At 67.3% G+C, this 110,269-nt stretch carries 108 protein-coding genes, 2 tRNA genes and 1 pseudogene (2 of these 111 cut by a window edge); 55 read left to right on the plus strand and 56 right to left on the minus strand.

The features are described from left to right. Positions 1–1,583 carry the 3' portion of a ribonuclease R gene (rnr, locus tag FOZ76_RS21520; RefSeq protein WP_143950693.1) on the plus strand. It extends 883 nt beyond the left edge of the window, so only the last 1,583 of its 2,466 coding nucleotides appear in the window; its start codon lies off the left edge, out of view; it ends in the stop codon at positions 1,581–1,583. 55 nt (positions 1,584–1,638) lie between these two features. Here the strand turns inward: rnr and FOZ76_RS21525 are convergent, their stop codons facing one another. Further along, on the minus strand, positions 1,639–2,613 hold the full coding sequence (locus tag FOZ76_RS21525; RefSeq protein WP_143950320.1) for an aldo/keto reductase: 975 nt from the start codon (positions 2,611–2,613) through the stop codon (positions 1,639–1,641). A 421-nt stretch (positions 2,614–3,034) separates the two neighbouring features. On the opposite strand from FOZ76_RS21525, the gene FOZ76_RS21530 reads away from it, so the two are divergent. From FOZ76_RS21530 to FOZ76_RS21540, 3 genes are all read left to right on the plus strand, one after another. Beyond that, the gene (locus tag FOZ76_RS21530; protein WP_425473346.1) at positions 3,035–3,943 is read left to right on the plus strand and encodes an ABC transporter substrate-binding protein; all 909 of its coding nucleotides are present in this window, start codon (positions 3,035–3,037) and stop codon (positions 3,941–3,943) included. Beyond that, a complete protein-coding gene (locus FOZ76_RS21535; protein ID WP_143950322.1) occupies positions 3,943–4,839 on the plus strand; it encodes an ABC transporter permease in 897 nt (298 codons plus the stop codon). The genes FOZ76_RS21530 and FOZ76_RS21535 overlap by 1 nt, the downstream gene beginning before the upstream one ends. A gap of 67 nt (positions 4,840–4,906) precedes the next feature. Continuing rightward, positions 4,907–5,701, plus strand: coding sequence for an ABC transporter ATP-binding protein (locus FOZ76_RS21540; RefSeq protein ID WP_143950323.1), 795 nt, complete (start codon positions 4,907–4,909; stop codon positions 5,699–5,701). Positions 5,702–5,801: 100 nt separating this feature from the next. On the opposite strand, the gene FOZ76_RS21545 is transcribed toward FOZ76_RS21540, so the two are convergent. The 4 genes from FOZ76_RS21545 to FOZ76_RS21560 form a co-directional block, all read right to left on the minus strand. Then, the gene (locus FOZ76_RS21545) at positions 5,802–6,782 is read right to left on the minus strand and encodes an alpha/beta hydrolase (protein WP_143950324.1); all 981 of its coding nucleotides are present in this window, start codon (positions 6,780–6,782) and stop codon (positions 5,802–5,804) included. A gap of 228 nt (positions 6,783–7,010) precedes the next feature. Further along, positions 7,011–7,562, minus strand: coding sequence for a Dps family protein (locus FOZ76_RS21550; protein ID WP_143950325.1), 552 nt, complete (start codon positions 7,560–7,562; stop codon positions 7,011–7,013). A gap of 266 nt (positions 7,563–7,828) precedes the next feature. Next, the gene (locus FOZ76_RS21555; RefSeq protein ID WP_143950326.1) at positions 7,829–8,053 is read right to left on the minus strand and encodes a hypothetical protein; all 225 of its coding nucleotides are present in this window, start codon (positions 8,051–8,053) and stop codon (positions 7,829–7,831) included. Positions 8,054–8,321: 268 nt separating this feature from the next. Further along, positions 8,322–8,894, minus strand: a complete 573-nt coding sequence (locus FOZ76_RS21560; RefSeq protein WP_211366379.1) for an HdeD family acid-resistance protein — start codon at positions 8,892–8,894, stop codon at positions 8,322–8,324. A gap of 421 nt (positions 8,895–9,315) precedes the next feature. Between FOZ76_RS21560 and FOZ76_RS21565 the strand changes: the two genes are divergently transcribed. Then, positions 9,316–10,485 carry a zinc-dependent alcohol dehydrogenase gene (locus tag FOZ76_RS21565; protein WP_143950328.1) on the plus strand — a complete coding sequence of 390 codons (1,170 nt, stop codon included), beginning with the start codon at positions 9,316–9,318 and terminating at the stop codon, positions 10,483–10,485. Between the two features lie 10 nt (positions 10,486–10,495). Beyond that, positions 10,496–11,065 carry a hypothetical protein gene (locus FOZ76_RS21570; protein WP_143950329.1) on the plus strand — a complete coding sequence of 190 codons (570 nt, stop codon included), beginning with the start codon at positions 10,496–10,498 and terminating at the stop codon, positions 11,063–11,065. A 209-nt stretch (positions 11,066–11,274) separates the two neighbouring features. Here the strand turns inward: FOZ76_RS21570 and FOZ76_RS21575 are convergent, their stop codons facing one another. The 8 genes from FOZ76_RS21575 to urtA form a co-directional block, all read right to left on the minus strand. Further along, positions 11,275–11,505: a hypothetical protein gene (locus tag FOZ76_RS21575; RefSeq protein WP_143950330.1), complete on the minus strand. Its 231-nt coding sequence runs from the start codon at positions 11,503–11,505 to the stop codon at positions 11,275–11,277. 318 nt (positions 11,506–11,823) lie between these two features. Next, positions 11,824–12,147, minus strand: a complete 324-nt coding sequence (locus FOZ76_RS21580) for an FmdB family zinc ribbon protein (protein ID WP_143950331.1) — start codon at positions 12,145–12,147, stop codon at positions 11,824–11,826. A gap of 8 nt (positions 12,148–12,155) precedes the next feature. Continuing rightward, positions 12,156–13,385 (minus strand): formamidase, encoded by a 1,230-nt coding sequence (fmdA, locus tag FOZ76_RS21585; protein WP_143950332.1) that lies wholly within the window; start codon positions 13,383–13,385, stop codon positions 12,156–12,158. A gap of 45 nt (positions 13,386–13,430) precedes the next feature. Then, entirely contained in the window at positions 13,431–14,123 is a 693-nt protein-coding gene (urtE, locus tag FOZ76_RS21590; protein WP_143950333.1) for an urea ABC transporter ATP-binding subunit UrtE, read from the minus strand. 12 nt (positions 14,124–14,135) lie between these two features. Next, entirely contained in the window at positions 14,136–14,882 is a 747-nt protein-coding gene (gene urtD, locus FOZ76_RS21595; RefSeq protein ID WP_246129691.1) for an urea ABC transporter ATP-binding protein UrtD, read from the minus strand. 74 nt (positions 14,883–14,956) lie between these two features. Then, positions 14,957–16,123 (minus strand): urea ABC transporter permease subunit UrtC, encoded by a 1,167-nt coding sequence (gene urtC, locus FOZ76_RS21600; RefSeq protein WP_143950335.1) that lies wholly within the window; start codon positions 16,121–16,123, stop codon positions 14,957–14,959. A gap of 20 nt (positions 16,124–16,143) precedes the next feature. Next, on the minus strand, positions 16,144–17,061 hold the full coding sequence (gene urtB, locus FOZ76_RS21605) for an urea ABC transporter permease subunit UrtB (RefSeq protein WP_143950336.1): 918 nt from the start codon (positions 17,059–17,061) through the stop codon (positions 16,144–16,146). 55 nt (positions 17,062–17,116) lie between these two features. Continuing rightward, complete coding sequence (urtA, locus tag FOZ76_RS21610) at positions 17,117–18,352, minus strand: urea ABC transporter substrate-binding protein (RefSeq protein ID WP_143950337.1); 1,236 nt, start codon at positions 18,350–18,352, stop codon at positions 17,117–17,119. Between the two features lie 194 nt (positions 18,353–18,546). On the opposite strand from urtA, the gene FOZ76_RS21615 reads away from it, so the two are divergent. Both FOZ76_RS21615 and FOZ76_RS21620 read left to right on the plus strand, forming a co-directional pair. Continuing rightward, positions 18,547–21,957: a hybrid sensor histidine kinase/response regulator gene (locus FOZ76_RS21615; RefSeq protein WP_143950338.1), complete on the plus strand. Its 3,411-nt coding sequence runs from the start codon at positions 18,547–18,549 to the stop codon at positions 21,955–21,957. Beyond that, positions 21,935–22,867, plus strand: coding sequence for a response regulator transcription factor (locus FOZ76_RS21620; protein WP_143950694.1), 933 nt, complete (start codon positions 21,935–21,937; stop codon positions 22,865–22,867). Before FOZ76_RS21615 ends, FOZ76_RS21620 begins: the two co-directional genes overlap by 23 nt. 173 nt (positions 22,868–23,040) lie before the next feature. On the opposite strand, the gene argG is transcribed toward FOZ76_RS21620, so the two are convergent. The 3 genes from argG to FOZ76_RS21635 form a co-directional block, all read right to left on the minus strand. Beyond that, the gene (argG, locus tag FOZ76_RS21625; RefSeq protein ID WP_143950339.1) at positions 23,041–24,381 is read right to left on the minus strand and encodes an argininosuccinate synthase; all 1,341 of its coding nucleotides are present in this window, start codon (positions 24,379–24,381) and stop codon (positions 23,041–23,043) included. Between the two features lie 154 nt (positions 24,382–24,535). Then, positions 24,536–25,483, minus strand: coding sequence for an ornithine carbamoyltransferase (gene argF / locus FOZ76_RS21630; RefSeq protein WP_143950340.1), 948 nt, complete (start codon positions 25,481–25,483; stop codon positions 24,536–24,538). A 167-nt stretch (positions 25,484–25,650) separates the two neighbouring features. After that, complete coding sequence (locus FOZ76_RS21635) at positions 25,651–26,835, minus strand: aspartate aminotransferase family protein (RefSeq protein ID WP_143950341.1); 1,185 nt, start codon at positions 26,833–26,835, stop codon at positions 25,651–25,653. A gap of 171 nt (positions 26,836–27,006) precedes the next feature. Between FOZ76_RS21635 and FOZ76_RS21640 the strand changes: the two genes are divergently transcribed. After that, entirely contained in the window at positions 27,007–27,330 is a 324-nt protein-coding gene (locus FOZ76_RS21640) for a DUF3579 domain-containing protein (RefSeq protein ID WP_143950342.1), read from the plus strand. 127 nt (positions 27,331–27,457) lie between these two features. On the opposite strand, the gene ppc is transcribed toward FOZ76_RS21640, so the two are convergent. Then, positions 27,458–30,262: a phosphoenolpyruvate carboxylase gene (ppc, locus tag FOZ76_RS21645; protein WP_143950343.1), complete on the minus strand. Its 2,805-nt coding sequence runs from the start codon at positions 30,260–30,262 to the stop codon at positions 27,458–27,460. 218 nt (positions 30,263–30,480) lie between these two features. Between ppc and FOZ76_RS21650 the strand changes: the two genes are divergently transcribed. Continuing rightward, positions 30,481–31,002: a DUF2244 domain-containing protein gene (locus FOZ76_RS21650; RefSeq protein ID WP_170235568.1), complete on the plus strand. Its 522-nt coding sequence runs from the start codon at positions 30,481–30,483 to the stop codon at positions 31,000–31,002. A gap of 9 nt (positions 31,003–31,011) precedes the next feature. Here the strand turns inward: FOZ76_RS21650 and murJ are convergent, their stop codons facing one another. The 8 genes from murJ to FOZ76_RS21690 form a co-directional block, all read right to left on the minus strand. Beyond that, positions 31,012–32,565, minus strand: a complete 1,554-nt coding sequence (murJ, locus tag FOZ76_RS21655) for a murein biosynthesis integral membrane protein MurJ (protein WP_143950345.1) — start codon at positions 32,563–32,565, stop codon at positions 31,012–31,014. Positions 32,566–32,745: 180 nt separating this feature from the next. After that, complete coding sequence (locus FOZ76_RS21660) at positions 32,746–33,504, minus strand: 3-hydroxyacyl-CoA dehydrogenase (RefSeq protein WP_143950346.1); 759 nt, start codon at positions 33,502–33,504, stop codon at positions 32,746–32,748. Between the two features lie 73 nt (positions 33,505–33,577). Further along, positions 33,578–34,231 carry an adenylate kinase gene (gene adk / locus FOZ76_RS21665; RefSeq protein ID WP_143950347.1) on the minus strand — a complete coding sequence of 218 codons (654 nt, stop codon included), beginning with the start codon at positions 34,229–34,231 and terminating at the stop codon, positions 33,578–33,580. Between the two features lie 176 nt (positions 34,232–34,407). Beyond that, positions 34,408–35,169: a 3-deoxy-manno-octulosonate cytidylyltransferase gene (gene kdsB / locus FOZ76_RS21670; RefSeq protein WP_143950695.1), complete on the minus strand. Its 762-nt coding sequence runs from the start codon at positions 35,167–35,169 to the stop codon at positions 34,408–34,410. 20 nt (positions 35,170–35,189) lie between these two features. Continuing rightward, the gene (locus tag FOZ76_RS21675; RefSeq protein ID WP_143950348.1) at positions 35,190–35,390 is read right to left on the minus strand and encodes a Trm112 family protein; all 201 of its coding nucleotides are present in this window, start codon (positions 35,388–35,390) and stop codon (positions 35,190–35,192) included. After that, entirely contained in the window at positions 35,371–36,450 is a 1,080-nt protein-coding gene (lpxK, locus tag FOZ76_RS21680) for a tetraacyldisaccharide 4'-kinase (protein WP_143950349.1), read from the minus strand. Before lpxK ends, FOZ76_RS21675 begins: the two co-directional genes overlap by 20 nt. Then, entirely contained in the window at positions 36,447–36,863 is a 417-nt protein-coding gene (locus FOZ76_RS21685) for an ExbD/TolR family protein (protein WP_143950350.1), read from the minus strand. The genes lpxK and FOZ76_RS21685 overlap by 4 nt, the downstream gene beginning before the upstream one ends. Beyond that, positions 36,860–37,477 (minus strand): MotA/TolQ/ExbB proton channel family protein, encoded by a 618-nt coding sequence (locus tag FOZ76_RS21690; protein ID WP_143950351.1) that lies wholly within the window; start codon positions 37,475–37,477, stop codon positions 36,860–36,862. The genes FOZ76_RS21685 and FOZ76_RS21690 overlap by 4 nt, the downstream gene beginning before the upstream one ends. Positions 37,478–37,773: 296 nt before the next feature. Between FOZ76_RS21690 and xseA the strand changes: the two genes are divergently transcribed. Next, positions 37,774–39,123 carry an exodeoxyribonuclease VII large subunit gene (gene xseA, locus FOZ76_RS21695; RefSeq protein WP_143950352.1) on the plus strand — a complete coding sequence of 450 codons (1,350 nt, stop codon included), beginning with the start codon at positions 37,774–37,776 and terminating at the stop codon, positions 39,121–39,123. A 115-nt stretch (positions 39,124–39,238) separates the two neighbouring features. Here the strand turns inward: xseA and FOZ76_RS21700 are convergent, their stop codons facing one another. Then, positions 39,239–39,685, minus strand: coding sequence for a DUF192 domain-containing protein (locus FOZ76_RS21700; protein ID WP_143950353.1), 447 nt, complete (start codon positions 39,683–39,685; stop codon positions 39,239–39,241). Next, positions 39,682–39,933 carry a cold-shock protein gene (locus FOZ76_RS21705; RefSeq protein WP_143950354.1) on the minus strand — a complete coding sequence of 84 codons (252 nt, stop codon included), beginning with the start codon at positions 39,931–39,933 and terminating at the stop codon, positions 39,682–39,684. The genes FOZ76_RS21700 and FOZ76_RS21705 overlap by 4 nt, the downstream gene beginning before the upstream one ends. A 215-nt stretch (positions 39,934–40,148) precedes the next feature. On the opposite strand from FOZ76_RS21705, the gene FOZ76_RS21710 reads away from it, so the two are divergent. Then, positions 40,149–40,225: transfer RNA gene (locus FOZ76_RS21710), tRNA-Met, on the plus strand. Positions 40,226–40,549: 324 nt separating this feature from the next. Here FOZ76_RS21710 and FOZ76_RS21715 read toward each other — a convergent pair. Beyond that, a complete protein-coding gene (locus tag FOZ76_RS21715) occupies positions 40,550–41,398 on the minus strand; it encodes a universal stress protein (protein ID WP_143950355.1) in 849 nt (282 codons plus the stop codon). A gap of 181 nt (positions 41,399–41,579) precedes the next feature. Between FOZ76_RS21715 and aroC the strand changes: the two genes are divergently transcribed. The 3 genes from aroC to FOZ76_RS21730 all read left to right on the plus strand — a co-directional run bounded on the left by aroC (position 41,580) and on the right by FOZ76_RS21730 (position 43,994). Further along, complete coding sequence (gene aroC, locus FOZ76_RS21720; RefSeq protein WP_143950356.1) at positions 41,580–42,677, plus strand: chorismate synthase; 1,098 nt, start codon at positions 41,580–41,582, stop codon at positions 42,675–42,677. 14 nt (positions 42,678–42,691) lie between these two features. After that, entirely contained in the window at positions 42,692–43,519 is an 828-nt protein-coding gene (locus FOZ76_RS21725) for a M48 family metallopeptidase (RefSeq protein ID WP_425473334.1), read from the plus strand. A 124-nt stretch (positions 43,520–43,643) separates the two neighbouring features. Beyond that, positions 43,644–43,994 (plus strand): RidA family protein, encoded by a 351-nt coding sequence (locus FOZ76_RS21730; protein ID WP_143950358.1) that lies wholly within the window; start codon positions 43,644–43,646, stop codon positions 43,992–43,994. Positions 43,995–44,044: 50 nt separating this feature from the next. On the opposite strand, the gene FOZ76_RS21735 is transcribed toward FOZ76_RS21730, so the two are convergent. After that, positions 44,045–44,560 carry a flavodoxin family protein gene (locus FOZ76_RS21735; protein ID WP_143950359.1) on the minus strand — a complete coding sequence of 172 codons (516 nt, stop codon included), beginning with the start codon at positions 44,558–44,560 and terminating at the stop codon, positions 44,045–44,047. A 100-nt stretch (positions 44,561–44,660) separates the two neighbouring features. On the opposite strand from FOZ76_RS21735, the gene FOZ76_RS21740 reads away from it, so the two are divergent. The 4 genes from FOZ76_RS21740 (at position 44,661) to FOZ76_RS21755 (ending at position 47,698) form a co-directional block, all read left to right on the plus strand. Next, positions 44,661–45,647, plus strand: coding sequence for a DUF2157 domain-containing protein (locus tag FOZ76_RS21740; RefSeq protein ID WP_170235569.1), 987 nt, complete (start codon positions 44,661–44,663; stop codon positions 45,645–45,647). After that, positions 45,644–46,747 carry a DUF4401 domain-containing protein gene (locus tag FOZ76_RS21745; RefSeq protein ID WP_143950361.1) on the plus strand — a complete coding sequence of 368 codons (1,104 nt, stop codon included), beginning with the start codon at positions 45,644–45,646 and terminating at the stop codon, positions 46,745–46,747. Before FOZ76_RS21740 ends, FOZ76_RS21745 begins: the two co-directional genes overlap by 4 nt. A gap of 83 nt (positions 46,748–46,830) precedes the next feature. Further along, on the plus strand, positions 46,831–47,301 hold the full coding sequence (locus tag FOZ76_RS21750) for a GDYXXLXY domain-containing protein (RefSeq protein WP_246129732.1): 471 nt from the start codon (positions 46,831–46,833) through the stop codon (positions 47,299–47,301). Positions 47,302–47,359: 58 nt separating this feature from the next. Next, entirely contained in the window at positions 47,360–47,698 is a 339-nt protein-coding gene (locus tag FOZ76_RS21755; RefSeq protein ID WP_143950363.1) for a P-II family nitrogen regulator, read from the plus strand. 219 nt (positions 47,699–47,917) lie between these two features. Here the strand turns inward: FOZ76_RS21755 and FOZ76_RS21760 are convergent, their stop codons facing one another. Both FOZ76_RS21760 and trxB read right to left on the minus strand, forming a co-directional pair. After that, positions 47,918–48,616: a Smr/MutS family protein gene (locus FOZ76_RS21760; RefSeq protein WP_143950364.1), complete on the minus strand. Its 699-nt coding sequence runs from the start codon at positions 48,614–48,616 to the stop codon at positions 47,918–47,920. Further along, a complete protein-coding gene (gene trxB, locus FOZ76_RS21765) occupies positions 48,600–49,559 on the minus strand; it encodes a thioredoxin-disulfide reductase (RefSeq protein ID WP_143950365.1) in 960 nt (319 codons plus the stop codon). Before trxB ends, FOZ76_RS21760 begins: the two co-directional genes overlap by 17 nt. A gap of 151 nt (positions 49,560–49,710) precedes the next feature. On the opposite strand from trxB, the gene FOZ76_RS21770 reads away from it, so the two are divergent. The 15 genes from FOZ76_RS21770 (at position 49,711) to FOZ76_RS21840 (ending at position 66,546) form a co-directional block, all read left to right on the plus strand. Further along, a complete protein-coding gene (locus FOZ76_RS21770) occupies positions 49,711–52,062 on the plus strand; it encodes a DNA translocase FtsK (protein ID WP_143950366.1) in 2,352 nt (783 codons plus the stop codon). 25 nt (positions 52,063–52,087) lie between these two features. Continuing rightward, positions 52,088–52,768: an outer membrane lipoprotein periplasmic chaperone LolA gene (gene lolA / locus FOZ76_RS21775; protein WP_246129693.1), complete on the plus strand. Its 681-nt coding sequence runs from the start codon at positions 52,088–52,090 to the stop codon at positions 52,766–52,768. Between the two features lie 12 nt (positions 52,769–52,780). Continuing rightward, a complete protein-coding gene (locus FOZ76_RS21780; RefSeq protein WP_143950367.1) occupies positions 52,781–54,124 on the plus strand; it encodes a replication-associated recombination protein A in 1,344 nt (447 codons plus the stop codon). Between the two features lie 112 nt (positions 54,125–54,236). Further along, positions 54,237–55,298: a glycosyltransferase family 2 protein gene (locus tag FOZ76_RS21785; protein ID WP_143950368.1), complete on the plus strand. Its 1,062-nt coding sequence runs from the start codon at positions 54,237–54,239 to the stop codon at positions 55,296–55,298. A gap of 3 nt (positions 55,299–55,301) precedes the next feature. After that, entirely contained in the window at positions 55,302–56,369 is a 1,068-nt protein-coding gene (gene rfbB / locus FOZ76_RS21790) for a dTDP-glucose 4,6-dehydratase (RefSeq protein WP_143950369.1), read from the plus strand. Beyond that, positions 56,366–57,250 (plus strand): dTDP-4-dehydrorhamnose reductase, encoded by an 885-nt coding sequence (gene rfbD / locus FOZ76_RS21795; protein WP_143950370.1) that lies wholly within the window; start codon positions 56,366–56,368, stop codon positions 57,248–57,250. Before rfbB ends, rfbD begins: the two co-directional genes overlap by 4 nt. Positions 57,251–57,260: 10 nt before the next feature. After that, positions 57,261–58,148 carry a glucose-1-phosphate thymidylyltransferase RfbA gene (rfbA, locus tag FOZ76_RS21800; RefSeq protein ID WP_143950371.1) on the plus strand — a complete coding sequence of 296 codons (888 nt, stop codon included), beginning with the start codon at positions 57,261–57,263 and terminating at the stop codon, positions 58,146–58,148. Continuing rightward, positions 58,145–58,690, plus strand: coding sequence for a dTDP-4-dehydrorhamnose 3,5-epimerase (gene rfbC / locus FOZ76_RS21805; protein ID WP_143950372.1), 546 nt, complete (start codon positions 58,145–58,147; stop codon positions 58,688–58,690). Before rfbA ends, rfbC begins: the two co-directional genes overlap by 4 nt. Next, a complete protein-coding gene (locus FOZ76_RS21810; protein ID WP_143950373.1) occupies positions 58,690–59,508 on the plus strand; it encodes an ABC transporter permease in 819 nt (272 codons plus the stop codon). Before rfbC ends, FOZ76_RS21810 begins: the two co-directional genes overlap by 1 nt. Further along, positions 59,498–60,856: an ABC transporter ATP-binding protein gene (locus FOZ76_RS21815; RefSeq protein WP_143950374.1), complete on the plus strand. Its 1,359-nt coding sequence runs from the start codon at positions 59,498–59,500 to the stop codon at positions 60,854–60,856. The genes FOZ76_RS21810 and FOZ76_RS21815 overlap by 11 nt, the downstream gene beginning before the upstream one ends. Next, positions 60,849–62,069, plus strand: coding sequence for an FkbM family methyltransferase (locus FOZ76_RS21820; RefSeq protein ID WP_143950375.1), 1,221 nt, complete (start codon positions 60,849–60,851; stop codon positions 62,067–62,069). Before FOZ76_RS21815 ends, FOZ76_RS21820 begins: the two co-directional genes overlap by 8 nt. After that, the gene (locus FOZ76_RS21825; protein ID WP_143950376.1) at positions 62,066–63,685 is read left to right on the plus strand and encodes a glycosyltransferase; all 1,620 of its coding nucleotides are present in this window, start codon (positions 62,066–62,068) and stop codon (positions 63,683–63,685) included. Before FOZ76_RS21820 ends, FOZ76_RS21825 begins: the two co-directional genes overlap by 4 nt. Positions 63,686–63,691: 6 nt before the next feature. Continuing rightward, entirely contained in the window at positions 63,692–64,948 is a 1,257-nt protein-coding gene (locus tag FOZ76_RS21830; RefSeq protein ID WP_143950377.1) for a glycosyl transferase, read from the plus strand. Positions 64,949–65,034: 86 nt separating this feature from the next. Next, on the plus strand, positions 65,035–66,357 hold the full coding sequence (gene serS / locus FOZ76_RS21835; RefSeq protein ID WP_143950378.1) for a serine--tRNA ligase: 1,323 nt from the start codon (positions 65,035–65,037) through the stop codon (positions 66,355–66,357). Between the two features lie 98 nt (positions 66,358–66,455). Next, a tRNA-Ser gene (locus FOZ76_RS21840) sits at positions 66,456–66,546 on the plus strand. Positions 66,547–66,582: 36 nt separating this feature from the next. On the opposite strand, the gene FOZ76_RS28310 is transcribed toward FOZ76_RS21840, so the two are convergent. The 3 genes from FOZ76_RS28310 to FOZ76_RS28315 all read right to left on the minus strand — a co-directional run bounded on the left by FOZ76_RS28310 (position 66,583) and on the right by FOZ76_RS28315 (position 68,012). Further along, complete coding sequence (locus FOZ76_RS28310) at positions 66,583–66,843, minus strand: tyrosine-type recombinase/integrase (protein ID WP_342781884.1); 261 nt, start codon at positions 66,841–66,843, stop codon at positions 66,583–66,585. Between the two features lie 396 nt (positions 66,844–67,239). Further along, positions 67,240–67,575 (minus strand): type II toxin-antitoxin system HicB family antitoxin, encoded by a 336-nt coding sequence (locus FOZ76_RS21850; RefSeq protein ID WP_143950379.1) that lies wholly within the window; start codon positions 67,573–67,575, stop codon positions 67,240–67,242. Beyond that, positions 67,572–68,012 carry a type II toxin-antitoxin system HicA family toxin gene (locus tag FOZ76_RS28315; RefSeq protein ID WP_342781885.1) on the minus strand — a complete coding sequence of 147 codons (441 nt, stop codon included), beginning with the start codon at positions 68,010–68,012 and terminating at the stop codon, positions 67,572–67,574. Before FOZ76_RS28315 ends, FOZ76_RS21850 begins: the two co-directional genes overlap by 4 nt. 662 nt (positions 68,013–68,674) lie before the next feature. On the opposite strand from FOZ76_RS28315, the gene FOZ76_RS21860 reads away from it, so the two are divergent. The 4 genes from FOZ76_RS21860 (at position 68,675) to FOZ76_RS21875 (ending at position 74,063) form a co-directional block, all read left to right on the plus strand. After that, entirely contained in the window at positions 68,675–70,414 is a 1,740-nt protein-coding gene (locus tag FOZ76_RS21860; protein ID WP_143950381.1) for a DUF2158 domain-containing protein, read from the plus strand. Positions 70,415–70,559: 145 nt separating this feature from the next. Further along, complete coding sequence (locus tag FOZ76_RS21865; protein WP_143950382.1) at positions 70,560–70,790, plus strand: hypothetical protein; 231 nt, start codon at positions 70,560–70,562, stop codon at positions 70,788–70,790. Positions 70,791–70,957: 167 nt separating this feature from the next. Continuing rightward, complete coding sequence (locus tag FOZ76_RS21870; protein WP_143950383.1) at positions 70,958–73,174, plus strand: DUF2158 domain-containing protein; 2,217 nt, start codon at positions 70,958–70,960, stop codon at positions 73,172–73,174. A gap of 385 nt (positions 73,175–73,559) precedes the next feature. Further along, a complete protein-coding gene (locus FOZ76_RS21875; RefSeq protein WP_143950384.1) occupies positions 73,560–74,063 on the plus strand; it encodes a DUF1801 domain-containing protein in 504 nt (167 codons plus the stop codon). A 184-nt stretch (positions 74,064–74,247) separates the two neighbouring features. Here the strand turns inward: FOZ76_RS21875 and FOZ76_RS21880 are convergent, their stop codons facing one another. Both FOZ76_RS21880 and FOZ76_RS21885 read right to left on the minus strand, forming a co-directional pair. After that, a complete protein-coding gene (locus FOZ76_RS21880; protein WP_246129695.1) occupies positions 74,248–75,657 on the minus strand; it encodes an MFS transporter in 1,410 nt (469 codons plus the stop codon). Between the two features lie 264 nt (positions 75,658–75,921). Then, entirely contained in the window at positions 75,922–77,079 is a 1,158-nt protein-coding gene (locus FOZ76_RS21885; RefSeq protein ID WP_143950698.1) for an MFS transporter, read from the minus strand. A gap of 369 nt (positions 77,080–77,448) precedes the next feature. Between FOZ76_RS21885 and FOZ76_RS21890 the strand changes: the two genes are divergently transcribed. Beyond that, positions 77,449–78,804 carry an aminotransferase-like domain-containing protein gene (locus FOZ76_RS21890; protein WP_170235570.1) on the plus strand — a complete coding sequence of 452 codons (1,356 nt, stop codon included), beginning with the start codon at positions 77,449–77,451 and terminating at the stop codon, positions 78,802–78,804. Continuing rightward, positions 78,797–78,946 (plus strand): SDR family oxidoreductase, encoded by a 150-nt coding sequence (locus FOZ76_RS21895; protein WP_211366387.1) that lies wholly within the window; start codon positions 78,797–78,799, stop codon positions 78,944–78,946. The genes FOZ76_RS21890 and FOZ76_RS21895 overlap by 8 nt, the downstream gene beginning before the upstream one ends. 25 nt (positions 78,947–78,971) lie before the next feature. Here the strand turns inward: FOZ76_RS21895 and FOZ76_RS21900 are convergent, their stop codons facing one another. Then, the gene (locus tag FOZ76_RS21900; RefSeq protein ID WP_143950387.1) at positions 78,972–80,408 is read right to left on the minus strand and encodes an MFS transporter; all 1,437 of its coding nucleotides are present in this window, start codon (positions 80,406–80,408) and stop codon (positions 78,972–78,974) included. A 156-nt stretch (positions 80,409–80,564) separates the two neighbouring features. On the opposite strand from FOZ76_RS21900, the gene FOZ76_RS21905 reads away from it, so the two are divergent. Further along, positions 80,565–80,912, plus strand: coding sequence for an ArsR/SmtB family transcription factor (locus FOZ76_RS21905; protein WP_143950388.1), 348 nt, complete (start codon positions 80,565–80,567; stop codon positions 80,910–80,912). Here the strand turns inward: FOZ76_RS21905 and FOZ76_RS21910 are convergent. Together FOZ76_RS21910 and FOZ76_RS21915 are read right to left on the minus strand one after the other, a co-directional pair. Beyond that, positions 80,898–82,049, minus strand: coding sequence for an alkene reductase (locus FOZ76_RS21910; protein ID WP_143950389.1), 1,152 nt, complete (start codon positions 82,047–82,049; stop codon positions 80,898–80,900). The genes FOZ76_RS21905 and FOZ76_RS21910 overlap by 15 nt on opposite strands. 3 nt (positions 82,050–82,052) lie before the next feature. Next, positions 82,053–83,387 carry an SGNH/GDSL hydrolase family protein gene (locus FOZ76_RS21915; protein ID WP_143950700.1) on the minus strand — a complete coding sequence of 445 codons (1,335 nt, stop codon included), beginning with the start codon at positions 83,385–83,387 and terminating at the stop codon, positions 82,053–82,055. Between the two features lie 192 nt (positions 83,388–83,579). On the opposite strand from FOZ76_RS21915, the gene FOZ76_RS21920 reads away from it, so the two are divergent. Further along, the gene (locus FOZ76_RS21920; RefSeq protein ID WP_143950390.1) at positions 83,580–84,500 is read left to right on the plus strand and encodes a LysR family transcriptional regulator; all 921 of its coding nucleotides are present in this window, start codon (positions 83,580–83,582) and stop codon (positions 84,498–84,500) included. Here the strand turns inward: FOZ76_RS21920 and FOZ76_RS21925 are convergent. Beyond that, positions 84,495–85,361, minus strand: coding sequence for a nuclear transport factor 2 family protein (locus FOZ76_RS21925; RefSeq protein ID WP_143950391.1), 867 nt, complete (start codon positions 85,359–85,361; stop codon positions 84,495–84,497). The genes FOZ76_RS21920 and FOZ76_RS21925 overlap by 6 nt on opposite strands. Before the next feature lie 94 nt (positions 85,362–85,455). Between FOZ76_RS21925 and FOZ76_RS21930 the strand changes: the two genes are divergently transcribed. Next, complete coding sequence (locus tag FOZ76_RS21930) at positions 85,456–86,046, plus strand: TetR/AcrR family transcriptional regulator (protein ID WP_211366389.1); 591 nt, start codon at positions 85,456–85,458, stop codon at positions 86,044–86,046. Between the two features lie 34 nt (positions 86,047–86,080). On the opposite strand, the gene FOZ76_RS21935 is transcribed toward FOZ76_RS21930, so the two are convergent. Next, complete coding sequence (locus tag FOZ76_RS21935) at positions 86,081–87,094, minus strand: zinc-binding alcohol dehydrogenase family protein (protein WP_143950392.1); 1,014 nt, start codon at positions 87,092–87,094, stop codon at positions 86,081–86,083. Between the two features lie 108 nt (positions 87,095–87,202). Between FOZ76_RS21935 and FOZ76_RS21940 the strand changes: the two genes are divergently transcribed. Beyond that, a complete protein-coding gene (locus FOZ76_RS21940; RefSeq protein WP_143950393.1) occupies positions 87,203–87,571 on the plus strand; it encodes a winged helix-turn-helix transcriptional regulator in 369 nt (122 codons plus the stop codon). A gap of 1 nt (position 87,572) precedes the next feature. Here the strand turns inward: FOZ76_RS21940 and FOZ76_RS21945 are convergent, their stop codons facing one another. Then, complete coding sequence (locus FOZ76_RS21945) at positions 87,573–88,349, minus strand: NAD(P)H-dependent oxidoreductase (protein WP_143950394.1); 777 nt, start codon at positions 88,347–88,349, stop codon at positions 87,573–87,575. Between the two features lie 83 nt (positions 88,350–88,432). On the opposite strand from FOZ76_RS21945, the gene FOZ76_RS21950 reads away from it, so the two are divergent. Beyond that, positions 88,433–89,329 carry a LysR family transcriptional regulator gene (locus FOZ76_RS21950; RefSeq protein WP_143950395.1) on the plus strand — a complete coding sequence of 299 codons (897 nt, stop codon included), beginning with the start codon at positions 88,433–88,435 and terminating at the stop codon, positions 89,327–89,329. A gap of 142 nt (positions 89,330–89,471) precedes the next feature. Here FOZ76_RS21950 and FOZ76_RS21955 read toward each other — a convergent pair whose 3' ends face one another. Then, positions 89,472–90,359, minus strand: coding sequence for a LysR family transcriptional regulator (locus tag FOZ76_RS21955; RefSeq protein WP_143950702.1), 888 nt, complete (start codon positions 90,357–90,359; stop codon positions 89,472–89,474). A 109-nt stretch (positions 90,360–90,468) separates the two neighbouring features. Here FOZ76_RS21955 and FOZ76_RS28225 point away from each other — a divergent pair, with 109 nt between their 5' ends. Both FOZ76_RS28225 and FOZ76_RS21960 read left to right on the plus strand, forming a co-directional pair. Continuing rightward, entirely contained in the window at positions 90,469–90,591 is a 123-nt protein-coding gene (locus FOZ76_RS28225) for a hypothetical protein (RefSeq protein WP_281283025.1), read from the plus strand. Next, positions 90,592–91,680, plus strand: coding sequence for an HPP family protein (locus FOZ76_RS21960; protein ID WP_143950396.1), 1,089 nt, complete (start codon positions 90,592–90,594; stop codon positions 91,678–91,680). On the opposite strand, the gene FOZ76_RS21965 is transcribed toward FOZ76_RS21960, so the two are convergent. The 10 genes from FOZ76_RS21965 to FOZ76_RS22010 all read right to left on the minus strand — a co-directional run bounded on the left by FOZ76_RS21965 (position 91,650) and on the right by FOZ76_RS22010 (position 101,303). Then, a complete protein-coding gene (locus FOZ76_RS21965) occupies positions 91,650–93,608 on the minus strand; it encodes a putative bifunctional diguanylate cyclase/phosphodiesterase (protein ID WP_143950397.1) in 1,959 nt (652 codons plus the stop codon). The genes FOZ76_RS21960 and FOZ76_RS21965 overlap by 31 nt on opposite strands. A gap of 313 nt (positions 93,609–93,921) precedes the next feature. Next, positions 93,922–94,233 (minus strand): curli-like amyloid fiber formation chaperone CsgH, encoded by a 312-nt coding sequence (csgH, locus tag FOZ76_RS21970; RefSeq protein ID WP_143950398.1) that lies wholly within the window; start codon positions 94,231–94,233, stop codon positions 93,922–93,924. Between the two features lie 67 nt (positions 94,234–94,300). Further along, the gene (locus FOZ76_RS21975) at positions 94,301–95,011 is read right to left on the minus strand and encodes a hypothetical protein (protein ID WP_143950399.1); all 711 of its coding nucleotides are present in this window, start codon (positions 95,009–95,011) and stop codon (positions 94,301–94,303) included. Positions 95,012–95,070: 59 nt separating this feature from the next. Continuing rightward, on the minus strand, positions 95,071–95,613 hold the full coding sequence (locus tag FOZ76_RS21980) for a hypothetical protein (protein WP_143950400.1): 543 nt from the start codon (positions 95,611–95,613) through the stop codon (positions 95,071–95,073). Between the two features lie 45 nt (positions 95,614–95,658). Then, on the minus strand, positions 95,659–96,609 hold the full coding sequence (locus FOZ76_RS21985) for a CsgG/HfaB family protein (RefSeq protein WP_143950401.1): 951 nt from the start codon (positions 96,607–96,609) through the stop codon (positions 95,659–95,661). After that, on the minus strand, positions 96,606–97,052 hold the full coding sequence (locus FOZ76_RS21990) for a curli assembly protein CsgF (protein ID WP_143950402.1): 447 nt from the start codon (positions 97,050–97,052) through the stop codon (positions 96,606–96,608). Before FOZ76_RS21990 ends, FOZ76_RS21985 begins: the two co-directional genes overlap by 4 nt. Beyond that, on the minus strand, positions 97,052–97,429 hold the full coding sequence (locus FOZ76_RS21995) for a curli production assembly/transport protein CsgE (RefSeq protein ID WP_246129697.1): 378 nt from the start codon (positions 97,427–97,429) through the stop codon (positions 97,052–97,054). Before FOZ76_RS21995 ends, FOZ76_RS21990 begins: the two co-directional genes overlap by 1 nt. A 503-nt stretch (positions 97,430–97,932) precedes the next feature. After that, positions 97,933–99,201: an MFS transporter gene (locus tag FOZ76_RS22000; RefSeq protein WP_246129699.1), complete on the minus strand. Its 1,269-nt coding sequence runs from the start codon at positions 99,199–99,201 to the stop codon at positions 97,933–97,935. 216 nt (positions 99,202–99,417) lie between these two features. Continuing rightward, complete coding sequence (locus FOZ76_RS22005) at positions 99,418–99,735, minus strand: BON domain-containing protein (protein WP_143950405.1); 318 nt, start codon at positions 99,733–99,735, stop codon at positions 99,418–99,420. Between the two features lie 98 nt (positions 99,736–99,833). After that, complete coding sequence (locus tag FOZ76_RS22010) at positions 99,834–101,303, minus strand: RNA polymerase factor sigma-54 (protein ID WP_143950703.1); 1,470 nt, start codon at positions 101,301–101,303, stop codon at positions 99,834–99,836. 325 nt (positions 101,304–101,628) lie between these two features. Between FOZ76_RS22010 and FOZ76_RS22015 the strand changes: the two genes are divergently transcribed. Together FOZ76_RS22015 and FOZ76_RS22020 are read left to right on the plus strand one after the other, a co-directional pair. Next, positions 101,629–102,360: a BON domain-containing protein gene (locus FOZ76_RS22015; protein WP_246129700.1), complete on the plus strand. Its 732-nt coding sequence runs from the start codon at positions 101,629–101,631 to the stop codon at positions 102,358–102,360. A gap of 57 nt (positions 102,361–102,417) precedes the next feature. After that, positions 102,418–102,792 (plus strand): hypothetical protein, encoded by a 375-nt coding sequence (locus FOZ76_RS22020; RefSeq protein WP_143950407.1) that lies wholly within the window; start codon positions 102,418–102,420, stop codon positions 102,790–102,792. 215 nt (positions 102,793–103,007) lie between these two features. On the opposite strand, the gene FOZ76_RS22025 is transcribed toward FOZ76_RS22020, so the two are convergent. Continuing rightward, positions 103,008–104,072 (minus strand): sigma-54 interaction domain-containing protein, encoded by a 1,065-nt coding sequence (locus tag FOZ76_RS22025; protein ID WP_143950408.1) that lies wholly within the window; start codon positions 104,070–104,072, stop codon positions 103,008–103,010. Between the two features lie 217 nt (positions 104,073–104,289). Here FOZ76_RS22025 and FOZ76_RS22030 point away from each other — a divergent pair, with 217 nt between their 5' ends. Then, positions 104,290–105,693: a sigma-54-dependent transcriptional regulator gene (locus tag FOZ76_RS22030; RefSeq protein ID WP_143950409.1), complete on the plus strand. Its 1,404-nt coding sequence runs from the start codon at positions 104,290–104,292 to the stop codon at positions 105,691–105,693. Positions 105,694–105,710: 17 nt separating this feature from the next. After that, a complete protein-coding gene (locus tag FOZ76_RS22035; RefSeq protein ID WP_143950410.1) occupies positions 105,711–106,832 on the plus strand; it encodes a sensor histidine kinase in 1,122 nt (373 codons plus the stop codon). 25 nt (positions 106,833–106,857) lie between these two features. On the opposite strand, the gene FOZ76_RS22040 is transcribed toward FOZ76_RS22035, so the two are convergent. Continuing rightward, positions 106,858–107,211 carry a hypothetical protein gene (locus FOZ76_RS22040; RefSeq protein ID WP_143950411.1) on the minus strand — a complete coding sequence of 118 codons (354 nt, stop codon included), beginning with the start codon at positions 107,209–107,211 and terminating at the stop codon, positions 106,858–106,860. A 117-nt stretch (positions 107,212–107,328) separates the two neighbouring features. Here FOZ76_RS22040 and FOZ76_RS22045 point away from each other — a divergent pair, with 117 nt between their 5' ends. Continuing rightward, entirely contained in the window at positions 107,329–107,541 is a 213-nt protein-coding gene (locus FOZ76_RS22045) for a hypothetical protein (RefSeq protein WP_143950412.1), read from the plus strand. Between the two features lie 63 nt (positions 107,542–107,604). Here FOZ76_RS22045 and FOZ76_RS22050 read toward each other — a convergent pair whose 3' ends face one another. After that, a complete protein-coding gene (locus tag FOZ76_RS22050) occupies positions 107,605–108,057 on the minus strand; it encodes an META domain-containing protein (protein WP_170235571.1) in 453 nt (150 codons plus the stop codon). A 146-nt stretch (positions 108,058–108,203) separates the two neighbouring features. Between FOZ76_RS22050 and FOZ76_RS22055 the strand changes: the two genes are divergently transcribed. From FOZ76_RS22055 to FOZ76_RS22065, 3 genes and pseudogenes are all read left to right on the plus strand, one after another. Continuing rightward, positions 108,204–108,749, plus strand: a complete 546-nt coding sequence (locus tag FOZ76_RS22055) for a glutathione peroxidase (protein WP_143950414.1) — start codon at positions 108,204–108,206, stop codon at positions 108,747–108,749. 31 nt (positions 108,750–108,780) lie between these two features. Then, positions 108,781–109,188 carry an energy transducer TonB gene (locus FOZ76_RS22060; protein WP_170235572.1) on the plus strand — a complete coding sequence of 136 codons (408 nt, stop codon included), beginning with the start codon at positions 108,781–108,783 and terminating at the stop codon, positions 109,186–109,188. A 151-nt stretch (positions 109,189–109,339) separates the two neighbouring features. Continuing rightward, a pseudogene (locus tag FOZ76_RS22065) lies at positions 109,340–110,269 on the plus strand (malic enzyme-like NAD(P)-binding protein); its annotated part runs 327 nt beyond the window's last position; the annotation flags it as partial.

Genomic DNA, 110,269 nt, shown 5'->3' on the forward strand with positions numbered 1-110,269 from the left:
CGATCGCCGACGTGAGCCACTACGTACGTAGCGGTGAACCGCTGGACGCCGACGCCCAGGAACGCAGCACCAGCGTGTATTTCCCGCGCCGCGTGATCCCGATGCTGCCCGAGTCGCTCTCCAACGGCCTGTGCTCGCTCAATCCGGCGGTCGACCGCCTGGTGCTGGTCTGCGACATGGTGATACCGGCCAGCGGCGCCAAGGCTGGCATCGTCTCGGCCTACCAGTTCTACAACGCGGTCATCCACTCGCATGGGCGCACCACCTACGATCAGGTGTGGGAGGCGCTGGCCGGCACCGACGACGCGCTGATGCTGGGCCGCCGCGGCACCAACGGCCCGCCGCCGCTGCCCGCCGAACTGCTGCCGCATGTCGAGCACCTGCACACGCTCTATCGTTTGCTGGTGCAGGCGCGCGAGTCGCGCGGCGCGATCGATTTCGACACCGTCGAAACCAAGATCGTGTGCAACGAGATGGGCCGTATCGAGCGCATCGTGCCGCACGTGCGCAACGATGCGCACAAGCTCATCGAGGAGTGCATGCTGGCGGCCAACACCTGCGCGGCCGATTTCATGGCGCGCAGCAAGCACCCGGGCCTGTATCGCATCCACGAAGGCCCGACGGTCGAAAAGCTGCAGTCGCTGCGCCAGTTCCTCAAGACGCTCGGGCTGTCCCTGGGCGGGGGCGAGGACCCGGCCGCGGCCGACTACGGCAAGCTCATGCGCGAAGTGTCGGGTCGTCCCGATGCCGCGCTGATCCAGACCATGGCGCTGCGTTCGATGCAGCAGGCAATCTACAGTCCGGACAACGCCGGCCACTTCGGCCTGGCATATCCGGCCTACACGCATTTCACCTCGCCCATCCGGCGCTATCCGGACCTGCTCACGCACCGCGTCATCAAGGCCCTGATCGCCGGCCAGCGCTATGTGCCCGAGGGCGCGGCGGGCCAGGGCAGGCAGGCGCGCGAAGCCGAGCACGCCGTCTGGGAAAAGCTCGGCCTGGTGTGCTCGGGCCACGAGCGCCGCGCCGACGATGCGTCGCGCGATGTCGAGGCCTGGCTCAAGTGCTGGTTCGTCAAGGAGCGGGTGGGCGAGAGCTTCAGCGGCACCATCACCGGCGTGGCGCCCTTCGGTATCTTCGTCACGCTCGACGACCTGTACGTCGAGGGCATGGTGCACATCTCCGAACTCGGCACCGAGTACTTCCAGTTCAACGAGGGCCTGCACGAGCTGCGCGGCGAGCGCACCGGCATGCGCTATCGCCTGACCGACAAGGTGCAGGTGCAGGTCGCGCGCGTCGATCTGGAGGCCCGCCGCATCGAGTTCCGTCTGGAGAAGGGCGTGAGCTATGCCAGCCTGAAGCGTGCGGCGAACCGGCAGGCCGCGCCGTCGGCTGCTGCAACACCGCCGGCGCGTGCGCAAGCCGTGGGAGAGGCTGGCGCCCAGCAACCGCCCAGGGCCGCCAAGGCGCCCAAGGCCAGGACCGCGAAGGCGCGCCGCGCAGCCGCGAGCAATGCCACGCACCAGGCCAAGGAAGGGCGCCCCAAGAAGTCGCGCGGCGCGGCGCGCAAGCGTCCGCATTGAGCCACGCGCCGGCAGGCAGGCCCCGGGGCTGCGCCCCGGGCGAGACAAGTTCCGTTCAGCCGGCGGTCGGTGTGTCGTAGGCGCTGGCTTCGTTCAGCGTGGCGATGGCGTCGCTGTCGAGCTTGAGTTTGGCGGCCTTGACCAGTTCCTCGAGCTGCTGCAGCGAGGTGGCGCTGGCCAGCGGGGCGCAGATGTTGGGCCGGCTCGTCTGCCAGGCGAGCGCCACCTGCGCCGGGGTGGCGTTCAGGCGCTCGCTCACCGCGTCGAGCGCGGCGAGGATGCGCTTGCCGCGCGGGTTCAGGTAGCGCTTGACGATGGTGGCGCCGCGCACGCTCTTGCCGGCGTCTTCCTCGGCCCGGTACTTGCCCGTCAGGAAGCCGCTCGCGAGCGGGTAATAGGTGATGACGCCCAGCGCGTTGTCGCGCACCACGGGTTCCAGCTCCGACTCATAGGCCTGGCGTTCGTACAGGTTGTATTCGGGCTGCAGGGTCTGGTAGCGGGGCAGGCTGTGCTTGGCGCTCTCGGCGAGGGCTTCGGCGAGGCGGGCACCGCTGTAGTTGGAGGCCCCGATGGCGCGCACCTTGCCTTCTTCGATCAGGCGCGCGTATTCGCCCAGGGTGTCGGCCAGCGGCGTCTCGGGGTCGTCCTTGTGCGACTGGTAGAGGTCGATGTGGTCGGTCTGCAGGCGGCGCAGCGAATCTTCCACGGCCTGGCGGATGTAGCGTGGCGACAGCCCCACCTTGCCGTCGCCCATGTCCATGCCCACTTTGGTGGCGAGCACGATGCGGCTGCGTTTGCCGGACTGCTTGATCCACTTGCCGATGATGGTCTCCGACTCGCCGCCTCGGTTGCCGGGCGCCCAGCGCGAGTAGACGTCGGCGGTATCGACGAGATTGAGCCCGGCATCGACGAAAGCGTCGAGCAGGCGGAACGAGGTGGCCTCGTCCGCTGTCCAGCCAAAGACATTGCCGCCGAAGGCGAGCGGAGCGACGTGCAGCCCGGACTGGCCGAGTTCCCGATGGTTCAGCATGCGATTCTCCTGGTCGTCGTGTGCCACGCCACGCCAGCCGCGGCAGTGCTGCGCCGCGCGGGCAGGCGCTACGGCCTGAAATGAAACCCATCCCCTACGCGCTGACGCGCGCCCCCTCAAGGAGGGGGCGGCACTGGCGGACCGGCAAAGCCGGCCCCGCGGTGCCCTGGATCGCATCGCCGCAGCTCATGCGTCGGGGCAGCGCCCAGCGCCATGGGTCACTGAAATGACATGATAGCCCTTCGCGCGCGCGAAACCGGGACGGCGCGGTTAGACTTACAGCCTGAGCGAATGCGGCGCCTGGCCCACCGGCGGGCGTCTTCACCGACCATAGCTTCGTCCCACGAGGAGACCGTGTATGCCGACCCCGTTTCGCCTGACTGCCTGGGCTGGTTCCGCCTTGTTTGCCGTCGCCTGCGCGATGCCTGCCTTCGCTCAGGACAAGTCCGTGGCCGTGCTCGCCATCGTCGAGCATCCCGCGCTCGATTCCGTGCGTGATGGCGTGCGCGAGGTGCTGGCCGAGGCCGGCTACGAAGAGGGCAAGAACCTGCGCTGGCAGTACCAGAGCGCGCAAGGCAACGTCGGCACGGCGGCGCAGATCGCGCGCAAGTTCGTCGGCGACAAGCCGGACGCCATCGTGGGCATCGCCACGCCGGCGGCGCAGGCGGTGGTGGCGGCCACGCGCAGCGTTCCGCTGGTGTATTCGGCGGTGACCGATCCGATCGCGGCCCAGTTGGTGCCGGGCTGGGAGCCGTCGGGCACCAACGTCACCGGCGTGTCCGACGAGCTCGCCCTGGAGCGCCAGATCGAGCTCATCAAGGAAATCCTGCCCGATGCCAAGCGCGTGGGCATGGTGTACAACCCGGGCGAGGCCAACTCCGCCGTGGTGGTCAGGCAGATGAAGGAGCTGCTGCCCAAGCACGGCATGACCCTGGTCGAGGCCGCCGCGCCGCGCACGGTGGACGTCGGCTCGGCCGCAGGCCGCCTGGCGGGCAAGGTGGACGTCATCTACACGAGCACCGACAACAACGTGGTCTCGGCCTACGAGGCGCTGGTCAAGATGGGCAACGATACCGATACGCCGCTCATCGCGGCCGACACCGACAGCGTCAAGCGCGGCGCCATCGCCGCCCTCGGCCTGAACTACAAGGATCTCGGCCGCCAGACGGGCGCCATCGTGGTGCGCATCCTCAAGGGTGAGAAACCGGGCGACATCGCCTCGGCGCGCAGCGACAACGTGGATCTGTTCGTCAACCTGCGCGCGGCCCAGGCCCAGGGCGTGGAAGTGCCGCAAGCGGTCATCGACAAAGCCACCGAAGTGATCCGCTGATGTCGCTTTTCTCGCTGCTGGGCGCCCTCGAGATCGGCCTCATCTTCGGCCTGGTCGCGCTGGGCGTGCTGATCTCCTTTCGGGTCTTGCGCTTTCCGGACCTCACCGTCGACGGCAGCTTTCCGCTGGGCGGCGCGGTCGCCGCCACGATGATCTCGGCCGGGTTCGATCCGTTCCTGTCGACGGGCGCGGCCATTGCCGCCGGCGCGTGCGCCGGGCTGCTCACGGGCTGGCTCAACGTCAAGCTGAAGATCATGGATCTGCTCGCGAGCATCCTCATGATGATCGCGCTGTACTCGGTCAACCTGCGCATCATGGGGCGGCCCAACGTGCCGCTCATCATGGAGCCCACGGTGTTCAGCCTGACCCTGCCCGGCTGGCTACCCGACTACATGGAGCGCCCGCTGCTGGTGCTCGTCGTGGTGATCGTCGCCAAGCTGCTGCTCGACTGGTTCTTCGCCACCCGCCAGGGGCTCGCCATGCGCGCCACGGGCTCGAACCCGCGCATGGCGCGGGCGCAGGGCGTGGCCACGGGCCGCAGCGTGCTCGGCGGCATGGCGCTGTCCAATGCGCTGGTGGCCCTGGCCGGTGCCCTGTTCGCACAGACCCAGGGCGGCGCCGACATCTCCATGGGCATCGGCACCATCGTCATCGGCCTGGCCGCGGTCATCGTGGGCGAGAGCATCATGCCGGCCCGCCGCTTCTTCTTCATCACGCTGGCGGTCATCGTCGGCGCGCTGGTGTATCGGCTCTTCATCGCCCTGGCGCTCAACAGCAACTTCATCGGCCTGCAGGCCCAGGACCTGAACCTGGTGACGGCAGTGCTGGTCACCATCGCACTGGTGATTCCCATGCTCAAGAAGCGCTGGCTGCGCGGCAAGCGGAGGGTCGAGTGATGCGCACCCCGGTTGCCGCCGGGCGCGCCGTTTCCGGGCCCGCCGCCTTGCCCCATGGAGGTCTGCCATGCTGAGCGCACGCGATCTGCGCATCACCTTCAACGTCGGCACGCCGATCGAGAACCGCGCCTTGCGCGGCCTGTCGCTGGAAATTCCCACCGGCCAGTTCGTCGCCGTGATCGGCTCGAACGGCGCGGGCAAGTCCACCTTCCTGAATGCCGTGTCGGGCGAGCTGCCGCTGGACGCCGGCGTCATCGAGATCGACGGTACCGACGTCACGCGCATGCCGGTGTGGCAGCGCGCCGGCAGCGTCGCGCGCGTCTTCCAGGACCCGCTCGCCGGCACCTGCGAGGATCTGACCATCGAGGAGAACATGGCGCTCGCCTGGTCGCGCGGCCGTTCGCGCGGCTTGCAGCGGTCGCTGGACGATACGCTGCGCGAGTTGTTCCGCGAGCGTCTGAGCGTGCTCGGCCTGGGGCTGGAGCGGCGCCTGTCCGACCGTATCGGCCTGCTCTCGGGCGGTCAGCGCCAGGCGGTGAGCCTGGTGATGGCGGCGCTGCAGCCTTCGCGCATCCTGTTGCTGGACGAGCACACCGCAGCCTTGGACCCCAAGACCGCCGCCTTCGTGCTCGAACTTACGCGGCGCATCGTCGCCGAGCACGGGCTCACCACCATGATGGTCACGCACAGCATGCGCCAGGCGCTCGACGTGGGCGATCGCACCGTGATGTTGCATGAGGGCAAGGTGGTGCTGGACGTCAGCGGCCCGCAACGACAGGGCATGGATGTGCCCGACCTGCTGCGCCTGTTCGAGCGGGTACGCGGCGAGGAACTCGCGGACGACGCGCTGCTGCTCAGTTGAGCCTGCGCCGCGTTGCAAGCACGCGCGCGGCCGGGCGCCCGAAGGAGGCTGAAGCCCCCATGGGGGGCAGCGAACGCAGTGAGCATGGGGGCCGTACCATTCAAGGCCGTACGGCGAGTTCCAGGGCGGGGCGCAGCGATGTGGCGAACAGGGCCCCGTGGCTGAGGTCGGGGAAGTTCTGAAAGGTGATGTCCATACCTTCACCGGCCAGCCGCTGCACCAGTTCATACGTCGATTCGCGCCCCGCGGGTACGCCCGGGATGGTCGGGATCGAGGCTGCACCCGAGGCGCCTGGACGGCGTGCGCCGCCCACCATCACCCGCACAGCCACGCCGGGGGCGGCGCTTGCATGAAAGCCGGCGGCGTGGGCGAGCAGGGCGCTGTCCTGCCAGCCCACCGACGGGTCGCCCGCCACATAGCGCTGGAAGCGCTCCGGATGCGTGAACAGCGCATACAACGTGAACAGCCCGCCGTACGAATGTCCCCACAATGTCTGCCGGTTCTGGTCGATCGGCGCCCGCGCCTGCACGGCAGGCCGGATCTGGCGCTCGATCAGCGCCTGAAACCGATCGGCGCCGCCACCGCGCCGGCCGCGCTCTTCGATCTCGGCCACGCGCTGGCCGTCGCGGATCACCGGCGGCGTGTAGTCGAGCGCGCGGGCAACGACATCGTGGCGGCCCGGCGTCTCGTAGCCGATGCCCACCAGCACGGGCGGGCCTTCGGCGTCCAGCGCCGCAAGGTCTTGCGCGTTCAGGGTTGCCATCACGGCATTGCCGTCCAGCATGTAGATAACCGGGTAGCCGCCCGCTGGCGCGGCGCGCTTGGGCACGCCCAGATAGACCCGATAGTGGCGCTGCCCGTCCTCCGAGTCGAAGCGCAAGGTCTCGAAGCGGTAATGCGCGGACGGTTTGTCGGCGACGGTGGGGCCGATGGGCTCGTTCCAGTTGCGCGCCGGCCTGGGCGGAGCGTCCGGGCTAGGCGGCGTCTGTGCGCCGGCCAGCGGGCCGGCCGACAGCAGGGCAGCGGCAAGGAGGATATGACGGCAGCGCGCGAGCGCGTAGCGGGTAGGGAGGACGGGCACAGGCCGCTCCGGTGAAACGGGAAGCGGGAATTTTAGGGAGCTTGCTCGACGTGCGCGGAGTCCGGGCTATGGGCAGCGCCGCGGCGATGCATAGGCGCCTTCGGGCCTGGGTCCCGGAGCGCCGGTAGAGCGCGGCGCCGCGTGGCAGAAACGCGCACCGCCGTGCGCTCGCCGGTCTGCGAAGCGCCCGGGCATGTGCACGCTTCGCAGGGACGGGTAGGGCTACCGTCAGTGCCCGGTGTTGTCCGAATTGCGGCTGGCCTCGAACAGGAACCAGGTGCGCTTTTCGGTTTCGTCGATCCAGTTCTCGATCAGGCTCGAGCTGGCGATGTCGCGGTGTTCGTCGGTGACGTTGTGCGCCTCGCGCAGCGCGGCCGCCAGCGTCTTGTTGTCTTCGCAGAGTTCGGCCAGCATGTCCAGCGGCGTGACGTACTCCGCGTCGTTGTCGAGCACCCGCTGGGTGCGCGCAATGTGGCCGATCGAGCGTAGCGTGGTGCCGCCGATCTTGCGGATGCGCTCGGCGAGCGGATCGGTCATGGCGAACAGTTCGTCGCCGTGCTCGTCCAGCATCAGGTGGTAATCGCGAAAGTGCGGCCCGCTCACGTGCCAGTGGAAGTTCTTGGTCTTCAGGTAGAGCGCAAAGACGTCCGCGAGAATCTGGTTCAGCGCCGCGGCGATGTCCTTGGTTCCATCGCGCGGAAGGTCCGTGGGCGTCGTCAACGGACGCTTGCGAAGCTCGCGGGCGGACTGTTCTTGTGCGGCATCAAGTGTTTTGCTCATGGGTGACAACTCCTGAAGGGAAAAACCGGGCCGGCAGCGTCGGTGCCTGGCAGCCCGTGTCGGACCGGACTTCCACGCATAAGCAAGAAGCGTACCTTGGACGCCCGCCGCTGCACGCGGGTGCTGTCCTCCAAGGGCGCTTTTTGCCTTCGGATCCGCCCGGCGGCAAAAAAAAGCACCCCGCAGGGTGCTTGCAAAAAGGGGCAGGAGGAGACAGACCCGCCCCGCTTCCAGAGGAGAGAGAAACTTGCTTGCTTGCGGTCGGCTCAGATGTAGTGGCCGTGATTGGAGGCGCGGCGGCCGGCCTGATCGACGGTGTCGGCGTAGGCGTCCAGGAAAGCGCCGAAGGCGGTGGCGCACTGCATGACGCCAGCACCCAGGTTTTTCAGCGAGGCGATGACGCCGGCGCTTTCGCGAGCCATCTGGCGGGCCATGCGACGCTCCATCTCGTCGGTAAGCCGAACTTCGGAATGGGTGCTGACATAAGCCATGATGGTTCTCCTGAGTGATGGGTGCTGCGTGAGAATCGATGTGATTCGCTAGGGTTAACCCTAGTATAGGGTAAACCCTAAATGCAGCGCAACATAAAAATCAGGGAAAACCCTAGGCCGGCCGGAAAACGTCACGGATCCGCGCAAACGAGTGCTCGGCTGTGGCCGCGTTGCAACAATCGCGTCGTTCTGCGGGCCCGCCGAATCGCTGCGCGGCGGCAGCCCGGGCCCTGCGGGCGTCGGGCGTAGCCCCCAGGGCCGGCAGCCGTCAGGGCGCGGATGCCAGGTTGCGCGCGCTCCATGCCAGATACACCAGCGAGGCGCCCACGCCGATCAATTGCACGCCGAGCAGCAGGCCGATCAGCCAGATGGCGCTGATCGGCAGGTTGACCCACAGCACCAGCGAGAGCGCCATGCCGAGCACGCCCGCGGCCAGCACCCATGCCCAGTTCGGAAACGGGCGGATGGTCAGGGCGAACACCACCTTCGAGATGCCCTCCATCATGAAGAACACGATGAGCAGCAGCGTGACGGTGAGCAGCCCCTGGGTGGCATCGTTCAGGAACATCAGGCCGATGAGTATGGCCAGCACGACCGAGATCAGTTGCAGCCAGAAGTGGGGCACCTGGCTCGCGCCGACCAGGCTGATGGCCTGCGCGGCTCCGCTGATGACGAGCAGCCAGCCCAGTACGGTGATCACCGCGACCGAGGCAACGGCCGAATAGACGATGGCGAGCACCCCGGCGGCGATCAGGATCGCGCCTTGTATCAGGTACCAGATCGAATAGCGCCGCACAGTGTCGCGCACGGCTGCGCGGAAGATCTCCGAAGCATCTTTCACGGACAGGGCCACAGTCTTCTCCTTTCAGGCTGTCGTTGTGTCGGGGCTCGCGTGCGGGCGTACGCAAGGCCACCATGGCACGCGCGGCACGCCCGCATGCCATGCGTCCAAGCCGCAGTGTGCCCAAGCCGCGCACGTTGCGCCAGCGAGTCCCGTTCGCCGTCCTGCCGGCGGGTCGGAGCTTGCGTCTGTCTTGCCGTTCGGCGCCGGCACCGTTGTGACGCAACCCGCGACTGCCCGGCTGCCCGCGGCCGCCCGTGGATGAGCAGTATGTGCCTGCCGCCCGGCAGAAGCTGCGGCCCGCCATCCATGGCACGCCCCCCCCCCGTGTCGATGACGCCGGCCGGCAGGGTACGGGGCTTGCATGGACGTCGACGGGGCTGCGCACAGTCGACGCGGCCATCGGCAAAGGAGCTGGCGCATGAAAGCCTTATGTTGGCACGGCAAGCACGACATACGCTGGGACACCGTCCCGGACCCCATCATCGAGCATCCGCGTGATGCCATCCTCAAAGTCAGTAGCTGCGCCATCTGCGGTTCGGACCTGCACCTGTTCGGCGGTTTCATGCCCGGCATGAAGTGCGGCGACGTCATGGGGCACGAGTTCATGGGCGAGGTGGTCGAGACCGGGCGCGAAACGGGCGAGCTCAAGGTTGGCGATCGCGTCGTGGTCCCCTTTACGATCACCTGCGGCGAGTGCGCGCAGTGCCGTCGCGGGTTCTTCGCCGCCTGCGAACGCAGCAACCGCAATCGCGACATGGCCGCCAAGGTGTTCGGCCACACGACTGCCGGCCTGTTCGGCTACTCGCACCTGACCGGCGGTTTCGCGGGCGGGCAGGCCGAATACGTCCGCGTTCCGTTCGCCGATCACACCCATGTCAAGGTGCCCGGCAACCTTACCGACGAACAGGTGCTCTTTCTCGGCGACATCCTGCCTACGGGATGGCAAGCCGCCGCGCAATGCGACATCCAGCCCGAGGATACGGTGGCGATCTGGGGGGCCGGGCCGGTGGGGCAGATGGCGCTGCGCAGTGCCGTACTCCTGGGGGCGCGTCAGGTGGTGATGATCGACCGCCTGCCCGATCGGTTGTCGATGGCGCAAGCGGGCGGGGCGATCACCGTCAACTTCGACGAGGAGAGCGTGCTGGACCGCCTGCATGAGCTCACCCAGGGCAAGGGCCCGGACAAGTGCATCGACGCCGTCGGGATGGAGTCGCATGTCGCGCGCTCGCTCGACGCCATGGTCGACCGGGCCAAGCAGGCCTTGATGCTGGAAACCGACCGCCCGCACGTGCTGCGCGAGATGATCTATGTGTGCCGGGCCGGCGGCATTCTGTCCATTCCGGGTGTTTACGGCGGCCTGGTGGACAAGATCCCCATGGGCGCATCGATGAACAAGGGCCTGACCTGGCGCATGGGGCAGACGCACGTCAAGCGCTGGACCGACGACCTGCTGGCGCGCATCGCGCAAGGCCAGATCGACCCGTCCTTCGTGATCACCCATACCGTGCCGCTACGGGACGGACCCGCCATGTACGACACGTTTCGAGCCAAGGACGACGGCTGCGTCAAAGTCGTCCTCAAGCCCTGAGGAGAACACCATGGAGCAACAACACCATCCCGTGCGCGCGGCGCGTCGACAGGTCCAGACCCACGGCACCGCGGTCGCGCGCAGCGCCGCCTGGTTCAGCATTGTGCTGGGTGTGGCGGAACTCGCGGCGCCCCACGCTGTAGCGCGTGCCTGCGGACTGCGCCCCGGTAGCGCCGCCGTCGTGCGCATGTGCGGGCTGCGCGAACTCATCACCGGCGTCGGCCTGCTGCGCGCGCGCAACGCGGCGCCATGGCTGTGGGGCAGGGCGGCGGGCGACGCGCTGGACGCCGTTGCCATCGCCAGTCTGGCCGAGCGCAGTAGCCTGGCGCCGTTGGCGAAGGCCGCCGGCACTGTCCTGGCGGTAGGCGCGGTCGGCGGCGCCGACCTCTTCGCAGCCCAGCACTACAAGCAGCCGAGACGCTCCCCGCCGCCCTGGCACGATTACCGGGACCGTAGCGGTTTCCCACAGGGTTTGCAGCGTGCGCGCGGCGCGGCCCGCGACGCGTCCATCCCGGCGGATGTGCTCACCCCGCCCGCGCTGCGGCGCTGGGCTGACCCTGAGACCGAGCCGGCGGTCTGACGCCCGCGCGACACATTCAGCCCATACCCGCCGGGCAGAACCAGCGAAAAAGGCCCCAACGCTTTGCCGCTGCGCTGCTTCCCGAGTGGGCTTGCGCCTCGGGAGCGGCCCGGCGATAAAAAAGCACCCCGTGGGGTGCTTTTGAAAGGGGTGGGTGGAGACAGGCCCACCCCGTTTCCGGAGACATGAAAAACGGTTGTGCGGTCGGCTCAGATGTAATGGCGGTGGGTCGAGGCGCGGCGCCCGGCGCGATCCACGGTGTTGGCGTAGGCGTCGAGGAACGCGCCGAAGGCGGTGGCGCAATGCATGATGCCCGCGCCGAAGTTCTTCAAGGGCGCGGTGAAACCGCCGCTGCCGCCTTCGCGTGCCATCTGATCTCCCAGGCGACGCTCCATCTCATCGGTGATCCGAATTTCGGTATGGGTGCTGGCGTAGGCCATGGTGGCTCTCCTGGTGCGTAGGTGCTGCGTGGGGAATCGAAGCGATTCACTAGGGTTAACCCTAGTTTAGGGTAAACCCTAGGTGCAGTGCAACAAGAGAATTGGGGTAAACCCTGATTTAGGTATAAGGACCCCTGAATCGGCAGGACATGCCTCGAACCGTTGCTGCAGTGCAACGCAAAGCTTCGGTGCACACATGCCTGGTAGTCCGTCTGGCCTTGAAAATTCCGGGTGAAAAGGATGGGTCATACGTGCCACCACCCCGATGTGACCCCGGCGAGAGGCGCGCCGGGCCCGGGACGAGCCGGGCCCGGACGCTCAGTGGCTGATCATCCACGGGCGGCTGTTGGGAAACGCTTTGGGCTGTGCTTCGCCGCCACCGGCGCGGCCCGGTTTGCAGCACATGCAACTCATCCCGTGGCGAGCGCTCGAACGCGGCTCGTGCCGGCTGCGCTCGTTGACTGCATGGGCCTGGCGCGCGGCTGCGCTCAGGGTCGAGAGCGCGGGGGGCGTCAGCACCGCGCGCTCGCCGGCGGCCTCGCCGCAGGCGGGGCACGGGGCAGATTCGTGGCGCCGCGCCAGCGGCGCGAGCCTCTCGAAGCCCGCGCCGCATGACGTGCAGACGTATTCGTAGAGCGGCATGCGCAGCCTCACTTGTCGTAGGCGATCGGCAGGTCGGTGTCGCCTTGCACATACAGGCTTGGCCCGTGCGCGCCTGGATTGATGTCGAACGCGAAGATCTCGGTCGGTAGCCATAGGGTGGCGCAGGCGTTCGGAATGTCCACCACACCGCTGATGTGGCCCTGGACGGGCGCGGTGCCCAGCAGCGAGTACGCCTGCGCGCCGGTATAGCCGAACTTCTTCAGATACTCGATGGCGTTCAGGCAGGCTTGCCGGTAGGCAACGTGCACGTCCAGGTAGTGCTGGGCGCCGTGTTCGTCCACCGAGATGCCCTCGAAGATCAGGAAATCCTTGTAGTTCGGCACCAGGGGGCTGGGCTTGAAGATCGGGTTCTTGATGCCGTACTTGGCCACGCCGCCCTTGATCAGCGAGACCCGCATGTGCACCCAGCCGGCCATCTCGATGGCACCGCAGAAGGTGATCTCGCCGTCGCCCTGCGAGAAGTGCAGATCGCCCACCGACAGGCCGCCTCCCGCGACGTAGACCGGGAAGAACACGCGCGCGCCGCGCGAGAGATCCTTGATGTCGCAGTTGCCGCCGTGTTCGCGCGGCGGGACCGTGCGCGCGCCTTCGGCGGCCGCCGCCGCCTTGGCGTCGCCGGTCAGCTTGCCCATGTGGGCGGTTGCGGCAAAGGGCGGGTTGGCCAGCGGCGGCACGCGCTCTGGCGCGGTGGCGATGAAATCCACCTCGCGCTCGTTCCAGGTGTCCAGCAGCTTCTTGTCCGGCAGGCAACCGATCAGGCCAGGGTGGATCAGGCCTGCGAAGTTCACGCCCGGCACGTGGCGAGACTGGGTGTAGATGCCGGAAAAGTCCCAGATCGACTTCTGTGCGTGCGGAAAGTGCTCGGTCAGGAAGCCGCCGCCGTTCTGCCTGGAGAAGAAGCCGTTGAAGCCCCACAGGCTGTCGGCCTTGGGGCCGAGGTCGAGCAGGTCGACCACCAGCAGGTCGCCGGGCTCGGCGCCTTCGACGCCGACCGGGCCGGACAGGAAATGCACGGTGGTGAGATCCACGTCGCGTACATCCTCGGCGCTGTCGTCGTTCTTGATCGCACCGCCCGTCCAGTCGTAGGTTTCCAGGATGAAGTCGGCGCCTGGTTTGACCCACGCAGCCATCGGGATGTCCGGATGCCAGCGGTTGTGCACGTTCTCGTTGTCGTAGGGGGATTGGGCCAGATCGACCTTGATCAGCGTCTCGGGCATGGTGTGCTCCTCTAGGGTAGGGACTGCAGGGGCGGAAAAGTGGAATCAGACGGACAGGTAGCGGCTGATCGTCTCGACGTTGGCGGTCTCGCGGCGGTCTTCGTGGACGAAGCGCCCCTTGTCGATGACGATCAGGCGATCGGCGATCTCCAGGGTGAAGCTGAGGACCTGCTCCGAGACCACGATGGCGAGCTGGCGCAGCTTGCGGATCTCCAGCAGGCTGCGTGCGATGTCCTTGATGATCGACGGCTGGATGCCTTCGGTGGGTTCGTCCAGCAGGAGCACGCGCGGGTTGGTGACCAGCGCGCGGGCGATCGCGAGCTGCTGCTGCTGGCCGCCGGACAGGTCGCCGCCGCGGCGGCGGCGCATCTCGAAGAGCACCGGGAACAGCGCATAGATCTCGTCGGGGACCGGCGTGGACAGTGCCCGACGGCGCATGCCGGTGCGGATGTTCTCCTCGACCGTCAGGGTCGGAAAGATCATGCGTCCCTGAGGCACGTAGGCCACCCCTTCGCGCACCCGCCGATAGCTCGGCAGGGGGGCGAGTTCGGTGCCGTCCAACTGGATACTGCCCTGGGCCGCCGGCAACAGGCCCATGAGCGTCTTGAACAGCGTGGTCTTGCCCATGCCGTTGCGCCCCATGACGGCGACGATCTGCGCGCCGTCGACCGACAGATCGATGCCCTTCAGCACCATGCTCTGGCCGTAGCCGGAAACGAGTTGCGAGACCTGGAACATACGGCCCTCCGTTCAGTGGCCCAGATAGACTTCGATGACGCGCGGGTCGGACTGAACCTGCGCCATGCTGCCCTCGGAGAGCACCTTGCCCTGGTGCAGCACGGTCACCTTGTGCGCGATGTCCTTGACGAATTCCATGTCGTGCTCGATGACGATCATCGAGCGCCCCGCGCTGATACGGTTGAGCAGTTCGGCGGTCTTCTCGCGTTCGGAAACGCTCATGCCGGCGACCGGTTCGTCCAGCATCATCAGCTCGGGCTCCTGCATGAGCAGCATGCCTATCTCCAGCCACTGCTTCTGGCCATGCGAGAGCAGGGCTGCCGGCTGCTCGAGCATGTGCGAGAGGTAGATTTCCTCGGCCACCTGCTCGACGCGCTCGACGACGTCCGGCGTGCGCCGAAAGGCGATGGCACCGAATACCGTGCGCCCGCGCGGGAACGACACCTCCAGGTTCTCGCGCACCGACAGCGTTTCGTAGATCGAAGGTGTCTGAAACTTGCGCCCGACACCGGCCCGCACGATGGCGTGCTCCGACAGGCGCGTCAGCTCGATGTCCTTGAAGCGGATGCTGCCGGCAGTCGCCTTGGTGCGTCCGCAGATGAGGTCGAGCAGCGTGGTCTTGCCTGCGCCGTTGGGACCGATCACCACGCGCAGTTCGTTGCGGTCCACGTAGAGGTTGAGCTCGTCCACGGCAGTAAAGCCGTTGAAGGACACCGTGAGATCCTCGATGTACAAGGCGAACTCGGGACGCGTGCTCACCGGTGCACTCTCCTGTCGCTGCGCGACATCCCTGTGGGAGGGAACGCCTCTTTCGGGCGGCCGGGTACGCGCACTCATGCTGTTTCTCCTGGCAAGGAACTGTCCTCGGGCGCGGCGCGCGTGGTCGTCGGCGCATCGTCGGCGCGCGCCGCGGGCTTGCGCCTGCGTCGCATCCCGGGCTTGATGTATTTGTCGTAGAAGCCGGCCAGGCCGTTCGGGAACAGCATCACCACCGCGATGAACAAACCGCCCATCAGGAACAGCCACAACTGCGGGAAGCTCTCGGAGAAGTAGCTCTTGGCGTAGTTCACGACCAGCGTGCCGTACACCGCGCCCAGCAGCGACATGCGCCCGCCGACCGCGGCGAAGATCACCATCTCGATGGACGGCACGATGCCCACGAAGGAGGGCGACATGAAGCCCACCTGCAGGGTGAACATGGCGCCCCCGATGGCCGAGAACAGGGCGGCGATGCAGAAAGTGAAGGTCTTGAAGTTCGCCACGTCGTAGCCCGAGAAGCGCACGCGCTCCTCTTTGTCGCGCATGGCCATGAGCAGCTTGCCGAGCTTGGACGAGAGCAGGAAGCGGGCGAAGAGAATGCAGCCGATCAGCAGCCCGCCGTTCAGGAAGTACAGCAGGGTGCGTGCGCTGTCGCTGCGGATGTCCCAGCCGAGCAGGGTCTTCAAGTCCGTGATGCCGTTGACGCCGCCCGTGTAGCCCTGCTGGCCGATGATGAGCACCGACAGGATGAGCGCGATCGCCTGGGTGACGATGGCGAAATAGACTTCGCCCACGCGGCGCTTGAACATCGCGACGCCGATCACCAGGGCGAGCAGCACGGGGATCAGCAGGATCGCGAGCAGCGTGAAGGCGAAACTCTTGAACGGCTCCCAGAACCAGGGCAGGGCAGTGATCTGATTCCAGTCCATGAAGTCCGGGATGCCCGGGGTGGACTGGATCTTGGTGGCCTCCGGGGTGGATGCCTCCAGCTTCAGGAACATTGCCATGCAGTAGCCGCCCAACCCAAAGAAAATGCCTTGGCCCAGGCTCAGGATGCCGCCATAGCCCCAGCACATGACCAGGCCGACGGCGACGAAGGCGTAGGTCAGGTACTTGCCGACGAGGTTCAGGCGGAACACGTCGAGCACCAGCGGAAAGACGACGAGGATCAGGGCGGCGAGCACGGCGATGCCGGCGGCGCCCTGGCGCCCGCCCAGCACGTTGCGATAGAAGGTGTTCATGCGAACTCCGTGCGCGAGCGCTATTTGCGGACCTTGATGCTGAACAGCCCTTGCGGGCGCAGCATCAGGATGAGTACCACCGCCGAGAGCGTGAGCACCTTGGCCATGGAGCCGGTCATGAAGAACTCGGACACCGATTGCGTCTGGGCGATCACGAAGGCCGAGGCGATGGTGCCGAACAGACTCGCGGCGCCGCCGAAGACCACGGTGAGAAAAGTGTCCACGATGTAGAGCGAGCCGCTGGTGGGCCCGGTCGCGCTGATCGTGGTGAAGGCCGCGCCCGCGATGCCGGCGATGCCGCAGCCGAGCGCGAAGGTGACGCGGTCGACGTGGCGCGTGTCGATGCCCACCGCGCCGCTCATGGCGCGGTTCTGCACCGTGGCGCGCACGCGCAGGCCCCAGCCCGAACGGAACAGGGCGATCATCACGGCGGCCGTCAGCAGCAGCGTCACGAGCATCACGAACAGGCCGTTGATGGGGATGTCCACGTATTCCATGGGCTGGAAGGAGCCCATCAGCCAGTCGGGCAGCACCGGGCTGACTTCGCGCGGGCCGAACGTCGAGCGCAGGGCCTGCTGCAGGATCAGCGAGAGCCCCCAGGTCGCGAGCAGGGTGTCCAGCGGCCGTCTATACAAATGCCGGACCATCGCCCACTCCACCAGCCAGCCCAGCGCGAAGGTGATCGCAAAGGCCGCGAGCATCGAAACCACGTAGTAGTAGGGCATGGCCGACGGCAGCCAGGCCTGGGTCATCTCGGAGAAGACGTAGGTGGTGTAGGCGCCGATGGCGAGGAATTCGCCGTGCGCCATGTTGATGACGCCCATCTGGCCGAAGATGATGGCCAGGCCCAGGGCCATCAGCAGCAGCACGCTGAATACCGACAGGCCGTTGAAGCCCTGCATCAGCAGAATGGCGCCGAGTTCGGAGAACGATTCCATAGCGACCTCGCGGCGATCCGTTTGCCGGACGGCGGGCGCCGTCCGGCGGTGGGGCTTACTGGTAGCCCTTGGGGAAAGGGTCGGGCTCGATCAGCTCGGGCGTCTCGAACACCACCGTGAACTGGCCGTCGGGCTGGATCTGCCCCACGCGCGTGCGGCTCCAGAGGTGGTGGTTCGGGTGGATCTTCACGTAGCCCTCGGGCGCCTGCTTGAACTCGATGTCCGACGAGGCCTCGACCACCTTGTCCACGTCGAACGTGCCGGCTTTCTCGACCGCCATCTTCCACAGCCATGGGCCCAGGTAGGCGGCCTGGGTCACGTCGCCGATCACCGAGTTCGGGCCGTACTTCGCCTTGAAGGCCTCGACGAAGGCCTTGTTGTTGGGGTTGTCCAGGCTCTGGAAGTACTTCATGCAGGAATAGAAGCCGGCCGCGTTCTCGCCGCCGATGCCGAGCATCTCGTCCTCGGTCACGGAGATGGTGAGCAGGGTCTGCTTGTCCGCGGTGACGCCGGCCGCCTTCAACTGCTTGTAGAACGAGACGTTGCTGCCGCCCACGACGATGGCGTAGATCACATCCGGCTTTCTGAGCTTGATCTTGTTGATGAGCGAGCCGAACTGGGTGTGGCCTAGCGGGTAGTACTCCTCGCCCACGACCTCGCCTTTGAGCACGTTCTCGATGTGCTTGCGCGCGATCTTGTTGGACGTACGCGGCCAGATGTAGTCCGAGCCGATCAGGTAGAAGGTCTTGGCCTTCTTCTCGCGGTTGACCCAGTCCAGGCCGGCGAGGATCTGCTGGGTGGCCTCCTGGCCCGTATAGAACACGTTCTTGGACTGCTCCAGACCTTCGTAGAAGGTCGGGTAGTAGAGCAGGCCGTTCTCCTTTTCGAAGATCGGCAGCACGGCCTTGCGCGAAGCGGAGGTCCAGCAGCCGAACACGGCGGCCACATGGTCGCTGACGAGCAGCTTGCGCGCCTTCTCGGCAAAGGTGGGCCAATCGGAAGCGCCGTCCTCCTGGATCACGCGGATCTTGCGGCCGAGGATGCCGCCGGCGGCGTTGATCTGGTCGATGGCGAGCTGTTCGGCCTGGATCGAACCCGTTTCGCTGATCGCCATGGTGCCGGTGGCCGAGTGCAACTGGCCGACGACGACTTCGCCGTCGGTCACCGCGAGCTTGGCCTGGGCGCGGCCCAGGCCGGGGGCAGCCAGCATGGGCAGGGCGGCCAGGGCGAAGGCGGTGCGGCGCCGGCCGGGGGATTGCAGGTCCTTGGGGGGGGAATCAGAACGTGGCATCGATCGCTCCAGATTGGGGCCGCTGGGGCCGGGGCCGGTTGGGGGTGCCGGCGTCCGGATCGATACTAGGAGTAACTGCTGCGGTGCGACATACGTCGATTGACGTACCTGGGTTTTCCTGGGCATGCTGTACAAACGTGCTGCAGCATGCGACGCCGCGCAACGGCGAACGTATTCCTATGTAACGGCCAGCCATGCCAGGATCGACACCGTCGGGTCCCACCCAGCGCATCGCCGCGGTACGCCGCGACTACAACACCTGGGTCGCCAATGAGATGCTGGAGGATTACGCGCTGCGCTTCACCCCGCGGGCATTTCGCAAGTGGTCGGAGTTCCGCGTCGCCAATACTGCCGTGGGGGCAGTCTCGTTCCTCGCGCTCGAGGCCATCGGCGGCGCGATCACGCTGAACTACGGCTTCGTCAACGCCTTCTGGGCCATCGTCGCAGTCTCGCTGGTGATCTTCCTGACCGGCCTGCCCATTTCCTACTATGCGGCGCGTCATGGCCTGGACATGGACCTGCTCACGCGCGGCGCGGGCTTCGGCTACATCGGCTCGACGCTGACCTCGCTGATCTACGCTTCCTTCACCTTCATCTTCTTCGCGCTCGAAGCGGCCATCATGGCGCTGGCGATCGAGCTGCTCACCGGGCTGCCGCTGTCGCTGGGCTACCTGTTGTGCGCACTCGCCGTGATTCCGCTGGTCACCTACGGGGTCACGCTGATCAGTCGGCTCCAGGCCTGGACCCAGCCGCTATGGCTGCTCATGCTGGTGCTGCCCTACGTGGTGATTCTGATGCAGGAGCCGCAGTCGCTCGCCGGGCTGCTCGCCTATCCGGGCAAGGACGGCAACGGCGGCTCCTTCAACCTGCTGCTGTTCGGCTCGGGCGCGGCGGTGGCCGCGGCGCTGATCACGCAGATCGGCGAGCAGGTCGATTATCTGCGCTTCCTGCCCGAGCGGACCGCGCGCAACCGCTGGCGCTGGTGGGTCGCGCTGGTGTGTGCCGGTCCCGGCTGGATCGTGCCTGGGGCCGCCAAGATGCTCGCCGGCGCTTTCCTGGCCTACTTGCTGGTCGAGGCCGGCGCTCCTCTGGACAAAGCGGCCGATCCCACCCAGATGTATCTGCTCGCCTACGGCCACGTCTTCGCCGACCCGTCCTGGGCCCTGCTGGCGATGGCGGTGTTCGTCATCGTTTCGCAGGTCAAGATCAATGTCACCAACGCCTATGCCGGCTCGCTCGCATGGTCTAACTTCTTTGCCCGCCTGACCCACAGCCACCCGGGGCGGGTGGTCTGGCTGGTGTTCAACGTGCTCATCGCCATCGTGCTGATGGAGCTGGGCGTGTTCGGGGCCCTCGAGCACGTGCTCGCGGTGTTCGGCCACGTCGCCATCGCGTGGATCGGTGCCTTGGTGGGCGACCTGGTCATCAACAAGCCGCTCGGCCTGAGCCCGCGGCACATCGAATTCCGCCGCGCCTACCTGTACGACCTCAATCCGGTGGGCGTGGGCAGCATGCTGGCGGCTTTCCTGGTGTCGATCCTGGCGTTCGCGGGGCTGTTCGGCGAGCTGGCCGGCGCGCTCTCGCCGTTCCTCGCACTCGCCCTGGCGCTGCTGCTGGCGCCGGCGATCGCCTTCGCCACGCGCGGCCGCTACAACCTCGCACGCACGCCGGCTGCCACGCCGGCCGGCTGCGCCAACCTGCGCTGCGTCATCTGCCGCAACCGCTTCGAGCCGGACGACATGGCCCAGTGTCCGGCGTACAACGGATTCATCTGCTCGCTGTGCTGCACGCTGGACGCGCGCTGCCACGACCGCTGCAAACCGGCCACCGCCTGGGCTGCGTTCGCGCGCAGCGTGTTCGAGCAGGTGCTGCCCAGATCGTGGCGGCCATTGTTCCATCGCCGGCTCGCGCACTATCTGCTGGTGCACGGTTCGTTCGCCGTGCTGCTCGGCGTCATCCTGGGGCTGCTGTACTACGAGGAGGCCGCCAACCTGCGCGCCTCCGCCATCGACCCCGGCCCCCTGTTCGCCACCTTCGCCAAGCTCTATACCGTGCTGCTGCTGGTCGGCGGCGTGGCCGCGTGGTGGCTGGTGCTCGCGCGCGAGAGCCGGCTGGTGGCCCAGGAGGAGTCCGACCGCCAGACCGCACTGCTGCTGCGCGAGATCGAGGCGCACGGCGAGACCGATGCCAAGCTGCAGCGCGCCAAGGAGGCGGCCGAGGCCGCCAACCTTGCCAAGAGCCGCTTTCTGACGGGCATGAGCCACGAGCTGCGCGCCCCGCTGAACGGCATCCTGGGCTATGCGCAGATCCTGCAGCGCGATCCGGCCATCCCGGCGGCGCGGCGCGAGGCGATCGACGTGATCCACCGCAGCGGCCGCCACCTGCTCGGCCTGATCGATGGGCTGCTGGATATCTCGCGCATCGAGGCCGGCAAGCTGCGTCTGGAGACCAGCGAGGTCTTCTTTCCGGCTTTCCTGGAGCAGATCGTGCGGCTGCTGCGTCCGCAGGCCGAGGAGAAGGGGCTGGTGTTCGTGTGCGAGATCGAGACGCGCCTGCCCGACATCGTCCACGTGGACGAGAAGCGGATGCGCCAGGTGCTCATCAACCTGCTCAGCAACGCGCTCAAGTACACCGAGCACGGGGAGATCCGGCTGCGCGTGCGCTACGCGCGCGAGCTTTTGCAGTTCGACGTGCAGGACACCGGCCCGGGGATTCCGGCGCAAGACCTCGAACGCATTTTCCTGCCTTTCGAGCGCAGTTGGGCGGGCGAGCGCCAGGTGGATACGGGAACCGGACTGGGCCTGACCGTGTGCCGCATGCTCATTTCGGTGATGGGCGGAGAGATCGCGGTCCACAGCCGGGTCGGCGAGGGCAGTTGCTTCAGCGTGAAGCTGTTCGTGCCGGAAGTCCGTATTTTGAGCGGTCAGCATCCGCCCGCCGGCGTGGTGCTCGGCTATCGCGGCGCGCCCCGCACTGTGCTGATCGTCGACGACCAGGCCGGCCAGCGGCGGGTGCTGCGCGACATGCTCGAACCCCTTGGCTTTGGCGTCCTCGAAGCCCCTGGCGGAATAACTTGTCTAGACATGTTGCAGCATGGACGCGTCGACCTGTTTCTGCTCGACGTTTCCATGCCTGAAATGGACGGCTGGACACTCCTGGCGCGGCTGCGCGCGGCCGGGGCTCATGCCCCTGCGCTGATGGTCTCGGCCTCCGTCATGACCATGGACCGTGTGGCGCCGGCGGGCGCCCAGCCCGCCGGGTTCGTCACCAAGCCGGTGATTCTGGCCGAACTCCTGGCCCGCGTGGGCCAGTGCCTGGACCTCGAGTGGGTGATGCAGCCGAGCGAGTCGCGCGCTTCGGGGGAGGCGGCGGGCCTGCTGCCCGATGCGGCACTGCCGCGCGAGGATGCCGAGGTCCTGCTCGAGCTCGGCGCCATGGGTTATGTCAAGGGTGTGCTTGCGCGGCTGGACGAGATCGAGTCCCGCGAACCGCAGGCAGGGCCGCTGCTGCGCCACCTGCGCGAGCTGGCGGCGAGCTTTCGCCTCAAGGAATACGACCAGGTACTGAAAAACCATGTACGCCATGCCTATGCCCGCGAACGATAGTCGTCTCGTACTGCTGGTGGACGACGTGCCGGACAACCTGCGCCTGCTGTCCGAAGCGCTCGACCTCGCGGGCTATACCGTCCTGGTGGCGACCGACGGGCCGTCGGCGCTGGAGCGGCTGGACTACGTCACGCCCGACATCATCCTGCTCGACGCCGTGATGCCCGGGATGGACGGCTTCGAGACCTGCCGGCGCCTCAAGGCCCACCGCGGCGCCGGGCACGTCCCGGTGGTGTTCATGACCGGTCTGGTCGAGGCCGAGGACGTGGTACGCGGTTTCCAGGCGGGCGGCAGCGACTACGTCACCAAGCCCATCGACACCGACGCGGTGCTTGCGCGCATCGAGGCGCACATGCGCAGCGCGCGCATGATGTCGGCGGCCATCGACGTGATCGACGCGGTGGCGCACGCGGTGGTGGTGCTCGACACACGCGGCCGGGTGTTGTGGGAGACGCGCAGGGCGCGTCAGTGGCTGCGCGAGTATTTTGGCGAAGCGCAGACCTCGGCGCTGCCCGCGCCCCTGGCCGCCTGGGCGGGGCAGGGGCTGACGGCGCTGCAAGGCGGGGCAACGCCGTTGCCGTTGACGGTGAGCGGCAGCGGCCGCCTGGAGATCCGCCTGGCGCCAGCCCAGCGCGCGGGCGAGTACATTCTGCTGTTCGAGGAGCAGATCGGCACCGACCCGGCCGGCGCCCTCGGCTGCGAGTTCCGGCTCACCCCGCGGGAGGTGGACGTACTGCTGTGGGTGGCGCGCGGCAAGACCAACCGCGACATCAGCGACATCCTCGGCATGAGCCCCCGCACGGTCAACAAGCACCTGGAACACATCTTCGTGAAGCTGGGCGTGGAGACACGGGCCGCCGCCACCGCGCTCACCGTCAGGGTGCTGGGGACCTTGCCGCCGGCGCACTGAGCGCGCGCGCAGGGATCGACGCGCTCGCGCGAGGCAGGGACGACGCGGCCCCGCCGGCGCGACAAAGAAGGACGCCCCAGGCAGGGATGAACCCTGGGCCTGGGGCGTCGATGGGGCCGGCAGCGCGCCGGCGCCTACGTCTGGCGCGGCAGCGCCTGCGCGCTTGCGCCGGATCAGTCGTTCGACTCGTCCTTCAACTGGGGCAGGGCGTTGCCGCCGCCCGAGGTCAGCAGGCCGACCCGGGTATAGGTGGCGAGCTTGTCGCGGGTGTCGGTGATGTCCAGGTTGCGCATGGTGAGCTGGCCGATGCGGTCTGCCGGGGTGAACGGGGCGTTCTCCACCTTTTCCATCGACAGCCGCTCGGGTGCGTAGGTCAGGTTGGGCGACTCCGTGTTCAGCAGCGAGTAGTCGTTGCCGCGGCGCAGTTCGATCGTGACTTCGCCGGTGATGGCGCGCGCCACCCAGCGCTGGGCGGTCTCGCGCAGCATGATGGCCTGCGGGTCGAACCAGCGGCCCTGGTACAGGAGGCGGCCGAGCTTGCGGCCGTTCTCGCGGTACTGCTCGATGGTGTCTTCGTTGTGGATGCCGGTGACCAGGCGTTCGTAGGCGATGAACAGCAGGGCCATCCCCGGGGCTTCGTAGATGCCGCGGCTCTTGGCTTCGATGATGCGGTTTTCGATCTGGTCGCTCATGCCCAGGCCATGGCGCCCACCGATGCGGTTGGCCTCGAGCATCAGCTCGACCGTGTCGCTGTATTGCACGCCGTTCAAGGCGACGGGTTGACCTTGCTCGAAGCGCACGCTGACAGTCTCGGCCTTCACGGCAACGTCATCGCGCCAGAATGCCACGCCCATGATGGGCTTGACGATCTTGATGCCGGTGTTCAGGTGCTCCAGGTCCTTGGCCTCGTGCGTGGCGCCCAGCAGGTTGGAGTCGGTCGAATAGGCCTTCTCGGCCGACATCTTGTAGTCGAAGCCGTTCTCGCGCATGTACTCCGACATCTCGGCGCGCCCGCCCAGCTCGTCGATGAAGGTCTGGTCCAGCCAGGGTTTGTAGATCTTCAGGTCCGGGTTGGTGAGCAGGCCGTAGCGATAGAAGCGCTCGATGTCGTTGCCCTTGAAAGTGCTGCCGTCGCCCCAGATATTCACGCCGTCTTCCTTCATCGCGGCGACCAGCATGGTGCCGGTCACGGCGCGGCCGATGGGCGTGGTGTTGAAGTACGTGACGCCCGCGGTCGTGACGTGAAAGGCGCCGCTTTGCAGGGCGGCAACGCCTTCGGCCACGAGTTGCTTGCGGCAGTCGATCAGGCGGGCGTTCTGCGCCCCATATTCCATGGCGCGACGCGGAATGGCGTCGTAGTCGGGCTCGTCGGGCTGGCCGAGGTTGGCCGTGTAGGCGTACGGAATGGCGCCCTTCTTGCGCATCCACAGCAGGGCGGCGCTGGTGTCCAGACCGCCGGAGAAGGCGATGCCGACCTTCTGACCGGAGGGAAGATGGGGCAGGATCGTGGTCATGTTGTGAGCTAGGCCGAAAAAGTGGCGAGCTGCCGCGGGCCGCGGGCGCGCAGCAGGAAAAAAAATGCCTGGAGAGTGCAACCTGCAATTTTAGCGCCTTTGCACCCGACGGGCCGGCGCGGCGCGCGCCGGGGCTGCACTGCTCCTCGCGACGTCAGGGGGTGGGCTGGCGGCCGAGGACGAGGAATTCCATCAGCGCCTTCTGCACGTGCAGCCGGTTCTCCGCCTCGTCCCAGACTACGCTCTGCGGGCCGTCGATCACCTCGGCGGTGACTTCCTCGCCGCGGTGCGCGGGCAGACAGTGCATGAACACGGCCTGGGGGTCGGCGGCGGCCATCATGTCGGCGTCCACGCACCACTCGGCGAACGCGGCGCGCCGCGCTTCGTTCTCTTGCTCGTAGCCCATGCTGGTCCAGACGTCGGTGGTGACCAGGTCGGCACCGCGGCAGGCCTCTTCGGGCTTGTCGAAGAGGGCATAGTGCGCTGCGTCGATGTCGGCGAGGCGCACGGACTCCAGGGCATAGCCCGGCGGGGTCGACACGTGCACCTTGAAGCCCAGCAGTTGTGCGGCCTGCAGCCAGGTGTAGGCCATGTTGTTGGCGTCGCCCACCCAGGCCACCGTCTTGCCGGCGATGCTGCCGCGTTGTTCCATGTAGGTGAAGATGTCGGCCAGGATCTGGCAGGGGTGGTATTCGTTGGTGAGCCCGTTGATCACCGGCACGCGCGAATGCGCGGCGAAGCGTTCGATGCGTGTCTGCTCGAAGGTGCGGATCATCACGAGATCGACCATGCGCGAAATGACGCGGGCCGTGTCTTCGACGGGCTCGCTGCGGCCGAGCTGGCTGTCGCCCGTGGTGAGGTGGATGACCGAGCCGCCCAGTTGGTACATGCCCGCTTCGAACGACACGCGGGTGCGCGTGCTCGCCTTCTCGAACACCATCGCGAGGGTGCGGTCATGCAGGGTGTGGTGGGGCTGGTAGCGCTTGAAGCGATCCTTGATCAGACGCGCACGGGCGAAGACGTACTCGATCTCTTCGCGCGAAAAGTCGCGGAATTGCAGGAAATGCCGCAAGGGCCCTGTCTGATTGGGTGTCGTCGTCATATCGATTCGCCTGCCGGCGCACAGCGCCGACTCCGAAAGGCAAGTCGTTCCGGGCCCGAAGGGACGGGAACGCTCCGCCGTCATGTTTGGCAGCGCCTTGGCGCCGCGTTGGGTTGGCGGACTGGCGCTGCGCCTCGACGGGAGAGGTGCAGCGCCAGTCGCGCGGGTCAGGTGGGGCTGTCCGCCAGGAACTGCTTGATCACGGGCACCAGGCGCGCGATGATCTCGTCGGCTTCGCTTTCGCTGAGCACCAGCGGCGGCAGCAGGCGCACCACGCGGTCTCGGGTGATGTTGATGAGCAGGCCGGCCTCCAGCGCCATGCGGGCGATCGGCCCGCAATTGCGGTCGAGCTCGACGCCCAGCATCAGGCCCCGGCCGCGCACCTCGTTGACCCCTTGCACGCCGGCCAGGGCGCTGGCCAGCCCGGCCTTGAGGCGTTCGCCCACCTTCTCGGCGTTGGCGAGCAGGCCCTCGGATTCGAGGGTCTCGAGCACGGTCAGCGCCGCATGGCAGACCAGCGGGTTGCCGCCGAAGGTGGTGCCATGGTTGCCCGGCTTGAACACGCCGGCCGCGCGCCCGCCCATGAGGGTGGCGCCGATGGGCACACCGCCGCCCAGGCCCTTGGCCAGCGTCATCACGTCCGGGCGGATGTCGGCCCATTGATGGGCGAACCACTTGCCGGTGCGGCCGATGCCCGACTGCACTTCGTCGATCATGAGCAGCCAGCCGCGCTCGTCGCACAGCTTGCGCACCGCCTTGAGGTAGTCGATGTCCGCCGGACGGATGCCGCCTTCGCCCTGCAGGGTCTCGAGCAGCACGGCGTTCACGCGCGGCTCGTCCTTGCCGGCCTTCTCGATCGCGCCGATGTCGTTGTAGGCGACCTGGATGAAGCCCGAGGGCAGCGGCTCGAACCCTTCGCGCGCCTTGGGGCTGCCGGTGGCGGCCAGGGTGGCGATGGTGCGCCCATGCCAGGACGAATCCATGGTGATGATATGCGCGTGGTTGTTGCCGTTGCGATAGCCGTACAGGCGCGCGAGCTTGATCGCCCCTTCGTTGGCCTCGGAACCCGAGGACGAATAGAAGACTTCGGTCAGGCCCGAGAGCGCGACCAGCTTCTGCGCGAGCACTTCCTGCTGCGGCACCTCGTACAGGTTGGAGACGTGGATGACGCGCTGGGCCTGCTCGGTGATGGCCGCGACCAACTTGGGATGGGCATGCCCCAGGGAGTTCACGCCGATGCCTGCCAGCGCATCCAGGTATCGTCGGCCATCGGTTCCCCACAGCCACACACCCTGGCCGTGCGAAAAGGAAACCGGTAGACGGGCGAAAATATTGGACAAAGCCGAAGACATGCGTTGCTCCCGTTGGAAGGAGGGGAAAAGTGGCGGATGCGCCGAAAAAACGGAACCGGGCCATTGCCAGCCCGGTCGTCCAATCATACTTGAGATACGTGTCGGGACAGCGTCCGTACGTCGGGACTCGCGCCGCGATGTACTAAAATTCGCGCTTCACGCGGAAGTCCCATGTCAGAAACGGTTAGGCAACTCATCATCAAGGGCATCACCCTGGACGGTGCCCGCTTTCGTCCAAGCGATTGGGCAGAGCGTCTCGCAGGCGTGATGGCGCATTTCAGGCCGCCCGGCATGGCGGCGAGCCACCTCACGTACTCGCCCTATGCTCGGCCCACCCACGTCGATGGCGTCAAGTGCGTCGTGATCGACGAGCGCCTGCGTGCGCTCGAGCCGCTCGCCTGGAAGTTCGCGGTCGACTTCGCCCACGACAACGGCCTGCAGACCGCCGAGGTCTGCATGCTCCCTGAGGAGCAGAGCGGGCCGGGCAACCGGTGAAGGGCGCCACCTGGCGCCCTTTTTTCATCGCCGGGCCGCCCCAAGATGAAAAGCGCCCCCTCGGGGGGCAGCAAGCCGAAGGCGCAGCGTGGGGGCCCTTTTTCATCGCCGGGCCGCCCCTATAGACTCATCCCGTGTTGCGCAGGCCCGCGGCCACGCCGTTGATCGTGATGTGGATGCCGTTGCGTACCCGCACGTCGGATTCCACGCCCTGGGCCTCGGCTTCGCGATGCCGGCGCAGCAGCTCGATCTGCAGGTGGTTGAGCGGGTCGATGTAGGCGGTGCGGTCGCGGATCGAGCGGGCCAGCCGGGGATTGCTCTCGAGCAGTTCGCGCTGCTCTGTCACCTGCTTGAGCGCGGCGAGCGAGCGGTTCCATTCTTCGCGGATGGTGCCGAAGATGCGTTCGCGCACGGCGCGCTCGGGCATCAACTGCGCATAGCGCGAGGCGATCGCCAGGTCGGTCTTGGCGAGCACCATCTCCATGTTCGAGAGCAGGGTGCGAAAGAACGGCCAGTCGCGGGCCATGTCGCGTAGCCGCTGCAGCCGCGCGCGGCGGCCCGCGCCGCGGCCCAGGTAGGCCTCCACCGCCGAGCCGAAGCCGTACCAGCCCGGCAGCAGCAGGCGGCACATACCCCACGAGAAGCCCCAGGGGATGGCGCGCAGGTCCTCGATGCGCGCGCCCTTGCGCCGGGCGGCCGGCCGCGAGCCGATGTTCAGGCCGGCGATTTCGCTGATCGGCGTGGTGGCGAAGAAGTAGCGCGCGAAATCCGGCGTCTCGAACACCAGGGCGCGATAGGCGGCGAAGGCGGTGTCGGACAGCTCGCGCATGGTGTCGCCGTAGCGTTCCAGCGCCTCGTCCTCCAGCGCGTCGTTGCCCGCCTGCAGGCTGGCCTCGAGGCTGGCCGCGACCAGCAGCTCCAGGTGCCAGCGCCCGGTCTGCGCTTCCTTGTACTTGCTCTGGATCACCTCGCCTTGCTCGGTGAGGCGGATCTGTCCGGCCACCGTGCCGGGCGGCTGCGACAGAATGGCCTCGTAGCTCGAACCGCCGCCCCGCCCGACCGTGCCGCCGCGGCCGTGGAACAGGCGCAGGCGGACCTTGCGCTCGCGGAACACGCGCACCAGCTCGCGCTCGCACAGATACAGCGCCCAGTTCGAGGTGAGGATGCCGCCGTCCTTGTTGCTGTCGGAGTAGCCGAGCATCACTTCCTGGATGCCGCCGTGGGCGTCGTGGATCAGCGCCTCGACTTCCGGCAGGTCCAGCCAGGCCGACATGATGCCCGGGCCGGCCTCGAGGTCGGCGATGGTCTCGAACAGCGGCACCACGGCCAACCCCGCCTGGCGCGTGTCGCCCGGCACGAGCAGCCCGGTTTCCTTTTGCAGCACCAGCACTTCGAGCAGGTCGGACAGCGTCTCGGTGTGCGACACGATGGTCTGGCGCACCACGTCGTCGCCGAAGCGCGCCCGCAGCCCGGCCGCGCAGCGCAGGATACCGAGCTCCTTGGCGGTTTCCTCCGAGTAGTCCAGCCAGGGCGAGGCCAGCGGCCGTGGATGCGCGAGCTCGGCGCGCAGCAGCGCGATGCGTTCGTCCTCGCCCAGGCGGTCGTAGGATTCGGCCACGCCGGCGCGGCGGAACAGTTCGGTGAGCACGCGTTCGTGCACGTCCGAACTCTGGCGCAGGTCGACGGTGGCCAGGTGAAAGCCGAATACCGTGATGGCATACATCAGGCCGGCCAGCCGCAGGCGCAGCACGGGCGCGGCGCGCTGGGCGATCAGCGAGTCGTGCAGCACGCGCAGGTCGGCCAGGAAGGCGGCCGGGTCGGGATAGGGGGGCTGCGCGACCGCCTCGCGGCGCGCGAGATCGCGCTCGGTGAGCGCGCGCGCCGTGGCCGCCAGGCGGCCGTAGACGCCGATCAGGGCGCGCCGGTAGGGCTCGTCGTGGCGGTGCGGCGAGTCGTCGCCGGAAGCGTCGGCGAGCGCGTGCAGCGCCGGCGACGCTTCGCCGAGCAGGGCGTTGAGCGAGAGCTCGGCGCCGAGCGCGTGGACTTCCTGCAGGTAGTGATCGAGCACCGTGCCGGACTGGCGTCCGGCGGCAAACGCCAGCGTGTCGGCATTGACGTTGGGGTTGCCGTCGCGGTCGCCGCCGATCCAACTGCCCATGCGCAGGAAGGGGGCGATCGGCGCCGGCGGCGCTGCGAACGGGTCGGACAGGGCGCGTCCGCTCGAGAGCAGTTCCTCGATGTGGCGGTACAGGCCCGGCACCACGGACAGGAACGTGCTGCGGTAGTAGGACAGCGCGTTCTCGATCTCGTCGGCCACCGTGAGCCTCGTGTCGCGCAGCATCCGCGTCTGCCACAGGGTGGTGATGCGTCCGAGCAGGGTCAGCTCGAGTTCGCGGGTTTCCTCGGCGGTGAGCGGCTGTTCGCGCTGCGGCAGCAGGCGGGCGATCTCGTGGTGGATGTCCAGCGTGCTCTTGCGTTGCACTTCGGTGGGGTGGGCCGTGAGCACGGGCACCACGCAGGCATCCGCCAGAAAGCTGCGCAGCGCGCGCGATGTGTGCCCCTCGGCCTGCAGGCGGCGCACCGCGTGGCTCAGGCTGCCGCGCTGCGGGCCGTCGCCGTCCAGCGCCGTGCTGCGCTGCAGGCGCTGCTGGTCGCGGTCCTCGGCAATGTTGAACAGGTGCAGGAAATAGGCGAAAGCTCGCACCACCGCGTTCGCGCGCTCCTGGGGCAGCCGCTTGAGCAGGCGCTCCAGGCTGCGCCCCTCGGCGACGTCGCCCTCGCGCCGGAACTGCACGGCGGTGCGGCGGATGGTCTCGATGGTGTCGAAAGCCTGGCGTCCCTCATGGGCCCTGATCGCATCGCCCAGCAGGCGCCCGAGCAGGCGGATGTCGTCGCGCAGGGATGCGTTGTCGTCTGTTGCTGCGGCCGCCATGCGGGAATGCCTCCTTGTCGTTTGCTGTCCGGGCCCTGGATCGGCGCCTATGTTATCGGACCCCTCGCCGTCTGCGGGGCTTTTCGATGTCCGGGGCGGATATACTTTTCGTAAAGCCTGACTTTGGCGGCGCCGCAGGCGCGGTGCCGGGCAGCCGCCGCGAGCGGTCTGCCCGCATGCACCGCGGCTCCCGGTCCGCCGCAGCGGAGCACGGCACCTTGTCTACTCAACAGGATGCAATCGTCGGCAGCGATGCGCTGCGTGCGGCACGGTCCAGCGGTGCCGACGCCGTTGCGCCGCATCGCTGGCTGCTGCGCAAGAACTGCTCGTTGTCGCCGCGCCAGGTGGCGCTGTTCTACCTGTCGCTGACCTTGCTGTCGTTCGCGTTCGCCGCCTACTTTTCCTGGCGCGGCCTGTGGCTGGTCTGGCCCTTCGCCCTCGCTGAGAACCTGCTCCTTGCCTGCGCGCTGCTGTACTACGCGCGGCATGCGCTGGATCGCGAGTGCGTCTGCCTGGATGGCGATGCGCTCACGGTCGACGTGGTGCGCGGGGCAGTCGTGACCCGTCACGCCTTCAACGCAGCCTGGGCCCGCCTGGAGTGGCGCGGCCGGCGCGGCGACGTGCTCTGGCTGTGCGAGGGCAGGCGGGCCATGCCGCTGGGGCTGTGGGTCGCGCCGCCGGCGCGGCGCGCCTTCGCCCGGGAGCTGCGCCAGGCCCTGCGTCAGCGCAGCGCACGCTGAGGCGCAGATTCAGGCCTGGCGCCGAAAGTGCCGCGGACGAAAGCCGGCGAGGAACAGCACGAGGGCATACACCACGGCCCCGCCGGCCACCACCGCGAGCAGCAGGCCGACGCGCAGGCCGGGCTGGCTCTGCAGGGCCAGCCAGTCGATGCGCGTGTTGACCACGGCCAGCGCCGCGGCCATGGCGGCCACCGCGACCGCCAGGCGCAGGGTGAACAGCCCCCAACCGGGCGCCGGGCGGTAGATGCCCTTGCGCAGCAGCCCGACGAGCAGGGCGAACGCGTTGCAGCAGGCCGCCAGCCCGATCGACAGCGCTAGGCCGGCGTGGCCCAGCCACGGCACGAACAGCACGTTGAGCAACTGGGTCACGATCAGCACGCCGATGGCGATGCGCACCGGCGTGCGGATGTCCTGGCGCGCATAGAAGCCGGGAGCGAGGATCTTCACGGCGAGCAGGCCGGCGAGGCCGACCGCGTAGGCGATCACCGCGCGCATGGTCTGGCTCGCATCGGCTGCGGTGAAGGCGCCGTAGTGAAACAGCGTGGCCACCAGGGCGTCGGCCATCATGGCCAGCCCGGCCGCCGCGGGAATGCCGGCCAGCAGCATCATGCGCAGCCCCCAGTCGAGCAGGCCGCTGTATTGCCGGGTATCGCCCGAACCGTGCGCGCGCGCGAGGCTGGGCAGCAACACCGTGCCGAGGGCTACGCCGAGCAGGGCCGTCGGAAACTCCATCAGGCGGTCGGCGAACGACAGCCAGGTCACGCTGCCGGGAGTAAGCCAGGTGGCGATGTTGGTGTTGATGATGATGGAGATCTGGGCCACGGACACCCCCAAGGTCGCGGGCAGCATCTGGCGCAGCACGTGGCGCACGGTCGGGTCGCGCCAGGCCTCGCGTGCGCGCAGGCTCCAGCGCGGGGCGAGGCCCAGGCGCGCGAGGGCCAGCCACTGCACGGCGAGCTGAGCCACGCCGCCGGCCATCACGCCCACGGCCAGCGCATAGATCGGCGGATCGTAGCGATCGGCGAGCCAGAGCGCCGCCGCGATCATCGAGAGGTTGAGCAGCACCGGCGTGAAGGCGGGCACCGCGAAGCGCCGCCAGGTGTTCAGCACGCCGGAGGCGAAGGCCACCAGCGACATGCACACGATGTAGGGAAACATCATGCGCGTCATCCAGACCGCCGCGGAGAAATCTTCGGCGCGCGCGGCGTCGCGCATGCCGGTCGCCATCGCGCTCACCACCCAGGGCGCGGCCACGATGCCCAGCGCGGCCACCAGCATCAGGGCGAGCGTGAGCAGCAGCGCGACGCGATCGAGCAACTGGCGGACCGCGGCCTCGTCGCGCTGCTCGCGTGCCGCGCCCAGGATCGGCACGAAGGCTTGCGAGAAGGCGCCTTCGGCGAACAGGCGGCGCAGCAGATTGGGAATGCGAAAGGCCACCCAGAACGCGTCGGTGAGCGGACCGGCGCCAAAGGCGCGGGCGATGAGCACGTCGCGCGCGAGGCCCGTGATGCGGGAAAGGAGGGTGAGACCGCTGATGGTGGCGGTCGAGCGCAGCAGACCCATGAGGCTGTCGGAGGGCGGTCCAGGAGAAGTCCGGTGCAATGCCGGCCCGGCGGCGGCACCCCTGGGGCGGGCCGGGCCAGCGTGCACCGGGAAAAAAGACGCCCGCTAGCGAGCGGGCGTGGGCGGCAGTGTAGCGCGACGCACGCCGACTGCGTACTGCCAGGCGGCGTGCGTCCCGGCTTACTTGGGCTGCATGCGGATGGCGCCGTCCAGGCGGATGGTCTCGCCATTGAGCATGTCGTTCTCGATGATCTGCTTGACGAGCTTGGCGTAGTCGGCAGGCGTGCCCAGGCGCGAGGGGAAGGGCACGCTGGCGGCCAGCGAATCCTGCACTTCCTGGGGCATGCCGAACATCATGGGCGTGCCGAAGATGCCGGGGGCGATGGTCATGCAGCGGATGCCGGCCTTGGACAGATCGCGCGCGATCGGCAGGGTCATGCCGACCACGCCGCCCTTGGAGGCGGCGTACGCCGCCTGGCCGATCTGGCCGTCGAAGGCCGCGACCGAGGCGGTGTTGATGAGCACGCCACGCTCGCCGGTGGGCTCCGGCGCGTTGGTGCTCATGGCCTCGGCGGCCAGGCGGATCATGTTGAAGCTGCCGACCAGGTTGACCATGATGGTCTTCTGGAAGAGTTCCAGCGGGTGCGCGCCGTTCTTGTTGACCGTGCGCGCCGCCGGCGCGATGCCGGCGCAGTTGACCAGGCCGAAGAGGGTGCCGACGTCGGTGGCCTTGGCGAGCACCGCCTTGCCGTCGGCTTCGGAGGTGACGTCGCAGTGCACGAACGTCTGGCCCAGTTCCTGGGCGAGCTTCTGGCCGGCTTCGTCCTGCACGTCGGCGATGACGACCTTGGCGCCGTTCTCGACCAGCATGCGCACCGTGCCGGCACCCAGGCCCGAAGCCCCGCCGGTCACGATGAATACCTTGTTGGCGATTTCCATGTCCCTATCCTTGTCGTGGCGACCCCGGGCGTGCCCGCACCGGGCCGCCCGGGACATCTCATGCGGATGATTATTACTTGAGCGCTTCGAACAGGCGGCGCTTGATGTCCTCGACGCTGCCGACGCCGGAGATGCGGCGGTACTGCGGCGCCTTGGCCGGTTCGGCCCGGGCCCAGTCCTGGTAGTAGTCGATCAACGGGCGCGTCTGGTCGCGATAGACCTCGAGGCGCTTGCGCACGGTTTCCTCGCGGTCGTCGTCGCGCTGCACCAGGGGCTCACCCGTGACGTCGTCCACGCCCGCCGCCTTGGGCGGGTTGTGTTTCTCGTGATAGGTGCGGCCGCTGGCCAGGTGCACGCGGCGCCCGCTCATGCGCTCGATGATCTCTTCTTCGGGCACATCGACCTCGACGACGTAGTCGATCGCCACGCCGGCTTCCTTCATGGCCTCGGCCTGCGGGATGGTGCGCGGAAAGCCGTCGAAGAGGTAGCCGTTCTGACAATCGGGTTCGCGCAGACGATCCTTGACCAGGCCGATGATGATGTCGTCGGGCATGAGGCCGCCAGCGTCCATCACCTTTTTGGCTTCGACGCCAAGCGGCGTGCCGGCCTTGACGGCGGCGCGCAGCATGTCGCCCGTGGAGATCTGCGGGATGCCATAGTGTTCGCGCAGGAAGGTAGCCTGCGTGCCTTTGCCCGCACCGGGCGCGCCAAGAAGGATGAGACGCATAAATGAAGATCCTGATTGCAGTTGCGCGGATGTGATCGGAAAGAGCTAGGCAGCCGCGCCTGTCCCTTTTTTATTCTTCCAACCGTTATTTTTACGACCGTTAAGAATTACATAACGACATGTTGCCGGTCAAATCATGTTTTTTCATCCGGCCACATCATTCGGCCGTAACGCGATCAGGCGCCGCCGCCGGCCTGCGCCTGCAGCAACGCACGCACGCGTTCCAGATCCTCGGGCGTGTCCACGCCGGGTGCAGGGGCCGCATCGGTCCGGTGTACGCGAATGACGTGGCCGTGCTCGAGCGCGCGCAACTGCTCCAGGGCTTCCCAGCGTTCCAGGTGGCCCGGCGGCAGCCCGGGGAACACCCGCAGGAAGGCCACGCGGTAGGCGTACAGGCCGATGTGGTGCAGCGCGCCCAGGCCGGGCGCCAGGCGCTGCGCGCCGTCGGCCAGCGCGTCGCGGGCCCAGGGGATGGGCGCTCGCGAGAAATACAGGGCGCGGTCGCGGGCGTCGCACACCACCTTCACCGCATGGGGCGAGAACAGCGTGTCGGCGCGGCCCACCGGGTGGGCCGCGGTGGCGATGCTGGCTTCTGGATCATCGGCCAGCGCCTGCGCGACCGCGGCGATCAGGGCGGGCTCGATGAGGGGCTCGTCGCCTTGCACGTTGACCACGATGGTCTGCTCGGGCAGCCCGAGCAGGGCACAGGCTTCGGCAAGCCGGTCGGTGCCGGTCGGATGTTCGGCGCAAGTCAGCACGGCCTCGTGGCCGTGGGCGTGCACGACATCGCGGATCTCGGCGCTGTCGGTGGCCACGACCACGCGCGCGGCCCCGCTCAGGGCGGCGCGCTGGGCGACCCGCACCACCATGGGCAGGCCGGCGATGTCGACCAGCGCCTTGCCGGGCAGGCGCGTGGAGGCGGCACGCGCGGGGACCATGGCGATCCAGCCGGCAGCGCTCACGGCGTGTCCGCGTCGACGATGCGGGTGCCCGCCGGTTTGTACTCGCGGGCCTGGTCGACCAGCATGACGGGGATGCCGTCGCGGATGGGGAACGCCAGGCGATCCGCCTTGCAGATGAGTTCGTTGCCCGTATCGTCGCGATGCAGCCGTCCCTTGCAGATCGGGCAGACGAGGATGTCAAGCAGGCGTTTGTCCATGAGGGGGAATATCCAGTGGTAGCTGTGCACGGGCGGCGAGCAGGCGGCTGTGCAGCCAGTCGACGAAGCCGGGGTCGGTCAATCGGGCCGAAGCGCTGACCGCCCACAGCCGCGGGTCGTGCAGATGCCGGCATTTTACGGCGTCTTTCTCGGTGAGCAGCACCGTGTCGGCGGCAAGCCCGGCAAAGGGGTTGGCGGTGTAGTCGTAGTGATCGGGCAGGCTCAGCGTGATCGCGAGCGGCACGCCGGCCGCACGCAGGCCCGCGAAAAATCGCTCGGGACGGCCGATGCCGGCCGCCGCGGCCACCTTGCCGGCGCCGGCCGCGAAATCGGCCAGCGCGGCCCGGCGTCCATCCACGAGGCGGGTCGCCTCGTCCGGAACCACGTGCATGCCGGTCTGCCGGGGCCCGTGCGCCGGCACGTGCGCGGCCGAACCCGCGTTGACGACGATGGCGTCCACGCTGTCGCGCACCGCGGCCGACTCGCGCAGCGGCCCCGCGGGCAGGACCCAGCCGTTGCCGATGCCGCGTTCGTCCTCGACCAGGATTTCCACGTCGCGCGCCAGCGCCCGGTGCTGCAGGCCGTCGTCGCTCAGCAGCACGTCCACCTCGGGATGGGCGGCGAGCAGCGCCTGGGCGGCGCGCGCGCGCCGGGGGTGCACGGCGACCGGCACGCCGGCGCTCGCGGCGATCAACGCAGGCTCGTCGCCGAACAGGCGCGGCTCGAGTTCGCCGGTGCCGACCCGGGCTTGTTCGCCCGATCGGGCGCCGTAGCCGCGGCTGAGCACGCCGGGATGCCAGCCGCGCTTGCGCAGCGCCTGCACGAGCGCGAGCAGCAGCGGCGTCTTGCCGGTGCCGCCGACGTAGAGATTGCCGACCACGACGACCGGTACGGGCGCGCGGTAGCGGTGCGCCGGGTCGGCGAGATGGCGCTGGCGCTTCGCATCGGTGTGGCGCCGGACCAGCGCCGAGAGGGGGTACAGCATGTGTGCCAGCAGGCCGCGCCGCAGCCAGGCGCGTTGCACGGCGTCGGCCAGGGCGGCGCGTGCGCGCGCGTTCATGGTGCGCTTTGCCGGGTGCCGAAGCTCAGCCGGGCGAGGCCGGCCAGCCTTGCGGCCTGCATGACGTCGACCACGCTCTGGTGGTTGGCCTGGGCGTCGGCATACACGACCACCAGGCTGTCCGGCCGGCCGCCGGCGGCCGTGCGCAGGGCTTGCGCCAGGGCCTGGACGCCGGCCGCCTGCGGCTGGCCGTCGAGCAGGTAGCGCCCGTCGGCGAACACGGTGATGCCGATCTCCGGCGCCGGCGCCTCGCCGGCCTGCGCGGCCGCGGGCAACTGGATGCCCAGTTCGCCGAAGCGGGTGAAGGTGGTGGTGGCGGTCAGAAAGATCAGCAGCACCAGGAGCACGTCGATCAGCGGGACGAGATTGATCTCGGGCTCGTCCCGCGGCCGCTGCAGGCGATGGAACTTCATCCGGCCACGCCCTTGTCGTTGGGACGCAGCGCATCGAGCAGGCGCGCGCCGGCTTGTTCCAGCGCGAGCACGTACTCGCTGACGCGGGCGCGGAACCAGCGCTGGAAGATCAGCGCCGGGATCGCGATCAGGATGCCCAGCGCGGTGTTGTACAGTGCGATCGAAATGCCGCGCGCGAGCTGGGCGGGGTCGCCGCCGGTGGGCGACCAGCCGCTGAAGATCTCGATCATGCCGATGACCGTCCCGAACAGGCCCATGAGCGGCGCGACCGCGGCGATGGTGCCGAGCGCATTGAGGTAGCGTTCGAGTTCGTGTGCGATGCTCCGCCCGGCGTCTTCCATGGCCGATTCGAGCCGCGCGCGCGGCAGGTGGCGGGCACGCAGCCCGCTGGCGTACAGTCTGCCCAGTGCGCTGGATCGTTCCATGCGCGCAAGCGCGTCGGCCGGAATCTGCGGGCGCGTGGCGAGCAGGCTGGCCTCGCTCAGCAGGTCGGCCGCCAGCACGCGCGAACGGCGCAGGGCGAGCAGCCGCTCGATGATGAGCGCGAGCGCGATGACCGAGGTGGCGAGCAGCGGCCAGATCGGCCAGCCGGCGGCTTGGATGATGGACAGCATGGGCAGGGGCGTCGAGGCGTGGACGACGCCGAAGTGTAGCGGGTCTGCCGGCGCGGTGCGATGGTTGCCCTTGCGTCCAGACTATCCACATTTTCTGTGGATAAGGCTGTGGGGAAGCCCGCCGTGCCGCGTATTTCCTGGCCTCGCCGGCGCTGACGCTTTTGCGCGCACCTCGAAACGGTCCAGATTCAGAAGAAAAATCAACGGGTTATATAAGATTTCCGATTTATGACAAGCATGGTCCTTGACATCCAGGTTTTGCGCCGCTGTGGAAAGCTTCTTGCCGGGAGAGCCCGATGAACCCTGGCTATTCGGACACCAGGGTGGCGCCGGAGCGTCCGCTCAGCGTGTCGGCACTGAATCGCGCGGTGGCCGGTGTGCTCGAGCAGGGCGTGGGGCCGGTGTGGGTCACGGGCGAGGTGTCCAACTTCATGGCCGCCGCCTCCGGGCACTGGTACTTCACCTTGAAGGACGCGGGCGCGAGCGTGCGCGCCGTGATGTTCCGCGGCAAGGCGGTCAGTGTCGGCTTCACGCCGCGCGCCGGCGACAAGGTCGAAGTGCGGGCGCGGGTCACGCTGTACGAGCCGCGCGGCGACTATCAGTTGCAGGTGCAGGCCATGCGCCGGGCCGGGCAGGGCGACCTGTTCGAGGCCTTCCTGCGCCTGAAGGCGAAGCTGGCGGACGAGGGCCTGCTCGATGCCGCGCGCAAGCGCGTGCCGCCGGCCATGCCGCGCGCCATCGGTGTGGTGACCTCGCTGCACGCCGCTGCCCTGCGCGACGTGCTCAGCACACTGGCGCGCCGGCTGCCCCATGTCTCGGTGCTCGTTTACCCGACCCCGGTGCAGGGCATGGAAGCGCCGCCGGGCATCGTTGCCGCCCTGGAGCGCGCGAGCCGCCGCGGCGAGGTCGACGTGATCCTGCTGGTGCGCGGCGGCGGCAGCATCGAAGACCTGTGGGGTTTCAATCATGAGGCGGTGGCCCGCGCGGTCGCGGCCAGCCCCGTCCCGGTGATCTGCGGTGTCGGACACGAGTCGGATTTCACCATCGCCGATTTCGTGGCCGACGTGCGTGCGCCCACGCCCACTGCCGCCGCCGAGCTGGCGGGCGTGCCGCGCGATAACCTGTGGCAGACGGTGTGCGCGCATGCCTGCGCGCTGCAGGCGGCCCAGGAGCGCCGGCTGGAGCGGCTGGCCCAGCGGCTGGACCGCGCCGCTGGCCGCCTGGTGTGGCCCGGCCAGCGCCTGGCGCACCAGCGCGAGCGGCTCGAGGCCTGGACGCGGCGCCTGCGCCAGGTTCAGGCATGGCGTCTGGCGCAGTGGGTGCAGCGTGTCGAACACGGGCGGGCGCGCCTGATACCGCCCACCCAGCGCGTGGAGCGCGGCCGCGAACGCCTGGAGAGCCTGGTGCGCCGCTTGCAGCGAGCACAGGCATGGCGGCACGCCGATCTGCAGCAGCGGCTCGTGGCCACCGGGCAGCGCCTGCGGGTGCTCGGGCCGCAGGAGACGCTGGCGCGCGGCTATGCGATCGCGCGCGACGACTCTGGCGCGGTGGTGCGCAGCGCGAGCGCTTTACGCGATGGGCAGCGCCTGTCGCTGGACTTCGCCCAGGGCGGCGCGGACGTCACGGTGGAGGGCACGCGCGGCTGACGCAAGGGGGCGACCTGCGCTGCCCGCACCCGGAGTCCGGCGTGCTTGGTGCGTCGGGCCTCAAGCCATGTGCGGCTCCAGGCCCGGGTCCATGGCGCGCGTTGACCAGGCCGGCTCAGCGCATGGGAATGCCGCGTATCGTGGCACCCGGCTTGAGCCCGCGCTTGTCGAACCAGCCGGCGTTCATCTCCAGCGCCGTGCGCACGGGTTCGGTGGAGCAGTGGCTGGTCTCGGTCTGCGGCGCCATGTCTTCGATGTTCACGATGGTGCCGTCGTCGCGAAGAAAGGCGACCGACAGGGGAATGAGCGTATTGCGCATCCACATGCACTGCGTGCCAGGCTGGCGGAACATGAACAGCATGCCGCGGCTGTCCGGCAGGGATTCGCGGTGCATGAGGCCGGTCTGCATCTCCTGGGGCGTGGCGGCCACCTCGGCTTCGATCCGGTACATGCCTGCCGTCAGTGCGATGACGGGAAGCTCCGGCCCGTTGGCGCGGGCCGGAGCGAGGCTGGCACAGGCGAGGCCGAGTGCGAGCGCGGCCCGATACAACCCGCGGCTCATGCGGCGGCGGTGATGTTCAGTGCCTGCTTGCCCTTGGGCCCCTGTATGACTTCGTACGCCACACGCTGACCTTCCTTCAGTGTCTTGAAGCCGGTCATCTGGATGGAAGAGAAGTGGGCAAAGAGATCTTCGCCGCCGTCATCGGGGGTGATGAAACCAAACCCCTTGGCGTCGTTGAACCATTTGACGGTGCCGGTGGCTTTAGGCGCGCCCGGGTTGGCGGACGATACACTGGATACTTCAGACATTGACTTGCCTTTAGGCTTGGTGGCGGGAAGAGTTGTTACGGCTGCGAGTGTGCGGCCGGATGAGCATGCGATGTGCCCGCGCAAATCATCGAAGGGTGCGGCACCGACGTCAACATGGGATTACCCGAGCCCGAGGTCTGCACGAATCTCGCAGAAATTGTTCGACACCCACTACACACCTCGGAAAATTTGGTCTATAATTGCTTTCTTTCTACGGCGCATTAGCTCAGTTGGTTAGAGCGACGGAATCATAATCCGCAGGTCCGGGGTTCGAGTCCCTGATGCGCCACCAGAATTCTTTGCGTTTAGTATGCGTCAGGCCATTGCGCTCGTAAAGTAGCCGGGCTATCTCTGCAGTGGCAGAGGTTATATGGCGGAATCGAGCGCTTTATATATTGAACGGCTGTTCGACGTAGGTTGTGCCGGAACCGCCATCGGCCGACAGTGTAAGCCCCTCATCGAGGGGCTTTTTTGCGTCCGCGTGTTTTTCGTTCCCGCTGCGCTTACCCCGTTCACCACTTCTTCCAAGGGCCGGCCGCGCGCAGCCAAGCCAGCCCCGTTGGGACGGCCTGCGGCGGGGCCGTTCCCAATGAGAGCCGACAAGCTGGTATCCCGGTCAGTGGCTGAGCATCAGCGGCACCGGGCAATCCTTCAGCAGGGCGCTGGTGAAACCGCCGAAAACGAGCTGGCGCAGCCGCGAATGCGCGTAGGCGCCGATCACCAGCAGGCCGGCGTTGCTCGACGTGGCGTGGTGCAGTAGCTGCTGCGCCGCATCGCCCTGGGCCGTCAGTTCGCGGGCCGCGGCGTTGACTCCGTGGCGCTGCAGGTACGGCACGATGTCCTTGGCGTGGGCGCCTTCGGCGAGCTCCTTGTCGCCCGTGATGGTGACGACTTCCACCTTGCCGGCGCCCTTGAGCAGCGGCAGGGCGTCATGCAGGGCGCGCGCGGCGGGCGAGGTACCGTCCCAGCCGACGATCACGGTGTCGAGCGACGCCTGGCTGGCACTGGGCGGCACCACGATCACCGGCCGCGCGGCGTAGAACATGACGTCGATGAGCAGCTCGCGCTCCATGCCGCTGGCGTCGGGCGCAGCGTCGATCACGGTGACGTCGTTCAGGCGGGCCCGCGCCTGAACCTTCTCGCGCACTTCGGGCAGGGCGGCGGCGATGATCCGGACATCGGCGGTGACGCCGGCGGCCCGGGCGGCTTCCTGCAGGGTCTGTTCGGCCTTCTTGGCTGCGGCGTCCTGGGCCTCGTTGTCGTGGCCCACCACGTTCTTGACCAGCGAGGCGCCGAACACGTTGGGTACGGAGCGGTGCTGCACCGCCACCAGCGCCTCGATCTGCGCACCGGAGAGCGCGGCGAGAGAGGTGGCCCACTGGCACGCCGCAGCCGAGCGCGGGGTGTCGGGGTCTTCGTCGGCAAAGCGGTACGTCAGAATATTCTTAGGATAGTCGAGGGGCATTGCACGATCTCCGGGTACAAGAAGGCTCTGCGAACGAAGGTCCGCGCTGGAGTTATATCAGATCGCGCCGGCCTGCATCGGTTCCCGTTGGCAGGCGGGCTCGCGCGCAGCGTGCCGGCGTTGGTGCGATAATCGGCCGCGTCCCCCGTCATCCAGCCGGCACACGACCGGCTTTGCTCCTATGTCCGGCAGCACCCTAGGCAAGCTCTTCTGCGTCACCAACTTCGGCGAATCGCACGGCCCGGCGATCGGGTGTGTCATCGACGGCTGCCCGCCCGGTATGGCCCTGGACGTGGCCGACATCCAGCGCGAGCTCGATCGCCGCCGTCCGGGCACGTCGCGCCACGTCACGCAGCGCCAGGAGCCCGATGCGGTCGAGATCCTGTCCGGCATCTACGAAGGCAAGACCACCGGCACGCCGATCGCGCTGCTCATCCGCAACCAGGATGCGCGCAGCAAGGACTACAGCAACATTGCCCGCACGTTCCGCCCGGGTCATGCGGACTATGCCTACTGGCACAAGTACGGCATCCGCGACCCGCGCGGCGGCGGCCGTTCGTCGGCGCGCCTGACCGCGCCCACCGTGGCTGCCGGGGCGCTCGCCCGCAAGTGGCTGGCCGAGCGCTATGGCGTGCGCATCCGCGGCTGCATGACCCAGCTCGGCGACGTCGCCATTCCCTTCGAGGATTGGCGCCACGTCGGCGAGAACGCCTTTTTCGCAGCGAACGCCAGCATCATTCCCCAGCTCGAGTCCTATATGGACGCGCTGCGCAAGAGCGGCGATTCGGTCGGCGCGCGCATCCACGTCGAGGCCGAAGGCCTGCCGCCCGGCTGGGGCGAACCCCTCTACGATCGCCTGGACGCGGACCTCGCGCACGCCATGATGGGCCTGAACGCCGTCAAGGGTGTGGAGATCGGCGCCGGCATGCTGAGCGTCTCCCAGCGCGGCAGCGAGCACGGCGACGAGATCACGCCTGCCGGTTTCCTGTCGAACAACGCGGGCGGCATCCTGGGCGGCATCTCCAGCGGCCAGCCGGTGACGGTGAGCCTGGCGATCAAGCCCACCTCCAGCATCCGCACGCCGCGCCAGTCGGTCGACCTGGACGGCGCGCCGGTCACCGTCGAGACCCACGGCCGGCATGATCCCTGCGTCGGCATCCGCGCCACGCCGATCGCCGAGGCGCTGCTCGCCCTGGTGCTGATGGATCACGCGTTGCGCCACCGTGCGCAGTGCGGCGACGTCCAGGTGCCGGGCCGCGTGCCCGGCAGCGTGGCCTGAGCATAGTGAAGGAGATGATGATGGTGTTGCGAGCCGGTATCCGTATGCTTGCGCCCTTGGCGCTCGTGAGCGCAGTGGGTTGCGCGGCGGTCCAGACCACCAGCAGCGGCGAGGTGGGCATTGAACGCAAGCAGTACATGAGCGCTCTGGTGTCCGAGGCGCAGGTCGAGCAGGCTGCGGCGCAGCAGTACGCCGAGACCCTGCAGGAGGCGCGCACCAAGGGCGAGCTCAATCGGGACACGGCGCTGCTCACCCGCGTGCAGGGCATCGCCAAGCGGGTCATCGCGCAGGTGCCCGCGTTCCGCGCCGACGCAGCGAACTGGCAGTGGCAGGTCAACGTGATCGACAGCGACGAGGTCAACGCCTGGTGCATGCCGGGCGGCCGGATCGCGGTCTATACCGGGTTGGTCAAGACGGTCACACCGACCGACGACGAGCTTGCCGCCGTGATCGGCCACGAAATCGCCCATGCGCTGCGCGAGCACACGCGCGAGCAGATGTCGCAGCAGATGGCCGCCAACCTGGGGCTGTCGGTGCTCGGCGCTGTCACCGGCAGCCAGGCCACGGCCGACCTGGGCAACACGCTGTCGACCGTGATGTTCACCCTGCCCAACAGCCGCCAGGCGGAAACCGAGGCCGATGCCATCGGCCTGGAGCTGGCGGCGCGCGCGGGCTACGATCCGCGGGCCGCGGCCACGCTCTGGCAGAAGATGGCGGCGCTGGGCGGCGGCCAGGTCGAGTTCCTCTCCACCCACCCCTCGCCGGCGAGCCGGATCGCGGACCTGCAGCAGCGCGCCGAGCGCCTGATGCCCGTCTACCAGCAGGCGAAGGCGACGCGCTGAGCACGTCGACCCAGCGCTGGCCGCGTCGTATCATGGCGGCGGACGAGGCGGCGCCAGGCCGCAGCGCCCGGCCGTCGACGCGCTACGCGCGCGGCCGCTTCAATCAACGCATAGGATTTGATTCATGAAGATCGAGCGACTCGGCGCAGGCAAGCGCATGTCCGAAGTGGTGGTGTTCAACAACGTAGCCTATCTGGCCGGCCAGGTGCCCGAGGATGGCACGCTGGACATCGCGGGCCAGACGCGTCAGGTGCTGGACGCGATCGACAAGCTGCTTGCCGAAGCGGGCACCGACAAGACCAAGCTGCTCTCCACGCAGATCTTCCTGGCCGACATGGGCGATTTCGCCGGCATGAACAGCGTCTGGGACGCCTGGGTCGCCCAGGGCAACACGCCTGCCCGCGCCACCGTCGAGGCCAAGCTCGCCAATCCCGCCTTCAAGGTCGAGATCGTCGTCACCGCGGCGATCGTCTGAGCCGGCGCGCGCCGCCCGCGCGGCGTCTTCCTTCGCAGGTGGTGCGGCTGCTACAGCAGCAGGCCGGCGGCCAGCGTGCCGCCGATCTCCCCGCATTGCGCGAGCACGTCCGGCGCAACGGTCTTGGGCGCGAGGATCGCCTCGGGTGTCTGGGCGCCGTTGCGATACACGAAGGGCGGGGCGGCTGCGCGCAGCCGCCAGCCACTGGCGATGCGCTCGACCTGCCGGCGCGCGCCTTCACCGTCGGTGCCGGCGGCGATCATCACCGCGTAGGCACGCCCGGCGATGGCGTCCAGTACCGCGTAGTAGTTTCGATCGAAGAACGCTTTCATCTCGCCGCTCAGCGTGGCCAGGTTCTCCGGCGCACAGAAGAGATAGGCGTCGGCCTCCAGCAGGCTGTCCGCCTGCACCTCGTCGGCAGCCAGCAGATGCACGTCCAGCGCCTCGTCCATGGCGTCGGCGGCCGCGTGCGCGCCGTCCGCGGCGGCCTGCGCCATCTGCCTGGCCGCGCCGGTGCGCGAATGCCACACGATGAGCAGGCGCGGCGAACGGGATTGGAGACTCATGGCGTTCCGTGTTAATTAACCAGGAGCCGGCAGGGGGAGGTGGACTCCGCCTGGGCAAGTGCGGCATCGGCAATGCGCTGCCGCCCGTCGGGAGACAAGGTTGGACAGTTGGCAGTCATGGTACCAAAGCAGCCGCCAGCAGCGCGCGTTGCTGCGCTGGGCCGCGCAGGGGCACCTGGATGCCGCCGGGCTCCGGACGGCGCGGGCATGGGTGGGCGATCCTCCCGGCGCTGCCGACTGGCGACGCTTCTGGCTCGCCCTGTGCGGCTGGCTCGGCGTGTGTCTGATCGCCGCTGCCGCCGTGACCTTCTTCGCGGCGAACTGGTCGGCCATGGGCCGCTTTGCGCGGCTCGGTCTGGCCGAGGCGGCGCTCGTGCTCGCCGCGGCGGTGGCCTTCTGCGCGGGGCGGCGCTGGCCGGTGCTCGCATCCCTCGCGCTCTGGCTGGCTTGCGCCCTCATCGGTGTGCTGCTGGCTCTCATTGGCCAGGTCTACCAGTTGGGGGCCGATCCCTGGCAACTGTTCGTGCTCTGGGCCGCGCTGATGCTGCCCTGGACGTTCGCCTCGCGCCAGGCCGCGACCTGGCTGCTGTTCGCCGCGGTCGCCGAGATCGGGCTCTGGCTGTGGGCCGACACGCATCTGCACGGCACGGTATTCGCCGTGGCGTTTGCCGCCGGCAATCTGCTCGGGCTCGCCGCGTGGGAGGTGGCCCGCGGGCGGCTGGCCTGGCTCGCGGGGCGCAACGCCGGTCCGCGCCTGATCGTGCTGGCCCTGCTCACCGGCGTCAGCGTACTGGCCTTGCCGAATTTCCTGGTCCGCGCGCATGGCGGCTGGAGCTGGCTGGTCTGGCTCGGCTGCTGCGGGGGGCTGCTGCTGTACTTTCTCCGTGCGCGCCGCGACCTCGTCATCCTTGCGCTCGTGCTGCTGAACGTGATCGTGATGGTGACCGTACACCTCGGCGTGCGCGTGCTGGACACCACCAGCGACGTGGTGGCCTCCGCCACCATGCTGGCGGTGCTGGTGCTGGCGCAGGCGGCCCTGGCGGCAAAGTGGCTGCGCAGCCTGGGCGGTAACGGGGCCGAGCCATGAGCGGTCCGGCCGACAGCGGGCATCTGCGCGAGGCGCTCCAGGCCCGGGGGTGGTGGCACGGCGCTGCGCCCGAGGGCGAGGTTGCGTGGTACGTGCGCCTGGTGCAGGGTGTGGCTGCGTGGCTGGCCGCGTGCCTGCTGCTGCCGCTCTTCGCCCTGATCTTCAACGACGTGCTGGGTGAGCCGCAGACCGCCCTGGGGCTTGCCGTGGGCGGTTGCGTCGTCGGCTGCGCGCTCATGCGCGCCGGCCGCGGCGGTGTGTTCGTGCCGCAGCTCGGGACGGCGGTGGTCCTTGCGGGGCTGGCGGTGGCCGTGGGTACCTTGTGGGATGATGCCTGGGGCTGGTGGGCCGTGGCGGCCTTGGCCCTGGCCAGCTACGTCGCCGGCCCGGTCTACGTGAACCGCCTGCTGTGCGGCCTGGTTTTCGCGCTGGCCTTTCTGATGATCACCATGGCGGGCGAGCGTTTCACCTGGGGCCTGCCCAACCTCGCCGCGGGTAGCGCCGCGCTGATGGTCTGCACCGCGCTGCTCTGGCGCAGCGAAGCCTGGCTGCCGCCGCGCTGGGCCGCCGGCCTGGAGCCGGCCGCCTGGGCCGCAACCTTCGCCAGCATAGTGGCGCTCTGGTTTTTCGACGGCCTGCCGGGCGGCATGGCGCCGGAGGAGTTCGCTGCGCTGTCCCGCGTGCGGCTGTGGGCGGGCGCTGCCGCCGGTGTGCTGCCCCTGCTCGCCTGGGTCGCCGTGACCTTCGTGCCCGAAGCCCGTTACGCAGCGCCGCCCGGCGCGCGCGCCCGGGTCGTGGTGGGTGCGATGCTGCTGCTGCTCATCCCCGTCTTCGTGACGGCACCGGGCATTGCCCTGGGCGTCACGCTGCTCGTGCTGGGTGTGGCGCATTCCCGGCTGGTGCTGATGGCGGTCGGGCTCGCCACGGTGCTGTCCTGCCTGGCCAGGTACTACTATCTGCTGCACCTGCCGCTGCTCGAAAAATCGGGCTGGCTGGCCGTGGCGGGATCGGTCGTGCTGGTCGCGGGCATGGTGCTGGCGCGCATCCCCTGGCGTGACGCCGCACGTTCGCCGCAGGGCAACGGGGAGGGCCGGCCATGACGGCAGGGCGCAATACGCAGCGGGCATCCGCGGGCGGCCCCCGGCGCGGCTGGCGGGCGTGGGTACTCGCCGGGTTGCTGCTCGTGCTGGTGGTGGCCAACGCCGGCATCTGGCGCAACGAAGCCATCCTGCGCACCGGCCAGGTGGTCCTGCTGCAGCTTGCCCCGGTCGACCCGCGTTCGCTGATGCAGGGCGACTATATGGCCTTGCGCTTCGCGCTGGAGGCCGAGATCGAGGCGGTATTGCAGCGCGGCGGCGGCGGTGATCAAGGTCGGGAAGCCCCCGCGCCGGCCTATGCCGTGCTGGCGGTCGATGCCGATCGCGTCGCAACATTCCAGCGCCTGCAGTCCGGCGCTGTCCCTCTGCTTGACGGCGAGGTTGCGTTGCGGTATGAGTGGCGCCATGGCCGTGTCGATGTCGCTCCCGGCGCCTTTTTCTTCGAAGAAGGCAGGGGCGCGTATTTTGCTGCCGCCCGGTATGGGGAATTGCGCATTGCACCGGACGGGCGGGCGTTGCTGAGCGGCCTGCGCGACGCAGACCTCGCACCGCTATAAAATCCAGCCCCCGGCGCCCGCCAAGAGCGGGCGCTGCCCAACTTTCGGAGTTTGTACCGTGAAGCAGATCACCGCCATCATCAAGCCGTTCAAACTCGACGAGGTGCGCGAAGCGCTGGGCGAGATCGGCGTCAACGGCCTGACCGTCACCGAAGTCAAGGGTTTCGGCCGCCAGAAGGGCCATACCGAACTGTATCGCGGCGCCGAGTACGTCGTCGATTTCCTGCCCAAGGTCCGTATCGAGCTGGTGATTTCCGACGGGCTCGTCGAGCAGGCCTGCGAAGCCATCATCAAGGCCGCCCACACCGGCAAGATCGGCGACGGCAAGATCTTCGTGTCGCCCATCGAGCAGGTCATCCGCATCCGTACCGGCGAAACCGGCGACGACGCCGTCTAGTTGCGAGCGGGCTCGGAGCCGCACGCCTTCGGCACGGCCCCGATGCGGTTCGATACCAGGTTTCTTGCGCCGGTCGGCCAGACGTCGGCCGGGGCCGGGCCTGCCCGCTGCGGGCAGGCCCACAGAACGCTGCGCGCCCGGCCCCATGCCGGGCGCATTCGCATTGTCCGCGGCGAAGCAGCCGAGACGCCCAAGAGCTTGCCTTGAGCCAGGCGATCCTCAGGGGCTCGCCTTGAGCAATGCCAGCACCACACCGGCGCCGCCATCGTTGGGGCGGGCCTCCACGAAGGCCAGCACCTCGTCCTTCTGCGTGAGCCAGCGGCGCACTTTCTCCTTGAGCACCGGCGTGCGGTTCACCGAACCCAGGCCTTTGCCGTGGATGATGCGCACGCAGCGCTGCTCGCGGCGCACGCAGGCGCGCAGGAACTCGCCCAAGGCGTCGCGCGCCTCGTCCACGCGCAGGCCGTGCAGGTCGATCTGTGCGGACACGGTCCAGTGCCCGCGTCGCAGCCGCCGCACGACGTCCGGCCCGAGGCCCGCGCGCCGATGCGAAAGGGTTTCGTCCGATTCCAGTAGCCATTCGGCGCCGTACTCGTCCGACACGCTCTCGCGCAGCACGGCGTCGTCGTCGGCCCAGCGTTGCAGGGGCAGGGCAGGCGGCGGGACAAGCGAGCGCTCGGCGCGTCCGTTCGGCTTGAGCGGCGTCACCCGGCCGACGGCGCGGCGGAACATGTCGGCCTCGCGCTCGCGCCGCGCCTCGTCGTGCCGCTGACGGGCGGCGGCCTCGGCCTCGGCGCGGCGTCGGGTCTGCAACTCGCGCTGCATGCCCTTGAGCCCCGCGAACGCCGCGTTCAGCGGCGGGGGCGGGGCGTGGCCGGCGGGCGCCGCCGTGGCCGCCGGTTTACGCCGCTTTTTCATTCTCCAGCCAGCGCTGGGCGTCCAGCGCCGCCATGCAGCCGGTGCCGGCGCTGGTGATGGCCTGGCGATAGACGTGATCCTGCACGTCGCCGGCAGCGAACACGCCGGGCACGGAGGTCATGGTCGCCATGCCCTGCAGGCCGCTGCGGGTGACGATGTAGCCGTCCTTCATCTCGAGCTGGCCCTCGAAGATGCCGGTGTTGGGCGTGTGGCCGATGGCCACGAACACGCCGTCCACGGCGATGTCCTTGGACTCGCCCGAACGGTTGTCGCGCAGCCTGGCGCCGGTCACGCCGGTGTCGTCGCCCAGGACTTCGTCGAGCTCGTGGAAATACGCGAACTTGACCTTGCCTTCGGCGGCCTTCTCCTTGAGGTGATCGACCAGGATGGGCTCGGCGCGGAACTTGTCGCGGCGATGCACCACCGTGACGGTGCGGCACAGGTTGGTGAGATACAGCGCTTCTTCGACCGCCGTGTTGCCGCCGCCGACGACGGCCACGTCCTTGTTGCGGTAGAAAAAGCCGTCGCAGGTCGCGCAGGCCGACACGCCCTTGCCCATGAACGTCTGCTCGGACGGCAGGCCCAGATAGCGCGCCGAGGCGCCGGTCGCAATGATCAGCGCGTCGCAGGTATAGGTGCCGGAATCGCCCACCAGGCGCAGCGGGCGCTCGCCGAGGTGGACGGTGTGGATGTGGTCGAAGATGATTTCCGTGTTGAAGCGTTCGGCGTGCCGCTGGAAGCGCTGCATCAGGTCCGGCCCCTGCACGCCGGCGAAGTCGGCCGGCCAGTTGTCCACTTCGGTGGTGGTCATGAGCTGCCCGCCCTGGGCGACGCCAGTGATGAGCACGGGGTTCAGGTTGGCCCGCGCGGCGTAGACCGCCGCGGTGTAGCCAGCGGGACCGGAACCGAGAATCAGAACCTTGGCGTGTTTCGGTGTGGACATGGAGACGAATACCTCGGGGCGGTGAAAGTCGATTCGACCATTATAGAAAAGTGCGGACGAGCGCTTGGCGCGGCAGGCGAGGCGAATCGCATGTAACGGGAAGTCACGCTTGCTCGACCGTGATACAGGCGGGCACTCTTATAATCGTCGGATGGCTCGACCTGCATCCGCTTCCTCGCGCGCTTCGCGCAACACCCGCAACAATGCGCCCCCTGCGTCGGGGCTGCCTTCCCGTCTTTCCGCTCTGCTGCGCGAGGCGCGCTGGCTGGTGTTCGCGACGCTCGCCGCCTGGCTGGGGCTGGTGCTTGCCAGCTATCACCCGGCCGATCCCGGCTGGTCGCATGCGGCGGTGGTCGAGCGCATCCACAATCACGGCGGCAGGCTGGGCGCCTGGATGTCGGACATGCTGCTCTACCTCTTCGGCATGTCGGCCTGGTGGTGGGTGGTGCTGCTGCTGCACCGCGTGCGCGCGGGCTACCTGCGTCTGGTCGAGCTGCTCAGACACCCCGGCCAGCCGGAAGTTCTGCCCCGCGTGCGTTGGGAGCAGGCCGTGGGCTTCGTCCTGCTGCTGCTGGGCTCGGTCGGCATCGAGGCCTTGCGGCTGGGCTCCTATGGCCAGGATCTGCCCGCCGGCAGCGGCGGCGTGATCGGGCAGGCGCTGGCGGCCTATGTGCACCGCATGGTCGGTTTCACCGGCGGCACGCTCACCTTCCTGGTGATGCTGGCCGTGGGTCTGAGCCTGTTCTTCGGGTTTTCCTGGCTCGCCTTGTCCGAGCGCCTCGGGCGCCGCGGCGAGGCGCTGCTGGCCTGGATCACCCAGAGCTACGATGCCTGGCAGGATCGGCGCGCCGGCGTGCTGGCCCAGGCCGAGCGTACTGAGCAGGTGGTGGTCAAGCAGGAGAAGCTCACCCACGAGCAGCCGGTGCGCATCGAGCCGGCCATCACCGAAGTCGCGGCTTCCAAGCGGCAGAAGAAGGAGCGCGAGCGCGAACGCCAGCCCGAATTGTTCGTGAGCCCGCGCGACGGCACCAGCCTGCCCGCGCTCAGCCTGCTCGACGAGCCGTCGGCCGCGCAGGAGATCATGCCGGCCGAGACGCTGGAGTTCACCTCGCGCCTCATCGAGAAAAAGCTGGCCGATTTCGGCGTCGAGGTCACCGTCATAGCGGCGCAGCCCGGGCCGGTCATCACGCGCTACGAGATCGAACCGGCCGTCGGCGTCAAGGGCAGCCAGATCGTCAACCTCGCCAAGGACCTGGCGCGCGCGTTGAGCCTGGTGAGCATCCGGGTCGTCGAGACCATTCCAGGCAAGAACCTGATGGGCCTGGAGCTGCCCAATCCGCGCCGGCAGACGGTGCGCCTGTCCGAGATCCTGGGCTCGCAGGTCTATCACGCCAGCCATTCCGTGCTCACGCTGGCCCTGGGCAAGGACATCGCCGGCAACCCTTCCGTGGCCGACCTGGCCAGGATGCCCCACCTGCTGGTGGCGGGCACCACCGGTTCTGGCAAGTCGGTGGGGATCAACGCCATGATCCTGTCCTTGCTCTACAAGGCCGACGCCAGCGAAGTGCGTCTGATCCTGATCGACCCCAAGATGCTCGAAATGAGCGTCTACGAGGGCATTCCGCACCTGCTCGCACCGGTGGTCACGGACATGCGCCAGGCGGCCAACGCGCTGAACTGGTGCGTGGCCGAGATGGAGAAGCGCTACAAGCTCATGAGCAAGATGGGGGTGCGCAACCTGGCCGGCTACAACGTCAAGATCAACGATGCGATCAAGCGCGAGGAGCCCATCCCCAACCCGTTCTCGCTCACGCCGGACAATCCCGAGCCGTTGGGCACGCTGCCCATGATCGTGGTGGTCATCGACGAGCTTGCGGACCTCATGATGGTGGTCGGCAAGAAGATCGAGGAGCTGATCGCCCGGTTGGCGCAGAAAGCGCGCGCGGCGGGCATCCACCTCGTGCTCGCCACTCAGCGTCCGAGCGTGGACGTGATCACCGGCCTCATCAAGGCCAACATCCCCACCCGCATCGCCTTCCAGGTGTCGTCCAAGATCGATTCGCGCACCATCCTCGACCAGATGGGCGCCGAGGCGCTGCTCGGCCAGGGCGACATGCTCTACATGCCGCCGGGCACCGGCCTGCCGCTGCGCGTGCACGGCGCCTTCGTGTCCGATGACGAGGTGCACCGCGTGGTCGAGCGGCTGAAGGAGCAGGGCGAACCGGACTACATCGAAGGCCTGCTCGAAGGCGGGGACGCCGATGCCGGCGAGGGCGGCGTGGCCGGCGGTCTTGCCGATGCCGAGGCCGACCCCATGTACGATCAGGCGGTCGAAGTCGTGCTCAAGACGCGCCGGGCATCGATTTCGCTGGTGCAGCGGCACTTGCGCATCGGCTACAACCGCGCCGCGCGCCTGCTCGAGCAGATGGAGCAGGCCGGCATGGTTTCGCCGATGCAGTCCAACGGCAATCGCGAGATCCTGGTTCCCAATCGGGAAGAGTGATCCCGCGCCTCCTGAGAGGGTTTGCATGAGTCTCACCGAGTCTTTCATGGCCCGGCGCCGCGGCGCCGTGCGCGCCATGGCGATACTGGCGCTGGCCGCTGCGCCCGCCCTGGCGGGCTGGTCCGCCGCCCGGGCGGCCGCGCCCGCCGACGCCGCGGGCCAGTTGCGCGCCTTCGTCAAGGACGTGCGTTCGGCCTCGGGCAGCTTCACCCAGGTCACGACGGGCGCGCAGGGCGCGGGCGGCGGCCAGCAGCAGGCCGGCAGCTTTGCCTTCCAGCGTCCCGGCAAGTTCCGCTGGGCTGTCGAGCAGCCCTACGAGCAGTTGGTGGTGTCCGATGGCCAGCAGCTCTACCAGTACGATCCCGATCTGGCCCAGGTCAGCGTGCGCGCGGCCGAGGCCGCCATCGGCAACGCCCCGGCGCAGGTGCTGTTCGGTTCGGGCTCCATCGACGCCTCCTTCAAGCTCGAGCCCTTGTCCGCCCGCGACGACCTGGCCTGGCTGCGCGCCGTGCCGCTCACCAGCGAAGCCGGTTTCAGCCACATGGACATCGGCTTTGCCGACGGGCTGCCCATGCGCATCGAACTGCTCGATGCGTTCGGGCAGACCACGCGCATCGAATTCACCACCATCCTGCCCAATCCGGACCTGCCTGCCGGCGCCTTCGAGTTCGCGCCGCCGCCGGGTACGGACGTGGTGCGGATGTAGGCGGACGCCGCCGTGGAAGCCGATCTTTTCAAGGGGCAGGGCGGCGGTGCGCATGTGCCGCTCGCCGAGCGCCTGCGTCCGCGCACGCTGGACGAGGTGGTCGGCCAGGCGCACCTGCTCGGCGAAGGCAAGCCGCTGCGCGTGGCGTTCGCCTCCGGCCGTCCGCACTCCATGATCTTCTGGGGCCCGCCGGGCGTGGGCAAGACCACGCTCGCGCGCCTTATGGCCGACGGGTTCGACGCCCAGTTCCTTGCGATCTCCGCGGTGCTCGGCGGCGTCAAGGACATCCGCGATGCGGTGGTTGCGGCCGAGGCGGCGCGCGCCCGCGGGCGGCGCACGATCCTGTTCGTCGACGAGGTGCACCGCTTCAACAAGGCCCAGCAGGACGCCTTCCTGCCCTACGTGGAAAGCGGTCTGTTCACTTTCATCGGCGCGACCACCGAGAACCCGTCCTTCGAGGTGAACTCCGCGCTGCTCTCGCGCGCCCGGGTGTACGTGCTGCAGCCGCTCGGCACGGACGAGCTGCAGGAACTCGTCGGCCGCGCCATCGACGCCTACAACGCCGGCGCCGAGCAGGAGGGTGCGTCGCCGCTGGGGATCACCGACGACGCGCGCAGCCAGCTCGCCGCCTGGGCCGATGGCGATGCCCGGCGCGTCATCAACGCGGTCGAGGTCGTCGCCGAGGCGGCGCGCGGCGCCCAGCGCACCGAAGTCGACGCCGAATGGCTGGAGGTGGCCCTCTCGCAGAACCTGCGCCGCTTCGACAAGGGCGGCGACGCCTTCTACGACCAGATCAGCGCGCTGCACAAGTCGGTGCGCGGCTCCGATCCCGATGCCGCGCTGTACTGGTTCGTGCGCATGCTCGACGGCGGCGCCGACCCGAAATATCTCGCGCGGCGCATCGTGCGCATGGCCTGGGAGGATGTCGGGCTGGCCGACCCGCGCGCCATGCAGCTCGCCAACGACGCCGCCGCCACCTACGAGCGCCTGGGTTCGCCCGAAGGCGAGCTCGCGCTCGGCCAGGCCGTGATCTATCTTGCCGTGGCGGCCAAGAGCAATGCCGGCTACAACGCCTTCAACCAGGCTCGCAGCTTCGTGCGGCAGGACGCGTCGCGCGAGGTGCCGCCGCACCTGCGCAATGCGCCGACCAAGCTCATGAAGGCGCTGGGCCATGGCAAGGCCTACCGGTACGCGCACGACGAGCCGCATGGCTATGCGGCCGGCGAGACCTATCTGCCCGAAGGCATGGCCCCGCCGAACTGGTACCGCCCGGTGTCGCGCGGGCTGGAGGCCAAGATCGCCGACAAACTCGCGTTCCTGCGCCAGCTCGACGAGGACGCGCGCAAGCCGCGCTGAACCGCGGGCCGTACCCGGACGTGGGCGCGCGCCTGGGGCCGCCGGCCGGTGGCATCGTCGGCGTTGGAAATACGTCATAATGTGACATTGTGTCGGCTCAGGTCCTTACGTCATGTCGTTGCCCACGATCAGCCGGGTTCTCGCTGCCTGGGGCGTGGGCGGGTGTGTGCGCCGGCTGTCCATTGCCATCGCGCAGTCGCCCTGGACGCTGCCTGCCGCCGCGCCGTCCGTCCCGGCCGATGCGCGGCTGGCCCGGGTCGCCGTCCTGCTCTGCACCTATCACGGCCAGCGCTACCTGGGCGAGCAGCTCGAATCGATCGCACGCCAGACCCACGGCCGCTGGCGGCTGTGGGTGTCGGACGACGGTTCGCAGGACGATACGCCTGCCATTCTCGACGCCTACCGCAGCGCCTGGCCGGCAGGCCGCATGGCCATCCGGCCCGGCCCGCGCGCCGGCGTCGCCAGGAACTTCCTGCAACTGGCCTGTCTGGACGCCGTGGGCGAGGAGGCCGACTACTTCGCCTATTCCGACCAGGACGACATCTGGGAGCCGGACAAGCTGGAGCGCGCCGTGGCGTGGCTGCAGCGGGTGCCGGCCGACGTGCCGGCGTTGTACTGTTCGCGCACCCGCCTGGTCGACGAGAACAATGCCGAGATCGGCTTGTCGCCGTTGTTCACGCGGCCGGCCAGCTTCGCCAACGCGCTGGTGCAGAACATCGGCGGCGGCAACACCATGGTGTTCAACCGCGCCGCGCGCGCCTTGCTGCGCGAGACCGGCGCCGGCGTCCCCGCGGCACTGCACGACTGGTGGACCTACCTGGTGGTGATCGGCTGTGGCGGGCAGGTGCATTACGATGCCTATCCAGGGCTGCGCTACCGGCAGCACCGCAGCAACCAGTTCGGCAGCAACGCGACCTGGCTGGCCAAGGCTGTGCGCATCCGCGCGCTGTGGCGGGGCAGGTTCCGGCAGTGGAACGACGGTAACATTGCGGCCCTGCGCATGCTCGCCCCGCGGCTGACGCCAGCGAACCGCGACCTGCTGGAGCGTTTCGCCAAGGCCCGGGACATGCGCCTCGTGCCGCGACTGGTCCATCTGAAGGCCTGCGGCATCCATCGGCAGACGATGCTGGGCAATCTGGGCCTGCTCGCGGCCGCCGTCCTCAAGAAGATCTGACTCATGACCCTACTCGTTACCGGCGGTGCCGGATTCATCGGCAGCAACTTCGTCCTCGACTGGCTTGCGCGCCATGACGAGCCCGTCGTCAACCTCGATCGGCTGACCTACGCCGGCAACCTCGAGAACCTCGCCAGCGTGCGCGACGATCCGCGGCACGTCTTCGTGCACGGCGACATCGGCGATCGCGCCTGCGTGGACCGCATTCTGGCCGAGCACCGGCCGCGGGCCGTGCTGAACTTCGCCGCAGAGAGCCACGTCGACCGCTCCATCCACGGGCCGGAGGATTTCATCCAGACCAACGTGCTCGGCACCTTCCGCCTGCTCGAAGCGGTGCGCGCCTACTGGTCGGCGCTGCCAGGCACCGCGCGCGCCGATTTCCGCTTCCTGCACGTCAGTACCGACGAGGTGTACGGCACGCTTGCGCCGCAGCAGGCACCCTTCACCGAAGCCCACGCGGTCGAGCCCAACAGCCCGTACAGCGCGAGCAAAGCGGCGAGTGACCATCTCGTGCGTGCCTGGCATCACACCTACGGGCTGCCGGTGCTCACGACCAACTGCAGCAACAACTACGGCCCTTATCACTTCCCGGAGAAGCTGATCCCGCTCATGATCGTCAATGCGCTGGCCGGCAAGCCGCTGCCCGTGTATGGCGACGGCCTGCAGATCCGCGACTGGCTGTACGTGGTGGATCATTGCCGCGCCATCGACCGCGTGCTCGATGCCGGCGTCCCGGGCGAGACCTACAACGTCGGCGGCTGGAACGAGAAGCCGAACATCGAGATCGTGCGCACCATCTGCGCGCTGCTGGACGAGCTGCGGCCGCTGGACGGTGGGCGCAGCTACGCGGCGCAGATCACCCATGTCACCGACCGTCCGGGGCACGACCGGCGCTACGCCATCGATGCCCGCAAGATCGAGCGCGAACTCGGCTGGCGCCCCGAGGAAACCTTCGAGACCGGCATCCGCAAGACAGTCGCCTGGTACCTGGCGAACGGCGACTGGGTCGAGCGCGTCCAGGACGGCTCCTACCGCGACTGGGTGGCCCGGCAGTACGGGGCGCAGCCATGAGAATCCTGCTCACGGGCAGGCGTGGCCAGCTCGGCTACGAGCTCGGCCGCTCGCTCGCCCTGCTGGGCGAGGTGCACGCGCTGGATTCCGCCGCCTGCGACCTGCGCGAAGAACAGGCCATCCGGCGCGTGGTGCGCGAGTACGCGCCGGCGGTGATCGTCAACCCGGCCGCCTATACCGCGGTGGACAAGGCCGAGACCGAAGTCGACGCCGCACAGGCCGTCAACGCCCGCGCGCCTGCGATACTGGCCGAGGAAGCGCAGCGGCTCGATGCCATGCTGGTACATTTCTCGACCGACTACGTCTTCGACGGCAGCCGGGCCGCGCCCTATACCGAGGCCGACGCTCCCAATCCGCAGGGGGTGTACGGCGCAAGCAAGCTGGCGGGTGAACAGGCCGTGCAGCGCGCCTGCGCGCGCCACCTCGTGCTGCGCACGAGCTGGGTGGTCGGTGCGCATGGCGGCAACTTCGTCAAGACCATGCTGCGCCTGGCCGGCGAGCGCGACGCGCTCAGCGTGGTCGCCGACCAGTACGGCGCGCCGACCTCGGCAGCCCTGCTGGCCGATCTCACCGCCTTGCTCGTGCGCGAGGCGACGCTGCGTCCCGACACCTTCGCCTACGGGCTCTATCACGCGGCGGCGGCCGGTGTGACGAACTGGCACGAATATGCCTGCTACGTCATCGAACGCGCGCGCGCGGCCGGCAGGCCGGTGCGCGTCGCCCCGGACGCGATCCGCGCCATCGGCAGCGCGGACTATCCCACCCCGGCACGCCGGCCCGCGAATTCCCGGCTCGATACCACCAGGTTGCGCACCACCTTCGGCCTGCGCCTGCCCGAGTGGCGCGAGGGCGTGGACCGCGTCCTGGACCAGATTCTGTGAAGCACGCCTCATGAACAAGCAGCGCAAAGGCATCATCCTCGCCGGCGGCTCCGGCACCCGGCTGCATCCCGCGACCCTGGCGGTGAGCAAGCAACTGCTGCCGGTGTTCGACAAGCCGATGATCTACTACCCGCTCAGCACCCTGATGCTGGCTGGCATCCGCGACATTCTCATCATCAGCACGCCGCAGGACACGCCGCGTTTCGAGCACCTGCTCGGCGACGGCAGCCGCTGGGGCCTGAACCTGCAATATGTCGTGCAGCCGTCCCCGGACGGGCTGGCCCAGGCCTTCGTGCTGGGCGAGGCCTTTCTCGACGGCAGCCCCTCGGCGCTGGTGCTGGGCGACAATATCTTCTACGGCCACGACTTTCACCACCTGCTGGCAAGCGCCATGGCCCGCGAGGAGGGCGCGAGTGTCTTCGCCTACCATGTGCACGACCCCCAGCGCTACGGTGTGGCCGAATTCGACGCGGCCGGCCGGGTGCTGTCCATCGAGGAAAAGCCCAGCCAGCCGAAGTCGAGCTACGCGGTGACGGGCCTCTATTTCTACGACGAGCACGTGGTGGATTTCGCCAAGGGCCTGCGGCCCTCGGCGCGCGGCGAGTTCGAGATCACCGACCTGAACCGCTGCTATCTCGAGGCCGGCAGGCTGAGCGTGGAGATCATGGGGCGCGGCTATGCCTGGCTCGACACGGGCACCCACGAATCACTGCTCGAGGCCAGCCAGTTCATCGCCACGCTGGAGAACCGGCAGGGGCTGAAGGTGTCCTGCCCCGAGGAGATCGCCTATCGCCAGCGCTGGATCGATGCGGGCCAGCTCGAGGCGCTCGCCCAGGCGGCGCTCAAGAACGGCTACGGACAATACCTGCTACGCGTACTGAAGGAAACCCAGATATGAACGCTACCTCTCTTGCCATCCCCGACGTCTTCCTGCTCGAGCCCAAGGTATTCGGCGACGAGCGCGGCTTCTTCTTCGAAAGCTTCAACCACGCGCGTTTCGAAGAAGCCATCGGCCGCTCCGTGCGCTTCGTCCAGGACAACCACAGCAAGAGCGCGCGCAACGTCCTGCGCGGCCTGCACTACCAGATCGAGCAGCCCCAGGGCAAGCTGGTGCGCGTGGTCCAGGGCGAGGTGCTGGACGTCGCGGTCGACCTGCGCCGCGGCTCGCCCACGTTCGGCCAATGGGTCGGCGAGATACTGTCGGCCGAGAACAAGCGCCAGCTCTGGGTGCCCAAAGGCTTCGGCCATGGCTTTCTCGTGCTGAGCGACAGCGCGGAATTCCTGTACAAGACCACCGACTACTACGCGCCCGCGCACGAACGCTGCATCGTCTGGAACGACCCCACGCTGAACATCGGCTGGCCGGCGGGTGTGCAGCCCGTCGTGTCGGCCAAGGATGCGCAGGGGCAGGCCTTCGCGGGAGCCGAGGTCTTCGCCTGATGCGCAGTTTTCCGGCGGGCCCGCGCGAGATGGCCGCCACCCTGTGGCGGCATCGCGGGCTCATCCATGCGTCGGCCAAACGGGAAGTGCTGGGCCGCTACCGCGGCTCCTTCCTCGGCCTGTTGTGGTCGTTCTTCAACCCCTTGCTGATGCTCACGGTATATACCTTCGTCTTCAGCGAGGTGTTCAATGCGCGATGGGGCGCCGCCAGCCAGTCCAAGACCGAGTTCGCCCTGGTCCTGTTCGCCGGCCTGCTGGTGTTCAACCTGTTCTCCGAGTGCATCAACCGGGCGCCCGGCCTGATCCTGGCCAACCCCAACTACGTCAAGAAGGTGGTGTTTCCGCTGGAGGTGCTGCCGGTCGTGGCCCTGCTCTCGGCGCTGTACCACTTCGCGGTCACGCTGCTGGTGTGGCTGGTGGCCTACGTGGTGATGTTCGGCGTACCGCACGCGACGGTGGCGTATCTGCCGCTGGTGATGGTGCCGTTCTGCCTGTTCATCCTGGGGCTGTGCTGGGCGCTGGCCGCGCTCGGCGTGTACCTGCGCGACGTCGCCCAGTTCATCGGGGTGCTGACGATGGCCCTGATGTTCCTCAGCCCCATCTTCTATCCGGTCAGCGCCGTGCCCGAGGCCTACCGGCACATCCTCTACCTGAATCCGCTGACCCTGGTCATCGAGCAGGCGCGCAGCGTACTGTACTGGGGCAACCCGCCCGAGCCGTTCACGATGGCCGTGTACTGGGTCGCGACGCTGGCCATCGCGTGGCTGGGCTTCGCGTGGTTCCAGAAGACCAGGAAGGGGTTCGCCGATGTCATCTGACGTGGTGATCCGGGTCGAGCGGCTGAGCAAGTGCTACCAGATCTACGACCAGCCGCGCGACCGCCTCAAGCAGTTCGTCCTGCCGCGCCTGCAGCGCACGCTCGGCAGGCGGCCTGGCTCGTACTACCGCGAGTTCTGGGCGCTGCAGGACGTCAGTTTCGAGGTTCGCAAGGGCGAGGCCGTCGGCATCGTCGGACGCAACGGCAGCGGCAAGTCGACGCTGCTGCAGATGATCTGCGGCACCTTGAACCCCACCGCCGGCGACGTCCACATCCAGGGCAGGGTGGCCGCGCTGCTCGAACTGGGCTCGGGGTTCAACCCCGAGTTCACCGGACGCGAGAACGTCTACCTGAACGCAACCCTGCTCGGCCTTTCCCGCGAGGAGATCGACGCGCGCTTCGAGGACATCGCCGCCTTCGCCAACATCGGCAGTTTCATCGAGCAGCCGGTCAAGACCTATTCCAGCGGCATGTATGTGCGCCTGGCGTTCGCGGTGATCGCCCATGTGGACGCGGACATCCTGGTGATCGACGAGGCGCTGGCCGTCGGCGACGTCTTCTTCCAGCAGAAGTGCATGCGCTTTCTGCAGCGCTTCCAGCAGCGCGGCGGCAGCCTGCTGCTGGTCACGCACGACACGGCGGCCGTGCTCGGCATGTGCGAGAAGGCGCTCCTGCTCTCGCCCATGGGCCAGCGCGCGCCGATCTACGGGCAGGCCGAGGAAGTCTGCCGGATCTATCTGGAGGACCTCTACCGCGACCCGGGCCGGGTGGCTGCCGGGGCCGGCGAGGACGCGGCCGCCGACGAGCCTGCGCCGCGCGGCACCGTGTTCGAGGCTGCGCCCGAACCGCCGGCGAGCTACGCGGTCTCACCCTTCAATGCGCAGGCGCGCTCGTTCGGCGAGGGCAAGGCAAGCATCGTCGACGCGGGCTTGTTCGACCTCGACGGGCGCCGCCTGAGCGCTGCGCAGGCCGAGCAGCGCGTTGCGTTGAAGATTCGCGTGCAGGTGCATCGGCGCGTGGTGTATCCGGCCTTCGGCTTCATGCTCAAGAACCGGCATGGCGAGTTCCTCTTCACCGAGGGCACCGATGCGGCCTTCCGCGCGCAGGGGCTGGCCTTCGAGCCCGGCCAGGTCGCGGTGGCGAGCTTCGAGTTCGACATGCCGCAGTTGATCCAGGGGGTCTACACGGTCAACGTCGCGTTCGCCGAGGGGCTCGGCCACGAACACCAGCAGCAGCACTGGCTGCACGACGCGCTCGTGCTCGAAGTGCTGCGCAGCCGGCTGGTGCACGGCTATTGCGGCGTCGCCAGGCTGACGTCGAGAATCGAATTGGTGGGAGAGCATGGCTGAGTACACGGCAGACTGGATCGACACCCGCTACGGCAGGTTCGCCGTGCCGCAAGGCGACGACCTGATCGGCAATTCCCTGCGCCGGTACGGCGAGTGGGCGCAACTCGAGATCGACCTGCTCACCCGGTTCATCGAGCCCGGCCAGACCGTGCTCGATGTCGGCGCCTTCATCGGCACGCACGCACGGGCGTTCTCCGACAGGGTCGGCGCCCAGGGCAGGGTGATCGCCTTCGAACCCAACGAAGACACTTTCGCGCTGCTGCAGGCCAATGTCGCGGCGGCGCGCTGGCCCAACATCCAGGCGCGCAACGTCGGCCTGGGGCGCACGGCCGCGCGCGTGGTCGTGACCGCGACGGCGGGCAATGGCGGCGCCTCGGTGCTGGCCGCCGCCTCGGACGGCGCGCACAGTATCGCCGTGTGGCCGCTCGATCAGGTCGAACTCGAGGGGCCGGTCCATTTCATCAAAATGGACGTCGAAGGCATGGAGATGGACGTGCTGGCGGGCGCCCGGCGCGTGATCGAGCAGCACCGTCCTCTCCTGTTCCTGGAAGTGAACTCGCTCGAGGGCGCCCATCCGTCGCTGGCCTGGGCCGCGGAACAGGGCTACGCCTGTTTCGGCGTGCTCGAACCCGCGTTCAACCCGGACAACCTGCGGGCCAACCCCGACAACGTCTTCGGCGCCGGCAAGGAGTGCGGGCTGCTGCTGTTGCCGCAAGCCACGCTGGCCCGCCACGAGGCGGCGCTCGCGCACGCGCGCCTGCCGCGCATTCGCACGCTGGACGACCTGGCGCTGCTGTTGCTGCACAAGCCGCAATACCCTGAGGAGGCGCTCGCGCGCTCCCTGAACGGCGCGCTGGGCCTGGACTACCCCTCGCCGCGCGCCGGGCAGCTCGCGCAGGAGCTCGACTCGCGCGTTCGCCAGGTCGCCGAGCTCGAGGCCTTGCTGGCCGAGGAGCGCGCGCGGCGCGAGGCGAGCGAGGCGGCCAAGGCGTATGCGGAAACGCTGGCTTTCGAGCGCCTGGACGAGCTGGACGCGCTGCGTGCGCGCACGCAGGCGGCCGAGCAGGCGAGGGCTGGCGCCGAGGCGCTGAGGCAGACGCAGGACGCCGCGCTCTCGCGCCTGCGCGTCGACGTGCAGCGCATCCGCGCCAGCAAGGCCTATCGCCTGCTCGCGGCTGCGGGGCTCGCGCCCCGGCTGCCGGAGGACGAATGACCGAGCTGCACTGGTCCATCGACTCTCTGGCGGTGCGCGAGAACGTCGTGTTCGGCTTCGGTTGGGCGTTTCACCCCTCGTTGCCGATCACTTCGATGCGCGTCGTCTTGAGCTGTCCGGGCGAGGGGCCCGCGCAATCCATCGCCGCCGAGCACGGCAAGCCGCGCGAGGACGTCGGGCAGGCGCATCCCGAGGCGCCGACAGCGGCGAGCTCGGGTTTCCTGGTGTACGGCGGCTTCCAGGGGCGGGCGCCGGTCTCGGCCCTGCTCGAGGTCGGCCTCGCCGACGGCAGCGTGATCGAGCTGCCCATCCCGCCGTCCCGGCTGGCGCACAGCGGCGGCCGGCGCGCGGCGGACAAGCGCGCCGCCATGCGCCAGGCCGGCCAACTGCTGCGGCGCGCCGTCGGCCTGGTCAGGGCCGGGCAGTTCGGCAGCCTGCTCGACAAGGCCCGGCGCTACCTCAAGGGCCGCCCGGCCGGGACGCTGGACCGGCCCGCCGCCCTCGCAGGGCGGCTGCATCGTGACGAGCTGCGCGACCTCTGCGTGATCGTGGACCACGACCTGGGCGGCGGCGCCAACCACTACCGCACCCGCCTGGTCGACGACATGCTCGCCCAGGGGCGCACCGTGCTCATCCTCACTTACCATGTCGCGACGCTCACGCACATGGTGATCGTGCGCAATCGGCGTCTCGACGAGCGCCTCGCCATCCCCGACAAGGCGTTCTTCGTCGAAGCGGTGGCCCACCTGCCCGTCACCGAGATCATCTACAACACGGGCGTCTCGTTCGCCCGGCCGGAGGAGATCCCGCTGGTCCTGCTGGAGCTCAAGCAGCGGACCGGCGCGCGCCTGCGGGTGCTCGGCCACGATTTCTACATGGTGTGCCCGTCGCACTTTCTCATCGACGTGAACGGTGCCTATTGCGGCGTGCCCGGCCTCGACGCCTGTGCCCGCTGCCTGCCCGACAACCCGCACGGCTTCGCCACGCTGTTCGCCGAGCGCGACATGGCCAAGTGGCGCAGCCTCTGGGGCGCGCTGCTCGCGGGTGCGGACGAGATCGTCGTCTTCTCGAACAGCACGGCCGGGCTGTTGCGGCGCGTCTATCCGCAGATCGGCGCCGCCCAGGTGTCGGTGGTGCCGCACCAGGTGACCTACCTGCGCGTCGAGCCGCCGCGGGTGACGAATACCGCGACGCTGCGCATCGGCGTGGTCGGCCAGATCGGATTCCACAAGGGCGCGTCGTTCGTGAAGGCGCTCGGCGAGGAGGTGGCGCGTCGCGGGCTCGATGCCAGGATCGTCGTGATCGGTTCGATCGAGTCGAATTGCGATGCCGCCGTGCTCAGCCAGACGGGGCCCTACCGCCACGACGAACTACCCGGCCTGCTCGAGCGCTCGGGGGCGAACATCATGCTCTTTCCCTCGATCTGGCCCGAGACGTTTTCCTACGTGGTGCAGGAGCTGATGGACATGGGCCTGCCGGTCGCCGCGTTCGACTTCGGCGCGCCGGCCGAGCGACTCGCCACCTACGCCAGAGGATGCGTCCTCGATTCGATGGACCCGGCCCGCGTGCTGGACCAGCTCATTTCATTTCACCGCAAGATCTACCTTGCGCATTGATCCTTTATGTCAGACATCCACGTATTCACCAGCGCGGCCTTCAACTACATTCCGAAGGTCCGGATGCTGTTCAATTCCCTGCGCGAACTGCACCCGGAATGGAAACTCCATCTCGCGCTGGCCGACGAGCTGCGTGCGCACATCGACCTGAGCCAGGAACCGTTCGACCAGGTCTGGGCCCTGGCCGACCTGGAGATTCCCGCCTGGCGCGGATGGGCCTATTGCCACACCATCGTCGAGCTCGCCACCGCGATCAAGCCCTTCGTGCTGGGCCGGCTGCTCAAGGAACCGGGCGCCGGCAAGGTCATCTACCTCGATCCCGACACGGTGGCGTTCTCGCGCCTGGACGACATCGTCCAGGCCCTGGACAGCGCGAACATCGTGCTGACGCCGCACCAGACCAAGCCCGAAACCGCGTTGCCGGCCGTGATCGACAATGAGATCTGCAGCCTCAAGCACGGCGTCTACAACCTAGGCTTCGTCGCCGTGGCGGCGACCGATGTCGGCCATGCCTTCGCCGAGTGGTGGGGCCAGCGCATCTACCATTTCTGCCGCGCGGACATCCCCAACGGCCTGTTCACCGACCAGCGCTGGATCGATCTGGTGCCCGCGTTCTTCACCGACGTGGCGATCATGCGTTCCAGCCGGCACAATGTGGCCACCTGGAACCTCACCACGCGCGAGTTCAGCATGTCAGAAGACGGGCGCTATCTCGTCGACGGAGAGCCGCTGGGCTTCTATCACTTCACCGGCTTCGACAGCGGCGCGCACCGCATCATGGCCGCCAAGAACTCCGGCGACAACGCCGCGGTCATGAAGCTCATCGACTGGTACGCCAGGCAGACCGAGAGCCTTGCCAACGACCCGCTCGCCAAGGAAAAGTGGGCCTACGGCTTCTATTCCGACGGTACGCCGATCGGCAAGGCCGAGCGCCTGGTCTATCGCGAGCGCGTCGACCTGCAAGGCGCGTTTCCCGATCCCTTCGATGCAACGACCTACCTCGCCTGGTGGCGCAGCCGCGGACGGGCGGAATACCCCGAACTCTTCGATGACCGGACGCGCGACGCCGGCATGCGCAAGCTGTCCGCCGTCCTGACGCCGGGTTTTCGGGGCGGCACGCAGCCGCTGGACTGGCAGCGGCTGGGCGGCATGATGCGCCAGTCGCTGACGCAGCCGCGCACCGCGCTCGCGCTCGGCAAGCGCGGCTGGGAGATCCTGCGCAACGAAGGCGTCTCCGGCGTCAAGCGCCGCCTGATGCGCTGAAGGCCGGCCGGCTCCGGGAGGCTACAATGGCGGCTTGCCCGGGCGCGCCGACGCGCCCGCACCGTCTCATTCTGCCTGCTACTGCCATGCTTGATCTCTCCCTCTTGCGCAAGGACACCACCGCTGTCGTCGAACGCCTCAAGGCGCGGGGCTTCGATTTCGACGCCGCGCAGTTCGATGCACTGGAATCCGAGCGCAAGGCAGTCCAGGTCGAGACGGAGAACCTGCAGGCCCGCCGCAACGCGCTGGCCAAGCAGATCGGCCAGGCCAAGTCGCGCGGCGAGGATGCCGCCGATCTGCTCGCCGAATCGCAGGCCATCCCAGCCAAGCTGAAGAACCTGGAAGACGTGCTCTCGAGCGTGCAGCATCGGCTGAACGCGCTGCTGCTGGGCGTGCCCAACCTGCCGCACGAAAGCGTGCCGGTGGGCGCTTCGGCCGACGACAACGTCGAAGTGCGCCGCTGGCTGCCCGGCGCCGCCGCCGATAACGGCAACCCCGCGCCACTCGGCTTCGCGCCGCGCGACCACGTGGACCTCGGCGAGCCTCTCGGGCTCGATTTCGCCACCGCCGCCAAGCTGTCGGGCGCGCGCTTCACCCTGATGCGCGGCCAACTGGCGCGCCTGCACCGCGCGCTGGCGCAGTTCATGCTCGACCTGCAAACAGGCGAGCATGGCTACACCGAGTGCTACACGCCTTACATCGTCAACGCCTCGACGCTGCTCGGCACCGGCCAACTGCCCAAGTTCAAGGACGACATGTTCGCCGTCAAGAAGGGCGGTGAAGCCGAAGGCGAGGGCGAGGACACCTACCTGATTTCGACCTCGGAGATCACGCTCACCAGCACCGTGCGCGACAGCATCGTGCCCGGCGACGCGCTGCCGATCCGCCTGACCGCGCACACCCCGTGCTTTCGCTCCGAGGCAGGCTCGGGCGGGCGCGACGTGCGCGGCATGATCCGCCAGCACCAGTTCGACAAGGTCGAGATGGTGCAGATCACGCATCCGGACGCTTCGTACGAAGCGCTCGAGCAAATGGTGGTACATGCCGAGACCGTACTGCAGAAGCTCGAACTGCCGTATCGCGTCGTTCTGCTGTGCACCGGCGACATGGGGTTCGGTGCCGCCAAGACCTACGACCTCGAAGTCTGGCTGCCGGCCCAGGACGCCTGGCGCGAGATCTCGTCGGTGTCGAACTGCGAGGCCTTCCAGGCCCGCCGCATGCAGGCGCGTTTTCGCAACGCGCAGGGCAAGCCCGGCCTGGTCCACACCCTGAACGGCTCGGGTTTGGCCGTCGGCCGCGCCCTGGTGGCCGTGCTCGAGAACCATCAGCAGGCCGACGGCAGCATCCGCGTCCCGGCCGCGCTGCAGCCTTACCTGGGCGGCTTGGTGGAATTGAAACCCCAAGCCTGACGATCTCAACAGATCTTGTGACAAGCCAGGAATCTGTGCTAATATTCTTGGCTTACCTCAACGCAGTTTTCCTTACGGGAAGTGCGCCACTGATAGCAGGAAGGGTGGCAGAGAGGTCGAATGCGCCGGACTCGAAATCCGGTATACGGTCATACCGTATCGTGGGTTCGAATCCCACCCCTTCCGCCAGAAAATCAACAGGTTAGCGTTAAATGAAAAGGCCCCTCAAAGGGGCCTTTGTCGTTGATGGTGGGGGAAATATTGACGGATAGCGGTCAGGCCGCCTTGCTGCCGATCTTGCCCATTGCCGCTGCCAGAGTACAGATCGACACCCGCGTTGATAAGCTCGCTGGCCGTGCTATGCCGCAGGTCGTGGAAGTGGACGTGCGGGAGCCCGGCGCGTGCTCGAATGCGTGTTGGATCGTGATCTTGGGCCCGGTAGGCATCTTGCGGCGCAGAATGCCACGCGGGGGTGAATCGGCACAATGCGCGGCGTGCCGTTCTTGGTGTCCTGCAGATGGAAGCCGTTTGCGCGAGGGATTGCGTGCCGGGTCTCTGACAAGCGCATGCCGGAGTGCAAGGCCACGCATATCGTCTTGCGGGCCTTCCGATTGGTGCAGTTGCGCACGAGCGTCAGCATCTCGTGTCGAGACACGTAGTGCTAGCGTTCGTTGGACGCCTGGGGGGGGAGGCACGCCCCTTGTACGCCCAGTGCGTCTACGCGACTGAGCGCAGAGGTTCCCGACGAGCCGCGGAAACGAAATCACGCGGACTGGATGCAGGGACGCCCGTCGGCGCTGGACCGGGTAGAGCTGGACGGGCGGTATTTGCCCTGGATGCGTTGGAGCGAAAAGCCGATGCGGACTGACGCGCTGTCAGCGATCACGCGTGAGCTGCTTCCCGAATGGCGCTGGCAACCCATTGATTCAGGCTTTCCCCGCTGGCCGCAGCAGCAACGGCCGCTGCCTCGTGGATCTCAGGGCTGACGCGCAGCACAAACTTCCCCGAGAAGGTCTTCCGGGGCTCGATGCCGCGCTTGGCACACTCGTCCAAGAAGGCAGCAAGAGAGATTTCACCCTCACGATGCAGCCCCGCCACGTCGCTGGCGTAGAAATCTGCGCCGCCGTTGAGGCCGATGAATTCGCCACGGAACATCTCGATGTCCGCATCGTAGGTAATGACGGCCTGCTGGCCGCCGATGGTCATCACGTTCTTCATGGTTTCACTCCGTTCTCTTCAAGCCATTTACGGGTGGAGGCCACTGCACCTTTGTCCATATCCGGGGAGGGGTGAGGTCGATGCATCACCTTGACCTGCCCGAACAGAAACACCGCTACTCGGGAGCCTTCGCGCCCAGTAATCTCGGCGCCCAGCTCCACGAACAGTGCAACGGCGTCGCTCCATTTGACGCCCGCCGGGGTGGGCCGGGAGAAGATTAGTTCGAGCGTCTTTCTGCACCTAGCTTTCACGCCTGATATGATACTAGAAAATAGTATCAAACGCAAGGGGGAGACGACCTTACTTGTGTTTCGGCTTGGGCTGCGAGTGTGTCCAAGATGTCGTCTGCAGGAGTTGATACCGGGAACCGACTGCGACGCGCTCAACGGGCAGGGCAAGGTGATAAGGCTGCTGGACCTGCCGAACTTTGCAACCACGATCTCTTACACGAGTCTGGGCATGCGATAAGACCGAATCGAACTCGCTTCGCTGGCCGGCACCGTACATGTGGCCCAGGGCACCGCACGGCGGTGGGGCCCTGAGGAGTACATGCCACAACCGACGGTCGGGCGCATCCCGTTGTTCTCCGCGCTCGTGATTGGCCCCACGGTGTATCTGGTTGATTGCCACGCCTGGACGGCTGGAATGGGCGTACGCACCGGCTCCGAAGCGGAGCAGGTGCACCTGGAGCGCCACAACCGCCATTGCCATTGCCTCGCTCGCACAATACCGCGTCTGCAAGCGGGGATGGACCCACGACTCGTCGGCTACGGGGATTCAATCACGGCCCAGGGGGAGGCGTATGACAGACGCCTGGTGGTTCAACGAGCGATTGCATCGCAGGCCATCACTCGACTGATGCTGGCGGCCGTGCATGCCGGGTGCTGCCTACTGCTCGACGCAGTACATCGAGGATGACATTGGGCTGGGGTTCAGTGGTTTCCATCCCGATTCTCTTTGCGCAGCAAACCTGTTCAACCATCCGGGCCCGGCTCAGTTGCCCGCTATCGGGGGGCGCTGGCTGCACTGCTCGTGCCGTAGCACCAGCGCGCTATGCTGATCCTGATCGGTTCGGTCTAGTTCCCTAAAGGAGGTAGCGATGCTCTCGGTTGGTGATGCTGTGCATCTACAAAGCGGTGGTGGGTTGATGACTGTGGTGAGCGTGCACGAGGGTTCAGATTCCATTTCTTGTTCTTGGATGGCGTCAGACGGCAAACTGGGTAACGCGACGTTCCCGTCGGCAGCGCTGCGAGCGATACCGCAGCCGCGCTCCGCCTCTGTTGCCGCTGATATTGAGATTGGGGATGATCTGCCGCCAGGGCCCAATCTGGTGTATTCGACGCAGAAGCTCTCGGGACCTGACGGAGCTGCTTCCGTTGGCTTCGGCGAACGCGCCGTCGCCGACAAGCTAGGTGAGATTGTCAGCGCGAAGGATTACGGGGCGAAAGGTGACGGTCTGACGGACGATGGGCCGGCTCTGAGCGCCATGTGGGTGGCCATTCGGGCTCGGATCGAGTCGTTGGGCGCGAACAGCCGCGTTTGTCGTCTTGCAGTGCTGATCCCGCCGGGCTATTACCGCATTGCGACATCCATCGACTGGACCAACGCCGCTGCGTGGAATATCCAAGTGCATGCGGGCGGTGCGGTCTTGCTCGGCGAATGTACCGGCAAGGCGGTCATCGACGCGTGCAATACGCGCGGGCTGCATGTGCATGGATTACACGTCCACGGCGTTGAGGCGAGCACGCCGAGCTGCGGGGTACTGCTTTCACCAGCGGGCATTCAGACTTGCGGCAACAACGGTTTTTCGGAGTTTAAGACGACTGGGCACTTTACGGTTGCACCGCTCGCAAACCTGGGTAGTGAAACGACGGCCTTCTACAACTGCTACTTCGCCAACAACCAGGTGGGCGGGAACTCCTATTCCTACGTCGCGGATGCGCGTAATCGCCTGGGGTTGACCAGTGACTACGTCACCCTTCGAGCCCCGGGAGTGGCTGTGTCGTTTACCCGGAACGCATTCTATAGCTGTCATTTCCGCAAGAATCTGGGCGGGGACGGCGTGTATCTCGAAGGTACCAACGGCTGGATGTTCGACCATGCCTGCTATCACTTGGCCTTCTCCGGAGCAAACTTCCGGGTTGTTCAAAGCGCAAGTTTCCGAAACGTGGACCTGTCCATTCGAGGCCTCTTTGAGACCGCTCAGGCGCCGGGCTTGGATTACTGCGTCCGCTTCATCGTCGAAGATGGCGGGACCTCTGCCATCCCGGGGTTCGAGTTCGTGGCCGGCTTGCCCCACGCAAAAACCGCCATTTTCCGGATAGAGGGGCCTGACGGGGAAGACCTCGTCGCTGGGGGCCTGAGATTGCGGGCATCCACCATCAAAGTGGGCGGCTCCATGGCATCCGGCGGCGTCACCCCCAAGATGTTCTCCGGTGCACGCCTCTACATCGTGGGGGATATCCACTGCGCAGACGGGGCCATGCTGGATCTCTCGGTCTTGGAAGGGCTTCACGGCACCGTCTACACCGTGGACGCCACTTCGACGGTCTTCCCTGCGTCGGGAAGCCACGCCTTCACCCTGTACGACGAGATCACGCTTTCCGGGCAGGTGGTGCGGATCGGCGGCGCTGGTGGACAGGTGGGCCTGCAGGGTGGCTCTATTCCGACCCTCAGGGCTGAAGGATCGGGCGCGGACTACGACCTCCTCCTTCGCGGGAAGGGGATTGGACAAGTGCGATTCGGTACCTGGACGAACTCGGCTGACGCGGCAGTCACCGGTTACATCACGATCAAGGATGCGGGCGGCGCGACGCGCAAGATCGCAACCATTGCATAAGGGCATTGTAGAGGCCAGCCTCTGCATCTCTCGCAGTACCCGCCTTCGTCGAGCGGACTTCTCCATGCCCGTATCCGACCCGCTGGCGTTGCCGAGCGGTATCTTTTTTGCGCCTAGGCGAGGGCGACAGATATGGAGGTGTCACATGCATGAGTTCGAGGTCTTCGGGGACTGGGATGGAGGCAGGGTTTTTGTGCGGGAGGTGTACAGCAAGAACGAGGTGGAGGGGCGGGGCATCGTCAGGCTCGACGATGCCGCAGGCAAGACCTTCGAGACCCGCGATGAGCTCATCGCATACATCGCGCAGAGCACTGGCCTGCCCCTCGAGAGCATTGACGTAGTGGGCTGGCTAGGCGGCCCTCTGCTCGACCAGTAAGAGACCGAGCCCGATCCCGCCCGCCGGCTCAGAATCGCATGTGCTGTGGACCTGCGAGTCCAGACCTATGACACGCCGGCCCTGGGCGGGCTCTTTTACGTCTAAACCTGCTGGGCCGTTATTCTGATTCCTGATCGGTTTGATCAATCTCACCAAAGGAGACGGCGATGTTCTCGGTCGGCGACGCTGTGCGTTTGCAAAGCGGTGGCGGGTGGATGACTGTGGTCGATGTGCACGAAGGTTCAGACTCGATCTCTTGCACTTGGATGGCGGTGGACGGCACACTCGGTAATGCAACGTTCCCGTCGGCAGCGCTGAAGGCGGTACCGCAGCCGCGCTCCGCCTCTGTTGCCGCTGATATTGAGATCGGGGATGATCTGCCGCCAGGCCCCAACCTGGTGTATTCGACACAGAAGATCTCGGGAGTGGGCGCAGCCGGCCTGCTGGGCTTCATGGAGTTGCAGACGGTCGATGATCGACTGCGCACCGAGGTCGTAGTCAAAGACTATTTGCATCTGGTCGATCGTGCGGCCCCGGTGCCTTCTGACTGGGACTGGACGTTGGCGCTGCACGCCGCGCATGCTCAGGCCAACGACGCAGGCCTGTCGGTGAGCTATCGTGGCATCAACGCGATGTCGGTTGATGCCAATGCGATGGTCCCGGTTGGTACCGATGTGGACTTTTGCGGCTGCCTGATCAAACCGCTGAACGGTATTGTCGCGAGTCCAACGCACGACACGCTCAACGTGATGTTCGACGTAGTGGACGAGGGCACGCCGCTGGTCGACGTCTCGATCCCGCTGGCCGACACGAATCTCGCCGCGATGTCCAGCCGGCCGCTGGGCGGGGTGGAGCCGGGCTATTGGTTCCTGACTTCCAGTGTGCAAATCTGCAACCGAGCCCGGAATGGCACGTATTCGTACGCGCAGTCGTTCAAGGTCATCGGCGACGGCGTGGTGCAAGGCCCGTTGAGCGCAGACCTCACGGCGTCCACGTGGATCTCGGTGAAGCACCGCGCGAATCCCCGCCGTTGGATCGAATTGCGCAACAGCACGTTCCCGTCCGATGGCTATAACAACCAGACTTTCATCCGCGTCAGGCGGAACATGGTCCGCGTGGTCAGGTCGAGGGTTCTTGAGTACATCAATCCACACGGATTGGTCGACGCCTGCGCGCTCTTCGACGTCGACCGAGCCTCGGACGTTTCGTTTGACGACATCATCGCCCCGTCTCGCAAGCAGACCGGCGTCACCAGCGGTACGTACATTTTCAACGTCAGCGCCGGCGCGCAGATCCGTTATTGTGAATGCCACACGTCGCCCGGTCGCCCGGTGTTCGCATCGAACTACGTGAACGGGCTGCGCGTTGAGCGTTGTACGCTCAACCGGATCGATGCGCACCATAGCGGGCACAATATCGCCGCCATCGATTGCACGCTTACCGAGCGCGGCATATTCATCGGCTGGGGTGGCGGATACATCAGTGCCCTGCGTTGCATTGTTTACGACAGCTCCGTCGTCGGCGATCGGCCGGATTTCTCGGGTGATCTGTTCTCGGGCCGGCTCACCGTCTCGGATTGCGAGATCCGCAATTCCACGGGACGCACCATCGCGTTCGTGCGGCTCGACTCGTCGGGTGGTGGTGGGGTGGGCAACGACTACGCCCCCGTGCGGCTGCCGGATTCGATCATCGTCGAACGCAGCCGGCGCGTGGGCCCGTATCCCGGGGCTGACAACCTGGTGCTGTTGGGCGTCGATATCGCGGTGCAGGCCGGCGCTGTTGTGTACGCGCCGCACCAGATCAGCGTGCGCGGCGTCGCGCAGAATGGTCCGGCGTACCGCTTCGGGAATTTCGTGCAGCTTTGCCGGATGCTCCTGCACCCCAACGGCTGGACGACGATCGATATCGTGGATTGTGGTGGCGGGCCTGTGGCGATGACGCCGTTCAATCCGCGCGGCAAGACGTTGGACACCGGCGACGAGGACAGCGTGTCAATGCGCGCGATCGTGGGCATCCGCGGGTGCCGGGCGGTCTATGTGCAGTCCTACCTGCGCAACAGTCAGCTTTCGCTCTCCGAATGCAGCGTGCAGCGCGTGGACCTACGCGCGACGGCAGGCAATACCTCGGCGCTCGAATACTACGGTTGCAGGCTTGAAAATCCCATCATCCTGAGCGGCGAGACCCACGCCAAAATGTGCGGCGCCGGCGTCAACGCCTCTTATCCGACAGTGTTTTCGGATTGCCGCGTCGCGAGCGACTTTGACCTTTCTACCGCTTCCGCGATCAAGGGCACGGTGATTCGCTCCGGCGCATCGCCAGCGCTACCCTCCGGCGTCACTGCCGCTCTGGCATTGGCGGGCTGGAAAGCGTCGGTCTTTTCTTGAGCTTCGTTTTGAACACGCGGTACTCGGTCCGCCGCCGGCACCGGCACGGCCGTCCCCTGGCCGAGGCGTCCGAATGGCTGGATGGAGCGTAGGAGACCGACATCGGCCGGCACCCTCGACGTTGGCGAACCGGAGCAGCGCCATATCCATGGCTCCGCCGTCAGGCCCAAGCGATTGCGTACAATAAAATCTACCACCGGGCTCGCCCTCTGCGATTGGCGTTACGCGCTGAGAGAATAGCTACCGAGAGCGCTACAGGAATCGGCTATCGCACGGCACACTGGCCGTGAGTACGGTCTCGAGGGGCGGCACGAAGCGCTGACCGGACTTCCTGCCCTATATCGACAACCAGGGCTGCTCGGTATTCTTGCAGGGAGGTGCGAGCATGACGGAGAAGACCACGGGCAAGGGTTCGGCGAAAGCCGCGACCAAGTCGTACGGCGCCAAAGGTAAAACCGGCCAGGCGTCGGTGGAGCCGGCATCCGGTGCGCCGGTGCTGCTTTCGGGTGGCAACCCTCAGATCGCAAAGGGCTATGGCGACGCACCCGTTCAAAAGTACATCGCGGCCATGCCGGGCTGGAAGCGCGAGGTCGGCGCTCGTCTCGACAAGCTCGTCGTGCAGGTCTTTCCCAAGGTGGAGAAGGCGGTGAAATGGAACTCGCCCTTCTACGGAATGGAGAAGGACGTCTGGTTTCTCAGCTTTCATTGCATGACCAGGTACGTCAAGGTCGCTTTCTTTCGCGGTGCATTGCTCAGGCCGGTCCCTCCCGGCCCGTCCAAGCAGAAGGACGTGCGCTATCTCGACATTCACGAAAACGAGGAGATCGATGAAGCGCAGTTCATGGATTGGGTGAAGCAGGCCGGGGCGCTGCCCGGCGAGCGGATGTGAGGGGCGGGCAACCGGACTGGGTCGCGGCCGTCCTGCCTTTCTGGGCAGCGGCTTCGTACATCGGCACCAGGAGCCCCGCCCATATCGCCGCCGCCCCGAGCCACAGGGCGGCGATGTACGCACCCCTGCGCACGGCCATGGAGAGCTTGTGCCTTTCCAATTGCAGATCGACCCGTCCGGCGGTTCAGCGCTGCCGCCGGTTGCGCCCTCGGTCGCGCAGGTCCTTGCAGGCGACGCCCAGCGCCACCACCACGACCACGCCGATCACGCCGAAGCCCAGGGTCACGGCCATCGACCACGAGGATACCGTCAGGGCGGCAAAGACCGCCGCCGTGATCATGGCGATGCCGATCGACGTTCCGATCCGCTGGCCGGTCTGCATGATGGCGCCCGAACTGCCCGCATAGTCCAGCGGCACGTCCTCCAGGGTCAGCGCCTGGTTGGGGCTGATGACGGCCCCCTGGGCCAGGCCGATGAACGATAGCGAGAGCACCAGCCACCAGATGCTCAGATGGCCTTGTTCGTGCAGAAGCACGACGGCGCTGCTGCTCGCGAGGCCGGCGAGGGCCAGGATGAGTCCGCCGATGACGAGCTGGCGGCCGTACCGGGCCACGCGCGTGCCGGCCCAGTGCGCCGCGTAGGCCGAGAGCAGGGAGGCCGGGATGCCGAACAGCCCGGACTCCAGGGCCGTGCGGCCGACCCCTTCCTGGACGTAGAGCGCGATCAGCACCCAGACGCTGGTCATGCCCAGGAAGTAGAGCGCCATGATGATGATGCCGTTGGTGAAGCTGGCGGTGGAAAAGATGTTCAGGTCGACCATGGGGCTGCCCCCCAGCCGCGCGTAGCGCCGCTCCCAGCGCACCCAGAGATAGAACAGCAGAGCGGCCAGCGGCAGCAGCAGCCAGGCCAGAGGGCTGTCGCGGGATTCGACGAATGGCAGCAGCACGGCGAGCACGGCCAGTCCCAGCAAGGCCGAGCCGACCGGGTCCAGGGCGCGCAGCAGGTATCCGAGCCGACCGGACTTGCTGGACCGTGGCGCCCTGGCACCGCTGATCAAGGGTTTCGGAAACCAGAGCAAGCCCAGGACGATCGTGGCGATGCCGATGGGGACATTGACCAGAAAAGTCAGCCGCCAGCCTATCTCCAGGCCGCCCAGCTCGATCAGGAACCCGCCCAGTACGGGACCGATGGCGACGGAAAAGCCGACTGCCGTGCCGAAGTAGCCGAATGCCCGCCCGCGCTCGGCGCCCCGGAAGTATTGCTGGATCATCCCGAGCCCCTGGGGATTGAGCAGGCCCGAGCCTATGCCTTGCAGGAGCCGGGCGGCGTTCAGCCAGGTGGCGTCGGGCGCCAGACCCGCGACGACCGAGGCCACGGTGAAGATCCCCGCGCCCAACAGGAAGAATCCGCCCCGGCCCATGAGGTCGCCCGCGCGTCCGGCGGCCACCAGCACGACCCCGAAGGTCAGCGCATAGCCCGACAGCACCCACTGCATGTCGGAACGCGACGCGTCCAGGGCGAGCTGTATGGACGGAAGCGCCACGTTGACGATGCTGATGCCGATCAGCGTCATGCATATGGCGGTGAGCAGCACCGCCAGGATCCGCCATCGAACAGCGTTGGAGATTGCGTCGCTGTCTGCCGGGGCAGGGCCTGCGCGTGAAACGGCCGGAGGTTGCGTCATTAAGCCTGTGCTGATGGAGCGTCGAGGCTCATTGTAGCGATCAGGGTGCCCGGCCCCGACGGCGTCGTGGGCAACCGCGGGCAGCGACGCAGAAGCAACTATTGTCTTCCTGTACCTCGACACAAATAGCATATCCATAAACGATATGTATTCATTGTGTTGAGAATCGCCCCGTCACGGGATCCGGGCTTTCGCTGACGCTGTTCGGATGGCGGGCGAGTCGTTGATGGGAAAGTGCAGTACCGCCGCGAACAGGCCGGCGGCGATGGTGGCGAGCCATATTGGCGAATAGGATCCCGTGAGATCGAAGAACACGCCGCCCAGCCACGCGCCGAGGAACGAGCCGATCTGGTGGCTGAAAAAGCAGATGCCGAAGAGCGTTCCCAGGTGTCCCGTGCCGAAGACCTTCGCGATCAGCCCGCTGGTCAGGGGCACCGTGCCGAGCCAGGTGAGGCCCATGATGGCCGCGAAGACGACCACCGTCGGCCCGGACTTGGGCAGGAAGAAGAAGGCTGCGATCGCGGCGGTCCGCGCCAGATAGAGCCAGCCCAGGACGTGTTGCTGCCGGAAGCGGTCGCCCAGCCAGCCGCAACCCCAGCTTCCCATGATGTTGAACAGGCCGATCAGTGCCAGTGCCGTTGCGCCGAGCCCGGCCGGCATGTGGCAGAGGACGAGATAGGACGGCAGGTGCGTGGCGATGAAGGCGAGCTGAAAGCCGCAGGTGAAAAAGCCGATCGTCAGCAGGCAGTAGCCGCGGTGTTCCAGCGCCTGCGCCACCGCTTTGCTCACCGGCAGCGAAGGCGCATCGGCGGGCGCGGCGCGTTCGATCCGCCTGCGCTCGAGCAGCATGCCCAGCGGGGCGACTGCGAGTGCGCAGCCGGCCAGCACGAGTAGCGCTGCCGCCACGCCGGCGTGCGCCGAGACCGCTTGCACGAGCGGAACGAACAAGGCCTGGCCGAGCGAGCCGCCGGCATTGGCCAGGCCCATCGCAAGGCCGCGCTTCTCGGCCGGCGCGGCGCGTCCGATCGCGGTCATCACCACGCCGAAGCTGGTGCCACTGATGCCGATGCCCACGAGCACGCCGATCCCCAGGATCAGCATCGCCTCGGATCGCACGAGGGCGGTCAGCGCGAGGCCGCCGGCCAGGACCACCGCGCCGAGCGCCACGACGGGGCCCGCGCCATAGCGGTCGGCGGCGGCCCCCGCGAATGGCTGGGCCGCACCCCAGACAAGGTTGTGCAACGCGATAGCGAAGGCGACGAGGGCGACGGAAAAGCCGCGATCCCATGAGAGCGGGCCGACGAACAGCCCGAAAGTCTGGCGCGCGCCCATGGCGGCGCCGCCGATCAACGCCGCGGCGATGATTGCCACAGCGGCGTGGCCGAGTGGCGAATGCAGTCGGAAAGCCTTGAATCTGCACGCCACTTTCTTTCTCGCCCCGGTTGGGTCTGGCGGCCGCTTCGGCGGGCGGGGCGCCTGGATCGGCTCTGGACGTGCTGGCCCAGCCTGCCTCGGTATTGAGTCGCTAGTCAAAATACATTTGAGACAATTCTGAGTAATGTACTTGACGAAGTCAATATGCCGGACAGAGACGCTCCCTCGCTACCCTGCTCAAGATGCCCTCCGTCGCAGGCATTCCCGGGGCTTGGTCCTTCCGGAAATGCTCGTGATACATTCGTGTTCATTTCCTCGGTGTCGCCCATGAATCAAGCCGCCTCAGAGATCGCGTTGCCCGATGCCGACACGCCGCTGCACGAGCGGCTGGCGCAGGCGATCGCGGCGATGATCGAAGATGGCCGCTACAAGCCGGGCGAACGCCTGCCGACGCACCGGGAACTCGCACGGCGAGCCGGTGTTGCGATCGGGACCGTGACCAAGGCCGTCGACGTGCTCAGCAACCGCGGCCTGGTGCGCGGTGAAGTCGGCCGGGGCACGTTCATCAACGCGATCGCCAGGCCGCAGCGCGCTACGCAGGTCGATCTGACGCTGAATGTGCCGCCGCTGCTCATAGACGAGGCGCTGTTCATCGCGGCCGCCGAGCGATCGGCACGCAAGGTTCTCGGGGTGCCCAGCGGCGGGCTGTACGACTTGAAAGGCACGCTCGCTCAACGCACGATCCTGGCGGGCTGGCTCGGCAGAACCCGTCTCGACGCGGACCCTGCCGAGCTCATGCTGTGCGTTGGCGCCCAGCAGGCGATCCACTTGTCTTTTGCGGACCTCAAACGGCATTCCCGCTCGATCGCGTGCGAGGCAGCAACGTTCTCCGGCGCGATCGCGGCCGCCGCGCATCTCGACCTCGCCTGGCAGCCGGTAGAGCACGATGGCGAAGGGATGCTCCCCGACGAGCTCGATCGTGTGCTCGAGGAGACCGGCTGCCGAGCGATCTACGCCACGCCGGTCTGCCAGAACCCGCTGGGCTTCGAGGTCGGAGAGGCCCGTCGACGGCAGATCATCCAGATCGCCGAGAAGCACGACGCCTACATCGTCGAGGACGACATCTATGGCATCTATTCAGTCCGGGGCAGGCCGACCTACAAGGAACTCGCGCCAGGACGGGTCTATTACCTGACGAGCCTCTCGAAGTGCCTGACCCCGCTGGCCAGGGTGGGCGTCCTGGTCCCGCCCGAGGATCGGCTCGCGCCCCTGCTGCGGGCGCTGCGGGCCGAGGTCTTCGGCGCGCCGCCCACGGCGCTCGAACTGGGATGCGCGTTGATCGAACTCGGGGCCGACGTGGTGGCGGCGCAGGCGCTGAGAAAGGAGGCCGGCATCCGCACCGCCATGGCGTCGAGGATCCTGGGGCTGTCCTCGCTGCCCATGCCGGAAGGCGCGCCGCATCTCTGGCTACCGATGCCCGCCATGGACGCGGAACGGCTCGCACGCCGTTCGTCGGAGCATGGAGTCCGGCTCACCCCGCCGGATGCAACGTCGGTCGGCGCAGCCCAGGCCGGCGGTGTCCGTTTGTGCATTCTCGCGCCGGCGGAACGGGACGATATGGAGCGTGCCTTGAAAACCGTGGCGCGGCTACTCGCGGATACGGAGGACGAAACCGTTGTCTAGCACCCGCGCAACGCCGGAGTCGAGGGTGCCGATGGGCAGGATCGCCGATCCGGACGAAATCGCCAATGCCGTGCTCTGGCTGCTCTCGGACGAGGCCTCCTATATGACGGCCAGCGTGGTCCGCGTTTCTGGCGACGTTTGACCACGGGCCAAAGCGCAAAGCCTCGTCACGCCGCGGCGCCGGACGGTGCCGCACATGCTGTCCTGCGCGGCAGGGCCAAGGACACCGCCAAACCCAGCACCAAACCGGCCGCCGCCAGATAGAAGGCGTGCTGGGAACCGATCGCCAGTCCGTCGCGCAGCGCATCGCCCTGCAAGCCGCCTATCCCACGATGGGCGAAGGCCACCAGCACGGCGATTCCGATGGCATTGCCCACATTGAGCGTGGTCGAGGCCATGCCCGAGGCGATACCTTGCTCATGGTGTGCCACGCCCGAGGCGGCGGCGATCCACATGGCGGTCCAGACGATGCCTTGGCCGATGCCCGAAACCACCAGGCCCGGCACGATGTACGCATAGGGCGCGCCGACGAAGGCGGCAGGCGCCAATGCCAGCGTGCCGAGGATGCCGACCACGAAACCCGCCAGCAGCGTCGTGCGCATGGGCAGGCGATTCGCCAGGCGTGCCCCCAGTTGCGTGCCGGAGAAAATTGCCAGCGACGGCACGATGAAGGCCAGCCCGGTCTGCAAGGCGCTGTAGCCCTGGACACTCTGGAACAGCACCGTCAGGAAGTACGGCAGCGCGCCGAAGGTGCCCATGTAGATGAAGGTGATCGCCATGCCCGCGGCCAGGCTGCGGTTGCCGAATAGGCGCACCGGCATCAGCGGGTCGCGGCTGCGCGACTCGATCACCGCGAAGGCCAGCAGGAACACAGCGGCCAGCACCAGCGCGCTGACGATGGGCGTCGCGCGCCAGCCGTCTTCCGGCCCCTGCACCAGCGCATAGACCAGCAGCGTGGCGCCCGCCGTGACCGTCAGCGCACCCGGCAGGTCGAAGCTGCGGCGTTCGATTCGCGGTGCATCCTTGGGAATCACGAAGAACGCCGCCACGATGGCGATGGCGGCCAACAGCACGTTCACGAAGAACACCGATGGCCAGCCGTAAGCGCTGGTCAGTACGCCGCCGGCCAAGGAGCCGAGGGTCAGGCCGCTCGCCCCCGCACCGCCCCAGATCGCCAATGCACGGTTGCGTGGTGGGCCTTCGGCGAACAGCCGGTTGATCAGCGACAGCGTGGACGGGAACAGCAGCGCTGCGCCGATGCCTTGCACGGCACGCGCAATCACGATCACCGCCGGGCTCCAGGCCAGCCCGCCGACCAGCGAGGACAGCGCATACAGCCACAGTGCGAAGATGAACATGCGCCGCTGCCCCAGCAGATCGGCCGCGCGGCCGCCCAACAGCAGGAAGCCGCCGCAAAACACGGTATAGGCGCTCACCACCCATTGCAGGGTCTGCCCGGAAAAGCCCAGGCCGGCGCCGATCTCCGGCAGGGCCACGAACACGATATTGATGTCCAGCGAGTAGATGAGCTGGGCGAAGGCGAGTAAAGCCAGGCTCCAGCTCAGCGAGCGGTGCGCGCCAAAGGGCAGGGGAGTAGAGGACATGAAAAGAGACGCTCCAGACGTTTGGGCTACTGTACGAGAATATACGAACAGTAGGATTGTACGCATATACTCGTACTAACGTAAACACGCCTGTCGAGCCGACGCCGAAGCGTCGGATAGTTTGACTGTCCTCGTACTATGGAATACCGTGAGAGGATGACTGCCAACCACCCCGACCGTAATCAGATTCGCCTGGAAAACGTGCTCACCGCGCTGGGCAACCCATTGCGCCTGACCGTTGTGCGTGTGCTGGCCGGCGGCGGCGAGCATGCGTGCAGCGCCGTCTTGCAGGGCATCCCCAAGTCGACCTTGACCCACCACTGGCGCGTGCTGCGCGACAGCGGCGTGATCTGGCAGCGGCCCTACGGTCGGGAGAACCTGCTCTCGCTGCGCCGGGAAGACCTGGACGCGCGCTTTCCGGGGCTGCTCGATGCATTGCTGGGCGCGGTACAGAGCGATGCGCTCACACAGGAAGCAACGGCGAAGAATCTACCGCTGCGTTGATGCGCAGCGCCGCGCCGCCGCCATTTCCCGTTGCGCTGGCGCCGCCGGCGGATAGTCCGTGTAGCCCGCCGTCGAGCCGCCGAAAAAGCCATTCGCATCGGGCACATTGAGCGGCCAGCCGTGGCGCAGGCGGTCCGGCAGGTCCGGGTTGGCGACGAAGGGCCGGCCGAAGCCGACCAGGTCGGCCCAGCCTTTGCGCAGCGCAAGCTCGGCGCGCTCGTGCGTGTACTTGCCTGCATAGATCAGCGTGCCGCGATAGACCACGCGCAGCGCTTCCTTGAACGCGGCCGGCATCTCGGGCGCGTCGTCCCAATCGGCTTCGGCAATATGAAGGTAGGCGACACCGATGTCGTCGAGTGCCTTGGCCGCCGCTAGATAGGTCGCCTGCGGCGTGTCGTCCACCGCGCCCTGCAGCGTGGTCAGGGGCGCCAGCCGCACGCCGACACGGTCGCGCCCCACCGCCGCCGCGACTGCCTCGGTGGCTTCGCGCAGGAAACGCAGCCGATTGGGTAGCGAACCGCCATAGCCATCCGTGCGCGTATTGGCCTGCGAGTCGATGAACTGGTTGATGAGATAACCGTTGGCGCCGTGCAGCTCGACGCCATCGAAGCCCGCCTCCAGGGCATTGCGCGCAGCGCCGGCAAAATCCTGAACCACTTGCGCGATCTCGATTTCGGACAGCGCGCGCGGCGTCGAATGCTGCACCATCTCGCCGGCGCCGGCCAGCGGCCCCCGGCCCTCGGGGTCGATGAAGACCTTGACGCCTTCGGCCACCAGCGGCGAGGACGATACGGGCGCCGCGCCGCCGGGCTGCAGGGCGATGTGCGAGACCCGCCCGACGTGCCATAACTGCGCGAAGATGCGCCCGCCCGCGGCATGCACCGCATCGGTGACGCCGCGCCAGCCGGCCACTTGCTCCGGGCTGTGAATGCCTGGCGTCCAGGCATAGCCTTGTCCCTGGGGGCTGATCTGCGTGCCTTCGGTCACGATCAGGCCGGCCGAGGCGCGTTGAGCGTAATACTCGGCCATCAACGCGGTGGGTACATTGCCCACGCCCGCGCGCGAGCGGGTCATGGGCGGCATGACGATACGGTTGGGCAGCACCAGGCCACCCAGACGATAAGGCGTAAAAAGCATGATTCAGGGTTCCTGTATGGTGGTGCTGCCCGGCACGGCGTCCAGGCCGGGCAGCAAGGCGTCCAGATCCACGGCTTCGGCCATCGCTCGGTTGCCTTCGTCGCCGGGGTGAAGATGGTCGCCGGAGTCGAAGCGCGAGGCCATGCGAGCCGGATGCCCGGGGTCGCGCAGTGCCGCATCGAAGTCGAGGACGGCATCGAACACGCCGCTGCGGCGTATCCAGTCATTCACCTGCCGGCGCAGCGCGTCCTTGTCGGCGTGGTAGTAGTTGTCCAGCGGCGTATCGGGCAAAGCGGCTTCGAACGGCGTCAGTGTGGCGCCGATCACGCGCAGGCCCCGGGCGCGCGCCTGCTCGGTCAATTGGCGGTAGCCCGCCGTCAAGGCTTCCAGCGTGGGCCTCGGGCTGTCCGGCGCGAAAGCCGTGCCCGGCCAGGCGATATCGTTGATGCCCAGCATCACGATGACACTGTGCACACCCGGCTGGGCCAGCACGTCGCGGTCCAGACGCGCCAGCGCGTTGGCGCCCATGCCATCGGACAGCAGCCGGGCCCCGGAAATACCGGCGTTGACGAGCGCCACCCCATGCGGGGCCAGGCGAGCCGCCAGAAAGTCCGGCCAGCGGCTGTCCTGGTCCAGGCTCGCCGTGGCGCCATCGGTAATGGAGTCACCGAGCACCACGACCGCGCGCGGCGCCTGTGCGGTTTGCACCTGAATCCCCGTCAGCAGCAGTCGCGCCGTGGTGCTTTGCGTGGCGGCATCCGCCGCCTCGATCGCCGGGGCCATCGTCTGATCGCCGGGCACGATCCAGCCGGTCTGGCGGCCATCCCAATGGAAAGTGCGCATCGGTGTGGCGTCCGGCAGATACAGACTCACCGCCACCTGCGCCAGTGCCGGGATGGGCAATGTCACCGGATCGCTGAGCAGCGATGCGCCGGGAAGAATCGTCGCCGCCTGCCGGCCGCCGAACGTCACGGTGCGCAAGCTGTCGGCCTCGAGCGCGCTGTTGCCCCGCGACCGTGCGACCGTGGCTTTGCCCAGTGTGATCGGCCGGTCGCCATGGGCGTTGGACAGCACAATGCGCAACCGCTCGCCGCCCACGCTGACGCGCGCCACCTGGCGTATGGTCTGCTCGCTCAGGACGGTGGGAATGTTGGTCGGAAACAGGAAGTCGTCATGCCAGACAGGTTGCGGGCTGGCGCCCCAAGTGGCTACCCAGGCCACGGGCGGGGACGGCTCCGCAGCCGGGGCGGGAGCGGCGAGCATGGCGCTCGCCGTGAGCGACAAGGCCAGTCTCGCCGCGGCACGGCCGGCAGGCACCGATTCGGTCAGTCTTCTCATCATTAATGAACTCAACATCGATTTGAAGATGAATCATGAATCCAATGACCAAATCAGGATAGACTGTCCCAAGGAACATCATTTATGAATCGGATTCAACGGGGTACCAGAATGGGTATCGCACTGCAGAGATTCGGCCCCCAGGACTTCGACGCGCTGCCGGGCGAAGTGCTCGAAAGGCGTTGGTAAGACATGGCAAGCCCGCATCACAACCGCTCCGGCGAACTGGAAGTCTTCGTGCGCGTCATCGAACTGGGGGGCTTTTCCGCCGCCGCCCGGGCCTGCGGCATGACGCCCTCGGCCGTCAGCAAGCTGGTCGCGCGTCTGGAACAGCGCCTGGGCACGCGGCTGGTCAATCGCTCGACCCGCCAGCTTCAGCTCACACCCGAAGGCTGTGCGTTCTACGAGCGCGGCGTGCGCATCCTGGCCGATCTGGACGAAGCCGAACGCTGCGCCGGTGAACACAGCGCGCCGCGCGGCCGGCTGCGGGTGAATGCCAACGTTCCCTTCGGCCATCACTTCCTGCTGCCGCTGGTGCCCGAATTCCTTGAACGCCATCCGGACATCTCGCTGGACATCGTGTTGACCGATGAGGTCATCGACATCCTGGAGCAACGCACCGACGTGGCCGTGCGCGCCGGCCCGCTCAAGAGTTCGAACCTGGTGGCGCGCAAGCTGGGCCAGACGCGCATGGTGATCGTTGGCGCCCCTGCCTATCTGGCGCGCCGTGGCACCCCGGCCACGCCCGATGCTCTGCTGACGCACAACCGCCTGGGCGCCAACTATGTACGGGCACAGCCTGGCTGGCCGCTGCGCCATGCGGACGAGACGATTGTGGTTCCGGTAACCGGCAACGCGCAGGCCAGCGATGGCGAGGCACTGCATCGCCTGGCCGTGGCCGGGCTGGGGCTGGCGCGCCTGGCCGCTTTTCAGGCGCGTGACGACATCGCCGCCGGCCGCCTGCTGCCGGTGCTCGAGCACTGCAATCCGGGCGACGTCGAAGAGATCCACGCCGTGTATGTCGGGCAAGGCGGCTACCTGCCGCTGCGGGTGCGCGCCTTCCTGGATTTTCTTGCCGAGCGGGTCGACATCGGTGCCCGCCATCCGTCATGAAGAGGCTGGTCGCCGCGCCGCGCGGGCGACGGCATGGCTGTCTTCGAACATGCGCAGTCGAACGATCCTGCCGTCCTTGACGATCAGGTCGAAGGCGAACGGCGTCTGGATGAGCCTGCCGGTGTCCTTGACCCACGATGCCAGTTCGCCAAGTATCACTGCCGAATCCGCATCGGCCACGATTCGCTGCACGTCGAATCGGCGGGGTTCGATACACACGACGAGCTCACGAAAGAACGCGCCGACTTGCCCGCGGCCGCGTCGCGGCCCGATCCAGGACACGCGGGCATGGTCTCCCGGAATGTCCCAGTCCACATCCTCGGCGAATAAATCAAGAATCGCGGCCAGCTTCTGCGGGGCATGCGGGGCAGCCCAGAAATCCCGCACCCGTTCGACATAGCGCCGGGCGACATCGTCGGGCGTCGCGCCAGCGTCCTGCGCGCGGTAGAGCGCGACACGCTTGCGGTCTTCGCCGGTGAAGTCGGGATCGACATAGATGAAGGTGCGCTTGATCAGCGGCCCGTCGGACTCGAAGACGTTGGCAAAACGCCCTTGCGAGACGTGCCCATCGGGCCATGGCCTGCCATCCGCCGTCTCGCCCCATTCCCGGCCTTCCGCCACGATGCGCTCGCCCTGCGCGGTGAAAACCAGGCCGTCGATGTCGTGGGTGAGCTTGGCCGCCTCCTTTGCAATTCGGCTGCCAAACGCCATGACCGCCGCCTTGCCGCGTGCCACGCCGAACTTGGGAAAGAAAAACTCGACATCGTCCGTGAACAGGTCGAGCAGCGAGGGGTCTTTCGCATCGACCTTGCGGAAGTAGCTGCGGACGGTCTCGATGCGCGAATCGGTAGGGAGGGACATGCGCTTGCCTTGTTTATGTAAAACGAATTACATTATTCGCAGGCAGGTATGCGCTGTCAAGAGTTTTGTAATTCATAATACATAAAGGAAGCACATGGCCCGAGGCCGCCCCCGCAACTTCGATCGCGATGCCGCCATCCAGCAAGCCATGGAGGTTTTCTGGGCGAAAGGCTACGAGGCTACCCAGCTCTCCGACCTGATGGCCGCCATCGGCATCAACCCGCCGAGTTTCTATGCCGCCTTCGGCTCGAAGGAGGCGCTGTACCGCGAAGCAGTCGATCTGTATCTCTCGACGTGCGGCGCGGCCAGCATGAGGGTGCTGGCTGAAACGAAGCATGTCCGCGATGCCCTCGAGGCCATGCTGCTGGCGAGCCTGGACACCGCGCTGGCCAGCTCGTCCTCGGGCGGCTGCATGATCAGCCTGGGCCTGGTCAACTGCCAGGCCCAGAACGCGCCCTTGCGCGACCACCTGCGCGAGCTGAGGCACACGACGGCGATGCTGATCGGCGAGCGGCTCGAGCGCGGCGTCGCCGAGGGCGAACTTGCCGCCGATACCGATACCGAACGCCTGGCTGCCTATTTCGCCACCATCATCCAGGGCATTTCCCTTCAGGCCCAGGACGGCGCCCAACGTGAGACGCTGCTTGGCGTCGTGCAAACCGCCATGGCGGCGCTGCAGGCATGAGCGGCAGGGCTCGCCGCCTGGTCGTGATAGGCGGCTACCACCCCGAAAGCACGATTTTTCCGATGGCCTGACCGCTTTCGAGCCACTCATGCGCCGTGCGCAGGTTTTCTGCATTGATCGTCCCGAGAGTCCGGGTGCGAGTCGTTGCAAGCGTCTTGCGTTCAACAAGCCGGGCCGCCTCCCGCAGGATCTCCTGCTGCCGGGAGATATCGGCCGTCTCCAGTAGGGGGCGGGTGAACATGAACTCCCAATGTATAGACAGGCTCTTGCGTTTGAGCGAGACGATGTCCAGCGATCGGGGGTCGTCGATGAGCGCAATGCGTCCCTGGGGCGCGATCAGTTCCACGATGTCGGCAAGATAGCTGTCGGTATGCGTCGTGGAGAAAACGAAGGCGGGCGCCCCCAGCCCCAGGCCTTCGATCTGCGGGACCAGCGGCCGGCGATGGTCGATCACATGGTGAGCCCCCATCTTCCCGGCCCACGCCTGCGTCTGCGCACGCGAGGCCGTGGCGATGACGGTGAGGTCCGTCAAGGCCCGCGCCAACTGGATGGCCATGGAACCCACCCCGCCTGCACCACCGATCACCACGATGGCGTTTGCGGCGCCGGCCACGGCCTGCTCCACCCGCAGGCGGTCGAACAGGGTTTCCCAGGCGGTGAGCGTGGTCAGCGGCAAGGCGGCGGCGTCCTCGTCGTCGAGCGTGGATGGGGCATGGGCTGCGATGCGCGCATCAACCGCCTGTAGCTGGGCATAGGAACCCGGTCGGTCGATGGCGCCCGCGTAGAACACCCGATCACCGGGCTTGAATCCGGCGACCTTGGCGCCGACCGCGCGCACGCGGCCGACCGCATCCCAGCCGAGTATGCGCCATGTCCCGGCAGCGGGCCGAGCCGACGCCCGCACCTTCGAATCCGCCGGATTGACGGCAATGGCTTGTACTTCGACGAGCAGGTCCTGCTCGCCGTACTCGGGCTCGGGCAGATCAAGGTCGATCAGGCAACGAGGATCGGAAACCGGCAATGGCTGATTGAAGCCGATGGCTTTCACGGCGTACTCCTTCATCGAGAATGGACACAGCTATTGTTGCTCCTATTGTCGGTTCAGGTAAGAACACACATAATTTGCATATAGTGTCGAAAAAGGTACTGTACCGTTATGGGCCGTGTCCGCCATGAAACCTACACCTGTGCCGCCGGCTGTTCGGTCGAGGCCACACTCAAGCTGATCGGCGGCAAATGGAAGGGCGTCATCCTTTACCGCCTGCTCACCGAGGAAGTGCTGCGCTTCAACGCGTTGCGCCGCCTGCTGCCCAACATCACGCAGCGCATGCTCACCAACCAGCTCCGGGAACTGGAGGCCGACGGGCTGCTTGCCCGCAAGATCTATCCCGAGGTTCCGCCCAAGGTGGAGTACCGGCTGACGGACTACGGCCGGACCCTGGCACCCGTCATTCAGGCGCTGAAGCAATGGGGCGACGTCCATATCGAAAACGGCGTTGAATGGGCAGAGAACCAAGCAGGCTGATTTACGCGACGTGGATGCCGAACCCGGCCTTTCCCGGAGCCAGTTCGGGACGCAGCGTGAGCGCCGGGATCTGGTAATCCCCGGCGTTCTGCTTGCGGAACGCAATGGGAGCGCTCGTCCACAGGTCGTCCAGCCGCTGGCCCAGCGCCGTGCACGCCGCCGCGAACCCTGCCTCGTCGATCTTGCCGGTGCGGTAGATCACATGCGGCGCCAACACGTCGAAGCCGGGATAGAACAGGATGCCGTGCTGGATCGGGAACAGGATGTCGTCGATCGGGCCGTTGATGCCGCGTGGCGCGTAGTGCGATTCCCAACCGCCCGTCGTCACCACCAGCATGGCCCGTTTGCCCGCCATCACGCCTTCACCGAAACGCTCGCCCCAGCGCGTGTCGGAATGCTCGCCCACGCCATAGGCGAAGCCGCAGGCATACACGCGGTCGATCCAGCCCTTGAGGATGGCCGGCATCGAATACCACCACAGCGGGAATTGCAGGATGAGCGCGTCGGCCCAGCGCAGTTTCTCCTGCTCGCGCGCTATGTCGGCGCTCTGGGTGCCGTTCCGGAATGCCTGCAGGGAATCCGCAGAGGCATCGAAGCGCGTGCCGGCCCGGTACGCGGTGTCGTCTTGGGCATCCAGCGTGCCTTTCCATTGCATGGCGTACAGGTCCGACACTTGAACCGTATGGCCGTTTCGCTGCAGGCGCCCGACGGAGAAATCCTTGATTGAACCGTTCAGGGATCGAGGTTCGGGATGGGCATAAACGAGAAGAACATTCATGGCAGGGCTCCATCGATAAAGGAGGCACGATAGGCATTCCCGGCATATATTGGAAATGAATTCCTTATATTCCAGATATTGCCATGAGTAATTCCTTGAGGAGGCTCGACCTGAACCTGCTGGTCACGCTCGATGCGTTGCTGGCCGAGCACAACGTGACCCGTGCGGCTGAACGCCTGCATCTTGCGCAGCCCACGGTCAGCGTGCAGCTTGCCAAGTTGAGGCAGGTCCTGGGCGATCCGCTGCTGTTGCCCGGGGCACGCGGCATGCGCCCGACCGCCCGTGCCGATGCGCTGCGCGAGCCGCTGAGAAATGCACTGCACGCCCTGGAACAGGCGGTTGCGCCTGCACGTGCCTTCGATCCCGCCGAGGCGAGCCAGACCTGGCGTGTCGCGGCCTCGGATTATGGCGAGTCCACGATTGTCCTGCCGGCGCTGGCGGGCTTGAGGTCGCATGCACCGGGCTCGCGGTTGGCCGTACTCGAATTGACACCGCCGGCGCTCGCCCGCCAGGCGGAGCAGGGCGAGATCGACATCGCCTTTCACCTCGGTGCCGAAGCGCCGCCGAATCTGCGTCGCCGCTCGATGTTCACGGAGCGCTATGTGCTGGCCGGGCGCGTCGGCCATCCTCGCCTGACGCGACGTCCGACATTGGCGCAGTTCTGCAAGCTCGATCATGTGATCGTGTCGCCCGATGGCGGCGGCTTCCAGGGGGCGACGGACACGGCGCTGGCCGAGTTGGGCAAGGCGCGCAAGGTGGTGCTCTCCGTGCCGCACTTCCTGTTTCTGCAGTCGGTGTTGGCGAGCACCGATCTGGTAGCGATGCTGCCCTCGCGGCTGGTACAAGGCAACGCTGCATTGCAGATGGTCGAACCACCCATCGACGTGCCGGGCTTCGAGATGCTCATGCTCTGGCATGAGCGGGTACACCGTGATCCAGCGCATCAATGGCTGCGCGAGCACATCGCCGGTTCGGTATGAGGCGCATCCGATCGCCGGCCTGGCCAGTGAGCATGCGCCCCCGCCGTCGGAATCGCGGTGGGCCGTTGCGGCTGGCTGCTTGTCCGGCCCCCGGGGCGCAACGCGCTTCTCGTCGTCCGCCGACAGACGCCGGCGCACGCGGTCACACCGCCGGACGGGCTGCGACGGGTTGGCTCGGATCGGCGTACGCCTTGCGTCGGGCTGCCGCGCGCAAGCCTTCGCGGGCACGCGCCAGGACGCCGCCGTCGCCTTCGGCGGTATAGACAACAGAGGCCGAATGCGAGAATTCCGGTGCGTTGCGTACCCGGTGCAGTTCGCCCCTGGCCAGGAATGGCGCGACGGTGCCGGCGCGGAAATAGCCGGCGCCGCCCACGGTCAGGATGTAGGTCAGGGCCAAGGGGCCGAGCGACACGGTGACGGGCGCATCGGGCTGGTCCGGAAAGGCCGCCCGATGGTTGGCCGAGAAGCTGGGCCCCCAGTCCACCTGGACATACCGGTCTGCGTCGGTCCGGCCATCCTGCGACGTGGTCACCATCACCAGCTTTTCTTCCAGCAGCAGTTCCGCTACGAGCCCCGCGCGCTGCGGCGGGTTGTAGAGCACGGCCGCGTCCAGGGAACCGTCCTGGATGCGGTCCAGCAGGCGCCCCGGCATATCGATGTCCACGCGCAGCGCTACGTCGGGACAGGCCCGCTGCATCCAGACCAGCCAGTCCGCGAGCAAAGGGTGCCAGATGCTGGGCTCGCCGCCGATGCTGATGCCTTCGCGTCGTCCGGGCGGCAGCGCGACATGCTGGCGCGCGCGTTCCCAGCCCTGGACCAGGCTGTTGGCGTGGCGCACGAAGCGCTCGCCCGCCGGTGTCAAGCGGGCGCCTGCCTTGTTGCGCACGAACAGCGAGCGGCCCAGTTGCTGCTCCAGCGTCCGGATGCGCGCGCTGACTGCCGTCTGGGTGAGGTGCAGGCGTTCGGCAGCGGCGACGAAACTGCCGCTGGCGACAATCTCGAGAAAAGTGCGGGCGAGTTCTATGTCCATATTCAAGCAAAAAAATTGCTATGAACTGGAATGATAATTCGTTTGCTCGCATTCATTTCAAGGTTCAAGATCTCGCATTCCGCATTGAAGACAGAGGACCGGGTCCAGCATGCCAGTCGTTCATCTCCCGGCGTCGCTTACGGCCGAGGCGCAGGTGTCGGGCACGCCGCCGGAAGGGTCCATCCCCCGGGGCGTGGCCGGGTTGAACGAGCTGCTCGGGCAGGCGCGCTGAATGATGGCCCGCGTATTCGTACCCATTCTCGCCGGGGCGACCCTGCGCGAGCGTTCGATCGCCTGCCTGGGCGCCTTGTTGTGCGTATGCCTGACCGCCTGGCTGTGCGGCCACATGCTGGGCGATGGGCTGCGCGTGTCGATGCTGACCGCCTCCCTGGGGGCTTCGGCCTTGCTGCTCGTCACCGTGCCCGCGAGCCCGCTGGCGCAGCCCTGGCCCATTATCGGCGGCAATACCTTGTCGGCGGTCACGGGGCTGGCGGTCGGCGCCGTGGTCCATGATCCGGTGTTGGCTTCCGGGATTGCGGTCGCATCGGCCATCGCCGTGATGTCGCTCACGCGCAGCTTGCACCCGCCGGGCGGCGCCACGGCGTTGTCGGCCGCCCTGGGCGGCTCCGCCGTGGATAGCTGGGGGTTGCTCTATCCTCTCGTTCCGGTCGCGATCAACGGCTGTGTCCTCGTCTGTCTCGGCGTCCTCTTTCACCGGCTGAGAAAGCACGCCTACCCGCATGTCGCGCCGCCGCCGCCGGCCAACATGCACGCAACCTCGGACCTGCCGCCCATGCTCCGCGTGGGATTTCGCGAGGAGGACATCAGCACTGCCCTGGAGCGGTTGAACGAAACCTTCGACATCGACCGGGACGACCTGGCGAGGCTGCTGCGGGAAATCGAGCTGCGGGCCATGGTGCGCACGCATGCCACCCTGTCCTGCGGCGACATCATGTCGCGCGATGTCGTCTCGGTCGGGCCCGCGACGAGCCGGGAGCACGCCCATCGGCTGCTGCTGCGGCACAACCTGCGGCTGCTGCCGGTGCTCGACGAAGCGCATCGCCTGTTGGGAACGGTAGGGTTGCGCGAACTGGCCGCCTCGGAAGGCGAGATCATCAGCACGCTCTCCGAGGCCAGGACCACCCGGCCGCAGTCCGCGGCGCTCGAGCTGCTGCCGGTGCTGACGGACGGCAGGACCCACGCGGTCGTGGTGCTGGACGACGAGGCGCGCGTAGTGGGAATCATCTCCCAGACCGACCTGCTTGGCGTCCTGGGACGAATGGCCGGGAGCTATCCTGCCTGTAGCAGAGGCATGGTTTGATCGTGGAGGAACGACAACACGTCGTTCTGCGCGATCGGCGGGGAATAGAAATAACCCTGCGCCATGACTGCGCCCAGTTCCCTGAGCGCCGCCATCTCTTCCCGCGTTTCCACGCCTTCGACGACGCAGTCGAGTCCCATGTCGCGACTGAGCACCAGCAGTGATTTGACGATCTTGAGGCTCGCCGGGTTCTTGTGCAGCCCGGTGACGAAACTGCGATCGATCTTGATCCTGGTGAGCGGCAGCGCGTGCAGGCGCGAAAGGCTCGAATAGCCGGTGCCGAAATCGTCGAGGGAAATCCCGCAACCGAGCCGTCGCAGCCTGTCGACCGATTGGTGCACCTGTTCAAAGTCGTGCGTAAAGGCGGTTTCGGTGATTTCGAGATCCAGCCGGCCGGGGTCGAACCCGCTGCCCTCGATGATGCCGACGATGGCCGCGAGGTTGTCCGGCGAGCCCAGATCATGCGCCGACAGGTTGAAGGAGAGCCGCACGTCGTCCGGCCATTTGCCGGCCTCGAGAAGCGCCTTCTCCAGCAGCGGCCGGGTGAGTGCGCTGATGATGCCTGTGCGCTCGGCGATCGGTACGAACTGCGCGGGCGAGATGCGGCCGAGCGACGGGCTGGACCAGCGAGCCAGCGCCTCGAACCCGATCGTCGCCTGCGAGCGGATGTCGAAGATGGGTTGAAAGGCAACCGTCAGTTCTTGCGCGAAGTCGGCGAGCTTGAGCGCCTGCTCGATGCGTGCCTCGCTGTTGATCTGCGCTTCGTGATCGGATGAAAACAGAACCGCGCGTCCGCGCCTCTCGTGCTTGCCGTGGTACAGGGCGTAGTCCGTGCGCTCGAACAATTGCTCCGCTGACGATGCCATTTCCGGATAGACCGTGATGCCGATCGAGCCCGATATCTGCACGATCGCCTCCGCAAGCACGAACGGCTTGCGCAGGAGCGAGACGATCTCTTCGGCGCGTACGACGAGCGCTTCGTTATCGGGCGCGTCGGCCACGGCGTAGGCGAATTCGTCACCGCCGAGACGCGACAGGAATGATGCGCCGTTCGACGCGTGGATGCCGGAAAGCCGGGAGGCGACCTGGACGAGAAGCTTGTCGCCCACCGCGTGGCCGTACAGGTCATTGACCGCCTTGAAACCATTCAGATCGATGATCCCGAGCGCAAGCCGCGCCCCTCGAGACTGCGCGGTGCAAAACGCCGCATCCAGATAGGTGAAGAAAGCACGCCGGTTCGGAAGCCCGGTGAGACTGTCGACATTGGCCAGGCGCAGATTTTCGTTGCTGAGCGTCTCGGTGCGCGTGCGAGCCTGCACCATGCGTGTGAAGTCGCGGTACTGGAACAGAATGACGATGACGGCTGCGATGGTCACGAGCGTGACGTTGATCGCCATGCCCACGAAGGCGGGCACCCCTGTCGACACGAAGTAGAGGACGAAAGGCACGGCAACCGTGACGGCGACGAGCAGCGCTGCCGAACGCAGATGGATCAGGCAGAGCATGCTCCCGAGCGTCGTGATCGTCAGGAACAGCCCGACATGAGCCTTCTCGTAGGTCCCGCCGTACGGGAACAGCGACAGCGCCCATAAACTGAAGCCGATCCCGAGAAGCGCTGCGAACACGTTCGTGTGCATCAGTTCGCGCACACACTTCCGGTTGCTCAGGATGGCGCCCTTCTTCGGCCACCAAAGGGCGAGTCTGAGACCGCAGACGACGCTCAGCGCAAGCGCGACATACAGGGCGAGCCAATCCGGGGCCAGGCCGACGAAAGTGATCGACAACACCCAGGCGTTGGCCACGAGGATGAAGTAGAGCAGCGGTATCATGCGCGACAACGCGGTGAGCTGTGCTTTCAACAGCTCCGGCTTGTCGGACCGTATGGCCACTATGCGGGCGAGGTAGCCGAGAGTTCGTCGTACCACCATCTTTTCCCCTCCAGGCCAGGGTTGTTTTCGTTCGAGTCGAGCCGTCCGGCGGCAACAGGCGCTGCCAACTCGATGACGGCAAGACCATCCTGGCGACAGGCTGGCCAACACCGGCGGTTGCGAGCACTGTCGCGGGCACGGGCGACATCCCTGAATATATTCTCCGCTCTGCTGCCTCGAATCCGGGTTTTCCACAAAAAATGGGGAGACGACCATCATTGTGAGGCGATGCGCAATCCATGGCCTCACGACGTTTTGGAAAATTTGCAATCCGTGCCGCCGTCGGCGGCCGTGGCTGAGCGTCGCGTGCGCGCTACGTGCCGTTCGGGCAATCGAAGCTGAAGCGCCGCGGTTCCTCCCCCTGCGGCGCCAGGACCAGTTCCACCTGGCAGGCATCGCCCGGGGCGCTGCTGACCGACATCGTGCCCAATGGTGTGGCCTGCTCTGCGCGCAGCGCCACTTGCCCCTGTTGGCGTGCTTCGGCCCGTCCGCCGCGGCCTACCCGGATGACGCGCAGGTCATAGGTCACGGCCACGGGAAGGGCGCTGCGCACATAGGGTGCGACGACGTGGCGTTCGGCGGCCTGAACGTCCAGCCACGCTTGAAGGTCGGCATCGGGAGTCATTAGGTTTCCAATGCAGGACAGTGGGCGCGGGGCCCACTGTCCTGCGAGGCTGGCCTGAGCGTCGGGGTTAGTTCTGACGGATGTAGGCCGAGTTGAAGCTGCCCGCTTGGTTGACGTTGGCGTTGTAGTTGAAGCCGGCCTGCGTGACACGGGCCGAGTTGTAGTTGCCGCGCTGGTGCACGTCGGCGCTCAGGTTGAAGCCGGCCTGATCCACGATCGCGGAGTTGTAGCTGCCGTTGTATTGCTCGACGCGGGCGAAGAGGTTGTTGCCACGTTGCGTGATGAACGCTTCGTTGTAGTCCCCGTTCTCCCAGTCGGCTTGCCATTCGTTGATGCGCGCGACCTGGTTGGTGCCCGCAGCCTGGTCGATACCGGCGGAGTTGTAGTCGCCGTTCTGACGGATGGAGGCCGAGCTGCCGCTCACGCCTGTCTGGTTGACCCACGAATCGTTGTAGCTGCCCTGGTGGGTGATCGAGGCGTTCGAATTGCTCACCACCTTCTGCTCGATGGTCGAGCTGTTGTAGTCCGCATTGCTACCCTCGAAGATGGTGGCGCTGACCGTGCCGCCGATACCGTTCTGCTCGACATAGCCGCTGTTGTAGTCGCCCTGCTGGGTGATGCTGGCATTGGCGGTGCCGAACAGCGTGTTCGACTGCAGCACGGTGCCGCTGTTGTACCAGCCGCTTTGGTCCACCGAGGCGTTGCCGGCTGCCAGGGCGGCGGTGGCGCCGAAGGCGAGGGTCAGACCGAGAGCAAGAGTGGAAAGCTTGCGATGCATGGTGAATCTCCTGAGAAGGGGTGAAGACCTGTCGAAACAACCAAGGGGTCCAGTGGTCTTCAGTGCTGGATAGCGCGAGCGACGTTGAAGTCGCCGTATTGGGTGATGAAGGTGGCCTCCCGTCCGCCGATCTGGCGCACCTGCGCGTAGTTCCAGTTGCCGTACTGCTGCACGTCGGCGTGATGGGCGTGGCCGATCTGTACCGATGACACCTCGTTGGCGACGCCGGACTGCGTCACGTTCAGGCGGTTGGCGGTGCCGTTCTGTACCGCATCGATGAGGTTGTGGCTGCCGGAGGTCTGCCGCAGGTCGGCGACGTTCCCGCCGCGGGCCGCGCCGGATGTCTGCTGCAGGCGGATATCGCCGTACTGCGCCGACTGCAGCACGTTGGCCTGGTGGCCGGGGCCGTGCTGCGAGACACGCGCGTTGTTGTAGTTGCCTGCCTGTACAACGTTTGCGATGGTTTGGCGGGTCGCGTCGCTGCCCAGCGAGATCTCGGCCGGGCCGAGGTCCGCCGCCTGCGCGCACAGCAGCGAGCTTGTCGCCAATGCCGCCGTGCCGCGCAGGATGGTGCGTGCGTGATGACGCCAGTAGAGGATCATGTTCAGTCTCCGTGAAGCGTGCTTGTCGTGGGTGGCGCCATTCGCTCAGTAGGGCGAAGGCGGGCGTGCCGCAGGCGTGGACATGGCTGCGAGTTCCGTGGCGTCCACGGCGTAGCTGTCGGCTTCGCGCATGTACGCCTGCAACACGGGCGATTCCCAGTCGCTCTCGTTGGCGAGCACCCAGCTACGGTCCTTGATGCCCTGGGCGATCAGGTGCACGACGGCGGTTTCGATCGCTTCCTTCACGCACAGTTGCGCCGGCTCGTTGCTGGTCACGCCGGCTTCGACTTCGAGCAGTTCCTTGAAGTTGACGAAGCGGAACACGCTGGGGTGCAGTTCGTACGAGTAGATGGTCTTGGTGGTCGATACGCTGTGCAGGATCTGTCCGTTGCGGATGTCCACGCTGCGCAGATTCACGGTGACCTGGTCGACGCGGTACTGCGTACTCATGCCGATGCCCAGAAAGCGCGCGCCGGCGCCGCCGGTGCGCACGTTGCTCTCGTAGGCGATCACACCGCCGTCGACCATGATGGCGGCCGGCAGCAGACCGGGCACGTTCTGCGTGGCCGCAACGCCGTCGTCCGTGCTGCCGTCCAGTGCGCGCACGATGCGCCGCTCGGTGAGCAGCTCCTGCAGGCTCTCGCGCTCCACCGGCGTGAACCAACCCGAGTCCTTGAGCGCCTTGATGAGCAGCGACGCGGCGCCCTGGGTGACCGAGGTCGAGAACGAGCTGTCGGGCGACGGCTTGTACTGGCCGGTCTGGTCGCGGAACCCGTAGACCGCGGCGACGACACGTCCCTTGGGCGAGGGCAGCTTGAGCAGGTCTCGCGTCGCGGGCGAGGGCGGCGTCAGCGTGGCTGCCTCGGTCACCGCCGCCGGCTGGCTGCCCGGCGGGGCCGCGCAAGCGGAGAGCAGGGCTGCAACGGCCAGGGCACCGGCCCCGGCCGGCAGGCGGTTGCGCAGGGCGCGGGGCGCCGGCTTGGCATGCGTCTTCATTTGCCCACCTGGAAGGACGTGGAGGTGCCGAGCAGCTTGTCGGTGGTGGTGATCCTGAGCAGGCCGCCCCCGAGGTCCACGATGTCGATGATGTAGTTGCCGGTCTGCACCGTGCCCGGGCGCAGGCTGCCGTCCGTGCCCATGATCTGCGAGGACGCGGCAGCGGCCAATTGGCTCAGGACGGCGCGCTCGAGCGCATCGTTGAAATTCTGCAGCGGCGAGGTGTTCAGCCCGCCGAAGCCGGTGTCGGCGTCCGGGTCCTTGTGCTTGTTCTGCGCCTGGGCGAGGCCGAGCATCCAGTTGCCGTTCAAGGGACTGCCACCGAAGGCCGGATTGACCGGGTAGTAGATCAGCTCGGTGGCGTGGGCGCCCGGCTGCGCACCCAGCACGGCGACGAGCGCCGTGGCCAGGCCCGCAGCGAATCGGCGGGTAGCGATTTTCATCAGATTTCCTCCGGTCCAAGATCCCTGTCTTGGAAAAGCATGCGCGCGACTTCGATGTCGAGCACGTTCTTGTAGGAGAGTTGCGCCGCTTGCTGGCTGGCGTCCTTGGCGGCCGCGCGCGCCGGCGACAGGTACGCCTGGAACACGCGCTTCTGGCCGAACTGCACCCAGACCTGGCTGCCGCGGATCGCCGTGGGCCGCTCATGCACGGAGACCGAGTAGCGATCGCTCTCGGGCATGTCGCGCCAGAATGCGGCGAAATGTTGGTAGAACTCGCGGCCGAGGACGGTGATGGTGCGATTGATGACCATGCCGACCATGGGGTCGGCCGTACGCCGGACCTCGGCCGTCGGAGCCGCCTGCACTGGCTCCGACAAGGGCGCCGGATCGGCGTGTGCGAGCGATGCGGCAAGCGTGCAAAGGGCCAAGACCCCTGTTCGAGTTGAACTGCCCATCACCGTCTCCCCTGGCTGTGGCATGTGACTTGTCTGGACCGCACAACCGTGAGCGCAAGAGCGCGGGACGGTTGTGCCGGTTGTCGGCTTTGGGGCGTAACCGTGGGCCGACGGGAAGAATCTTAGGTGTCACAAGGTGTCGCCGGCATCTGCAGTTTGGTCTACGCCGGGCACGGATTTCGGCCTAGGGCCGCGGGCGGGTGGGACGTAGGCCAAGCGGCCGTATCGGAGCGGCTCGGGCAGCGCGAGAGCGAGTGGGGACGAGGCGCGCCGCTAGACGCGGTAGCGCCTGGCCGTCAGGTGTTACGCCATGCGGGCGCGCGCAAGCGCGGGTGGACATAGGCCTTTTGGCTCATGTCCTGGCAGGTTGTGGGTAGGGGCGGTGAGGGCGTGGGCGGGCCGGCGTCTGCCGGCCCCCCGCCGCGTCAGGCAAGCTGTGCGCGTGCGCTCGCGGGTGCCCGCTGGGGCAGCCGCAGCGATACCAGAGCGGCCACGATCAGCAAGGCGGCCGATCCACCGAAGGCCACCCAGTGCGTGCCGAAGGTGTCGTGGCCCCAGCCGCCCAGCCACGAACTCAGGGTGGCGCCGAACTGGTGGCCGAGGTAGGCCCAGCCATACAGCATGCCCACCATGCGGGTGCCATAGACGTCGGCGAGGATCGCCGAGGACAGCGCGATGCTGCCCGCCCATACGATGCCGCCGATCACGGCCGTGCCGTATAGCTGCCAATGGGTGCCGGCCACCATCAGCGCCAGAAAACCCAGCCCGCGTACGAGGTAGATGGCGGCAAGCATGTTGCGCCGGGGCAGGATGTCGGCAAGGCGGCCGAGGATCAGCGTGCTGAAAATGGCGACGAAGCCGATGGTGCCGATGCCGTAGGCGCTGGTCATGGCGTCGAACCCGTGATCCATGAGCATCGGAACGCCGTGCGTACCGAGCAGGTTCATGCTGTAGCCACAGGCAAACAGGCCCAGCACGATGCCCCAGAAGGCCTTGCCGCGCATGGCCTGCCCGAGTGTCGTGGCTTCGGCGGGGTGGGCCGCCGCTGCACCCTGGCCGGCTGCCGTCCTGACTGCGATCTGTTCGGGCAGCAGGTCGGCGTCGGCGGGTGCCTGATCGCGGATCACGAACAGGGCGACGGGAATGGTGAACAGCGCGAAGATGCCGGCAAAGCCGATCAGCGTGTTCTGCCAGCCGGCCATGTCGATGGCGTAGGTGAAGGCGGGCGTCATGACGGCGATGCCGGCCATCGAGCCCGTCGAGAGAAAGAACAGCGCCATGCCGCGCTGGCGCGTGAACCAGCGGCTGATGACGGGGGTCACCGCTACCGGACTTGTAAAGGCAAGTCCGAAGGAAAGCAGCACGCCATAGGCGAGGGTGAAGTCCAGGACATGGCGCGCGTGTATCGTCCACACGCAGGACAGCACCACGATCAGCGTGCCCAGAAGCAGGGTGAAGCGCGTGCCCCGCACGCCGGCGAGATAGCCCGCCACCGGCATGCCCAGGCCATAGCAGAACATGCCCAGCGCGATGATGCCCGCGAGCGAATGCCGGCTCAGGCCGAGATCCTCGCTCATCGGCAGGAAGAACGGGCCGATGCCCATGCGCATGCCTACCGTGAGCAGCGTGAGCAGGGTGGCGGCCGCAACGATGTTCCAACCGAAATACCAAAAGGGACGGGGCGACGCGCTCACGACTTCTTCTCCGGACAATGCAAGGACAGGCCGATACGATGGCGGCCGGGTGCAAGGTCGCTCGCGGGGCGAGGGCCGTTGCACATAACAGGAGGCCGGTATTGTTACGCATTTCGCGAGGCCGCGCCGGAAGGCCCGCTTCGCAAAAGAAAAACCCTCCGCAAGGGAGGGTTTCGGCGCCGGGAACCGCGCCCGGCCGCTGGCCCGCGACCGGGCTTATTGCGCAGCGCGCAGGCGGATATCGTTACGCACGTCCTTCACGCCCTCCACGCCGCGAGCGATCTGCTCGGCGCGCTGGGCCATCTCGCGCTGCGGCACGAAACCGCTGAGCTGGACGATCCCGCGGAAGGTCTCGACGTTGATGTCGAGCGCGCTGACCTGCTCGTCGTTCACGAAGGCGAGCTTGACGCGAGCCGTGATGGCAGTGTCGTCAGTGTATTCGCCGGCACTGCGCGACGTGTCGGTGGCCGCACAAGCGGCCAACACGAAGGTGACGCCAAAGAGGGCAAACCATTTCAGGATCTTGTTCAGCATGTTGGAAACTCCTTTCTCGAGAAGTGTAACCGGGTGACCGGACAGTGGGGCACGCCGGCTGCGGTATTAGAGCAAACCCTGTTCCCGCCGACATCGGCTCAGAACTGCCGGCGCAGTTCGGCCGGCGGCACCTTCATGAGCGTGCGGTACTTGGACACCGTACGCCGCGCGACGATCACTCCCTGCTTGGCGAGCAACTGGGTCAGGGTCACGTCCGACAGCGGTGCGGCCGAGTCCTCGCCGGCAATCAGTTCCTTGATGAGTGCGCGCACGGCCGTGGTCGAGCAGGTTCCGCCCGTCTCGGTGGACAGCTCGCGCGAGAAGAAGTGCTTGAACTCGAAAATGCCGCGCGGCGTAGCCATGTACTTGTTGCCCGTGGCGCGCGAGACAGTCGATTCGTGCAGCCCCAGCTCCTCCGCGACTTCGCGCAGCACGAGCGGCTTGAGGGCCACCTCGCCGTACTCGAAGAACGTGCGCTGGTGCGCGACGATGGCCTCGGCCACGCGCTGGATCGTCGTGAAGCGCTGCTCGACATTGCGAATCAGCCAGCGCGCTTCCTGCAGTTCCTGCGCCATCGGTGCGCGATCGTTGCAGCGGGCATGCCGGAACATGCTGGCGTAGGTGCTGTTCAGGCGCGCGCGCGGCATGACCGCCGGGTTGGTGTCGACCAGCCAGCGCCCCTTGATCTTGCGCACGATCACGTCCGGGATGATGTGCTGCGCTTCCTCTCGGGCAAAGCGCAGGCCCGGCTTGGGATCGAGCGACTTGATGAGCAGGCATGCGTCGCGCAACGTTCCCTCGTCGCAGCCGAGCGTGCGCAACATCTCGCCCTGGTTACGGCGCGCGAGTTGCTCCAGGCACTTTTCGGTGAGACGGATGGCCACCTCCCGCGCCGGGGTGGCCTGTTCGATGGCCTGCAACTGTAGGCGCAGGCATTCGCCCAGATCGCGCGCAGCCAGTCCAGGCGAGTCGAGCTGCTGCACCAGGCGCAGCGCGGTGTTCCATTCGCTCTTGGTCGGGGCGGGCGTCAGCTCGACCAGCCCCTCGAGTTCCTCGAAGGTCTGGCGCAGGTAGCCATCCTCGTCCAGGGCTTCGACCAGCATGTGCGTCAGCGCGCGGTCGCGATCGTTCAGGCGGTAGCCCGCGAGCTCGCGATGCAGATGCTCGTGCAGCCCGGGGGATTCGTGCATCCATTCGCCGAAATCCATGCGGTCGTCGTCGCCGCTGCCGTTGGCGCGCGAGGTGGGGAAGTCCCCCGAGTACTCGGCGGGCGGATCGTATGCGCTGTCTGATTCGGAGGTGGTGTCGGCGGCAACCTCGGTCGCCGTCACGTCGGCCATGTCCGGTTCGGCCAGGTTGGCCGCTGGGGCCTCGTCGAGCAGGCCGTCCGGCGTGGCGCTTTGCTCCTCGTCCTCGGCGGTTTCTTCCAGGAAAGGATTGGTGGACAGCGCCTGGCGCAGTTCCTGGGTGAACTCGATCGCCGACATCTGGAGCAGCTTGACGGATTGCTGCAGGCGGGGAGTCAGAATGGTTTGCTGCTTGGCGCGCAGATCGTAGGTTGCGTGGATCAACTGGAATCTCCGTCGTCTGCGGCCGCCGCATTCGGATCGTACGGCGGCCTGATCATTGTTCGATACGATGATCCGAATGCAATAGACGTGCCAGTTTTGTTTTTCTATTTAAAATCAAAGGTTTAATGCAATACGACACGCCCGTTCTGGGCGGCGTATCGGTAGCCTTGTCCATGCGCTAGCCGCAAGTTTGAAATCCTTGCCGGGGTTGTCAGCATGGCGCATGCCGATAAGCGCCCGGGCGGGCGGCATGGCTGGGCGGGGCATGGGGTTTGCGTCTCCCGGCGGCTGCGTACTTGATTGCTACACACAGGAGATGGACATGTCCAAGAACCGCAAGCAGAGCCCGCGCAAGCGCGACGCGATCCACCCTCCCGTGCGCTCTGCAGTGCCCGTGGCCGACCCGCCCGATGACTGGCACCGGCGTCATCAGGACGGCCGATTCGGCGCGTCGGGCCCGTATGGCGGCTCGGAGGACCAGTGGGCCAACGACCAAGGGACGTCGGGCGTGCGCGCGGGGGAGGTGCCCCATGCGCCGCGCCCGTCCGTTCGCCAGGCGGCCGGCTATCGGCCGCGTTTCGACCCGGAACCGTATCGGCCCGAAAGAATGTATGGACATGATGCCGGCGAGCCGGTGGGCAAGGGCGGCTGGGAGCCGGCGGGCCCGCAGAGCCAGTTCGGCGGTGCGGACGACGCGGGTGCCTATGCGCCGCATCGAGGCGGTTGGAGTCGTGGGCAGCGCACCCTGCCCAAGGGCTACGAGCGTTCCGACGAACGTATCCGCGAGGACGTCTGCGAGCATCTGAGCCGTGCGTACCGGCTGGACGTGAGCGATGTCAGCGTCGCGGTGGCAGACGGTGTCGTGACGCTCGATGGCACCGTGCCCGTGCGTGGCATGAAGCATGCGATAGAAGACATCGCGGACGATTGCGTCGGTGTCAAGGATGTGGAGAACCGCATCAAGGTACGGCGATCGTCGGGTCCGGGCACGGATCCTGCGGGATTGGCACGGACCGAAGACGACGCTCTACTGCTCAACGCAAGGCAGCGTTGAAACGTCGTCAGTGAGGAATTCAGTTCAATTGTACCCATCTATTCACAGGAGATGATTATGCAAGTTCGCTCGATGAAATCCGCCATGCAGGCCGCTCTCGGCGCCGTCGCCCTTGCCGCTGCGTTTGGCGTCTCGGCCCAGACGGTGGAGTCCAGCCGCTCCAACCCGTCGACTGTGAGCCCCCCGCTGCAGCCGCTGCCCAACAGCGACGCCTCGCCGACGCCCGGCCAGACCAACCAGGGCACCGCGCCCATGGGTAACAACACCGGTAACGCCAACACCGATCCCGCCATGCAGCCGGGCACGCCCGTGCCGGGTGCGGCGGCGCCGGCGCCAGCCACTCCGGGCACCGCCGGCACCGAGTCGGGTTCCACGGACGTCACGCCGACCGAACCCGGCGCAGCGAGCGACAACACCACGCGCTCGAACTGAGCTCGACGTATAGCGGCAGCCTAGCCGCGGGCTCGCGCCCCGGCGGTCAGCAGTGACCGCCGGGGCGTTCTTGCGTCAGGGATTGCGCGATCTCGAGCGCGCCAGCGAAGTCACGCCGCGGCCTGGGAGCGGAGCGGCATCGGCGCCGCCTCATGGCCGTTCATCGGCCGCCTGGGCGAGCGCAGGCTGTGAGCGTGCCACCCGGCCAGGGGGGGTCACTGGGCCGCTTCGTCCTCGTCCACCGGCTTGCCCTGGTACGCTTCCAGGCGGTTGTACAAGGTCTTCAGGCTGATACCCAGCGTGCGCGCGGTTTCGCGCTTGTCGCCGTCCAGGTGCGCGAGTATGCCGAGGATCAGCTCGCGCTGCGCGTCGGCCAGCGTGGTGCCCACCGGCAGGGTGAGGCAGCCGTCCCGCCAGGTCGGTTTGGCACTGGCCAGGCCCGAGGGCTGGCCCGGCGGGGGCAGCTCGATGATGCTGTCGGCCATGATGAAGGCGCGATACAGCGCGTTGCGCAATTCCCGGACGTTGCCCGGCCAGGGGTAGTTGCGCACCGCATCCAGCGCCTGGGGCGAGTAGGTCTTGGGCGTCTGCTGGTTGGCGTTGAACACTTCTAGGAAGCGATTGGCCAGCAGCTCGATATCGCCGCTGCGCTCGCGCAGCGGCGGCACGCGCAAGGGAAACACGGCAAGCCGGTAATACAGATCCTCGCGCAGGATGTTGTCCTGCACGGCCTGCTGCGGATCGCGGTTGGTGGCGGCCACGATGCGCACGTCGGCACGTTTCTCCTCGGTGCCGCCCACGCGGTGAAAGGTGCCGGCTTCGAGCACGCGCAGCAGCTTGGTCTGCATCTCGAGCGGCATCTCGGTCACTTCGTCGAGGAACAGCGTGCCGCCCGCGGCGTGCTCGAAATAGCCCGGCTGCGACTGGATGGCGCCGGTGAAGCTGCCGCGCTCGTGCCCGAAGAGTTCGGCTTCGATCAGCGAAGGGGGGATCGCGCCGCAGTTCACGGGCACGAATGGCCCGTCCGCGCGCGCGCTCTTGTCGTGGATGGTGCGTGCGACCAGTTCCTTGCCCGTGCCGCTTTCGCCGACGATGAACACGGTGATCATCGAGGGCGCTACCTTGCCGATCTGCTTGCAGAGCGCCTGCATGGCTTCCGATGTGCCGTACAGCAGTCCGTACGGTGCCGGACCGGCGGTCTGGGTGGCCTTCTTGCGGGCGCTGGCCGTGGTCTTGCGTGCGGCCGGGCGGCGGCCGGAGGCCGTGGGCGAGGAGGTCATTTCCTTGGGGCAGCGGGTTGATCGATCTGGGCGGCTATCGTAACCCGGGAAGCTCGCCCGGACGCGCAGGCGGCGCTGCAGCATGGTGTCACGTTTTGTTTCGGCGGTAGGGTACGGCGCCGCGGGAAACATAGTACTTTCATTGTTTGACCGGGGTGCCGGCAGCGCGCGCATGGGCGCGCGCGCCGCCCTCCAAGCAGAGGCAGGTGAACAGGGTATGCCCCACGTATTGATTGTCGACGACGAGCCGAATACCCGGGAAGCGCTGGCTGAGATCGTGTCGGCCGAGGGTTTCACCGTTGCGAGCGCTCAGGATCTGCGCCAGGCCAAGATCCACATCGTACGTCAATCGCCGGACGTGATCCTGGCGGATCTCAAGCTGCCCGACGGCAGCGGCATGGAGCTTTTCGAGGCCCTGGACCCGGGGGTCTCGGTGGAGTTCATCCTCATCACCGGACATGCCAGCGTGGAAAGCGCGGTCGACGCGCTGCGCCTGGGTGCCGCGGACTACCTGGTCAAGCCGATCAATATGCAACGGCTCAAGACCATCCTGGACCGGATTCCCCGCTCGGGCGATCTCAAGGCCGAGATCAGTTCGCTGCGCGGCGAGCTGCGTCGCATCGGCCGGTTCGGCCGCATGCTGGGCAATTCGGCGCCCATGCAGAATCTGTACGACCAGATCAACAAGGTCGCGCCCACCGAGGCCACCGTACTGCTCGTGGGCGAGAGCGGCACGGGCAAGGAACTGGTTGCGCAGACCATCCATGAGCTCAGCCTGCGCCGCAAGCATCCGTTCCTGCCGGTGAATTGCGGCGCCATCTCGCCCAATCTCATCGAGAGCGAGATGTTCGGCCACGAGAAGGGCGCTTTCACCGGCGCGGACCGCCAGCATAAGGGCTACTTCGAGCGGGCCCATGGCGGCACGCTGTTTCTCGACGAGATCACGGAGATGCCGATCGAGCTGCAGGTCAAGCTGCTGCGCGTGCTCGAGACGGGCATGTTCATGCGCATCGGCGTGAACCGCGAGATCGAGACCGACGTGCGCATCGTGGCGGCCACCAACCGCGACCCGGAGAAGGCCGTGGCCGACGGCAGGCTGCGCGAGGATCTCTATCATCGCCTCAACGTGTTTCCGCTGTTCCTGCCGCCGCTGCGCGAGCGCGGACGCGACGTCGAGCTGATTGCCCAGAGCATGCTGGACCAGCTCAACAGCGACCACAGGACGGAGAAGACTCTGTCGCCGGCCTTCATGGAAGGGCTGATCCAGCATGCGTGGCCGGGCAACGTGCGCGAGCTCAAGAACTACATGCAGCGCGCCTACATCATGGCCGACGATAACGTGCTGCACCCCTCGGCGGTGCCCTTGCGGATGTCGCCGGCGCGTGCGGCGCCTGCAACCAGCGTCTCGATCACTGTGGGCATCTCGCTTGCCGAGGCGGACAAGCGGCTGATTCTGGCAACCCTCGAGCACTGCGGGGGCGTCAAGAAGCGCGCCGCGGAGATTCTCGGCATCAGCCTGAAGACCTTGTACAACCGGCTCGAAGAATATGCGCTGGACGGCGATCGGGTGCCGGAAGACGGCGAAGTCGACGCCGAACCCAAGACCGCACCGTTCGCCTGACCGCAAGGAGGACCAGAGTGACCAAGCCTGCGCCGCCCCCGTTTCTCATCGATAGTCCGTGTGGCGAGGCCGGTGGCTGCGAGGAGCGCGCGGCCTTGCTCGATGCGCGTCTGCAAGCCGAGCTGAGGGCGCGCGACCGCCTGATCTCGGAGGCCGCGCACGATCTGCGCTCGCCGCTCAACGGGCTGCAGGGGTGGACGCACGTGCTGGAGAGCCGCCTCGGAGCACAAGCCAACCCTCTCGTGCGCAAGGCGCTGGACGGCATCAAGACCGGCATCCAGCAGCAGGTCGAGCTGATCGCCGATCTGGCCGACATGCGCAGTATTCTCGAGCAGACCCTGGCCCTGGAATTCATGGCGGTGGACGCCGTGGACCTGCTGCCGCGCGCACTGGCGGCGAGCGCCGCGGCGGCGCAGACGCGCAAGGTCACGTTGGCCGAACGCGGCGCCGTCACGCCCGGTCTGGTGCTGCAGGCGGACGCGGCGCGCCTGGTGCGCGCATTGCAGACCGTGATCGTGCATTGCGTGCGCTGTGCCATGGAAGGCGACGAGATTCCCGTCGGCGTCGAGGAACGCGACGATGCGCTCTGCTGGTTCGTCGGCGAGACCGGCCAGGGGCGCCCGATCGCCGGGCTGGCCACCGGCCGCGCGCGCGTGCCGGCGTCGCTGCGCCTGGCCGAGTGCCTGGTATGCCTGCACGGCGGCACCGTCCAGCACGTGCCGCTGGATGAGGAAGGCGTGCAGTACGGCTATCGCATCCGCGTGCCGCTTGCCGGGATCGATCCGGCGGCGGCGCGCGCGAGCGCGGCGGCGCGGGCGAGCATGCCGGCCGCATTGCCGCGCGTTGGATTGGTGTCGCAGGGCGTGGCAGGCACACGCATGGCAGAGCGGTTGCGCGCGCTCGGTATCGAGCCGGTGGACGTGGCGCCGGACGCGGCGCCGGGCAGGGACGAGCTGGAGGTGCTGCTCGTGCCCGTGGCTGCGTCGCGGGGCCGGGAGCAGGGCGGGCAGGCGGGCAGCGTGGCCCGGGTGTCCTATGGGGACGTTGCGGCGGCCGGCGCGGCGGTTTCGCCGGACGCATCGCCGCAATGTCTGGCGGCACGGCTGCAGGCCGCCGCCGCTTCCAATGGCGGCGCCTGAAGCTCCAAGGCGCCGCAGATGAGGGTCAGCGGTCGTACTTGGCTTTGAGGTCGGCTTCGCAGGCGTCCTTGGCGCTGCCCGACATGGCGTCGCACTGCTCTTCGGCCAACTCGCGCTCGGCCTTCAACTTGTCTTTTTCGGCCTTCGCGTCGGCCCGTGCCTTGTCGCGTTCTGTCTTCGCACGCTGCTCGCACACGTCCTCTTCGTCGCCCTTGAGCTGGTCGCAGCGCTCCTTGGCCTGGTCGTAGCGCGCTTCGATCTGGTCCTCGGTCATGGCTCGCGCATCGCCCGGCGCCGTCGAGGCGTGGGCCATTGCGCCAAAGCAGGCGGCGCTGGCAAAAAGGCTGCTGGCAAGCCAGGTTTTCAGGCTGTCGGTCATGTCGATATCTCCTTTGAATTTTCAGGTGCGGCGAATACGCACACCCGGCTTCAAAGCAACCGGCATACCCACTGCAAAGGGGCGCCGCTGGCGCACAGCGTCGCTATAATCGTCGGCATGAACATCGATCACACGCCTCACCATCTCGCGCCGGGCTACTACTGGTATTCGCTCGACGGCGATCCCTATTGCATCCTGCATGTGCACGAGCACGGCACGGCAAGCCTGATGGGCACGAGTGACGAAATGTCCGCGGAGGATCTGGCGGCCTTCATTGCGCGAGGCTGCAAGATCGTGCGCATCGAACCGCCGGCGCCCGACGGCCTGTAGCACCGCGGGCCGCATGGGCGCTTGCGCGGCCCGGCGGCACGTCGCGGCTGGGCGTGTTCGAGTTCAGCCTGCGTATTCGAGATCGGGAGGCGGGGCGGCCTTGTCCTTGTCGCGCCTCTCGAAACGCCAGGTCTCGCCGTTGCCTTGGACCGTCAGGCCGTCTGCCTGCAGTTTGAAGGTCACGCCCTTCTCGAAGAGCGCAGCGGCGGCATCGTCGATCGCCATCAGAGCGCCTTCGCACGACATGCGCGTACCGACGAAACCCTTGGCCACGCGCAGCGAAGTGCCTTCCTGCGTATAGCGTCCGGATTGCGCGTTGCATCCGTGGAAGTTGACGCGGCTGTCCATGAAGCTCAGTTCGATGGGCGGCTTCTCGGGGATGGTGAGCGTACGCCCGGACACGCTCTTCAATTGCCAGCGGGTGCCCTCCAGCCCTGGAGCGTCGGCACCCTGCGGGCCGGCGCAGGCCGTCACGAAGAGGCAAACCGCGGTGGCAAAAATGGCACGAGATTGCATAATGTGCTTTTCCTTCGATTGCAATGACAACGGTCGGCCCGCCTGCCGCCGGGCAGCCTCGGATGCCCGGGCCCAGGGGGCCGGGCGGCAGGGCCGGCGACGCGCCATGAAAGGCCCGATCTTATAACACCCGAACAGGAGCTAGCATGCAGCCTTCCATCACAGACATCCCGGTCAAGCGCATCGACGGCGCGTCCAGCACGCTGGACGATTTCAGCGGACAAGTGATGCTCATCGTCAACGTGGCCTCCAAGTGCGGTCTCACCCCGCAATATGAAGGCCTGGAGGCGCTGCAGCAGCACTATGCCGGGCGCGGCTTCACGGTGCTCGGCTTTCCGGCCAACGACTTCGGTGCGCAGGAGCCCGGCACCGACGACGAGATCCAGGCGTTCTGCACGACCAACTACGGCGTGGATTTCCCGATGTTCTCCAAGATCGTCGTGACGGGCGAGCACAAGCATCCGCTGTACCGCGTGCTCACCCAGGCGGCGCCGTCCACGCCGGGGCGCGAACGCATGGAAGAGCGCCTGCGCGGCCGTGGCCGCACACCCACCAGCCCGCCCGAGGTGCTCTGGAATTTCGAGAAGTTCCTGGTCGGCCGCGACGGCAGGGTCGTCGCCCGCTTCGCGCCGGACACCAAGCCGGACGACCCCGAACTCATCGAAGCCATCGAGCGCGCCTTGCTAGCATAGATCCTTGTCTTCTTCGATGGAGTTTTCCACCATGTCCCGTCTTCTGCGCCGTTGCGGCCTGGCGGCATTGCTCGCGGCCAGCGTCGGTCTTGCCCATGCGCAAAGTTCGGTCGCGCCGCCTCCGCTCAAACGCTCGCCCAAGTGCGACGTGCCGTTTCCCGAGGCGGCCCTGGCCCAGGCGCCGGCGGGCTTTCAGGGCGAGACGCTCGTGGGCATTTCGTTCACCGTGCGCGGCGAGTTCCGCAGCGCGCAGCTCCTGCGCTCGTCCGGCAACGAGACGCTGGACCAGGAGGCGCTGCGCGCCGCGGTCGGCGCCCGTTGCGAGCCGCTGGGCAATGTCAACGACCCGGCGTTGAAGGATGCGCTCATCGGCATCCCGTTCGCTTTCACCTTCGACCAGCGCCAGGGCGCGTCGGCTGAGGCGCTGCCCATACGTTGAGACCGCGCGCCGTTGCGGCGGGGCCTTGCTGCGGTACAGCTTGCCGACGCCGCTTCTACGCGCGACAATATATGTTTTTTGCTCGCGGAAACGGTCTTGCTGCGCTGTGCGGCACGCACCGACTGTCCGGACGGGCATAGAGCCATCATTCATGACCCAGCGCATCGTCGAGGACGCCCTCAAGTACCATCAATACCCCGTGCCCGGCAAGGTGTCGGTGGTGCCCACCAAGCCTCTCGACAACCAGATCGACCTGTCCCTTGCCTACTCGCCCGGGGTGGCCTACGCCTGCGAGGCCATCGCCAACGACGCCAGCACGGCGCGCCTGTACACGTCGCGCGCCAACCTCGTGGGCGTGATCTCCAACGGCACCGCGGTGCTGGGGCTGGGCAATATCGGCGCCCTGGCTGCCAAGCCCGTCATGGAAGGCAAAGGCTGCCTCTTCAAGAAGTTCGCCGGCATCAACGTGTTCGATCTGGAGCTGGCGGAAACCGACCCGGACAAGCTCGTCGACGCGATCGCCATGCTGGAGCCTACCTTCGGCGGCATCAACCTCGAGGACATCAAGGCGCCCGAATGCTTCTACATCGAGCGTCGGCTGTCCGAGCGCATGGCCATCCCGGTCTTCCATGACGATCAGCACGGCACGGCCATCGTTGCTTCGGCGGCGATCCTGAACGGCCTGGAACTCGCCGACAAGCGTCTGTCGGACGTACGCCTGGTGTGTTCGGGCGCCGGCGCCGCGGCGATCGCCTGCCTGGACCTGCTGGTGCGGCTGGGGCTGAAGAAAGAGCACATCCTGCTGGTCGACTCCAAGGGTGTGGTCTACGAGGGCCGCGACGAGCGCATGGAGTTCAACAAGTCGCGCTACGCGACACAGGACAGCACCCGCACGCTGGCCGATGCCGTGCGCGACGCCGATGTCTTTCTCGGCTGCTCCGCGGCCGGGCTGCTGGCGCCGGAGATGGTGGCCAGCATGGCGGTGCGCCCGCTGGTGCTCGCGCTGGCCAACCCCGAGCCGGAGATCCGCCCGGAACTCGCGCGCGGCGTGCGTTCCGACTGCGTCGTGGCGACCGGACGT

Source organism: Verticiella sediminum, from assembly GCF_007558815.1.
Lineage (GTDB): Bacteria > Pseudomonadota > Gammaproteobacteria > Burkholderiales > Burkholderiaceae_B > Verticiella > Verticiella sediminum.

Bases quoted from the DNA above. Each gene is read 5' to 3' on its own strand.
- FOZ76_RS21760 (WP_143950364.1), bottom strand. From the start codon at position 48,616: ATGAAAAAGCGGCGTAAACCGGCGGCCACGGCGGCGCCCGCCGGCCAC.
- FOZ76_RS21870 (WP_143950383.1), top strand. From the start codon at position 70,958: ATGTTCTCGGTCGGCGACGCTGTGCGTTTGCAAAGCGGTGGCGGGTGG.
- urtA (WP_143950337.1), bottom strand. From the start codon at position 18,352: ATGCCACGTTCTGATTCCCCCCCCAAGGACCTGCAATCCCCCGGCCGG.
- FOZ76_RS21785 (WP_143950368.1), top strand. From the start codon at position 54,237: ATGTCGTTGCCCACGATCAGCCGGGTTCTCGCTGCCTGGGGCGTGGGC.
- ppc (WP_143950343.1), bottom strand. From the start codon at position 30,262: ATGGCGGCCGCAGCAACAGACGACAACGCATCCCTGCGCGACGACATC.
- rfbB (WP_143950369.1), top strand. From the start codon at position 55,302: ATGACCCTACTCGTTACCGGCGGTGCCGGATTCATCGGCAGCAACTTC.
- FOZ76_RS21700 (WP_143950353.1), bottom strand. From the start codon at position 39,685: ATGAGCCGCGGGTTGTATCGGGCCGCGCTCGCACTCGGCCTCGCCTGT.
- urtB (WP_143950336.1), bottom strand. From the start codon at position 17,061: ATGGAATCGTTCTCCGAACTCGGCGCCATTCTGCTGATGCAGGGCTTC.
- FOZ76_RS21945 (WP_143950394.1), bottom strand. From the start codon at position 88,349: ATGAATGTTCTTCTCGTTTATGCCCATCCCGAACCTCGATCCCTGAAC.
- FOZ76_RS22020 (WP_143950407.1), top strand. From the start codon at position 102,418: ATGCAAGTTCGCTCGATGAAATCCGCCATGCAGGCCGCTCTCGGCGCC.
- argF (WP_143950340.1), bottom strand. From the start codon at position 25,483: ATGACGACGACACCCAATCAGACAGGGCCCTTGCGGCATTTCCTGCAA.
- trxB (WP_143950365.1), bottom strand. From the start codon at position 49,559: ATGTCCACACCGAAACACGCCAAGGTTCTGATTCTCGGTTCCGGTCCC.
- rfbA (WP_143950371.1), top strand. From the start codon at position 57,261: ATGAACAAGCAGCGCAAAGGCATCATCCTCGCCGGCGGCTCCGGCACC.
- adk (WP_143950347.1), bottom strand. From the start codon at position 34,231: ATGCGTCTCATCCTTCTTGGCGCGCCCGGTGCGGGCAAAGGCACGCAG.
- FOZ76_RS21925 (WP_143950391.1), bottom strand. From the start codon at position 85,361: ATGTCCCTCCCTACCGATTCGCGCATCGAGACCGTCCGCAGCTACTTC.
- FOZ76_RS21950 (WP_143950395.1), top strand. From the start codon at position 88,433: ATGAGTAATTCCTTGAGGAGGCTCGACCTGAACCTGCTGGTCACGCTC.
- FOZ76_RS21910 (WP_143950389.1), bottom strand. From the start codon at position 82,049: ATGCTTTTTACGCCTTATCGTCTGGGTGGCCTGGTGCTGCCCAACCGT.
- FOZ76_RS21975 (WP_143950399.1), bottom strand. From the start codon at position 95,011: ATGCATCGCAAGCTTTCCACTCTTGCTCTCGGTCTGACCCTCGCCTTC.
- FOZ76_RS21905 (WP_143950388.1), top strand. From the start codon at position 80,565: ATGACTGCCAACCACCCCGACCGTAATCAGATTCGCCTGGAAAACGTG.
- rfbD (WP_143950370.1), top strand. From the start codon at position 56,366: ATGAGAATCCTGCTCACGGGCAGGCGTGGCCAGCTCGGCTACGAGCTC.
- FOZ76_RS21575 (WP_143950330.1), bottom strand. From the start codon at position 11,505: ATGGCCTACGCCAGCACCCATACCGAAATTCGGATCACCGATGAGATG.
- FOZ76_RS21620 (WP_143950694.1), top strand. From the start codon at position 21,935: ATGCCTATGCCCGCGAACGATAGTCGTCTCGTACTGCTGGTGGACGAC.
- FOZ76_RS22030 (WP_143950409.1), top strand. From the start codon at position 104,290: ATGCCCCACGTATTGATTGTCGACGACGAGCCGAATACCCGGGAAGCG.
- FOZ76_RS21960 (WP_143950396.1), top strand. From the start codon at position 90,592: ATGATGGCCCGCGTATTCGTACCCATTCTCGCCGGGGCGACCCTGCGC.
- FOZ76_RS21615 (WP_143950338.1), top strand. From the start codon at position 18,547: ATGCCAGGATCGACACCGTCGGGTCCCACCCAGCGCATCGCCGCGGTA.
- FOZ76_RS21985 (WP_143950401.1), bottom strand. From the start codon at position 96,609: ATGAAGACGCATGCCAAGCCGGCGCCCCGCGCCCTGCGCAACCGCCTG.
- FOZ76_RS21770 (WP_143950366.1), top strand. From the start codon at position 49,711: ATGGCTCGACCTGCATCCGCTTCCTCGCGCGCTTCGCGCAACACCCGC.
- aroC (WP_143950356.1), top strand. From the start codon at position 41,580: ATGTCCGGCAGCACCCTAGGCAAGCTCTTCTGCGTCACCAACTTCGGC.
- FOZ76_RS21685 (WP_143950350.1), bottom strand. From the start codon at position 36,863: ATGAAGTTCCATCGCCTGCAGCGGCCGCGGGACGAGCCCGAGATCAAT.
- FOZ76_RS21830 (WP_143950377.1), top strand. From the start codon at position 63,692: ATGTCAGACATCCACGTATTCACCAGCGCGGCCTTCAACTACATTCCG.
- FOZ76_RS21640 (WP_143950342.1), top strand. From the start codon at position 27,007: ATGTCAGAAACGGTTAGGCAACTCATCATCAAGGGCATCACCCTGGAC.
- FOZ76_RS21705 (WP_143950354.1), bottom strand. From the start codon at position 39,933: ATGTCTGAAGTATCCAGTGTATCGTCCGCCAACCCGGGCGCGCCTAAA.
- FOZ76_RS21955 (WP_143950702.1), bottom strand. From the start codon at position 90,359: ATGGACATAGAACTCGCCCGCACTTTTCTCGAGATTGTCGCCAGCGGC.
- FOZ76_RS21580 (WP_143950331.1), bottom strand. From the start codon at position 12,147: ATGCCGCTCTACGAATACGTCTGCACGTCATGCGGCGCGGGCTTCGAG.
- FOZ76_RS21660 (WP_143950346.1), bottom strand. From the start codon at position 33,504: ATGGAAATCGCCAACAAGGTATTCATCGTGACCGGCGGGGCTTCGGGC.
- FOZ76_RS22040 (WP_143950411.1), bottom strand. From the start codon at position 107,211: ATGACCGACAGCCTGAAAACCTGGCTTGCCAGCAGCCTTTTTGCCAGC.
- FOZ76_RS21930 (WP_211366389.1), top strand. From the start codon at position 85,456: ATGGCCCGAGGCCGCCCCCGCAACTTCGATCGCGATGCCGCCATCCAG.
- rfbC (WP_143950372.1), top strand. From the start codon at position 58,145: ATGAACGCTACCTCTCTTGCCATCCCCGACGTCTTCCTGCTCGAGCCC.
- FOZ76_RS21540 (WP_143950323.1), top strand. From the start codon at position 4,907: ATGCTGAGCGCACGCGATCTGCGCATCACCTTCAACGTCGGCACGCCG.
- FOZ76_RS21735 (WP_143950359.1), bottom strand. From the start codon at position 44,560: ATGAGTCTCCAATCCCGTTCGCCGCGCCTGCTCATCGTGTGGCATTCG.
- murJ (WP_143950345.1), bottom strand. From the start codon at position 32,565: ATGGGTCTGCTGCGCTCGACCGCCACCATCAGCGGTCTCACCCTCCTT.
- FOZ76_RS21850 (WP_143950379.1), bottom strand. From the start codon at position 67,575: ATGAAGAACGTGATGACCATCGGCGGCCAGCAGGCCGTCATTACCTAC.
- lolA (WP_246129693.1), top strand. From the start codon at position 52,088: ATGAGTCTCACCGAGTCTTTCATGGCCCGGCGCCGCGGCGCCGTGCGC.
- FOZ76_RS21810 (WP_143950373.1), top strand. From the start codon at position 58,690: ATGCGCAGTTTTCCGGCGGGCCCGCGCGAGATGGCCGCCACCCTGTGG.
- FOZ76_RS21920 (WP_143950390.1), top strand. From the start codon at position 83,580: ATGGCAAGCCCGCATCACAACCGCTCCGGCGAACTGGAAGTCTTCGTG.
- FOZ76_RS21820 (WP_143950375.1), top strand. From the start codon at position 60,849: ATGGCTGAGTACACGGCAGACTGGATCGACACCCGCTACGGCAGGTTC.
- FOZ76_RS21860 (WP_143950381.1), top strand. From the start codon at position 68,675: ATGCTCTCGGTTGGTGATGCTGTGCATCTACAAAGCGGTGGTGGGTTG.
- FOZ76_RS22055 (WP_143950414.1), top strand. From the start codon at position 108,204: ATGCAGCCTTCCATCACAGACATCCCGGTCAAGCGCATCGACGGCGCG.
- FOZ76_RS21875 (WP_143950384.1), top strand. From the start codon at position 73,560: ATGACGGAGAAGACCACGGGCAAGGGTTCGGCGAAAGCCGCGACCAAG.
- urtE (WP_143950333.1), bottom strand. From the start codon at position 14,123: ATGTTCCAGGTCTCGCAACTCGTTTCCGGCTACGGCCAGAGCATGGTG.
- FOZ76_RS21865 (WP_143950382.1), top strand. From the start codon at position 70,560: ATGCATGAGTTCGAGGTCTTCGGGGACTGGGATGGAGGCAGGGTTTTT.
- FOZ76_RS21570 (WP_143950329.1), top strand. From the start codon at position 10,496: ATGGAGCAACAACACCATCCCGTGCGCGCGGCGCGTCGACAGGTCCAG.
- FOZ76_RS21745 (WP_143950361.1), top strand. From the start codon at position 45,644: ATGAGCGGTCCGGCCGACAGCGGGCATCTGCGCGAGGCGCTCCAGGCC.
- FOZ76_RS21825 (WP_143950376.1), top strand. From the start codon at position 62,066: ATGACCGAGCTGCACTGGTCCATCGACTCTCTGGCGGTGCGCGAGAAC.
- FOZ76_RS21715 (WP_143950355.1), bottom strand. From the start codon at position 41,398: ATGCCCCTCGACTATCCTAAGAATATTCTGACGTACCGCTTTGCCGAC.
- FOZ76_RS21565 (WP_143950328.1), top strand. From the start codon at position 9,316: ATGAAAGCCTTATGTTGGCACGGCAAGCACGACATACGCTGGGACACC.
- FOZ76_RS21535 (WP_143950322.1), top strand. From the start codon at position 3,943: ATGTCGCTTTTCTCGCTGCTGGGCGCCCTCGAGATCGGCCTCATCTTC.
- FOZ76_RS21890 (WP_170235570.1), top strand. From the start codon at position 77,449: ATGAATCAAGCCGCCTCAGAGATCGCGTTGCCCGATGCCGACACGCCG.
- FOZ76_RS21555 (WP_143950326.1), bottom strand. From the start codon at position 8,053: ATGGCTTATGTCAGCACCCATTCCGAAGTTCGGCTTACCGACGAGATG.
- FOZ76_RS21815 (WP_143950374.1), top strand. From the start codon at position 59,498: ATGTCATCTGACGTGGTGATCCGGGTCGAGCGGCTGAGCAAGTGCTAC.
- FOZ76_RS21915 (WP_143950700.1), bottom strand. From the start codon at position 83,387: ATGAGAAGACTGACCGAATCGGTGCCTGCCGGCCGTGCCGCGGCGAGA.
- FOZ76_RS21635 (WP_143950341.1), bottom strand. From the start codon at position 26,835: ATGTCTTCGGCTTTGTCCAATATTTTCGCCCGTCTACCGGTTTCCTTT.
- kdsB (WP_143950695.1), bottom strand. From the start codon at position 35,169: ATGGTCCCCGCGCGTGCCGCCTCCACGCGCCTGCCCGGCAAGGCGCTG.
- serS (WP_143950378.1), top strand. From the start codon at position 65,035: ATGCTTGATCTCTCCCTCTTGCGCAAGGACACCACCGCTGTCGTCGAA.
- FOZ76_RS21550 (WP_143950325.1), bottom strand. From the start codon at position 7,562: ATGAGCAAAACACTTGATGCCGCACAAGAACAGTCCGCCCGCGAGCTT.
- FOZ76_RS22005 (WP_143950405.1), bottom strand. From the start codon at position 99,735: ATGCTGAACAAGATCCTGAAATGGTTTGCCCTCTTTGGCGTCACCTTC.
- fmdA (WP_143950332.1), bottom strand. From the start codon at position 13,385: ATGCCCGAGACGCTGATCAAGGTCGATCTGGCCCAATCCCCCTACGAC.
- FOZ76_RS21940 (WP_143950393.1), top strand. From the start codon at position 87,203: ATGGGCCGTGTCCGCCATGAAACCTACACCTGTGCCGCCGGCTGTTCG.
- FOZ76_RS21885 (WP_143950698.1), bottom strand. From the start codon at position 77,079: ATGGGCGCGCGCCAGACTTTCGGGCTGTTCGTCGGCCCGCTCTCATGG.
- csgH (WP_143950398.1), bottom strand. From the start codon at position 94,233: ATGACTCCCGATGCCGACCTTCAAGCGTGGCTGGACGTTCAGGCCGCC.
- FOZ76_RS21990 (WP_143950402.1), bottom strand. From the start codon at position 97,052: ATGAAAATCGCTACCCGCCGATTCGCTGCGGGCCTGGCCACGGCGCTC.
- FOZ76_RS21675 (WP_143950348.1), bottom strand. From the start codon at position 35,390: ATGGACAAACGCCTGCTTGACATCCTCGTCTGCCCGATCTGCAAGGGA.
- FOZ76_RS21900 (WP_143950387.1), bottom strand. From the start codon at position 80,408: ATGTCCTCTACTCCCCTGCCCTTTGGCGCGCACCGCTCGCTGAGCTGG.
- FOZ76_RS22050 (WP_170235571.1), bottom strand. From the start codon at position 108,057: ATGCAATCTCGTGCCATTTTTGCCACCGCGGTTTGCCTCTTCGTGACG.
- FOZ76_RS21730 (WP_143950358.1), top strand. From the start codon at position 43,644: ATGAAGATCGAGCGACTCGGCGCAGGCAAGCGCATGTCCGAAGTGGTG.
- lpxK (WP_143950349.1), bottom strand. From the start codon at position 36,450: ATGAACGCGCGCGCACGCGCCGCCCTGGCCGACGCCGTGCAACGCGCC.
- FOZ76_RS22015 (WP_246129700.1), top strand. From the start codon at position 101,629: ATGTCCAAGAACCGCAAGCAGAGCCCGCGCAAGCGCGACGCGATCCAC.
- FOZ76_RS21965 (WP_143950397.1), bottom strand. From the start codon at position 93,608: ATGGTGGTACGACGAACTCTCGGCTACCTCGCCCGCATAGTGGCCATA.
- FOZ76_RS28225 (WP_281283025.1), top strand. From the start codon at position 90,469: ATGCCAGTCGTTCATCTCCCGGCGTCGCTTACGGCCGAGGCGCAGGTG.
- urtC (WP_143950335.1), bottom strand. From the start codon at position 16,123: ATGAACACCTTCTATCGCAACGTGCTGGGCGGGCGCCAGGGCGCCGCC.
- xseA (WP_143950352.1), top strand. From the start codon at position 37,774: ATGAACCCTGGCTATTCGGACACCAGGGTGGCGCCGGAGCGTCCGCTC.
- FOZ76_RS21525 (WP_143950320.1), bottom strand. From the start codon at position 2,613: ATGCTGAACCATCGGGAACTCGGCCAGTCCGGGCTGCACGTCGCTCCG.
- FOZ76_RS22025 (WP_143950408.1), bottom strand. From the start codon at position 104,072: ATGACCTCCTCGCCCACGGCCTCCGGCCGCCGCCCGGCCGCACGCAAG.
- FOZ76_RS22045 (WP_143950412.1), top strand. From the start codon at position 107,329: ATGAACATCGATCACACGCCTCACCATCTCGCGCCGGGCTACTACTGG.
- argG (WP_143950339.1), bottom strand. From the start codon at position 24,381: ATGACCACGATCCTGCCCCATCTTCCCTCCGGTCAGAAGGTCGGCATC.
- FOZ76_RS21980 (WP_143950400.1), bottom strand. From the start codon at position 95,613: ATGATCCTCTACTGGCGTCATCACGCACGCACCATCCTGCGCGGCACG.
- FOZ76_RS21530 (WP_425473346.1), top strand. From the start codon at position 3,035: ATGCCTGCCTTCGCTCAGGACAAGTCCGTGGCCGTGCTCGCCATCGTC.
- FOZ76_RS22060 (WP_170235572.1), top strand. From the start codon at position 108,781: ATGTCCCGTCTTCTGCGCCGTTGCGGCCTGGCGGCATTGCTCGCGGCC.
- FOZ76_RS21725 (WP_425473334.1), top strand. From the start codon at position 42,692: ATGATGATGGTGTTGCGAGCCGGTATCCGTATGCTTGCGCCCTTGGCG.
- FOZ76_RS21690 (WP_143950351.1), bottom strand. From the start codon at position 37,477: ATGCTGTCCATCATCCAAGCCGCCGGCTGGCCGATCTGGCCGCTGCTC.